The sequence below is a fragment of the Fictibacillus iocasae genome (assembly GCF_042665465.1).
In the GTDB taxonomy this organism is placed as follows: Bacteria; Bacillota; Bacilli; order Bacillales; family Fictibacillaceae; genus Fictibacillus; species Fictibacillus iocasae.
In genome coordinates, this window is sequence record NZ_JBHTCP010000013.1 from 115,344 (window position 1) to 230,384 (window position 115,041).

The following is a 115,041-nucleotide window of genomic DNA, read 5'->3' on the forward strand; positions in this document are numbered from 1 at the left end:
TCAACCGCGCCATTCAGTACGCGATCAAGAAAGGGGTGACCGTTGTCGGCTCTGCCGGAAATAACGGTGTAGACATTTCAAGCCCTGGCAAGCTCTCTGGCGACGATAACGGTGCGACCCACCGCAGCCCGAGCTCTCAGACACTGATCCGTGTTTCTGCTGGCGGCGAAGCGAAAAACCTTGCATTCTATTCAAACTATGGAGTCGGAAAAATTGATGTGATGGCGCCAGGCGGCGATTACGGATTAAAGTACGCTGAGACACGCAATCCTCTTGATGCTGATAGAACGAAGCTTTGCCTCGCTACCGTCCCTGGCGGCGGCTATGGCTACAAAGCAGGAACGTCCATGGCTGCTCCAAAGGTAGCCGCACTTGCGGGCGTAATCATCGCACAGCATGGAAAAGATGTGCTATCTCCTTCGCAGGTGAAGCACATCCTACAAAGCTCTTCTGACGATGTGTTCAAAACAGGCTATGACGGCGAATCTGGCTTCGGACTTGTGAACGCTGTTAACGCTCTTCAATAAAAATAAAGCAAAACAAGGGGTCCGGTACCAAGTGTACCGGACCCCTCTTTGTTGTTTTATTGAAGCGGAGGCTGATTGTTTTGTGCAGTGGCAAACCCGTTCATGATCTGGTCCATATCCTGCTCTGCCAGCTGCGGTACCTGGTAATAATGGTTCTTGTTCTGCCAGATGGACAGTTCGTACGCCATCTCGATCCAGTTCGGCACACTATCAGCAAGTACACGGCGCAAAACAGGGTTGGAAACCTCCGTTGTTGCCATCCCTCTCAGTGATGCGTTTGATTTTACCGTACCAAGCATGAGGGCAGAAAGTGCCTGATCGTTGAGTTCATTGACTGAAGCAGCTGGCTTTTGCGGCTGTCCGCCGCTTTTCATGCCATATGTCCAATTATTCTCTTGTGTCATATTGTATGACTGTGTCCTCATCTCAGGGTCCTGGCCGGTTTGAAATGCTTGCAGGCAAGCATTGTACTCCTGACAGATAAACTGGTACTGCTTCTCCACAATCTGCTTCAGTTCTGCATCCTTAATATGCTGCTTGCACAGTGTAAATAAATTCAATGTCCCAATCGCACCAGAAAGAATCTCAGATACATCGAACATCTCGTGACCGCCATGGTTATGGCGTGGTCCAACCTGTCCTGTATGCATGTTCTCATGCAAAAATGCCGGGTTTTGGGGCTGAATAGGGTTCAAGCCTGTTCCATTCATTGGGTTTTGGTTTTGGTTTTCCATTGTCGATTACCTCCAAGCGATAGTCATTCGGGGATTATTCTCTAACAAAAAAGCCATCCTTATTCATCTTTCATTTCCGAGGAAATAAGCCAGCAAACGACAAAAAAATTGCAGCAAATTGCCGAAAAAGATAGCCACCTGCATGGTTTTGGAGCATATGCCTTAAAGCAATCACTTAAAAGCGAGGAATAACAGGCATGATTTTGGGTACTGCACCATTTTTCTTTCCTCTTAATCAACGCTACAATAAAGTTCAATCTATTTGGAAGGAGCTATAACATGCCAAGGAAGCACCGTATTTGGTATCCTGGCGCAATGTATCATCTGACAACTAGAGGCAATCGGAAAGCGCCCATTTTTATCGGAAAACAAGACTTCGTGACTTACCTCAATCTTCTCCATACGTATGCATTCAAACATGCTGTCAACATCCTCACCTATTGTCTGATGGGCAACCATGTTCATCTTCAGGTGCAATGCGACGAAGAGCCGCCATCCGCTTTTATGAAATCCGTACATCAGCTTTACGCCATGTATTTTAACAAAAAGTATGAAACCTCAGGCCACGTGTTCCAAGGCCGATATAAAGCCCACCTGATTGAGGAACTGGATCAATTTCTTGAAACGAGCCGTTATATCCATCTGAATCCGGTCCGCGCCGATATCGTTGACATGCCAATCGATTATCCTTACAGTAGCTATAAATATTATGTTACCGACGCCGAAAGCTCACTTGTAGACACGTCCCTTATCCTCACCTACTTTCACAGCTCAGGGGAAGCCTACCAAAAATATGCCGAGTTCCCTCTCGAGCTGGCCATACCCGCAACGGTGAACGAAAGAAAGACCAAAACGGCTGCCATATCGGTGGCCAAAAGCGTGAAGAGCACCCATAAGGGGTCCGGTACGAGCCTATGATCATTTGTATAAAAAGCCTCGTCCTTTCTGGATTTCCAACCATTATGAGCCGTTTCTGTACCGGACCCCAATACGGGACCCGATACAAAATGTATGTGAACATGCGCATTAAACATTTTTCTACATTTTGTAGAAAAAACTTACAACCATACTAAATATAGTATATAATAATAGTAGAACTTCCATTGATTGTTATGGAAAAAGAGGGGGAATGGATATGAGTAAGCAAGTGCTCGTTTTAGTCAAAGAGATAGACGCCATTCGCATCACGATGTATGAGTTCAGCAAAAAAGTGGACAACCTTTCTGATCCGCTGCTCGTCCAGCTAAGTCAGCTGCTTGATGAAAAATTAAATACGTATAATGAGGTCTGCAGCGCAGCCTAAATCATATTTCAACATAAAAAAACCGGAAACCCTTACCTAAGAAGATAAGGACATTCCGGTTTTCTTCTTTTAATAACAGGGGTACGGTACCTTGGTCTTGTTTTCTTTCTTCTGTCCTTGCTAAATGGGCATTTTCACGCTTTTATTTTTTGGAAGTACCGGACCCCTTTAGGTTTTTATTGATCAGGTAGGCCCCGCTTGATGGTGCTAAATAAACCGGTCCTTCACTCCTGGTGACGGCAGCATGCATGTCTCTTTTTTGCCGAACCATTTGTACCGGTTTTTCGCTATGTAGCTGTAAATCATATCGCGTATGCCGCGTGGGATGGCTTTTCCCAGCACTGCAATTCGCCATGGATATTTTAAGTGGCTGGCCGCTTGTACCGCCGCATCGGACTTCGTATAAGCCACGCCATCTTTAATTATGACAAAGGAATCCATCTGGTTAGAGGGCAAACCGTGTGAAGCCAGCAGTTTAGCCCCTGTTTCTGACTGCATAGCAGCAAAACGCAGTCGATGGTCTCTTTCGTGCTTCAACATGAATTGAACCGCACCATTGCACATGTTGCATACTCCATCAAAAAGGATAACAACCCGCTCCTTGTGCTCTGTTTCGTGCATCACTCATTCACTCCACTCGTTTATTTCATTACTTTTCCTGTTGTAAGCTTAAGTTGGATCGGACCTTCTAGCTCGTCTGGTGCTGCTTTCATGAGTCTAATATTCCCGCCTTCTAATTTTAAGATAGCATAGGTTTCATTGCACTCGTTTAGAGGTAGCGACAAGAGTCTGTGCCACCGCTCGGCCGTTTGAATTACATCGTCTACTGCAATCTCAATCTCTTCGATTTTAGCAGGTGATGCCCCCTCCCCTTCCGTCCAGCCATTGAGTATCAAATCCTGCAGCCTTGATTCATCGCTTTCCTTCCATTGAATAAAAAACGGCCAGAAAGCATGCTCCTCTTCCACAAATAATAGCTCCCATTGTAAAAGCTTTCCGTCCGCTCTTCTTCGTTTCCCAGGAAGATGAATGGTGTGAATGCCTTCCTGCATAAACGCATCACGCAGGTCGTTCATGCTGGTTGTTCGTATCGCGAAATGCCCAGGTCCTTTGGGTGCGGCACACAGCTTCCGCACTAAAGGGTTATCTGACCTTTCCGCTTTTTGGGAATCCTCAATTCCAAGCCACTCAATATAACTGAGTCCAAAATAAAGAAGAATATTCTCAGTACCCCAATCTTCATGTCTGCCTCCTAATGATGCAGGCACGCCGTTTGTATGAAGCTTCTCCAATCTCTTTTTCAAATCCCCTTTTTCAAAAATCACCATATGATCAAAAAACATACACCATCTCCTAAGTATTTTGGGGGTCCGGTACTTTTTCCTTTTTTCGTTGCATATGAAGGAATATTGAATAAGTGTACCGGACCCCAAACATGTTTCAGCGATATATCCACAAATCACACACATGTTATCCACATATTTATCCACAATACAGCGAATAAAAAAACGATATTTATGCTATTTTCGCGATTTCAGCTAATATTCCTGTTGTTTTCAAGAAAATGCTCTAAGCGATTTACCCAAATACGACATAGCTAGACACTGTTATCGCTTCTTTCTCGTTTTTACATCCTTAAGGGTCATGGTATAAGATGAGTTTACCAGTAAAGGTGTTGCACGTGGGCTACTGGCCTAGCCCCGCACAACCCAAGGTCCCTCTGGCAAAAAAAGGGGTATGTTGGGAACGGATCAGGATTCCTGCAGAAGAGCACGCTGCTCTTTACCAACCTGCAGACATTCCGTCTGTTCAAAAAGATTTGCGGGGCAGGAAAAAGGTACAAGCTGCATGGTTAACTCTTTTATGAATCAAAAATCCCCCATTTATCGGACGCTAACCCGATGAATGGGGGATTTTTCATGTTTTTAGAGGCGGGGTCCGGTACCACCTTGCACCAGCCCGCATGATACACGGGCTTTTAGCAAAAGGTACCGGACCCCGTGAATTCCCGCGATTTTAGGATTTGACGTCTCGTTTTTGGAAGACCGTGAAGGTGATGGCGAGCATGAGTGCTGTATAGACGGCAAGTACAGCCAAGGAAAATGGCATGGTCAAGTCATCAATCACCATGAAATCTTTGTTCAGAAACTGAGTGAGGTCCATGTTCGCGAACAAGGTATACTTGACCCATTCTTTGCTTTGCAGCAATTGTACGATTGTCCCGCCAGTGAACATAACAAGCATCGCGAGCCCGATGGCCACTGAGTTGCTGAAAAACAGTGTGGAGATCATGAAGGAAAGCGTAACGAGCACGGCGAGCTCAATGATTTCCAGGCCGATGTTCGCGAGTACATAAGTCGAGATCGCCTGTTCCTTCCATACTCCCTCTGCGTTTTGAATAAAATGCGGCTGGCTGAAGCCTCCGAAGCCATATGCCACTCCGCCGATCATCCACATGAAGAACAGGGTCACAAACCAGAGCAGGATGGCGAACAGCAGGGTTGCCAGGAACTTGGATAAAAGAATCTTCCAGCGGCTGAATGGCCGGATGAGCAGCATTTTAATCGTTCCTTTTGAGAATTCGCTTGAAACGATATCACTCGCCACGACGATCACGAACAGCCCGAGCAGCGATGAGATCGGCACGAACTCTTTCATAAACGTCCACGTTGTTTTTTCATAAGGTGAAAGGTTGTTGTCGAGCGCATACTGTTTCTGTTTAATATCGCCTTCTATGATCTGGACGTAGTCTTCCCCTCCCGCCCCGTTTTTCTTCGCCTCTTCCAAGTCTTTCTCCGACTGCTTGATCTCTGCGCGAACCTCCTGTTTCCAGTCACGGTTCATGCTCTCGTCTGTAACCTTTGAATAGATGGTCACACCAAGCATGATTACTAGCGGAAGGATGAAGAACACCCACGTTCTCGGACGGTTAAAGATTTTGACGAATTCATTTTGAAGCAGCGACAGCATTCGTTTCTCCTCCTTTTTTCGATGTAGTCTCGAGGAACTTTTCTTCTAGCGTTTTTGATTTTCTGTGGATGCCCGAAACATCGAGACCAGCCATAATAAACTGGCGGTTCAGCCCGGCAATCGGCAGGTCCGCACCGGCCTGCACAGCGAGAATGGTCGTGCCCATCGTTTCTGACACCGCGTCCGGAACGGTTTCTGCTACAATTTTACGAGCGAGCTCCAGATCGCCATCAATCTCAAACTCTACCCGAATTTCATTGTCTGTCACATTTGTAATCTCGTTGATCTCAATCAGCTTTCCTTGCTGAATGATGGCAACACGATCACACATCATCTGCATTTCAGCGAGCATGTGGCTCGACACGAGCACGCTCGTGCCGTTGTTCGCCAGCTCTCGCAAATAGTTTCTCAGTTCATAGATTCCCTGAGGATCGAGGCCGTTTGTCGGCTCATCGAGAATTAATAGGGAAGGCTTATGTAAAAGAGCCTGTGCTACACCAAGACGCTGCCGCATTCCGAGCGAGTATGTTTTCACTTTGTGATGAATGGCCGCTTCCAAGTCTACGAGTTTAATGACCTCTTGAATACGTTCTTTTGTAATGTTTGGCAGAATGCGAGCATACTGCATCAAATTTTTGTAGCCGGTCAGATAATCATAAAGCTGTGGGTTTTCAACAATGGCTCCGATATGCGCCATCGCTTTTTCAAAGTCCTTCTTCACCGAAAGACCGTTGACGAGCACCTCGCCGGAAGTCATGGAAATGAGGCCGACAATCATCCGGATGGTCGTCGTCTTACCCGCTCCGTTCGGTCCAAGCAAACCGAACACCTCACCTTTTCGTACTGAAAACGAAAGATCATCCACAATATTCTTTTTCTTCATCTGCTTTGTCACATTTTTCAATTCTAATGTGAACTCACTCATACGTATTCCCCCTTCATCTCTCTCATCTTTTATCCACTCTTGTAGATACGGTTGAATTTGAAATAAGTTCCAATTTAAGTTTGCGGGGTCCGGTACTTTTTTGAAATTTTCCTTTTGTTGTGCGGAAGAATAGCGGTGAGTACCGGACCCCATTTTTCCCATTTTTCTTTTCAATAAAAAAGTCCGGTACTCTCTGGGTGTGTGACCTCCCATGAGTACCGGACCCCGATTTACCCGACCTGGTGCTACATTCGTTTTCTTCGGCGTTTGAAGAACCGCTTTCGTTTCGGAAAGCGCGGCTTTTTTTCTTTCATGAAAAAACGCACGCTGATGTATAAGATATATGTGGCAAGCGCGATGTAGAAGAAAACGGGCACTTTCTCAAAGCGTGTGCTCGCGACAAGATAGAACATGTAAAACAAAAACAAGGTGGTCAGGACGCTGACACTGAATTTCGGCATTGGAATTTTCTTGAAGCTTGGAATCTTGATCGTGCTGACCATAAGGTAGCAGAGCGCATAAAACAGCATGATAAAAATCGGCAGCGGCAGAGACTTCTCAAACAGCACAAGAAACGTCACAAGTGCTCCGGCAAGGGTGATTGGAATGCCGGTAAAATGCTTGAGTGTTTCTTCCTGGTCGGTCATGTTAAAGCGCGCCAGTCGATAGGCTCCGAATAGAGGGAACAAGCCGGACATGATAATTCCGTACAGTCCGAACGGCTCGAAATAGGTGAAAGCCGCCAGATAGGCCGGCGCGACCCCGAACGAGACGATATCCGCGAGCGAGTCGAGCTCTTTGCCCAGGTTGTTGGAAACGCCAAGAATTCTTGCTGCCCGGCCATCGATGGCATCGAGCATGATGGCGATAAAGATCAGGATGGTGGCGTTTTTCACGTCTCCGTTAATAATATAATTTATCGAAAGAAACCCGCAGAACAGGTTGCCAAATGTCAGCATGTTCGGTATGTGTCGTTTCATCTTAGCACTTCCCCGGTTAAATGGTATGGTCAGTATCTTTCTATCATTACTTCCCTATTTCACTGTAAATATCCTTGTCAGCTAGCTGCTGATAGTTAATTGTAACGTAAACAGCCGCACATTTGGATGTTTTTTTTGTTAAGGAACACTAACCGGGGTAACCGTGGTAACCGGGGTCCGGTACTACTTCATGCGTTTCCTTGCAGTCGCTGGACGTTTGAATAGACGTACCGGACCCCAACATTTCGGACCCCGTCATTTCCGTCATTTTGTTCGTTTTAAAAGACGAATCGGACCCCGTTATTTTGTAAACGTACCGGACCCCTTCCCGTTCCGTTCGGTATGTACCTTCGTTCTTGTACATATAAATGAGACAAGACGATTGGGGGTATGCAAGATGGATATGTTGACTTCGGTGGTTGTCGGTTTGATTGGTTTTCTAGTATTTATGGGATTTGCCGGTCAGATGCAGGCCGGCTATCGCTTTCGCAAATGGCTGCGTGAGGTGCAGGAGCTCGACTCGACGGCACACAACGACTCTACTTCCGTACCGCGCTCACGCTGGCTGCAGAACGCGGTGACCGAATACCGTGACTATCATTTGTCTGGTGTTGCTCAGCTGAACACACAGGCTCTTATAGAAAAGCATCTTTTTCAGGAAAAGTTAGCGATCATGGGCGTTCTTCGCGTGCCGGCAGGAAATGCCGTGCGGCTGATGCAGCAGCTGCCGTCGTTCACCATAATTCTTGGCGTGATGGGAACGTTTATCGGCCTCACGCTCTCTCTTGTTGCGATGCAGGATACGCTGCTGACACTCGGCAATCAGACGGCATCGTCGAGCATGACGATGAATACGATTCTCTCCGCTCTCACTGCACCTTTTAAAGGCATGAGTGTGGCCTTTATCACGAGCATCGCCGGCATCGGCGGCGCGCTCCTATTAACCATCCTGCAGACTGGATTTCTTTCCCGCGGTGCGTCACTTCCTTATCTGCAAAGCAAGCTGATGGCTGATACAGAGGCGTACCTCGACCACCGGTTTAGCACCCACCTTTTATCCGAAAAACCGCATGACTCAACAGAACGATTGCTCGACCGCCTCGCCTCAAAGGTTCATGAGAGCTTTCACAGCACGCTCGGTGATTTTGCGTCGCAGATGGTCGCATTTACCGGCGGCCTTCAGCAGGCGATGGAACAAGTCACCGGCATGATCACCGCACAGCGGGAGCATACGGAACGGTTCGCTGAGTCTGCTTTACAGCTCGAAGGCTTCGGCCAGCGTTTTCACGAGACAACCGAAAAGCTCGGCTCGATTCAGAGAACGGTCGACCAGAGCATCAATGCGCTCGCAGCCAACATTTCATCGTTCGAGCAGCAGCTGAAAAATGCGAATGACAAGCACCAGCTCGGCCAGCAGAAGTTCGAGCAGCTGATCACACGCTCGGATAAACTTTTACAAGAATCACAGCGCCGATCAGAGGAGCAAGCGGTGACGCTCACCCGTGCGCTCGGCGAGCAGCTGCAGCATTATAAGGACCAGCATGATGCGCTAGAGAACCGGCTCGCGCAAAAGCAGGACGAATGGCATTACCGCTATTCGGAAAAGCAAGGCGAATACGGGCGGGCGTCGTCGGACTTCGCATCGAGCGTTCAGCAGCTTGAAAAAGGGTTCCATTCGGCGGTTGATCATATGAAGCGTGATTTTGTCGAACAGCTGCGGAACATGATGGATTCGCAAGTCCGCCAGCTGCAGCAGCTATTATCCAATCCTGGGCGTGAGGATGATATGCGTGAACTGTCGCGTACACTTGAAAATATGTTTCATGGGCTGAACCGCTCGCTTTCTGAATCGAACCGCAGTGTGACGGACTCAAACCGCACACTTGGCGACATGCACGGATTGCTGCAGCGGATTTATCAGGCCGCCTCTCAGCCTCAGGTCGTGTATGAAACGCGGCAGCCGGCTGTGATCGAGCAGCCGTACGTCACCCCTCAGGATAATAGGAGGCGGTAAAGGATGCGCGCGAGGCAGAGCTATTTTCAGCATGAGGAAGAGCCTAAGGAAATCTACTGGCCGAGTTTTACCGATATGATGGCGATGATGGTGCTGATTATGGTGTTCGTCGCGATCATCGCGTACGTGCAGAGCATCTATAACGCGTACGATCAGGCGCAGATCAAGCAGGAGCTGCAGCAGGTGGCAGATGTGAAGAAGCATATTTCCGACTTGATCGAAAAGCAGCTGGAGAAAAATGTGGGAAAGGATAAAGTCGTGCGTGGGCCGAACAATACGATATCTGTCGACGGCAACATCCTCTTTCCTACCGGCAGCGCACAAATATCGGAAAAGGGAAAAACCGTCCTCGCCCCGCTCGCCAACGCCCTTGCTGCCATCATCGAGGAAAAGGATATGAGTCAATATTTATATATCATTTTAATTGAGGGGCACACCGATTCTGTGCCGTATGACAATTGGACGCTGTCAACACAGCGAGCAGTAGCAGTCGTGGATTATTTGGCAGAAGCGAACCCTAAGCTCGCGAAAAGGGATTACGCGCAATATATGGCCGCCACGGGGTACAGCGAGTTTAAGCCGATCGCGGAGGGAAATTCAGCTGCGGCACTGCAAAAAAACCGGCGCATCTCGTTTCAGATCATATTAGACGATGACAAGTGGCAAAAAAAGCTGAAGACAATCGTCAGCCAGTAAAACAAGAGTCTCACAAACTCTTGTTTTTTTTCTGCATGAAAAGTGGCGTTAATTCGCACAGCCATAATGGAGGATAATGAGGCGTTTTAGCTTTGTGGTCGTGGGGGAAGAACACCTGTTTTATTGAAATGTTTTATAAATGTCGAGGAACATAACGATGTGCTCCTATACTAGCTCGTTTGATTTCATTCAATACAAAGGTCTCGCGCCTCAGCCAGCTGTTTTCCTGGAATTGGGCAATAAGGCGTTCGTTCTGCTGAATGGCCTCTTCTAGCGTTATCCATTTAGGGGTAAACTCTAGTTCAACTTCGTAATCCTCTAGCTGCTGAAACGTTTTTTCTTCGTTTACCAGATCACAAAAATAATAGTGCGAAGTCATCTGAAATAACGCGCCTTCATTGTTCTCGTCATGTCCCCTTTCAATGACAATGCCCGCTTTGCTGATTACCATAGCATGTTTGTAGCCTGTTTCTTCCCTTATTTCTCTTATGAGTGCTTCCTCATGGCTCTCCGCTTCTTCCACTCCGCCTCCAGGAAACTTGTAATCTCCTCTATTGGACTGAACGAGCAAGATGCGGCCGTTGATCAGGATAATCCCCCTCACGGCTATTCTCTCGCGGAGTGTGCTGTAGCTTGTGAATAGCTGGTCTTCTTCAAAAATGGTGCTGAAATTCACGTTCTCACCTCGTCAGCGTAGATTTTGTCGCTATTATGATGCTGGCTGCTGAAAAACACAGCAAAAAAAACGCAAGGATACCGTAGGCACCGCCTTCGAATCCTCTCACCACTTCCAATCCATAGTATAGAAGATAGATAGCGCCGCCAACCAATGAAATCCCTGGCAGCAGCCTAACCCCTAACGAGACGCTGCGTTTCTTGAAATACCATGTAAGAAGCAGCGCGATTACACCTGGAATAGCGGCCGTTAAAAAAGGCATTCCGATCATCATGTTTTATGACCTCCGTACTTCTTTTACCGTCAGAGTCAACTTTAACATATATTGTAAAATAATGAAGAGCAAAAGAATACCCGATGGCGCTTAGCCGCTCGGGTTATCTTGATTTGTAGTCTTGGAATATGCGTTCACTTGAAACGTCTGAGCGCTTAGCCACAATCATAAGGCTCATGAAGAACATAGCGGCAATACCGCCTGCAAAGCACCCTAACACAAATGTCATCATTCGATACTCCTCCTATTGATAAAATGGAGGCCGTTTCCGGCAACTGGCTGGCATAGCGTTTGACCGCCTTAGCCCCTATAGCTTTGCGCCGCTGCTTTTCAACAGCTTTGCCCATGTATATTTCCCTCTATTGTAGTATGCAGCCGCATAAATTACACGCGTAATTTAGGATTGCTTTACTGCGCACATCCGAGGCTAACCAAAAAAATACCGCCGCATCAACGGTCCGGCGGCGGCTGCTATATCACTAAATTAGGGGGTACTTATTTGTTACCCGCATTATTTTATTCTTAATCCTATTTTTCATAAAAAAAAGCGCCGCCGCCGGAAACCGGCAGCAGCCAAAGGGAAAACTTTAAAAGGGGATACAAACAGGATGCCCGGTTCTCTGTTTTTTATACACTATTTTCAAAGAAAGATAGAATGATTATCCTGCTCGTTTTTGCAATTTTTCTGCGGCTGCCACTTTAGCCGAGTACATCGCATGAGCGTACATGCCCATCATGATGAGAGCCATCCCGGCAAGTGCGGGCGCGTTCGGTACGGCAAGCGATAAGAAGAGGATCTCGGCGGCAAGAACGAAGACGATTTCTGCCGACTGTGTCGCCTCGACCGCCGCGAGTTTCACTGGATTTCCGCCGCACAGATCGGTCGCTTTAAAGAAAAGGACGGTCGCGATGACACCTGAGGAGACCGCGACAAATACGGTTTGTACGAGCTGTCCACTGCTCGGCGGTCCGGAAGTGACGAAGCCTGCCGCCGCGAGCACAAGCCATATTGGCAGCGAAGCGATCGTCATTCCGAGCGCCCGCTGAAACGCGTCCAGCCTTCCGTTCGTGTGCTGCATCATCTTCCGGTTGCCGAGCGGGTACGCGAACGCGGCAACCAGCACCGCGAGCACGCAGTACAAGCTGTTCAGCCCCAGTCCGCCTTGCGCCTCTTGCCATTGCACGAGCAAGACACCAGCCAAAATAATGCTTGAAAAAAGCAGGCCTTTCAACGGTATGGATTGTCTTTTACCGTTCATGATAAATAACGGAACTAGCAGTGAGCCAGCGATGATCGTGATCTGCCACGTGGAGGCGACGAGCCAGGCGGGGCCGAATCCAGCGGCAAACGTTATCGGCGCATAAAAAAGAACGAAGCCGACCGTGCTCCATAAAAACCAGACACGAAAATGTTGCTTCAATTCTTTTAACACGGGCGCAACGTTGCCGCGAAGCCAGACAATTCCCCATAAAAGGGGCACCATATAAAAGAAACGGAGCGACGAAGTCCAGGGCCAGCTGCCGCCGGACTGCTCCATCGTCCGGTTCAGCACGAACGTCACACCGAAAAAAAGCGCAGCCAGCACGCCAAGCACTATGGCTTTCATGTGCTTCCCCCCTCCTTTTTATCTTATGAACAGGATACAGGAAAAAACCGTTTTCAGCATAGAAACTCTTTTCCTACGATTACCGTCTACCTTACAAAAGGGGTGTTTTTCATGAAAATATGGAAGTTCATCACGATGCTGGTTGTTATTGTATCGTTAGGAGCATGTTATTTAAACCAAACGGAATCTAAAGAACGTTCGGCTGTAACTGAAACGCCGCCTTCACAGAACATTACGCTGTACGATAAGAAGAATTCGCTACAGTATGTGGTTTCATCAGAACAGGACTCGGCTGCTTTTACGGGTGCTGTAAAAGGCGCCAAAAAAATGGGCGGCATCATGAACATGGCTGAGCCTTCCTACGAATTTACCATCAACAAAGACATGTATTCATTATGGTTATCGCCTGAAAAAGGTTCCACCGCTGCCATCATGAACTATCAAGACACGCATACCGTTTATCGCGTGAACGGGCGTTTGGCGGAAGAGCTTAAAGCAGCGGTAAGTCATATTATGGAACAACAAAGAAAACTTGGCTGATGCAAGCATTTAAGTCAGCCTTAGTTGCCCTTATACTATGTACGTTAACTTTTTTGCCACGTCGAGTAATCATCTTGCAAAAAAGTTATACGTTCCTATAGTGTGAAAAAAACGTCTGAAGTTTCATCATCCAGGCGTTTTATCATCAACCATATGGATTCTTATCCGTCTTTCCGAACCGGATGACGTCGAGCGCGGCTTTTCCGTCAGTCGGCAGTCCGTTATGTTCGATCGGAATGATCGAGAAAAAGACAAAGTAAAAGGAAAAGTACATGAACTGGTAGAAAAAGATGTCGGGCTCGAACACATCGAAGAGCATGAGAGTGTTCACGAGCAAGATGCTGATGACGTTCAGCGACGCACCGCCTAAATAGACGACGACCTGGCGCCATTTTTTATCACAGTTCAAATTTTTATATTCGCACCAGCCGTCCCAGAAGTACACCTTCCGGATCTTGCAAGGCCCTAGCTTAACAAGCAGATTACCTGCTCCAATATGAATGTCCACTTTGCTTCCCGTTAATCGACCTGCCAGCATATGACCGAGCTCATGTGTAAATGTCACGAGCGGCGCTACCAGAAGAAACGAGAACAGAAACTTAATCACGTCTGCTAATCCAAACAAATGCCCACCTCCTGCACATAAGGGAGTGTTCCCTCCATATCTCTCGTTAAACTAACCAAATGTCCCCATTTAGTACCCATCCTGTCCATTCCTCTTGAATCTTTATCACCTATATAGGATAATTGGTAAATGATGTAATATTTTGCTTATTCAGAAAAAAGGGGCTCAGCTATGATTAGAAAAACGACCATCTCATGGATTACCGCTGTTCTTGGTATCATTCTATTAGGCGCTGTTCCGTTCGCTTTTGATAACCTGACCTTTAGGATTGACCGGTATACAAGCGGACTGGAGCAGCTCGTCACCAGCCTGTTGTCACCGGAGAGCCTTGTCTATTTAACTGATGCAGGGGAACGGGCGCTCTTTCCTGAAATTCTTGATCCGTTCTTTTACTCGATTACCGTTTTTTTCACGGCTCTCCTGCTGGCGGTTTTGGCAGCGGTTATCCTGAGCCTGCTCATCTCGCTCCTGCCAGACCGGCTTTACCGCGGCGTGAAGTTTATTTCCTTTCTTTTTGAATCGGTGCCCGATATTCTCATCGCAGTTTCGTTTCAGCTGTTTGTTATCTGGTTTTTCAAGCAGACGAACGTGCTGCTCTTCCCGATCGCCTCTTCTTCTCATCAGCAGCCGTATATGATTCCCATTCTTTGTCTGGCCGTGCTGCCGCTCATTCTCTGCCTCCGCATCCTGCTGTTTGGCATCGAGAAGGAATACGATGAGCCGTACATTCAGACAGCGATCGGAAAAGGGATGACCAGATTGCACGTGCTGTCTTTTCACATTCTGCCGAACACGCTGGCTGGGCTCGTCCGGCAGCTGAGAACAGTCGTCTGGTTTATGCTCTCCAACCTTCTCGTCATCGAGCTGCTTTTCAACATTTATGGCATCACTAACTTTGTGTATGAATACGGCAATCCGGCTATCTTCACCGTCGCGATGCTGCTATTCTACCTGCCTGTTTTTCTGTTCTTTTTAGCGCTTGATGTGCTGCTGAAAATTTGGGCTCAAGAGGAAGACGATTCTCCCTCCTTATCCTTCTCTTTTGAAAAGGCAAAGATCGTTTGGAATGGCATTACCGCAGTGCTGATAAAATGTCGCCGTCTGTTTGCTTCTCTTTTTTCGGAGCCGCTGTTCGTTGTTGGCTTCGGCTTTCTTGCTTTGCTGACGGCTGCTAGTCTGTATCATCAATACGCCTTTGACGACCGTGTTCCGCAGACTCTCGTCAAATATGCAAAGGACGGAGTTACACCGCTAGGCAAGGCACCATTTGAACCGAGCAGCGATTATTGGCTCGGAACGGACCAGTTCGGGCATGACCTATTTTATAAAATTGTTTCTGGTGCCAAATATACACTCGGTCTCGCTTTCCTGATCTCCGGTTTGCGGCTATTATTCTCGTTTTTCGGGGGCCTGCTTTTCTATATGATGCGGGACCGGGTAAAAGAATGGCTGAAGGGGCTGGTGGCGAGCATGCAGTACATGCCCGTTGCGCTGCTCTGCTTTTTTGTTCTGTTCCCGATCGTTACGAACGAGGAACTGAGCTTTTGGGATAAAGGAATTTTTCAAATCCTGATTCTGACCGCGGTGGCGCTGCCAACCGTTTCTGTTCTGATCGGATCCGAAATCGAGGCGATCTACCGCAAAGAGTTTATTACAGGCGCGAAGGTGCTCGGGGGAAGCCGCTTCCATTTGTTTCGTAAGCATATCTTCCCCCACCTCACGCCCAAACTGTCATTGCTGTTCATTCAGCAGGTCATTTATGTGCTCATCCTGCTCGCTCATCTTGGGCTCTTGCGCATGTTTTTTGGCGGTACAGCGCTCATGGAATATACGTTTGGTTCAATGGATCTCATTCCGTTTTCACTTTCGAACGAATGGTCCGGCCTGATTGGGTCGTATTACAACCAGATGCTGCTCCGGCCGTACTTAATTCTCTTTCCTGTCCTATTCTTCTCGCTCACGGTGATCGCCGTCAACCTGATGCTAGAGGGAATCAAAAAGGCCGGAGAAAAAGGCGCATGGCAGACAACCGCTGCTTTTAAGCCGAGAAAAAATCGTCTTCAAAAAGCGGTACCGTTGATGATTTTCATCCTGTTTATAGGGGCAGGGTCGTTTGTCGGTGCTAAGTTTTCGACTGATCTTAAGCCAGTGTCAGCTAAAGAAACGGCGGATACTAAGGAGACGAAAAAAGACGCTCCTGCTGCTGCCGAAGAGAACAAGCCTGTCGTGATGCTGAATGAAGGGTCCATTGCCGGATTTAATGAGGGCCGTCTCGGTTTGTTCCAGATCGGTCAAACCTTTGCAGAGGAAAATGGTGTGGAGATGTTCGGCAAGCCAGAGAAAGTGGAAAAGAATGACGGCAAGACGATCTACTTCTTTCGTCAGACCGGCTATGCTTTTGTGATTGGCACGGATAGTGATCAGAAAATTGAATGGCTGCAGACCGAACTGGATGTCACGCGCGATGACATTCTCAGACAATTGAGCAAGGCGGACGAACAATCATCTGACCGCACCATGCTCACTTATTTTAAACAAACCTACCGTGTCAACTTTTTTCTGATCGGCAGCGAGAAATGGACGGTCTCTGTTGAGAAAAATACAGAGTCTTGAGTTCCTCCTTTCTCGCACGAGAATCATCTAGTAAAAAAAGAACCTGCCGCAGCGCAGGTTATTTTTTTTACTAGCTCGTATGTTTTATAACCGCCTGTATCAGATGAATATTTTAATAAATTGCCGTCACTCGGTATTCCTTTTACATAAACACCGATGCTGCCCGTTGTGCAGCGATGTCCGCAGATCGATACATTCGCTTCCTTTTCCAGCAGGTTCGATTCAAGATCACGCATAAAACTGAATACCCTCTGCACGAAGGATTCGAAATTCTCCACACCAGCGTAAATTACTCTGTCAGGAATGCCACCTGCCATAACGGTCTCCGAAATCTTTAATCGATCCGCTTGTCCCAGGTCAAACACCTCAAGTCTATCATCCGTCATCGCTTTTTCACCCGAAATGATTTCCGCCGTTTGTATCGCCCTTTCCTGCGGCGAAGAGAAGACATAATCAAACACGATATGCTGAAGATTTTCTTTTATCTCGTAAGCTTGAGTAATACCTTTTTCATTTAAAGGCAGACCAAAACGTCCTTGCATTCTTCTTTCTTTGTTCAGATCAGTCTCGCCATGTCTGATTACATAGATCATGAGAGCACTTTCCCCATTATCACATATGGCAGCGATGAATCAGCTGTCGGCAAAAAGTGCTCATGTAGTGTCGTCCAGTTCAAGTTATCGTATAAATGCACAGCCGATACGTTGTCAGATTGTGTGGTAAGGACCGCTGTTTTTTGCTCAGCTCGATTTAGCAGACTTTCCGCGAGCTCCTTCCCGATCCCCATCCCTCTATATGAGTTTTCAACAGCGAGCTCTACAAACTCAAAACAGTCCTTTAGCCAGTATTCCGATTGCTCCTGAGTGAGCGCTAATTCAAGCAAAGTTCGGTAATACTGCCCTTTTTCCGAAGTGTAGCCGTATGCGAATCCAGCTAACTGCTTTTCGTTCGTATAAGCAGCGATTCCCAGAAATCCTTCGTACGTCCTGTGTCTTTTTAGCCTTTCTAAAAAAACATCTTCTCCGCCGCCCCAGACTCGTCCATAGCAGCGTGCAATCTCCGTTAAAGCTTCTTCACTTGAATCCATAATTTTCACCGTGAACACATCAACCGCCATTTTTACCACTCACGCCATTCTTCTGTTACGTCTTCGTCTGTCTCAAGCCCAGCCAGCTCTGCCGCTGTCTGAATGAACTCGCACAGATCCTCGCGCTCGCTTGTTTCGATGTAATGGTCGTATCCTTCGTTCAGCTCGTTGAGTTGGGTGACGACCTTTTCCACAGCTTCAAGGATGTCGTCTTCTTCTGCTCCTGATCCTAGTTTTTGCAGCGTGCTGATGTACGCGTCGAGCACTTTATTTGTCGCGCTTATGTTTTCCTCGTTAAAAAAATCGCCGTCCTCGTCGTTCTCCAGCCAATCACTCGTTGGTTTGTTTTTTTTTAACTCTTCAAATGTCATATGAGTACCTCCAAAACTTAAGATAAATAATTCTTTCTACAACTCAACTGCCATGTCCTTTTCTTTTTACACTCTAGATAAAAAGAACTCCTCCCCAGTTCGAATACTGGAAAGGAGTTCATTAACACGTTTATTTTTTGTTCACCGTAAACACGATATCTTTCGTGTTTTTGGCGATGGCACCACCGTCGTTCTTGAAGACGCCGGATTTGTTCTCTTCTGTCGGCTCAATGTGAATCTGCAGCTTGTTCTCGCCTGATGCTAGTTTCACAGTGTGCGAGAACGTCATATCGTCGTTCACTGTAACACTTTCGCCATTGATTGTGAGCACACCTTCTTTAATCGCGTTGCCTTTTAACGTAATCGTATCAGTCGTCACGTCCTGGCCGTCCGCATGAGACGTGATGACAACCGGCTGGTCGATCCAGCGCAGAATCTTGTCTTGGATGACCATCTCGTTGCCTCCCTGATTCGTGACGACAACACTCATGTCTGTTCCAGGCGCGCCGAAACCGTAATAGCTGATGTCATCATCGGTAGGGTTGCTTGGCGTGTGGTCAGCAAGCCCTTCCTGGTCCCACGATGCATTCTTCACATACTTGTACGTCAGCACTTCACCTTCCTGCGCCTCGACCGTATATTCATAGTCGTTCGTGACCGCGCCGCCGCGTGTCATCGTCCATGCGCCCGTGTTCCAGCCATTGCGGCTGCCCGGGATCGAGATGCTCGCGCCCTGCTCAGTGTAGGACGGGGCGTTCAGCTTGAACGTGACCTTCACCATCACAAGGTCCGGTGTGACATTCACTTTGTTCGATTTCACGACGTTACCGGCTTTGTCGTACAAGTGAATTTCGTAGCTATACGCTGTGCCATTCGTAACGTTCGTATCTTTGTAAGACATCTTGCTCAAATCGAGCAGCTTCTCGATGATCACGCCATCGCGCACGATTGCTGCCATGTACGGATCATTCGCACCGTTCACACTCCAGTTCAAGTTTACCTGGCCGGATTCCTGTGACGGCTGTTTCAATGAGACGGCACTAGCTGGAGCCGTATGATCGTCACCTTTTACGAAGTTGACTGTTTGCGATGTGCTCGTTACCCATGTGCGCCCAAGGTCCGTTGAGAACGCATAGCGGTATTCATAGCTTCCGGCTGCAACCGGCAGGAAGCTCGCGCTGAACACGTTTGATGTGCCGTTTTGTGCGGTGTACACAGCGTGAACGTCAACCCACTCTGTTTTGCCTGGCTCTTTCACCTGCAGCCTGCCGAGCAATCCTTCTGCTTCTTCTTTTTCGGTTTCGCCTTTAATAAAAATATCCACTGTCACAGCCTGTGATTGTGACAAATCGAGCGCGCCGTCTGCCAGCTTGGTTACGTTCTGGATGCTGTAGTTGCCAGTCTTTAATTCAACGTGCGGGATGACCGCTTTCGCTGTTTCTTTTTTCACCGATTCGTTGCCGTTCTTGTCGATCGCGGCTATCGCAAAATAATACTTGCGTCCGTTATCGAGGTCGTTCACGGTAAATGTGTTTCCTTTTGTTTCTCCAATTTTCTTATAAAACGCTCCGCTTACCGTCGTCTGGTAGACAGCGTATGATTTCGCGCTGCCTTTCCATTCAAGCGTTGCGCTGTGGCTGCCTTCAACTGCCTTTATACCTTTTACGCTGTCAGGGCGCTTGTTATTTTCGCTTCTTTCTGTCACGAGCATGCGTCCTGTCATCGCTGGTACGGTGATGCTGAGTTTCCCTTCTGATACGCGTGCTTTGTACGTTTTGTCCAGCTGATCCTTCAGTTCAAGATTGTTCACGAGAAGGTCCGCCACGTTCAGTTCGATCGTCTTCGCTTCGTTTCCGCGGTTGGTTACGACGATCGCGGCATCCTTTTTGTGTGTACGGCCATACGCCATCACATCGCCCTTCGCGTACAGGTGATGAAGCTTGCCGTAGCTGAACAGCTCTTGATGCTCGCTACGCACTTTTCCGATGTTCTGATAGTGCTTGATGAGAGTCTTGTCTTCCTTGCCCCACGGGTAGGTGCGGCGGTCGTCTGGATCCTTGGAGCCAGTCACTCCTGCTTCATCACCGTAATAAACCGTCGGTGCGCCCGCATACCCCATCTGCAGCACAGCGGCTAGCTTTAAACGTTTAAGACCGAGTTCATGGTCGTATTTTTTATCGAGTTCAGCACGCTCATACGTGTCCGTTCCGTTGCCGAGCACGAACGCTGCACGCGGCGTGTCGTGTGAGCCCATCAGGTTCATGAGTGCGTAGAACGCTTCTTGCGGATAGTCCTCAAATACCGCGTTCAGCTGGCTTTCGGCACCTTCCGCGTTGCCATTTTTCAAATAATCGATTAGCGCGCCGCGGAAACGGTAATTCATAACTGAATCATACTGGTCGCCAAGGAAATATTTCGAAGCATCGTCCCAGATCTCTCCTAGGATAAGCGGGTCGTTGTCGCCGCCTGTTTTCAGCTCGTCACGGAACTCGCGCCAGAACTCGGTATCCACCTCGTTCGCCACGTCTAGACGCCAGCCCGATGCTCCGCGGTCAAGCCATGACTTGGCGACCGAATCGTCGTCATACATGATATAGTCCGCGAATTTTTCGTTGTTCAGTTCGGAATTGTAATCCACCGCTTTTCCTGGGATCGACTCGATTTCCGGAAGCGAGTCGAAGCCCCACCAAGCTTGGTACTTGTAGACGCCGTTCACTTTTTCGTTGTCGATGTTGAACCAATTATGGAATCCGTATGGGCTGAAGGTCTGCCCTTCTTTCGTTAATTTCGCTTCGACTTGCTTTTTGGCTGCCTCTTCTGAAGTGCCTTTGTTGACAAGGTCATAAACGGCAGACCAATACTCATAAGCACCGACTGTTTTGTACTTGCTGTAACGGTCAAAATAAATCGAATCGTCACCGACGTGGTTGAACACGCCGTCTAAGATCAGGTGCATCTTGCGCTTTTTCAGTTCTTTCGTGAACGCTTTGAACTCTTCCGGTGTTCCGAACATCGGGTCAATCGCTTTAAAATCGCTCGCATCGTACTTATGGTTGGATGCCGCGTGCGCAATCGGGTTGAGGTAAAGCGTGTTGACGCCAAGTGACTGGATATAGTCGAGCTTCTGCTGGATGCCGGCAATATCGCCGCCAAAAAAGTCGTTCGACCAGATCTTGTCGCCTTTGTAGTCAGGGTCTTCAGCCTGGCGCGGGTTGTCCGGCAGGTTGTTCCACTGCTGATGCTCGATCGGTTCAAGGCCGCGAGCGGTGGTTTTCGCTTTGTCGTTCTTTTTGTTGCCGTTGTTGAAGCGGTCAGGGAAAATTTGATACACGACCGATTCCTTCATCCAGTCCGGCGTTTTGTAAGCAGGATCGAACACCGTCATCTGGAAAAGTCCGGCGTTCGTGTCAGCCGCTGAGCCTGTTCCGCCTTCCTTCGTATCCTCGCCGTATTCCTTCGTGCTATCGCCGTCACGGGCGATGAACTTGTAGCCGTACACGCCTTTTTCACTCGGCGTCACGACCGTTTCCCATAGCTCCACTTCTTTTCCGTCAAGCTCTAAAAACCCCGCGTATTCCATGTTGAGAACCTTCGTGCTGCCAGAGTTGTAGTTTCGCACGTACGCTTTGGCACCCGTCAGATCGCCCTTTTTCGCCTGCAATCGAAGCTTTACCTGATCGCCTGCTTTTACCGCACCAAACGGGGTCCGGTACGCGTTGTTCCACGTATCATGATACAGCTTGTCGCTCTGAACAGAGCCGTCCGGCACTCCCGGATCATAATCGGTGTACACCGCTTTTGTATCGTGGTTGTAAAAGAACGAGATGCTTGCGTCTTTTAAGACCGCTAGCTTCACGTTGTCCTGCGGATAAGCTGGCTTGTCCCAGCTGCTGCCAAGCAGGATTTTGAATTCGTGCTTGCCTTTTGGCACGTTCGCGGTGAACGTGTAGACGTTGTCTCCGTCCGCATCCTTTAAAATCGCGGTCGATTCTGCTGGCGACCATTCTCCGCCAGCTTTGAGTTCAGGCTGGATATCACCGACGATGCGTGGCAGATCGGACTCTGGCAATGCCACAGGAATCGTCACCTTGTGTGTTGTGTCATCATAAATGAACGTGACCGCCGTTTCCTTGTCGAGCGTCAGCTTGTAGTTGTCGCCGCCTTTTACGCCGCCCGCGCCATAGTTCTCATCCCATGAACCGTTTATGGCGATCTTGTATTCATAACTGCCCGCAGGCAAAGTGCCTGTCAGCTTGTACTTCCCGTCTGGCTGCTGTGCCATCAGAGTCTTGGAATCAGCCGGGTCCCAATCTCCCGCTGCTCCAAGTTCATTCTGTAAATTTCCGACGAGCGTCACCGTACGCCCTTCTGCTTTAGCCTGAGGTGATGACTGTGGAAACAACGCTGGTGTTGCAAACGCTTGCACAAACAGCGTTAATAAAAGAACCCAGCTCATCACACGGCGAACATTTTTCCTTTTCACTACACTTCTCCCCCATCCTGTAATCGCGAGCGAAAGCGCTTGCATAAATATCTAGCCTTGCATATATCGAAACCGCTTTCACACTTTATTTCATTAAACCATAATGATATCTAGTAAAAAATAGGTCATCTTCCCTATAATGTAAGAATCGCACACTAAAATTATGGGGTCCGGTACTATTTCCCAGCATTTCCTAAGCTGATATAATTGAAGGGCGATATACCGCGAAATTTTAGACATCAAGGCCGTTTGGCACACCCGGCTTTTTCTGCGTGTACCGGACCCCTAACTTATAAAGGAGGATTTCACTTGTCTGCGAAACTGTTTGAACTGGGTGCAGCAGTTGAGTCTGATGTATTTACGGCTGACGGCCGTCTCCTTATTGCTAAAGGCACAATACTAACGGACTATCATATCGAGCACTTACATAAACACAACATCGCACAACAAACCGATTCTGTACCAAAAGATCAGGAGCAAACAGACCCAGCCTTAGAAATTGAAGAGGATTCGTCTGCCATTCAAGAGCTTTACGAGAAAAACATGAAGATGATTGAGGACGTCTTTCATACGGTCAATAACAATGGAGTACTAACAACTGAATTGTTTTCAGAGGCTGTTAGCATTCAAGATGAATTAATTACTCAGCTTCGTGATGACCGCGAGTTTATTCATTGCATGCTGCAAAAGGTGGACGTGGACGCTTATCTATTCAAGCACTGCTTGAATGTCGGAATCATAGCGCGCAAGATTGGAGAGCTTCTGAAGGTCTCCATCAGTGACCAAATCCTGCTTGCACGCATGGGGCTGTTCCATGATATTGGCAAGATTAGAGTGGATAAAAGCATACTGAACAAGCCTGGAAGGCTGTCGGATACGGAGTTTGAGGAGATCAAGAAGCATACGAAATACGGATATGACCTGCTGAAGGGCTCTCCGCTAGATATGATCTTCCTTTTAAGCTCTCTCTTGCATCATGAAAGGAATGACGGAACAGGCTATCCGGGCGGTATAAAAGGGGAAAAGATTCCACAGCTGATTCAGATCCTTTCCGTTGCCGATACGTTTGATGCGATTTGCTCTAACCGCGTGTATAAAGACGGCCGTTCGATTTTCTTTGCCGTGAACGAGCTCATGAAAGATGCGGAAAAAGGAAAGCTGAACGAAAATGTTGTGCTCACCTTTACCGCATACCTTCTGCACCATGAAAAAGGGCGGCTCATCCCACTTAAAGACGGACGATTTATCCGGATTCTCCATGTGTACCCGGAAAAGCCGAACATGCCCGTTATTGCGATCAACGATAAAGAAGTGCTCGACTTGAAGAAGGTCGGCTTGACTCTCCAGCATTATACTCACTAAAAAAACCGGGATCCCGCTTACATACGGGACCCGGTTTTATGCGTGTATAGGATGTACGATTATTGTCCGCTTTCTTCCGTTGATTCATCAGAAGACGTTTCTTCTTCCTGCATGTCCTGATCTTGGCTTTCTTCTGTACCTGTTTCTTCCTCTTTTTTCTCCTCTGCGTTACCACATGCAGTGATCAAAAACATAGCCATTAGAGATGCACCAATTTTCATGATAAAGGATTTGCTCATTACGATTGCTCCCTCCGGATTTTGGAATTTAGGGTACTGCCAGGACTGCAGAAACGCCTTCCATGTCCTTACTATATCACGGTAAAACCCTGAAAAGACGGCATTTACCAACACCTAACAAACCCTTCACAAAAACCAGAATTCCCTTCATATTTCCTTAATAAATGGGACCTTTAACAAAAGACGGGGTACGGTACGCATTGAAGAAAAAGTTCGGTACGCCAAGCGTTTTGAGCTTGGCGTACCGGACCCCGAACTTAATAGACGGTCATCACACGTGCGGCGCTGATCATGGATTTTGCGTCTTTTGATGTTACGTAAATTTTCTTGCCTTTCGCTTGTTTCGGAATGCTGATCTTAAACGTGCCGTCAGATGCTGATTTTGCACTGTACACCTTTGTTCCGATCTTAGCATAGACCGTAATTCTCGGCTCGGTCTTCCCCGTTACGAGTGTGGATGTGTAGCGAACCGGGTTGACTGCTGGCATGTTTGGAGCCACTCGGTGTACCTTCACCGCTTTAGCGAGACTTACTTTTCCGTATTTGTCTGCAGCTGTAACAGAAACCGCTGCACCTGTGTTCTGTACGGGTATGACGACCTTGTACTTGCCGTCATAGCCGGCTTTTGCAGTGTAGAATTTGGATCCGATCTGCACCTTAACTGCCGCATAGCGCTCAGCTGTTCCCGTCACATAGGCTGCCTTGTTGCTGATGGAGTCAACGCTCGGTACGTTCGGGGCGACTCGTGTCGTTTTCACGGTAACTGCTGGGCTCGCGTTACCCGCCGAATCTATGGCCGTCACCCTTATGGACGCTCCTGCATTCTGAACCAAGATTGGCAGGCTATATTTGCCGTCTTTATCCGCTGCACCGCGGTATGTTTTCCCGCCCGCTATTACCGTTACATCTGCACCTGGCTCAGCTGCTCCGCTCACACTGACGCTTTTGTTGCTCACTGTGTTCACTTTTGGAGCTGCCGGAGCCGTCTTGTCTGCGACGGGAATGCTGTACGTTTTTGTGTTCTGTTTTGGTGTGGTGATTACGATTTCCAGCATCGAGCCGCCTGGCTGTTTCGGAAACGTTAGTTCAAATTTCCCAATATTATCTGATACTCCGCTTCCAACTAGGACTCCGTTGTTAAAAAGATTTACCGTTGAATGGTAGGTCGTTCGCCCGGATACGCTCTCCGACTGATCCGTTACCTCTGACACATCATACATCAGGGGCACGTATGGCTTTACTGTAACCACTGCCGGTTTGCTAACATAACCCGACACGGGCTTTACCGCCACCGCTTCGAGCTTGTCGCCTGCTGTAAGCTGTGTGTCCAGCTTTACACTATACATGCCGTCTGAATGAGGTTTCCCCGTTCCGATTAGCTCACCGTTTCTCCAAACCTGCACGATGGAATCAGCAGAGGTCATTCCATATAAAGAGCTGTCCTCGCTTGTTATGGATTGAACGGTTGGCGTCGCGAGATTACCCGCTGGCCAACCATTGGCAAACGGCGTTAATGCTGGATATTCCGCTGCCAGCCGGTTGCCGCTTATATTCGAATAGTCTCTGCCGTCCAAGATCAGCTGATGAATTTGATTCTCATTCTCGGTCCCCCAATAGTTGTGATCGCCCTTGAACGTTAGCCCTTCATTCCCGTTCACCTGTACCTTCATGTGACCGCTTCCGAGAAAATTGTTCTCTGTCATTACAAAGTTCGTGGGTGAACAGTCCAAACTGCTGCAGTGGACAGTAAGATCTGGCGTGTTTGTAGGATTGTCGCCATTGTCGAACGTGTTGCGCTTTATCGTCACAGGCGCGTGTCCGTTCATAACACACAGTGCTGACTTGTCTCTAAAAAGATTCGACTCGATCGCAATTGGATTTTCTCTATTACTAGAAAGAATCACATAACCGCCAGAGAACGAATTGTGCTTGAGCACGACTATAGGGTCATAGCTGTTCGTCTGCAGGATATACCCTTGTGTCCGCGAAACATCACTGTACGTCAGCTCAATCCTTCCGTTCGGATAAGAACCGCCAGAAAGAAACATATTTTCAAAGGTGATGCGTTCATTCTCTGTGCCGTTGGCGATCAGGCTTCCCTCTATGGATAAAGTGGAAAAGCTCGTCGACCTTCCAATGACCTTCACACCCGGTTCAATCGTTAAGGTCTTGTCGCGTGCAATTCTTAAGCCATCTGGCAATATGTAGGGTGATTTGTCTTTCGTCCAGATCGTATCTTCAAGAATACCTTCTGTTACAATCGTTCCACTTTCTTCTGCTACGGCAGCTTCCGGTGTGGCGGTAAACGCCGAAGACGCTCCCAACACAAGCACCACTGCCAGAAACGCAGCACTCCAATTTTTCCTCATCATGCACGCACCTTTTCGTTATCGTAAAATACCTTCCATCCTCATCATAAGTTAAAATCCATATTTTGAGAATGACTTTTTTAGGCTATTCTATTATGCAGCCATAAAACCACTGAAATCACCTGAAAACCTCTTGGGGTACGGTACTCGCCTTGTATAGGAAACTCAGCTGACGCCAAGTCTTTTCGTCAGCCCTAGTTGACCTTAGCCTATGTTCATTCACTTTTTGACTGCCTCGAATTCCTTTATTGTTAAAAATACTTTCCTAAAGACAAAAAAAAACAGTACGCCAAGCAATTTTATGCTTGGCGTACCGGACCCCTTACTTTAAGGCAAACGTAATTTCGCATTCACAGGCAAGCTCGCCGTCGACTGTGGCTACTGCTTTGCCTTTACCGATGGACCCGCGGACGCGCGTCATTTCCACTTCGAGGCGAAGCTGATCGCCAGGGATGACCTGTCGTTTGAAGCGGCAGTTGTCGATGCCAGCGAAAAAGGCTAAACGCCCTCGGTTTTCTTCTTTCTTCAGCATAGCAACTGCGCCGACCTGCGCGAGTGCCTCGACGATCAGCACGCCTGGCATGACCGGGTACTCTGGAAAGTGGCCGTTGAAAAATTCTTCGTTCGCCGAAACGTTTTTGATTCCTACAGCTCGCTTCGCCTCTTCCACCTCAAGAATGCGGTCGACTAGCAGAAACGGATAGCGGTGCGGAATAATTTCTTTAATCTGATCAATGGTTAACATGTGGCAGTCCCCTCTCATGATCGCTTTTTTCTATAGTTTTAACGCTACGTTTTATGACCTGGTACTAATTATACAATAAAAAGAAAACAAAGGCATGGTTAACCTTTGTTTTCATTGATTGCCGTGTTATTTTTCTTTTTTCACCAGGTCCACAATATGTGTCCAAGTTTCTTTCTTAAATACGTCATTCGCTTCTTTTCCGCCAAGAACGCCGTATCCAACCATCGTTCCTGCAGCAAATAGGATGACCATAAGCGAAAGGATGACAATAAGCCGAAGCCAGATCGGAAAAGCGCGGCGCTTATAGCCACCGGAGGATTTTTTCTTTTCGTCTCGCAACGATTTCTCCTTCGTTTTCTCTTTTTCCTTATAACGCTGCGTTTTAGCAGCCGGTTCGTGTTCTTGTGCCATCGTTTCGTTACCTGCCTTATTTTAGCGTATTCCGTTAATGAGACCCATCATCTGGTCTGCCATGGAAATGGTGCGCGCGTTAAATTGATAAGAGCGCTGCGCGTTCACAAGCTCAGACATTTCGGATGCGATGTCTACGTTGGAAGATTCCAGCGCACCTTGCTGGACGGACGCTTCCTGTCCTAGAGCATCGGTCATAACCTGTTCGGCACGGATTGTATCCGGAAGCCTTAAGTGATGGCCGACAGACAGCATCAGATCTGGCTTAGTGATTGTCGAGACAGCAAGCTGCCCAGCATTCACAGTTGTTCCATTAGTTAACGTTACCGAAATGCGGCCGTTTTGTCCAATGGTAATTTCCTTGTAATTGCCCGGTATCGTGATCGGACCGTTCGTACCCAGCACCTTATCACCATCTGATGTGACAAGGACGAGTGCAGCAGGATTGTTTGGTGACGGACTCAAGTAAAACGCCCCGTCTCTCGTGTATTCTGTAACGGATTGCCCGCCGGTGCCCGCCACTTGAATCTGAAAATAGGATTCCGGAGACAAAAGGGCAAAATCAAGAGAGCGCCCTGTTTGCTGAAGTGTGCCTGCAGCGGTGTTCGTCGCGGTTGAGCTGATTCTCGCCCCGCTTCCGAATCGCGTTCCGGCAGGCGTGATCCGGCTGTTTTCATTTTCTGCATACGGCAGGCCTTTGACTTGCTGAAACAGCAGATCAGAGAACTGCACTTGACGGCTCTTAAAGCCAGTCGTGTTGCTGTTCGCCATATTATTCGCAATCGTATCGAGATGGAGCTGAAGCTGCCCCATCGTTACGCTTGAGTTAATGATCATCTTGTTCATCTTCTAAGCCCCCTACCCGATCCGGCCGACTTCATTGACCATTTTTTCCATCGAACGATCATAGGACTGAAGAACGCGCTGGTTCGCTTCAAACGTGCGGTACGCGTTCATCATGTCAGCCATCGTCTGCTCCACATCTACCGTCGAGCGCTCAACAAAGCCCTGGCTGAGGCTGTATGAGATGTTCGCATTGCCTGCTGCAGTTACAACAGCGTCTTCAGAACGAAAAAGTCCGTTCCCTTCTTTCACAAGACGGTTCGGATTGTCCACGAATGCGATGTCAATCTGTCCGGCATCCCGCCCGTTCTCGAGGACTCGGCCTTCACGTGTGACGGTGAAATTTTGGCTCCTCACAGTAATCGGGCTGCCGGCTGTATTCAGGACCGTATGACCGTCAGCGGTCGTCAGCCGTCCATCTGCATCCACCGTAAAATGTCCGTTGCGTGTGAGGCGTTCTTCACCATTCACGTTGACCACAAAAAAGAGGGCACCAGGCTTGCCCGTTGCAGCGTCAACCGGAACATTTCCTTGAAGTAAAGCCAGATCGGTTTTCACTCCCGTTTCCTTTATGTCACCCTGTTTAAAATCGGGAATGGTTTCCTGCAAATAAACGCCAGTGCTGAGCATACCGACAGTCTGGCCTGCTCTGCTTGGTCCGAAGCCTGTTGAATTCATCTGCTGCAGCAGCATGTTCGGAAACGAACGCAGTGAGGCTGCATCTGCCTTAAAGCCTGGCGTGTTCGCATTCGCGATATTATTGGATAGCAATTCTTGCTTGCGCTGCTGTGCGATCATACCCGCAGCCGCATTATAAAAGCCCCTTATCATTTGAACGTTCCTCCCGGGGAGATTCCCTATGTTTATGATTTTATATCGGCAGAATTTTGCATCTCTTCATACTTTTTTGCTAAAATATTTCCTATTCCTTCTTTTTCTAAGAAATCATCCGAAAAATCGCCAAATCCGGGGTAACGCTTTAAACCGCTAAACCCTGTGCAAATGGGTAGGATTTCAACCAGTCTGGCAAACTATATTTTCTAAATGGGGTAAAAACCAGCTTAAGAAGGGCTTGAAGCGTTAGACACCTTTCGTATTTTTTATTACGCTCATAGTATCCTGATCCCATACCAGGATAGTGCGGGCTGTTCAAACCGTATGCAATGTGATTATGTCCTTTTGCATCCCCCAGGCCTGTCCCTTGCGCAGCCCGCATTTCAACGCAAAAAACAGACGACTGCAGCCCCTTTCCTTTACACGAGGAAGGGGCTTTTTATGCTTTAAAAAAGGATACCGTTTTATGTCTCATGATCATCGACGCAGGCACGAAGCACCGGCTTTTTCTTTACCGCATCATTAACAGAGTTCTGCTTGTTCATGTTATTTTGCTTACATTTAAAGGAAAATGATATTTTTTACAGAAGAAGGAAGGTAGAGAAAAAGGGGGACGAAACAATGAGAACAATGGTAACAAGGCAGGCTGTATCTTTTCTCCTGCCCGTTTTGGGTGTTTTTTTAATCGGTGCTATACCGTACTTGCTGTTCAGCAACGTACCGGGCATATCGGCGATTTCCATCCTGCTTCAGACAGGTAAGATCAAAAATGCACTTTTTCTAGACCAAGATATCGGGTTTCATTTTGGTCAGTATTTCGACAACATTCTTCGGCTATTCCAGACCTTGATTACGGGCGGAGAGCTGATGTATTACGAATACAGACAATTTAAACCGATGTTTCCTGCGATGTTTGAACCGTATTATTACTCCGCCAAGCTGCTAGCCGGAGCTCTTATATTTTCCATCACAGCTGCCCTGCTCTGTGCTGTCCTGATTAAACTTCTGCCTGCTTTTTTGCAAAAAACGATTCGGACTTTGTTAACCGTACTAGAATCTCTGCCTGATGTGTTCGTCATTGTTATCGTACAATTCGGAGTCATTCTTCTGTACCGTGAAACACAGTCACTGATTATTCAAATTTATTATAATCCTCATAGTCCGCCTTACGTGTTTCCGATCATTTGCTTGTCTATCCTGCCCATCCTGTTCTTAATAAAAACACTTCTTTTCCTGCTTGATGGTGAAGAAGAAACTCAGTATGTGGAATTTGCCCTAGGAAAAGGGTTAGGTAAATGGAGAATCATCAGCTCTCACATGCTGCGCAACTCGCTGATCAGTCTGTTCTTTCAGAGTAAAACCATCTTCTGGATTTTATTGTCCAACCTTTTTATTGTTGAATACATCTTGTACATGCCAGGCATCACTGCATTCATGCGCCAATACGGCCTTGCCTCACCCGATGTCGTGACCATCGGCCTGCTGATGCTGTTCATCCCATTTTATGTTATCTTCTCAGCCATATCCTTTGTTTTGTATGCAAAACTTGGCATTAAGGAGGCAGATGCGTGATGAACATTTTTAGAAAACCATTGTTCCTTGCTGGGCTGCTCACTCTTTCAGTGATGTTCCTCGGCAGCTTCGTATACAGCTGGATTGTTCCAGAAAGTGAAAAACCGATTGTGACGGCACTCTATGAAAAAGGCGTGATGATCAAATCAGCGCCGCTTCCGCCTCACGACAATGCCGTCTTTGGAACCGACCGCTTTGGCGTGACCATGTGGCACAAAACTGCGGATGGGGCGAAGTACACAATCGGCCTTGCGCTGTTTCTCGCAGGCGGACGCATGATCATTGGCATTGTAATCGGAATGGCGCTCAGCTTCTTGCCAGGAAAGATGCTGTTAATCATGAAAAAAGCCTTTGAAGCATTCTTTTATGCTCCATCCACCTTGATCGTTTACATGGTCGCCTATCCGGCTCTGATCGTTTTTACATGGGCGATCACGAAGAACGAGCAGTTATTTGCCGCGCTGGCTGTTATCATTCTTGTGGCGATTCCACCCGTTGCGATCAATACAGCTAATGAAATCAGCCATGCCCTTCGTTTTGAATTTATCACCTCAGTCAAAACGCTCGGCGGCAGCCGATTGTATATTTTACGCCGGCACATCCTCCCGTTTTTGTGGCCGAAGTTCGCGATCTTTTTCGGGCAGCAGACGGTTGCCGTGCTCCTCTTGCTCGCTCATCTTGGCGTGCTGAAAGTGTTTATCGGAGGCATCGACTACGTCACACTTGAACCGATGGACAACCAAGTTCTCCCGGTCGCCATGATGAACGAATGGGCGAGCATGATCGGATCCAGCTTTCAGAACTTCAGAACCTATCCGTGGCTCATCCTGACACCGCTTACCGGATTCGCTCTTGCCATTGTAGCCGTTAACCTGATGGTCGAGGCAGCCAAGGAACACTATCTTGATAAAGGAAGATCTTCCGGTACGAATAGGAGAAAAAAACAGAAAACGCTGAACGAAGATACGATTAGTCCAGACAGCGTTTCTCCTTTTCACAGGCTCAAAAAAACAGGGACGGAGTAAACAGGCGACCCTGCTGGTACTTGCCTGCACGTAGAGAACAGCGATATAAAACACGGCTGAACGGCCGTGTTTTTTTATGGAGATTTTCATGTTCTGCTGGATATTTCTATGAAAATCGTTCGGCCTTTATAAAAACACATCTTTTCATGGTTTGATTCCCTATCGTTGTAGGACCAAAAAAAGTTTGCAGACTTTTGAACATGCCTGCAAACTTTCTTGTAACGCCGCGGCTTCGCGGCTTTTATTTGTTATAATGCTTTTCTGCGTGCGATCTTATCTAAGTGCTCGAGCATCAGCCCAGTTCCGCGGGCAACGGCACCCATCGGCTCTTCTGCAATAAATACAGGCACTTTAAGCTCTTGAGCGAACAGCTGGTCGATGCCATGGAGCAGCGCACCTCCGCCTGTCAGCATGATTCCGCGGTCGATAATATCAGCCGACAGCTCTGGCGGTGTCTTTTCCAGCACGCTTTTGGCTGCATGAACAATGGTCATAACCGGCTCAATCAAGGCTTCCATGATTTCTTCAGATCTGACGGTCACCGTGCGCGGCAATCCGGAAACCATGTCGCGTCCACGAATTTCCAGCTCCTCGCTTCGGCTGCCCGGGAAGACAGTCGCTACTTGTTTTTTGATGTTTTCAGAGGTTCTCTCACCGATCAGAAGTTTGTATTCTTTCTTTATGTAGTTCAGGATTTCGGAATCGAACTTGTCTCCAGCCATTTTAATCGAAGCGGACGTCACAATATCCCCCATGCTGAGCACGGCTACGTCTGTTGTTCCGCCGCCGATGTCCACTACCATGTTGCCGCTAGGCTGGAATATGTCCATTCCCGCTCCGATCGCTGCCACTTTTGGTTCTTCTTCAAGGAAAATGTGCTTCGCTCCGCACTTTTGCGCTGCCTGGCGAATCGCTTTTTGCTCGACTGACGTAATATTCGTCGGTGTGCAGATCAAAATGCGCGGCTTAGCAAAAACGCCTTTCACTTGAATTTTGTCGATAAAGTGCTTGAGCATCTGCTCGGTCACTTCAAAGTCCGCGATCACACCGTCCTTCATCGGGCGGATGGCCACGATATTTCCAGGTGTTCTCCCGACCATTTGAAAGGCTTCTTCCCCTACTGCCAAAGCTTTCCCTGTATTCGTGTCAATGGCCACGACAGATGGTTCGTTTAAAACGATCCCCTTACCTTTGACATAAATCAGCACGTTAGCCGTGCCAAGATCGATGCCTACATCCCTTGAAAACATAATTACTGCTCCTCCCTGCTTACACCCATTCCAAAAATTTTTATGACATTTATAGTAAATTAACGAAGATGTATCCAATTTACCATTATATCATAAGGATGGCTTTGCAGGGAGAAGAAAATTCCATTAATTTCATTTATTGCACAACTTCTTCCGTCCCTTTTTTGTATTTAACTCTTGTCGCTTCACCGCCTCTTAAGTGCCTGATGGATTTATGATACTCGAGGATCTCTTTCACGTTGTTCGCCAGATCGGGATTGATTTCCGGCAGCCGCTCGGTAAGGTCTTTATGCACCGTGCTCTTGGATACACCAAACTCTTTAGCAATCATTCTTACGGTTTTTTTTGTCTCCACGATATAACGCCCTATCTTGATGGTTCGCTCTTTGATGTAATCGTGCACACCACTCGCCTCCCTGAATTGGATAGTGAGAGATGCGATTGAGACTTCTGAGATCAAGCTACGCGACAACAAGTCTGGTTATTATCCTGTGTGTTTGAAAAAACGTTACCCCATTCCCTTTTTCACCGCAGCCATAGTACGTCTTCTCACCGCTCACCCTCGATTAAAATAATTGTAGGTTTGTTTTCAGTTTATTAAGACATACCAAGTTATATGCCTAATGGGATTTAAGCTTCGCTTTTGATGAGTTTATTTGAATGATATAAAAGTAAGACTTATGTGGGCGTTGATTTCCGTTACAGGTGCACGCTTTCCGCAGGGTGAGCGGTGAGCCCTTCCGTCGCACGCGCCTTTGGAAGGTCTCACCTGTCTCACTCATCCTGCTGGAGTCGGCACCTTTCACTCCAATCAACCTAGCCAAAGATGCTTTCAAAGCCATTTCAAGCATTCACGATGTTGCCGTAAGTTTCTTTAGTCAAAATTTGGTATCCCCATACACTACTTAAAAACCGTTTTGAATTGATTTTTGAAAATTGTTTGTGAGGTTTTCTGACAGGAAGGAGGTGGGGGTTCTGGTGTTTGGGTAAAATGTGGATTATATAAAGGGGATTGGTTTAGAGAGGAGGGGTTTGATGTCTGTTCAGTTTCGGGCGGCTCTTGAGAAGACGAAGGCGTATTATATTGAGCATTTGTTGAAGGCGGGGGTTTTTAAGAAGGATGATCGGCAGCTTTATCATTTGACGGTAAGTGAGCTTAGTTTGCTGCTGCGCAACAGGAAGGGAATTGATCAAACGAGTTAAGCAGCGAATAGGGAGATGAAGCACGCTCATATGTTATAATTTCTCACATACACAAGTGCGTCCAGAGGCGGTGGGGAGAAAGTGGGGATTGAGGAGCCATATAAAGATAAAAAGGTGATAACGATCGGAGTGGTAAGGGAGCTGACTGGGCTCAGCGACCGGCAGATCCGTTATTATGAGGAACGCAAGCTCATTTTTCCTGTACGCTCTAAGGGCGGCAGCCGAAAATATTCCTTTTCAGACATTGAACAGCTGATGCTGATCGCTGACAAGATTGAGGACGGTGTGCAGACGCACGAGATCCGTCAAGAGTTGGCGCGAGAAATCAAGCACCATAAAGCGGATGTGCGCTCGATGATTCAAGGCCAGCTTAATGCTCAATTCGGGACTCGGCGTCCATAATGTGAAAAAAAAGGCTGAAGCGGAAATCGTATCCGCTTCAGCCTTTTCACCATTATTCTGTTTCAGACGTTTCTGTTGAAGATTCTTTTTCAGCGTTTGCGTCTTTATCTTTGCTGTCTTTCCCTTGATCCTTCGAGCCGTCTTCTTTCTTGTCGTCGGCTTTTTTGTCATCTGCTTTTTGGTCGTCAGCTTTCTTTTGCTCTTCAGCCGCTTTGTCTGCCGCCTTTTGCTCTTGTTCTACTTGCTTCTTCTGCTTTTCAACCGCTTGTTCATAAGATGCTGCCACTTCGTTCACGCTCTGCTTCCAAACCGAGATCGGATCAATCGGCTGACCATCTTTGCGGACTTCAAAGTGCGCATGAATTTTGGCATCCTTATCGTACACGTTTTGCCCGGCTTTACCTAGCACATCGCCCTGCTTAACCGCGTCGCCTTCTTTCACATCAATTGAAGCGAGTGATGAATAGTGTGTAATCACACCTTTTGCATGCTCGATCTCGACGATGAAGCCGAGCTCAGGATCTTTTCCAGCTTTCACGACATTTCCGCTAAGCGCGGCTGTAACATCAAACGCCTCGTTCTTTTCTGTCGCTAAATCGATTCCGCGGTTCATGTAGTAAATGTTGTTGTACACGACAAGTGCTGCTTCTTTTTCTGCTGCTGTCGCATCGTCATTGTAGAAATCCTTCACAACAGAAACATTTTCTGGGTCCGCCACTGGCATTTGGAACTGCTCTTTTGATAGAGAGACCGGTACGGCATTGTTGTCAGATTCAAAAGCACTCTCCGGCGTTTTCTCCTTCGTGTTCTTCGCATCGTTCTGATACCATAACACCGACGTTAAAATGACTGCTGCAAAACTAAGATATACTGCAGGATACACCCAGCGCTTTTTCGCCATTTGACTTCCCTTGCCTTTCATCGGTAGAGTTTTTTTGGATTGCTTTTCTTCTTCTTTCATTTTTTCATCACCTCAGCAACAAGTTTGAACAGAATTCTGAAAATATATACTTTGTGATAAAAAAAGTGAGAGATTAGTTTTCGACAAACGGTTTAACATCATCCATTGGTGAGGCTTAGCGATAGGCAGTGCTCCTTAAAACCCTCTTGCTTTTTTTGTTAGTCAATTCCGTTTAAGAGGTTAACGGAATTGCGCGCCGCTATTCATAGCTTGCACGCCAGTCCCCTGCCCCTGCTCATCCATAAACACAATAAAGAAAACTCTGCTGACGCCATGCCTTATAGTCATCCTTAGTTGCCCTTACACTATGTACCTTAACTTTTTTTGCCACGTCGAGTAATCATCTTGCAAAAAAGTTATACTTTCCTATCGTGCGAAAAAGGCATCCCATGGATCGGGATGCCTTCTGCACTCTATTTCGCTGCGGTTGTAGGGTTGTAGTCGGTTATGGCGATATTGCGGTAGTAGTGCTTGACGATTTCTTCGTATGTTTTCCCTTCTGCGGCCATTCCGTTTGCGCCGTATTGGCTCATCCCGACTCCGTGGCCGTAGCCTTTTGTGGCGATCAGGACGATTTTTCCTTTTTTCTTTAATGAGAAATCAGAGGAACGGAGCTTCAGCTTCTCTCGCATTTCTCTGCCAGTGAATGTTTTTTTTCCGATTTGGTAGATGGCGATTTTGTTGCCGGCCGTTCTTTTCTTTATCTTGCCGATCTCTCCGTCGCGCCCCAGTTTCACACCAAGCATGCGCTCGACTTCAAACACACTCAGCTTTGAGCTCTCTTTATATTTAGGAGATTCCTTATCCCATGGGCTTTTTACGCTTTTTAGATAAGGGTAGGCGTTATCCCAGTATTCTTCACTGTTCTCGGTGTAGCCGTTGCTTGTGGAGAAAAAACTGGCGTTGATCGGCTTGCCTTCATACGTCAATATCTTCCCGCTCGTCTCGTTCACCGCCTCAATTATTTTAGACATGTTCTTCTCGTAATCGCTGCCCCAGTGCTCCTTCAGCTCTTCCTCACTCTTAAACACTTGATGTTTGACCGTGTCGGTGACGATTGCGCCTGCGGGTACTGCACCATCACCGGTTCCCTTTTTACTCAGCCGGTTCACAATATACGTTCTAGCAGTGAGCGCTTGTGCTTTTAACGCCTCGAGTTCAAAGTTCACAGGCATTTCAGAAGCGACAACACCTGCCACATACTCCTCAAGCGGGATGCTGGTGATTTCTTCTTTATCTGTGCGGAAAACAGGAACAATAACGTCTGAGTGCTTCACTTGCGGCTTCTTCACCTCTTGAACAGGATGATCACTTTTTACAGAGTCTACCTCTACCAGCGGAGGACCTGATGAAAAGGGGAGCACGAACAACGCGGGGATAATCAGCACAACGCCAATGAAAACGGCAGCAATCCATAGAACAGGCTTCAATCGTGACTTCATGAACAACGTTCCTCCGGTGTGTGTAGTTGATAGTCTATTGTATACAGCAGGACAAATTAATAGAACCTGCCACACCACACAAAAAAAACCCTGCCCGTGCTAGAACGGACAGGGAGCTTCCTCCTATTAATTGACTCCTACAGCATCGTAGGATTTGTTCACCGCATTCACTTCCGCAGAGCCTGCACCGTACAAGTCGGCTGCTGATTGAACGAGAGCCGCTCTCGCCTGGCTGAAGGTGGAGGATGCTGTTAAATAGACTGTGTTCGCACGATAGTAGATGGCCCCTACTTTCGCGTTGCCGATAGCCGGTACCGTTACACCATAATGCGTGCCGCCGACAGCCAGCAAATAGGCTGCTTTGTTAATGATTCCGCTGTTAATGTGAACGCCGCCGTTATCGCCTGTGCCTGTGTAGCGGACCGAATAATGGTCAGGATCGCCGTATTTCGTAGGATCACTCATAGAACGAAGGGCATCGTTCGCTTTAGCTGGCGTATAGATGTCTTCCCCAATCTCGTAATCCGGCTTGTTGTTAAAATGGTATTCTACCAATGTCCCGAAAATATCAGACATTGCTTCATTCAGCGCGCCCGATTCGTTTTGATAGATGAGATCAGAAGAGAAGTCGGTCACGGCGTGTGTCAGTTCATGCGCGACAACGTCCAACGATCCTGATAACGGGATGAATGTTGTGCCGTCTCCATCGCCATACACCATTTGAGATCCGTTCCAGAACGCATTGTTATAGCTGCGGCCGTAATGAACCGTCGATTTTAGCGCCGCCCCTTTATTGTCATAGGAGTTGCGGTTGAATACTGACTTATAATAGTCATATGTCTGGCCCGCGTACACATGAGCGTCTACTGCCGCCCCGTCATATGCTGCGTTCAATACGTTATCCGCATCGACCCACAGAGTTCCCGGAAGCTGCTGGCGGTTTTTCCCGTCGTACGTGAACACGCCTCCGCCTCTCGTGTTATCCTGCAGGTAGTAGGAAGAGCCGGAAAGCGTCGTGTTCAGCGATTTTGCATCGCCAAGCACACCTTTTCCTGTTCCGACCGCATTCGATCCGACAACAGGCTGTCCGCCACCACCAGGTGCTGCTTTAGCCGTTGTGCCATGGGCTTCATCCAAGTCGTTGTATTTGTTGATGATGCTGCCTGTCGAGGCATCCACGAAATAGTTGTAGTTGCCCGGCTCAGGCGCGAGGAAGTTCAAGTTCACTTTATAGGCATACACACCCTTGTCCGCAAGAACAACGAGCTCAGAAGTTGGTGCCTGCTCATACTCCGGTGTATACCCGAGGTCTTTTTCAGCCGCTGCAATCGCTTTCGATCCTGAGATTTTCTTTGTGAAGCCGAGTCCTGCTTTTTTATCCAGGTCAGGTGCTGCGGTTCCGGATAGCACGAGCAGTTCTCCATTCTCGCTCACGTGCGCCACCTGCTGAGATCCCCAAACAGGCACCCCTTTATATAGCTGCTGAAGACGCAGTACACTGCGCCCAAGCTCATCTTTTTTCTCAGATACAACAGAGAATGATTCTGCAACAGACGCTTCCCCTAGCTTGTACGCCTGTTTGTTGGCGTTTAAATATCCTAACACAACGTCTTTCGCGGATTTCGAGCTCACTGCTGTCAGCTTCCCAGAAACAAAGGAAGGCGTGCTCGTCAGCTCGCTGAACTTTTTCGTAGAAAGTACGTTTTTTCCTTCTGCCGCGTAGCCTTGTCCTCCTAGTAAAGGTGTTGCCGCCAAACCGAATGATAACCCTAGTGCCAATACCTTTTTATTCACCTTTTCATCCCCTTAATCGTTGGTAAACTGCTTGTGTGAAAGTAATCATAGCATGCTCGCTTTTATTTTCAAACTATTTTAAAAATTTTGATTATAAGGGACTAAAGTTTTGTCATATTTCTAGTTAATGGGTATTTAGACCTCGTATGATGTTTGTATTTTTCTGAATCCAACCTCCTAGTTTTTATGAAATATTTGTATTTCTTTATCATGTCAGCCTCCTTATTGACATACCAAACGACCAGAATCATTTCTGGTCGTTTGGTTGTGCAGGTATAGGTTTGCTTCCTAAGAGAAAAACGCATGCTGTTCCTAAAGCCATAAACACGAGCGAACCAAGTAAAACTCGTCCTGGAGATATAGAACTTACAAATGTATCGTCACTCCATTGCTTTATGACCGTCCACCACTCACTTTCCGAGGAAAAATAAATCGCACAAAACAGCCACGTTAAAAAGGTCATCAGAAAAAATAATGAAATCAAGATAGATCGGTTCAACATCCTTCCCCCTTTGTCCGTTTTATTCCTTGTTATTTTTTTGTATTCCTTGCAGAGGTTCACTCCTCCTTTTTTAGGGGCAGAACACACAAAAAGACCGCAGTTGATCCTGCTGCAGCCTTAGGGGAAACTTTGATTGAAACTACACCTTTTATCTCTTTCTTCTTACGAGGTTTACTATAAAAATGATGGCTGCAATGACAAGCAGAATATGAATCAATCCGCCGGCAATATCCATCACAAAGCCGAGAAGCCACAGTGCAACGATTACGACCAAAATCGTCCAGAGCATGTTTCATCGTCCTTTCGCTCTCTAAAATAGTTTCTAGTGTTACACAGAAAAATCCGGTTTCTTTATTATTTGCCAATCCCCCTGTCATCACTCGTGCAAAACAAATTTTTCTCATCGAGCATACAAGAATACTTGGGCTGACGCACAAACACTTAAGTTACCCTTAGTTGCCCTCATATTTTATCGATTTTCTTATATGAAAGTGCACAAAAAACCCCTCCAGCATAACAGCTCGAGGGGTTTCATTCTCATGATTAATTAGGCAAGATTGCTTTTCAAAGATTCTTCTTGGCTTTCTGATGCTTCGTCTGCCATTCCTTCGTTCACACGCTCGATATCAGCGCCAAGGGCAAGAAGCTTACCAGTAAAGTCTACATAACCGCGGTCAATGTGCTTAAGCTCTGTGACGCGCGTGTAGCCGTCAGCGACAAGCCCAGCCAGTACCAAAGCAGCGCCTGCGCGAAGATCCGTTGCCTGAACCTCAGCACCTTGCAGCTGAACAGGTCCGTTGATCACGGATGAACGGCCTTCAATCTTGATATCTCCGTTCATGCGGCGGAATTCTTCCACGTGCATGAAACGGTTTTCAAAGACAGTCTCCGTGATGACACTCGTGCCTTTTGCACGAAGAAGCAGAGCCATCATCTGTGACTGAAGATCTGTCGGGAATCCAGGGTGCGGCATCGTCTTAATGTCAACCGGCTTCAATTCCTTAGGTCCGCGAACACGAAGTCCGCTGCCTTCTTCACGAATCGATACACCCATTTCTTCCATCTTCGCAATCAATGGACGAAGATGCTCAGCAATCGCGTTCTCTACAAGGATATCTCCTTCTGTGATCGCAGCTGCTACCATATACGTTCCTGCTTCAATACGGTCTGGAATCACCGCATGCTCCGCGCCGTAAAGCTCATCGACACCTTCAATGCGGATCGTGCCTGTTCCTGCGCCAACAACTGTTGCGCCCATAGCGTTCAAGTAGTTCGCCAAGCAAACAATTTCCGGTTCTTTCGCCGCGTTCTCAATGATTGTCGTTCCTTCAGCAAGAACAGCCGCTGTCATAATGTTTTCCGTCGCGCCCACGCTCGGGAAGTCTAAATAAATCTTTGCTCCTTGAAGGCGTCCGTCAATGCGGGCTTCAATAAAGCCGTTCCCGATTTTAACCGTCGCACCCATCGCTTCAAACCCTTTAAGATGCTGGTCAATCGGACGAGATCCGATCGCACATCCACCAGGAAGAGCGATACGAGCTAGCCCTACACGAGCAAGCAATGGTCCCATTACAAGGAATGATGCACGCATTTTGCGCACATACTCAAAAGGCGCTTCTGTCTTAAGCTCTCCTGTTGCATCCACTTTGATCTGGCCATTTTCGAATTTTACATCAATATTTAAATAACGCAGTACCTCGTTAATCGTGTATACATCAGCAAGGGTTGGCACGTCCTTGATCGTGCTCGTGCCGCTACTGGCTAAAATTGATGCTGCGATGACAGGAAGTACGGCATTCTTAGCTCCTTCCACTCGAACAGAGCCTTCTAACCGCCTACCACCACGGACAATGATTTTTTCCAACGATATTCCCCTCCGCGTCCAATTTTCTTATATTAATATTCAGACGTAATTATTGGTGTTCCAATTGTAACGGTCGTTCGGCCGCCCAATCCATCGGTTCGCACTGCTATCTGCAGATTCATTTTATCTTGAGCTGTAGTAATGGCATCATCCCATAATGCAGTATATGCCGATAGTGATACAAACGTCTCTTCCTGCAGTTCTTCAATTGGAACAGCGGAGAATGACGATACTAGCTCATGTGCTTCGTTATACAAACCAAACTTCATTTTATCACCGGTTATACCCGACATACAAGAGAAATAATTCAATTTCTCACTGGAAAACTTTGCCGCTTTTTCATAAAAGCGCTTCTCCGTTTTCTTAAATCCGGATTCTGGCAAATGCGTTCCTTCAACCGCATAAATAAAATACGATGCAAGTTCCTTTTTGTGGGGGTAGGCAATTACTGTCAGCCTCTCAACACTCCCGTCACCATGCGATTTCATGCCCGACATTTTCCATTCACCGCCAGACTTCAACGGCTTGGTGCTCCAATCGAGCTCAGGCATTTTGCTTTTCAGCTTCTCCACTGTATCTAAATACCCATTAAAATCCTCAATCAAACCCAAATTGCCACGCGTGTACAAAGACCACTCCGTCAGCTCGATCTCGCGCTTTTCCAACTGCTCCGCCATCAGCTCAAGCTTTTCATGACTCTGTCTAGAATCTGCGTAAGAAACGGAAAACTGTATAGCAAATAAAATAAGTGCAAATAAAGCAATATAACGTTTCATTCCCGGCCACATCCTCTCTACTTGACATTCTTGCCAAGAGAGCCAGATCTATCCGTGGAAGTTGAAGTCATATTCCGACACCATTTCACTTCATTTTTATGAAAACAAAAACTGAAGATTTGTTGAGTAGTTTAAATATTGTAGGAAGAAGTCGCTCGCAAGACTCGCAAGTGCAACAGTAAGCAAGATAAACAGAACCCTCGCCTGCATCACTTTCCCCTTACGGATAAACTTATCAATATGAAACGACTGCATCGCCCACCAGGCGATAATCAGAAACAGAATATTTACGATAATATGTAATAACGCGCTCTGACCAGCATTCTCAATCAACGCAATAAATCCCCCTTTACATATTTCGACAGTTTTAGCATAATCCTTCCCAAACATCAACGAATCGTTCAAAATACCTATCTTTTTTAAAACTTTTTGAACGACTCCCCCTTCACACAAACAACACTTCATTAGACGAATTCAAAGAAACGAAAGTTTCTTCAATCCGGAATTTACTTCGCAGAAAAATAATTAATCCATTCAAACAAACAAAACCAAAGACATCGAAGCCTTTATGTATGTTTGCCAAACAAGGCCAAGCAGACAAAACCATCTTTAACATCCGCGCGACCCGCAGTGGGGTCCGGTACCGATAACGATCTTCATGATACCGAAGGTCATCATCTCGGTACCGGACCTCAGGTTAACTTCGAAGAACATGTTCACCAAACCCAGCCCAAAAACCAAAACATAATTACTTCGGCAGCATATTAGGATGTTCGCACAAACATCGCCAAAAAACCAAACCATCTTTTAGCTTCCCCGCCACCCGCAGTGGGGTCCGGTACCGATAACGATCTTCATGATACCGAAGGTCATCATCTCGGTACCGGACCTCAGGTTAGCTTCGAAGAACATGTTCGCACTATCTAAGCCCAAGAACCAAACAAACCTAAGTACCGGACCTCAGGTCAGCTCCGAAGAACATGTTCGCACTTTCTAAGCCCAAGAACCAAACAAACCTAAGTACCGGACCTCAGGTTAGCTCCGAAGAACATGTTCGCACTATCCAAGCCCAAGAACCAAACAAACCTAAGTACCGGACCTCAGGTCAGCTCCGAAGAACATGTTCGCACTATCCAAGCTCAAGAACCAAACAAACCTAAGTACCGGACCTCAGGTTAGCTCCGAAGAACATGTTCGCACTATCTAAGCCCAAAAACCAATCCACCAAAATCAAAAATGAGATAAAGTTTTTAAACAACCTCAAAAGTACATAGAAAAAAAGACCGCAACAGCGGTCTTTTTTCATCAATGGTTATGCCCTGTGTTCATAAAGAACTCGTTTACGTCAAAGCTTTCAAAGAAGAAGTCTAATGCGATGTTTGGCAGGATGCCAAGGCCGATCGTGGCGATGGCGCAGAATACGAGCACGGCTCCGAGACTCGGCGGAAGCGGAAGCCGGCGTTTGCTGCTGCCGTCTCGGAAGAACATCAGTCCGATGATATTAAAATAATACACGTAGGACACGAGCGTCATGAGCATCATCGTGCCGGCTAGCACATAGTGGCCTGGCTCTGGTCCGAGCGCCCCCATAAAGATGCCGAATTTGCCCGCGAATCCTGCGGTCGCGGGAATGCCGGCGAGTGAGAGAAGAAAGATGGTCATAGCCGATGCCAGCCAAGGCGATCGGCTGAACAGCCCCCGGAAAATGCTGATATCATTGGATCTCGCGTCGCGTGTGAGCGTCTGGAGGCAGGCGAACGCGCCGATGTTCATCACCACATAAGCTAAAAGATAAAACCAGATCAGCTCGAACACTTGAGTCGAGTTGGAAACGAACGGAACGAGTACATATCCTGCCTGTGCCACAGATGAGTAGGCAAAGAGCCGCTTCACATTCCGCTGCCTCAGTGCACCTAGGTTTCCGATGATCATGGTGGCTGCAGCCAGAACCATCAAGTATGGTTGCACCTGAACAAGAAGGGGATCACGGTCAATGCCAGCTGCAGCGATAAAGGTCAGCACGATAAAGCGAAGCAAAATCACAAAGCCCGCAGTTTTTGACACAACGCTCAGGAACGCGGTAACTGGGATCGGTGCACCCTCATACACGTCCGGCGCCCACATGTGAAACGGTGCTGCCGCAATTTTAAATGAGAGTCCTATAAACGTCATGAAAAAGGCAAAGACAAGCAAAAAGGAATGCTCGAGAAGCGCTGGCTCCTGAAGGGTTTCGACCACGTCAAAAAGGTTCGTCTTACCGGTAAGGCCAAAGATGTAGCTCAGCCCAAACAGCGTGATGGCTGTCGCGATGCCTCCTGACACGAGGTACTTAAAGGCTGACTCGTTGGACTTGCGGCTTTTTTTCCGAATGCCAGCAAGAATGTAGGAAGACAGCGATAAAAGCTCCAGCCCCACAAACAGCGTGATCATATCCGCGCTTGATGCCATGATCATCGCACCAAGCAGCGCCGTCAGGAACAAATAATAAAACTCGCCTCGGCTCTCGCTCAGCTCCTCTTTTCTATAATCCGCCGCGAGCAGCAGGACGAGAAATCCGCCAAGGAGAAGCACTATTTTAAAGGCTTTTGAGAAGAAATCCAGCCGGTACGTATCGTGAAGAATCGACGTAACATCCTGATCGAGCTGCATGAAGACAAAGGCCATCGCGACTGCGACACCGGCGAGCGCGAGCCACAGAAGCGGGCGTCTGCTCGTGTGTTTACTCATAAACAGATCAATGATGGATAAAAGAGTGGCAACGCCTAGAATGGTGAATTCGGGGGCCATGACACTCCAGTTGTATGATAGCAATGCGTCCGTGTCCATCCGTTACCCTCCCCATCCAAGCTTGATGCTTTCTAGCGTGGCGCCTAGCAGCCCGCTGAGCAATGACGGAAACACGCCAATCGCAATGATAGCAGCGAGCAGCATATATGCCGGAAACCGTTCTAATGCCGTCATGTCCGGTCCATACACAGTGTTCTCATGTCTCTCCTTACCGAACGTAACGGCCAATACCGCGCGCAGCACATATACCGCCGTCAAGATCAGCCCGATTGTCCCAACAGCGGCAACCACCGGCATCACGTTAAACAATCCTAAAAACGCCATAAATTCTGAGATGAACCCCGACATGCCAGGCAAGCCGAGTGACGCAAGACCGCCGGCGAGCAGCAGTGCTGATGCGACCGGCATGTGTGCGGCAAGACCGCCAAAGTCATGAAGCTGAGACGATCCTCTGCGACTGTAAAGCACACCGACGAGAAAGAACAGCAGCGCCGAGATCAATCCGTGTGAAACCGTCTGGAACACGGCCCCTTGAATGCCTGCCTCGTTCAGCGCGGCGAGACCGATCAGCACAATGCCCATATGCGAAACAGATGAATAGGCCAGTACTTTTTTCAGATCAGACTGTGTGATCGCCAGAAAGGCTCCATATAAAAGGTTCACGACACCCAATATGGCCACGGCACCGGCAAGGCTCTTGAACTCTTCCGGAAAAATGCCCAATCCAAAGCGAATCATCCCGTAAGCTCCAATTTTAAGCAGAATGCCCGAGTGAATCATGACGATAGCCGGGTGCGCCTCTGCGTGAACACGCAGCATCCAAGTGTGAAGCGGAACGACCGGGAGCTTGACGGCGAACGCCACTAAAATTGCGATTAAAATGCCCGTTCGGAATCTTTCTGTTAAGAACATCTCGTATAAGTCAGCGTCAGGCAAGGCGAAGACGGCTTTCAGCTGGTCAAACGCCATCGAGCCGGATTTCATGAACAATGCGACAAAGGCGATGAGCAGAATGGCCGAGCCAATCCCATTGTAGATAAGGAAGCTCCACGCCGCTTTCTCTTTATTGTCATAGCCGTAACGGCCGATCAAGAAAAACATCGGGATCAAGGTCAGTTCAAAAAAGACAAAGAACAAAAAGAGATTCTGCGCAGAGAACACGCCAAGCATCCCTAACTCTAAAATAAAGAACAAAATATAATAGCTCTTCAGTTTGCTTTTAACAGAAAACGATGCAATGGACGCAAGAAAGGCGATAAAGGCGGTCAAAAGGATCATGGTCATGGATAATCCATCCGCACCGATATGATATTGAATGGAATAATTCAGCTCACCGTTCGCCTGAAATACTTCGTACGTGATCCATTGATACACTTCTTCCAGCTGGACGCCCGCTTCTGTCCTGTCAAAGGCCGAGAACGCGATAAGTGCGGCGGCAAGCGGCAGCAGGGCACCAAGAACACCGGTCATCCTCAATGTCTTCTCATCATCAGACGGCACGAACAGAAGAATGAGCACACTAAGGAGCGGAGAGAATAACAGCAGCGTTAGCAGCATAGTGTTCATGAAAAGTACCCCCCTGTCAGTGCGATGACAATAAATAGGACGGCCAGGCCAAGTATGACGGCACTGCCGTAGGTTTGCACGTTTCCGTCCTGCAGCTTGTTGCCAGTTTTTGCGAGCCACTGGACTGCAGATGTTGCCCCTTCTGCTGCCCCTTCGACTACATATCGGTCGAACAGCGTTCCTGCCCGGCTTGCTGCTTTTGTTCCTTTAATAAACGTAGCATCATACGCTTCATCCACAAACCATTTGTTGTAGATGATATGGCTTGCAGACGGGAACGAGCGAGTAAGCCAGTCGCGGCGAATCGACCTTTTCGCATACATCATATAGGCAAGTACAATGCCGAGCAGGGAGACAGCCGTTGCCGCAAGAGGAATCCATATCGGTCCGTGATGATCAGAATGCAGTTCCACCGGTCCTTGCGCGAGGTAATCGGCTAAAAAGGTGCCGAACCATGGCGTGTTCACATAGCCGGCAGTGACGGCAAGAACACCGAGTATAATCATTGGCGCGGTCATGGTCCAGCCAGATTCATGGACGCTTTCCTGTTTTGTGCGCGTCTCGCCGCTAAACACCATAAAGAACAATCGGAACATATAAAACGATGTCATGAACGCTGCCGCAAGCGCCAGCGCGAACAGTCCGTAGCGTCCATCTGCGTAGACAGAGGCCAAAATTTCATCCTTACTGAAGAAACCGGAAAGCAGCGGAAAACCGGAGATCGCCAGGGCACCGATTAAAAACAGCGGGCCGGTGAGGTTCAGCTTCTTCCATAGACCGCCCATTTCCTCGATATTTTGAGTATGTACCGCATGTATAACGCTTCCTGCTGCTAAGAACAGCAGCGCCTTGAAAAATGCGTGTGTAGCAAGGTGGAAAATGCCTGCCGAATAGCCTGCTGATCCGAGTGCGAGCATCATGTATCCGAGCTGGCTGACGGTCGAATAGGCTAGAACGCGCTTGATGTCTTTTTGCATGAGTCCAATTGTGGCGGCAAAAATAGCGGTCGCTCCTCCAACAGCGGCCACGGTCGTCATAGCGGCTGGCGATGCGTCAAACAGCGGGAATAAGGATGCGACAAGGTACACACCCGCGGCGACCATCGTTGCGGCATGGATGAGTGCCGATACCGGCGTCGGGCCTTCCATGGCGTCAGGAAGCCACGTGTGAAGCGGCAGCTGACCGGATTTTCCGATGGCTCCGATAAAGACGAGTAACGCGGTGAGTGTGATCATCGCTTGCGAGATTTCTTGATTTTCCACCGCTTTAAAAATCTCGTCGTACTCGAAGCTGCCTGTTTGCCAGAATAAGAGGATGATGCCGATAAACAGCCCCACATCTCCAATGCGCGTCATGATGAACGCTTTTTTCGCAGCCGCTTTCGCTTCTGGCTTGTAAAAGTAATAGCCGATGAGGAGGAACGAACCTAGTCCGACAAGCTCCCAAAATATGTACACCTGCAACAGGTTGGGGGAAAGGACAAGCCCGAGCATCGCAAACGTGAACAAACCTAGATACGCGTAAAAAACAGCGATACGGCTGTCGCCTTCCATGTATCCTTTTGAATAAAGATGAACGAGCAGGCTGACGAGCGTTACGATCACTAGCATGAGGGCGTTCAGCGGGTTCACTTCAAACCCCATCGTGATGCTTTGGTCCCCAATCATCAGCCACTGCAGCTCTGCTTTGTATGAATTGCCTTGCCACTGTTCCGCAAACACGACAACCGCACCGAGGAATGAAGCCAGAGCAGCGGAAAGGCCGATGAGCGGTGAAAGACGGCCCGCATGGCGGAATGCTGTCAATACGATAAAAGACAGAAGCGGGAACAGCGGTATAAGCCAGGCGTTTTGCAACATGTTATTCTCCCCTTTTCTCTTCGTCAGTGCTTCATCGTATCCATTTCATCAACACGAACCGTCGGGCGGTTTCGATAAAGCGAGATCAATATGGCGAGGCCGACCGCTGCCTCAGCGGCTGCGACAGCAATCGTGAACAGCGTGAAAATCTGCCCCGACAGCCCGGGATGAAGGCTGTATTTGCTGAAGGCCACGAGGTTAATATTGACGGCATTGAGCATAAGCTCGATCGAGATCAGCACAATGACCGCGTTTTTCTTTGTTAAAGCACCATAAAGGCCGATGCAAAACAGTATCAGGGCGAGCATCAAATAAAGGGATAACGGTACGTTGCTCATTTCTTCCCGCCTCCTTCTTCCTTTTCGTCCTTCTTCGCTAAAATGACCGCTCCGATCAACGCCACCAGCAGCAGCACCGACATGAGTTCAAACGGAATCACATAATTGGAGTAGAGCTCGATCCCGATTTTCTTTGTGTTATCGACATGCAGCTCCGCATCGCCTTGCGGAAAGTTCAAATCCTTTATTTTGCCGTACAGGATGAAGAAGAATACGAGAATCGCTCCTCCTGTCAGCACTTTACGGAGTACAGGCGTCCTTTCCTCTTCTTCCCTTTCATGGCGTGTCAGCATGATGCCGAACAGCATGATGATCGTGATGGCGCCAGAATAGATGAGCACTTGGACGCCTGCGACGAATTCAGCCGACAGCGTTACATAGATGCCGGCGACTGCCAAAAAGGTGAAGATGAGCGACACGACCATATGAACGACGTTCGTGGTGCTGATCATCATCACGCCGCCCGTGATCGCACAAAGCGCGAGAAGGAAAAAAGCAATCATGTCCCCGTTCATGCTTTGTTCTCCTTCCGTACGTTGTTATCATTTTCATCGAGCCATTCGAGGTTTTTGAACAGTTCGTCGCGGCTGTACTCGGCGAGTTCGAAGTTGTTCGTCATGACGATGGCTTCTGTCGGGCATACCTCTGTACACAGGTCGCAGAGGATGCAAATCTCGAAGTTGATATCATACGTGTCGATGATCTTTCCTTTTTTGGCTGGATCCGGATGTGGCTTGCCTGTGAGCAGGATGCAGTCGGTCGGACAGATGGCGGCACATTGGTTGCAGACGATGCATTTTTCCGGATAAAATTTTTGGATGCCGCGGAACCGGTCCGGCATCATCATCGGCACATCCGGGTAGCTTGTCGTCACGTTCTCTTTTGCCAGGTTCTTGACGGTGTAGCTTAATCCTTTTATGAGACCCTTCATGGTATCACTCTCCTCTATAGCTTGAGGGAACATATTAGGTTTTACCAAAAATTGATGAATTCAGAGAAGCGGTTGATCTCCGTTACAGGTGCACACTTTCCGCGGGGTGTGGCGAAAAGCAGGAATGGCTCGTTCAGCCCCGACAAGCAAATGAGAAAGGGACCGAGAAGATCGCTCTTTGACTTATTGGGCACTGGCTCATTTGACCTCGAGGGGCTAGCCATTTCTGCTGGACAGGTGAGCCCCTTCGCTAGCCAAGCGCCTTTGAAGGGTCTCACCTGTCTCACTCATCCCGCTGGATAAGGAAGGCAGCGCAGCAAGACATCGCACGAAGAAAATGTGATGTTCATTTTCGAGGAGTCGGCGCCTTTCACTACGATCAACTTTATCAGAGATGAATTCAAGGTGATTAAAAGCCTTTGACGAATGTTAGCGCCAGAACTATTGACCATAAACTTCTTTAGCAGCAATACCACAAAAGACGAGAGGGTAAGCAAAGATCCCTCCAGCGAGCAATAGTATTAAATCAACTACTATAAAAACAGCTCCTTCACTGCTGCTGATGTGAAGATGTTGAGCAGTGCGAGGGGGAGGAGTATTTTCCAGGCGAATTCCATGAGCTGGTCGGCTCTTAGGCGCGGGAGTGTGCCGCGAATCCAGATCATGAAGAAGACGACGATGCTGAATTTGACGGCGAACCAGATGGCGCCTGGTATGAATTCTAGGAACGGCAGCGGGTTCCAGCCTCCGAGAAAAAGGACGGTTGTGAGTGATGCCATCGCGAAAAGGTACACGTACTCTGACAGCATGAAAAACGCGAAACGGAAGCCAGAGTATTCCACATGATAGCCTGCGACGAGCTCCGATTCGGCTTCAGGCAGATCGAACGGTGTCCGGTTCAGCTCAGCGATAGAGGCGATCAGGAAAACGAAAAAGCCGATCGGCGACAGAAAGATGTATGCAACGTTTTTCTGTCCTTCTACGATATCGTTCAAGTTCAAGCTTCCGGCAAAAAGAATGACGCCGACGACCGAGATGACGAGTGGGATTTCATATGAGATCATCTGAGCGGCTGCCCGCATGCCGCCTAGCAGGGAATATTTATTATTCGATGCCCAGCCGCCAAGCAGGATGCCGATCGTTGAGATGCCTGATATGCCCACATAATAGAGAAGCCCCACGCCAAGATCGGCGAACTGCACATGCTCGGTAAACGGCATAACCGCAAGCACCATAAAGGCAGGCGAAAACGTCAGAACCGGCGCCAGAATAAAGAGCGGACGGTCGGCGAGCTTCGGAATGGTGTCTTCTTTTATTAAAAGCTTGAAAACGTCCGCTACCGTCTGGAGCAGTCCGAGCTTCCCGCCGACACGGTTCGGTCCGGGACGCAGCTGGATAAAGCCCAGCACTTTACGCTCCGCTAGAATCGCATACGTGACGAAGCCGAGAACGACGAGCAGCAAGACAGCTGCCATCGTAAAAAATACCGCTGCATTATACCAGCCTGGCTGGGAATGAAGCAGGTCGTTCATCATCAGCCATCCACCTCCCCAAGTACGATGTCGATGCCGCCGAGTATGGTGATGAGATTCGAAATGTTCTCACCGACCAAAAGCTTCGGCAGAATCTGAAGGTTGTAGAACGAAGGCCTCCGGAATTTAAGGCGGTACGGCTCTTTCTTTCCTTCCGATGCGATATAGCATCCGATTTCGCCGCGTGGTGATTCAATGCGCACGAACGCCTCGCCGGCTGGCGGCTTAATGATTTTCGGCACTTTCGCCATGACGGCACCTTCGCCTGGCATTTGTTCTGCCGCCTGTTCCAGTATCTTGAGGCTCTCCTCGATCTCGGCCATACGACACTGATAGCGCGCCCATGCATCGCCTGTGCTCTGCACTGGCACATCAAAGGTGAAACGGTTATAGATCGAGTACGGCTCATCCTTTCGCAGGTCCCAGTTCACACCTGTACAGCGAAGATTGGCACCACTCAGCGAGTAGTTCAGCGCCTCCTGTGCAGAGTATGTTCCGATTCCTTTTACTCGGTTAAGGAAAATTTCATTGCCGCTCACTAGGTCGTGATACCCGGCAAGCTGCTCACGCATGTACGGCACGAAATCTCTTACCTTTTCAATCCAGCCCTCTGGAGCATCCCATTTCACACCGCCGACGCGCATATAGTTAAACGTAAGGCGTGCACCGCTTATCTCGTTCAGCATGTTAATGATGCTTTCCCGCTCACGGAACGCATACAAAAACGGGCTCATCGCGCCGATATCGAGCAAATAGGTGCCGAACCAGACGAGATGGCTCGCCACACGCCCGAGCTCCATCACGATCACGCGCAAAAAGTCAGCTCGTTCAGGAATGTCAATGTTCATCATCGTTTCCACAGCATGACAGATGACATAATTGTTCGTCATCGCAGCCAAATAATCCATCCGGTCGGTGTAAGGGATGATCTGGGTGTATTGCAGATTTTCCGCGAGCTTCTCTGTGCCGCGGTGCAAATAGCCGATAACAGGTGTCGCTTCAATGATTGTCTCGCCATCGATCTTGAGCACAATTCGGAACACGCCGTGTGTGCTCGGATGCTGAGGGCCGACGTTCAGGAGCATCTCTTCTGTTCTGATCATCTGTTACACCTCCACATCGTAGGGCTCATAATCTTTTCGCAGCGGGTGGCCGACCCAGTCATCCGGCATCATGATGCGCGTCAAGTTCGGGTGCCCGGTAAAGGTGATGCCAAGCAGATCATACGTCTCGCGCTCCGGCCAGTTCGCCCCTTCCCAAAGCGTGGCAAGTGATGGGATCTCGGCTTTATCTCGGTCCACCTTCGCCTTCAGCACGACGGATTGCTTGTTTTTATACGAATAAAAATAGTTGTACACCTCAAAATGCGTCTTGTAATCTGTACCGTGTGACTCGGATAAATAGTCGAAATAAAGATCGCTGTGCGTCTTGAGCAGCTCGGCGACAGCGAAATACGTATCAGCCTTCGCAACAAGCGTGGGCACATCTTTAGACAACGTGTTGATGTAAGCGTCTTCAAGAGCTTCTGTACTGATAGATTCACTAATGATTTTTTTGTATTTAAGAAGAAACGGTTCGTTTGGTGATGGCTTCTTATCTTCAGGCTCCTCATTATCCTTCTCAGCTATCGCGGCTCTCGCTTTGGCAGCAGCCGCCGCTTTCGCTTTAGCGGCAGCGATGGCTTTTGCCTTTTCGTCGTCTGAAGCAGGACTGTCACCAGCAGCGCGGGAGGCACGAGCTTTTGCAGCGGCCGCTGCTTTTGCTTTCGCTTCAGCAATCGCCTGTGCTTTTTCGTCTCCTGTAGCTCCTGATATGCCGGCATCGCGCATCGACTTGGCTTTGGCGGCTGCGGCGGCTTTTGCCTTGGCTGCAGCCGCGGCTTTCGCTTTGGCAGCAGCAAGTGCTTTTTCATCAGCTTGATCAGTCTTAGGCTGAGCAGGAGCTTCTTCATTATCTCTAGCCAGCTTGGCCATTGCCGCTGCCTTCGCCTTGGCCGCAGCGGCTGCTTTCGCTTTGGCGAGCGCCAGCGCTTTTTCTTTCTCGTCGTCCTGGTGGTTCTCTATTCCATCTGCAGCTTGATCCTGGTCTGCCGGCTCTTTTTCCGCTTGTCTCTGCTTCACGAGTTCCAGTGCCTTGGCCTTTGCTTCTGCTGCAGCACGCTTTTTGATCTCTTCAGGTGAGAGCGACTTCTCCGCTGACTGCGACTCTTTATCCGCTTGTCTCTGCTTCGCGAGTTCCAGTGCCTTGGCCTTTGCTTCTGCTGCGGCACGCTTTTTGATCTCTTCAGGTGAGAGCGACTTCTCCGCTGGCTGCGACTCTTTATCTGCTTGTCTCTGCTTCGCGAGTTCCAGTGCCTTGGCCTTTGCTTCTGCTGCTGCTTTTTTCTTCTGTTCTTCTATAGAAAGGGACTCGTCTTGTCCGTCATGTTCCTTAGTCATCAGCTCATCACCTTCTTGCCGGTTTTCGCTTCATAGCGGATTTTTTCTTGAAGCTTGTTGATGCCGTAGATAAGTGCGGCAGGATTCGGCGGACAGCCTGGAATATAGACGTCCACTGGCACGATCTGGTCTACCCCTTTTACGACAGCGTACGATTTAATGTACGGACCTCCCGCTGTCGCACAAGAACCCATGGCGATCACCCATTTTGGCTCTGGCATCTGGTCATACAGCCTTTTTAGAACAGGTGCCATTTTTTTCGTGACAGTACCCGAAACGATCATCACATCAGACTGCCGTGGCGACGTCCTGAAAATGGTGCCGAATCGGTCCAGGTCATAATGCGAGGAACCGGTCCCCATCATTTCTATGGCACAGCAAGCCAGCCCAAACGTGAGAGGCCAGAGGGAGTTAGAGCGCGCCCATGCCTTTACCTGCTCGAGCGTGACCATGAACACGTTGCGGTTAAGCTCGGCTTGTTCTTCTGGTGTAAGATCAAGTTTCAGTTCCATTTCAGCACCTTCTTTTTCCATGCATAAATTAAACCGAGAGTAAGCATCAGGACGAAAATACCCATTTCAATCAACGCGAATACGCCGAGCTCTTCATATGCAACCGCCCATGGATAAAGGAAGACGGTTTCCACATCAAAAATGACGAACAGCAGTGCAAACAAATAATAACGGACGTTAAACTGTACCCAGCTTTGCTGAAACGGTTCGATTCCGCTCTCATATGTGGTGTATTTCTCCTTCACCGGCTTGTACGGGCGCAGAATCTTTCCAATCGTCAGTGCGGCTGCCGGCAGCAAAATTCCGAGCAATAAAAAAACAGCTACAATGAGGTAATTATTTTGGTACAAATGGTATAATTCCATCAAGCTGCCCCTCTCGATATCTGAATTTTTAAAATTATGTATCATTTCAATTATAACAAATGGGAAAAATTGTGTCACACTAAACTTACAGGGTCCATTTGTTCATCTATTTGTAAATAATATGCAGATGCACTCTTGATAAAAACCGTTATCTTTAAGGTAGGGGGGAATGAGCATGAATTTCTGGTGGCTTGCCTACGGGCTGATTGTTCTATTTTCGATTATCGGTCTTGTCGGCACAATCTATCTTGCTGGCACACGTGATGAAAAATACGGAAACTCTACGAAACAAAACTTAACGCGTCTTACACTTATTTATGCCGTAGTGATCTTGTTATCGAGCATTGCATTAGCAGTTTATGACTTTATATAGAAAAAGAAGCCCGTTGCTGGGCTTCTTCTCATCCATCAGTCTACTACGATGTTGACGATGGAACGTGGGTTAATGCGGTTAAGGTCGCCATCTTCTTCAAGGACCAAGATAAATCCTCTGTCGATGCCTTGGAACGTGCCTTCGATTGTGAATCCGCCTAACAAAAACACTTCTACTTCTGTCCCGATTCCGATTTTGTCGATAAAGAGCATGTCTGCGCCAACATTATTGCCGCAAGATGAACTTTCCACTTTGCATTTCCAGTTATAGTTTCTTCCCATTTTACTTTCCTACTTTCCTTGCTTTTCTTTTGAAATGATGACTTATTTGTCTTCATTCATTTCTCTATATTCTATTCAGTTTGAGTGGACATGCTCGGGCGAATGAAGGAGGACAAACACCTTTTTTTTCAATGAATCGGGTGAATGACTAGCTCACATAGGGAGGGATTCTGTGAAAAAATCAGCACAGCAGTTATGGACGGTTCAAAAATATAACGTGATGGCAAAAGGCTACCATTATTATAAAAACGTGCAATCGATGGTGAGAGAAGCTGAGACAGAGGAAGATTTTCAAAACGTGATCTCGTACATTCAGGAGCTCGAGTCGCTTTCCTTTGAAAAAAAAGCCGTGATCAATACGTTTGAACATATATGGGGTTATTTCAAAAAGAGTGCGAGCAAGGAGGAAAAAGAGGCTTTCTTCAAAGCTTTGAAACAGTATCGGGAGAATGGCGAGGCTATGAGTGAGAAGCCTCCTGCAGAGCTGATTGATGCGGTTGGCCGCCTGCTTGAAACGTACCCTTCTGCCTATCTTGAGAATTCGGCTTTTTTAAAAAAATAATACAAGGCGGGGTCCGGTACCTAATAGGTGCCGGACCCCGCCTTGTTGTCATTAAATCGCTTCAGTAGAGAGGCGAATCTGCTCTTCGAAGTCAACAATCATGCTGCGCTTATGCTCTTCGCTCCAGCCAAGGATGTCAGCCATCGCGTTGTATACCTCTTCTTTCCATGCATACACCGTATCAATGTCAAAATATAAGGCGGAGATGCGTCGGATTAAGAAGTCAGATGGAGTCGCTGCCATCTCGTTTTCGATGCTGTAGATCAGCTGTGCATACAAGCTTTTCGGCATCGTGTATTTCTTCGCTTCTTCTCCTCGCTCTTTTAGAATCGCATAAACGTCATCGATGTTTGTTCCAAAGCGGTACACCATGTCCTTCGCTTTTTCCGCATCAAGTCCAAGTGCCACGCCTTCTTCTATCTTATCTGCAACAAACGGCTTTAGGTTAATGCTGCCGCCCATTTTCCCGCCTGAGAGCTTCATATGCTCCGTTTGGCAGCCAGGGAACTGTCGTCCATCTTCTTCCTTCAGCTGGCTGGCAACGATATCAACCACTTTTTCCGCCATTTTACGGTAGCCTGTCAGCTTACCGCCTGCAATGGTCAGCAAGCCTGATGGAGAGTGGAACACTTCGTCTTTACGAGAGATTTCAGAAGGGCCTTTCTTCGGCTCATGAATGAGAGGGCGAAGTCCAGACCATGAAGATTCTACATCGTCCTTTGTGATGTTGACAGAAGGGAACATGAAGTTGATCGTGCTCATCACATAGTTCAAATCTTCCTCTGTCATGCCAGGGTTGGCAAGGTCACCTTTGTAGTCGGTATCCGTTGTCCCGACATATGTCTTGCCGCCGCGTGGGATGGCGAACACCATACGGCCGTCCTCTGTGTCATAATAAACAGCTTGCTTCAACGGGAACTTGCTGCCATCAATAACAAGGTGAATCCCTTTTGTATGGTGGATTTCTTTGCCTTCTTTTGAACGGTCCGCCTCGCGCAGAAGATCTACCCATGGACCTGTCGCGTTCACGATTCTCTTTGCATAGATCTCATGTGTTTCGCCAGTCAGCATATCCTCTACGTAAGCGCCGACTGCTTTTTTACCTTTATAAATAAAGCCGGTTACTTTAGAGTAGTTAACCGCCGATGCTCCTCGCTCGACCGCTTCCTTCATGATCTCAAGCGTCAAACGAGCATCATCCGTTTTGTATTCAACATAATATCCGCCGCCTAGCAGCTGATCCTTTTTCAACAACGGCTCTTTCGCCAATGTTTCAGGAACAGAGAGCATCTTGCGTCGTTCTTTGCGCTTTACGCCTGCAAGGAAATCGTACACCTTCAAGCCGATGGACGTAGAGAACTTCCCGAACGTTCCACCTTTATAAAACGGAAGCAGCATCCATTCTGGTGTGGTCACATGCGGGGCGTTTTCGTAAACGATCGCACGCTCTTTGCCGACTTCGGCAACAAGTTTCACTTCAAACTGCTTCAAGTAACGAAGTCCACCATGTACGAGCTTAGTGGATCGGCTGGATGTCCCTGCCGCAAAGTCCTGCATCTCAACAAGCCCAACGTTCAGGCCTCGTGTATGTGCATCTAGCAAAATTCCTGCGCCTGTCACTCCTCCACCAATAACGAGAAGATCCAGCTCGCCTTGTTTCATATGATCTAATACATTTTCTCTCGCTTTGCTCGAAAATGCTGCTGCCATGAACAAATCACTCCCAACAATTTATCTGCTTATAAGTTATGCATTTCTTGCTGTATTTAAACGGCCGGATGAAAAGCGGTTACTGGTGTTATACCCTTTAACGCGATAAAAAACGCAAAAAAGAGGCCACAAAGCGCCTGCTTAAGCCTTTAAGCAGGGTTTGTGGCCTCTCCATGTCTCCAACCGGTCGTTATGAACTTGACTATAGTATACCCTTTATTTACAAAAAATCAAGTACTAGCGCTTGCGTTTGAACGCACGAGTCGCTGTAACAGCATTTTTCCAGCCGTCATACAGGTCTTCACGCTGTTCTTCGTCCATCTTCACGTCAAAGTCGCGTTCTACTTTCCACTTTTCCGCAATCTCACTGCGGTCTTTCCAGAATCCAACCGCAAGACCTGCAAGATAAGCCGCTCCAAGAGCCGTCGTCTCATTAATCTCCGGACGCTCTACTGGAGTGTTGAGGATGTCGGCTTGGAACTGCATGAGGAAGTTGTTCTTCACTGCACCGCCGTCAACACGAAGCTTTTTCAATTTGATGCCAGAATCTGCTTCCATTGCAGAAAGCACATCGCGCGTCTGATAAGCAAGTGACTCGAGCGTTGCACGGATAAAGTGCTCTTTCTCCGTTCCGCGTGTTATGCCGAATACCGCACCGCGTGCATCAGAATCCCAATATGGTGTTCCAAGCCCAACGAATGCCGGAACGACATACACACCGTCTGTTGAATCGACTTTTTCTGCATACTGTTCGCTGTCAGCAGAATTTTTCAGCATGCGCAATCCGTCGCGCAGCCACTGAACCGCAGAACCAGCAACGAAAATACTTCCTTCAAGCGCATACTCCACTTTTCCGTCGATGCCCCACGCAATCGTAGTGAGAAGGCCGTGTTCAGAAGGCACCGCTTTTTCTCCTGTGTTCATGAGCATGAAGCAGCCTGTGCCGTACGTGTTCTTCGCCATTCCTTTCTCGTAGCATGCTTGACCGAAGAGTGCAGCCTGCTGGTCGCCAGCAATCCCTGCGATCGGAATGTTCTCGCCGAAGAAATGATGGTTGACCGTGTGTGCGTATACTTCAGAAGACGATTTCACTTCAGGCAGCATGGAAGCTGGCACACCTAAAATGTCAAGAAGCTCTTCGTCCCATTTCAGGTCGTAAATGTTGTACATGAGCGTACGTGATGCGTTAGAGTAATCTGTCACGTGCGCTTCGCCGCCGGAAAGCTTCCATACGAGCCATGTGTCGATTGTACCGAACAGCAGGTCGCCTTTTTCCGCTTTTTCACGCGCTCCTTCTACGTTATCCAAAATCCATTTTACTTTTGTTCCAGAGAAGTATGCGTCGATCAAGAGCCCTGTCTTTTCACGGAACTTGTCGTTCAGCCCTTGCTCTTTTAGCTCATCGCAGATTTCTGCTGTCTGGCGTGACTGCCAGACGATCGCGTTGTAGATGGGACGGCCTGTGTTCTTGTCCCACACTACTGTTGTTTCGCGCTGGTTCGTGATTCCGATCCCAGCGACTTCGTTTGCATCCGTTTGTGTTTTTAATAAAACGTCCGCGATTACAGCAAGCATCGAGCTCCAGATTTCATCAGCGTTATGCTCTACCCAGCCTGGCTTAGGGAAATGCTGCTTGAATTCTTTTTGAGCGATTTCCACGATTTCTCCGGCTTTGTTGAAAAGGATGGCTCTTGAGCTAGTTGTTCCTTGGTCGAGCGCGATAATGTACTTTTTTTCCATGTAATGGTTCCTCCTCTAGATATGTTTTCTAGTTTCTTTTTATAACTTTGTTGATGTAAGAACTCGGCGAGGACGTTGCCCTCCGTTACAGGTGCACGCTTTCCGCGGGGTGAGCGGTGAGCCCTTCCGTCGCACGCGCCTTTGGAAGGTCTCACCTGTCTCACTCATCCCGCTGGAGCCGGCACCTTTCACTGCGGTCAACTTATTCAATGGAGCAATCATAGTTGCTAATTTACTGTGCAGCACAATTTCTAAGAAGAACAAAATCTTTTTCAATGTTGTTATTATTTTTTGAAACCGTAAAACCAACACTATTTAAAAAATTAGTTCTTGATCTTGTCTCCGTGTTTGATGGCGTGTGTGCCTTTTTTGCCGAGCATCATGGATGCGATGAGGAGTACGGCTGATGCGGCTGTCCATGCCCAGAATAGGGTTGTGATTTCGCCTTTGAATACGGCTTGGTAGAAAAGGGCTCCGAATACACCGCCGAAGATTGGCCCGATAACAGGGATCCAGGCATAGCCCCAGTTCGATCCGCCTTTGCCAGCGATCGGAAGGATGAAATGCGCGATGCGAGGTCCTAGGTCACGTGCCGGGTTGATCGCGTATCCTGTTGTACCGCCTAGTGATAAACCAATTGCGACGATAAAGAAGCCGACTATTAAAGGATTTAACCCTTCTGTAAATTTATTCGCTCCGATTGATAAAAGTCCGACCAGCAAAACGGCTGTTCCGATAAACTCTGATAATACGTTTGAGAACGTGTGCGGGATAGCAGGGTCTGTTGAGAAGACGCCTAGCTTGGTCGCTTTGTCCTCTGTTGCTGCCCAGTGCGGCAGGAAATGCAAGTAAACGACTGTTGCTCCTAAAATAGCTCCAAGCATCTGTGCAATGATATAGCTTGGTACATCTGCCCAAGGAAATTCTCCGATTGAAGCAAGTCCGAGCGTTACAGCCGGGTTAAGATGGGCACCGCTGACACTGCCGACAGCATAAACACCGATTGATACAGCTAGACCCCAAGCAAGAGCAACAACAATCCAACCCCCGCCTTGTGCCTTCGATTTATTTAGGCTTACGTTTGCGACAACCCCGCCCCCGAATATGATGAGTAGCATGGTGCCGATTAATTCTCCGATAAATGGTGTCATGAAGACATCCTCCTTTTAAGCGTTTTCATTTTTTATAAAAATAACGGACAAAAAAAGACCCACGAAAAAACAAACCGTACTGATGTAAGGCCGCTTTTGTGGATCTCCATTTTCTCCGTCACATTTATGAACTTGTCCCCTATTATAGCAGGAATGTAAACGTTGTCAAATGGTTATCGTGAAATAAATCAGATCCACAATTCGGGATTGGAAGTCGTGACCGCTTCTGCACCTGCATCAAGCGCCATTCGGACGTTTTCCTTTGTTCGTATCAATCCGCCGGCAATGACCGGTGTACCTGAGGCATTCTTTACCTCTCTTATAATTTCCGGCATGATGCCTGGAAGGACTTCTAAAAAGTCAGGCTGTGCACGTTCCACAATTTTATAGCTCGTTTCAAGGGCGATCGAGTCCAGGAGGAACAGACGCTGGATGGCGATCATGTTCTTTTTTTTCGCTTTAATGATGCAATTCGATCTGGTGGAAATGATCCCGGCAGGCTTGAAATCCTGTGCGAGAAATTCGACGGCATACTCGTCGGCTTTTAAGCCGTTGATTAAATCGAGATGCACAAGTACTTTCTTTTTGCTGGCATGTCCCATCTGCAGCATGAATTTCAGCTGGCTGATATGGGCGTCGAGGCAGATGATGTATTCATAATCTGATTTCAGCAGCTTCTCAAAATCCTTCATCTTTCTAGCTGCCGGCAATACGGATTGTCCGAAAAAACTCATATCACTCCCCCCAGATCATTTTTGCACACACGATTAACATTCTTTACCAAATCAAACATTCCTCTTTTCAATATGCATTTCTCCAAGTTTTCCCTCTATTTTGCTTGCTAAACAAGTAACTGTCATCCAAAATAAAAAGTATAGGATAATGACCTAAAAATGTCCATATCACTTACAGGAGGGATACGGTGTCCACTGTTGCTCTAACCAAAAAGAAGAAAAAGAGGCTAAAGCATTTAAAGAAAGAACAGCCACCAGCCCCGCTATTTATAAGAATACTTACATACATAGCCGGTGCTCTCGGCGCTACGCTTATTGTTTCCATTGTGCTGCTCAATTTATATGAGAACCATTACGTGCTGCGCATCTTATACTGGACCCTAATCATGGGCTCGATATTCGGCTTAATGAGCGTCTTTTTTACGTGGTTGTTCGATTTAATGGGTATCATCGGCAAGTTGTTTTTTGGATTGCTGGCGATTGCCTTATTCGTATTGTTTCTCTTTTCAATAAGAGAGGCGTATTACCTCGTTCAGGATAAAAAAGCGTTTGACAGCAAGCAATGTCCAACAGTTAACGGAATACCCCGCCATGCTGATTTTGATGATGATTACATCTATTTAGAGGGCTTCGATATAAATGGGGAATCTTATAGCACGCTTGAGCTTTTTATTGACAAAAGCTTTTATGTTAACGAGTTGGAAGGCGAATCTGTTACCGTTACCTATTTGCCTCGAACTAAATATGTGGTTAGTGTACATGCGGATGATTGGGAATAAAAGAGGTCTCGTGAAAAAAAGGCATGATTGAAATTGCGCGCCATTTTGATTTAATTTTCTGCTGATTCGCGCGCTTGCGCGCGAATTCCCCATCAAAATTATTATTTTCGCGCCCCTTACATAAGTTTGTGCGCCAAATCTTAACACATATAAAAAGGCAAACCGGCCGTTGAGCTGGTTTGCCTTTTTTCATTACTTTTGTGCTGCTACATCGATTCGGTTGATTGCTTTTTTCAAAGCAAGCTCCGCGCGGGCGAAGTCGACGTCGTCCTGCTTGCTGCCGGCGAGGCGCTTTTCAGCACGCTCTTTCGCAGCTTTTGCACGGTCTACTTCGATCTCGCCTGCAGCTTCTGCTGACTCAGCCAAAATCGTCACTTTTTCAGGTCGCACTTCAATAAATCCGCCACTAACGGCCACGTAGTGTGTTTTCCCATCTTCTTCATGCACGCGAACGGCACTGATGGTTAAAGGGGCAACGAGGGGAATGTGCCCTGGCAGGATGCCGAGCTCCCCGCTCTTTGCTTTCGCGCTGACCATTCTCGCATTTCCTTCAAACACAGGACCATCAGGGGTGACTACACTTACTTGAATGGTTTTCATTCAGATGAACCCCTTTCAGGCTTTAGGCCAAAGTTTTCGCTTTTTCAAGAACGTCCTCAATAGAACCTACGAGGTGGAATGCTGATTCCGGAAGATCATCGTATTTTCCTTCAAGGATTTCTTTGAATCCGCGAACGGTTTCTTTAACTGGAACGTAAGAACCTTTTTGTCCAGTGAACTGTTCCGCAACGTGGAAGTTTTGGGACAAGAAGAACTGGATACGGCGCGCACGTGATACAACAAGCTTATCATCTTCAGAAAGCTCGTCCATACCAAGGATCGCGATGATATCTTGAAGCTCTTTATAGCGCTGCAATGTTGCCTGTACTTGACGAGCAACGTTGTAGTGCTCTTCTCCAACGATTTCAGGTGAAAGCGCACGAGAAGTAGAAGCCAATGGGTCTACCGCAGGGTAAATACCCATTGCTGTTAGTTTACGCTCAAGGTTCGTTGTTGCATCCAAGTGAGCGAACGCTGTCGCTGGAGCTGGATCCGTGTAGTCATCCGCCGGTACGTAGATCGCCTGGATGGATGTTACAGAACCTGTTTTCGTCGATGTGATACGCTCTTGAAGCTGACCCATCTCTGTTGCAAGTGTCGGCTGGTAACCTACCGCTGAAGGCATACGTCCAAGAAGGGCGGATACTTCAGAACCGGCTTGCGTGAAGCGGAAGATGTTGTCGACGAAGAATAGAACGTCTTGTCCTTCTTCATCACGGAAGTATTCTGCCATAGTCAAACCAGAAAGAGCGATACGTGCACGTGCTCCTGGCGGCTCGTTCATCTGGCCGAATACCATCGCTGTTTTCGAAATAACGCCGGAATCGCTCATCTCGTGGTAAAGATCATTTCCTTCACGAGTACGCTCACCAACACCTGCGAATACGGAGATACCGCCGTGTTCTTGAGCGATGTTGTTGATCAATTCCTGGATAAGAACCGTTTTACCTACACCCGCACCACCGAAAAGGCCGATTTTTCCACCTTTTACGTAAGGAGCGATCAGGTCAACTACCTTGATTCCTGTTTCAAGAATCTCAGTCTTTGTTGTTAGTTCATCAAATGAAGGTGCTGCACGGTGGATCGGGTCACGGCGAACATCTGCCGCTACGTCTTCTTTCAAGTCGATCGGGTCACCAGTTACGTTGAATACGCGTCCAAGTGTCGCGCTTCCTACTGGAACGGAGATTGGCTTGCCAGAGTCAACGATTTCCATTCCACGTACAAGACCGTCAGTGGAATCCATCGCGATCGTACGCACCATGTTGTCGCCTAGGTGAAGTGCTACTTCAAGAGTAAGATCTACACCTTCAGCGTTAACTTTTAAAGCGTTAAGCAGTTCTGGAAGCTGGCCTTCGAACTTTACGTCTACGACCGGTCCAAGAATCTGAGTAATATAGCCTTTATTCATCGGGTTCCCTCCTATCTTGACATCTCGGGCTTTTATGCCGAACGTCTATTCAAGTGCTGCTACACCGCCGACGATTTCCGTGATTTCCTGCGTGATCGCTGCTTGACGCTCTCGGTTGAAGGAAAGTGTCAGCTGGCCGATCAGCTCGTTCGCGTTGTCGGTTGCATTCTTCATCGCAGTCATACGTGAAGCGTGCTCGGCTGCTTTTGCATCCAATAATGCACCGTAAATCAGGCTTTCTGCATACTGAGGCAGAAGCACTTCGAGAATTTCGTCCTCTGAAGGCTCATACTCATACGAAGCTTTTGATTTTCCAGAATCAAGGTCTGTCAGTGGAAGAAGCTTCTTCTCTGTCAGATCGTTCTGGATGGCACTTACGAAATGGTTGTAGTACATGTAAAGCTCGTCGAACGTACCGTCTGCATAAAGGCTGACTGCTTTGCTCGCGATCGCTTTAATATCCGCGAATGAAGGCTGATCCGCAACACCAGTGATGCTGTCGAGGATGTTCATCTTACGGCTTTTGAAAAAGTTCACGCCTACTTTACCGACCACGATCAAGGCGTACTCGTCAGCTGACTTGTGGCGCTCTTGAATGGTACGGAAAACGTGGCGAAGAATGTTTGAGTTGTAAGCTCCGGCAAGTCCGCGGTCCGCCGTTACGACGAAATAACCCGTTTTCTTTACCGGCCTTGAGATCAGCATGGAATGGCGCGCAGAGCTGGAGCCAGACGCGATGCTCCCGACTACCTCCTGGATTTTGTCCACATAAGGGCCGAAAGACTTGGCGTTCTGCTCGGCACGGTTCAGCTTAGCCGCTGAAACCATCTCCATCGCCTTCGTGATCTGCATAGTCTTTTTCGTTGAATCGATACGTGCTTTGATATCTCTCAATGCCATCTTCGTAATTCACCACCTTTATAGGTAGTTTAAAACTCCGGTTCGCATGCCCTTCGTATTTCTTCGTTGCGTCGGTGCTCCGGTTCTCATTTGGCAAACCAAACTCCGATCCTCGCACCTTCCGCGCCTCGAACTACTCGCGCCTGCAAATCCTCGTTTTAAACATCCTACATTTTATAAAAGCTGGTTGCATGCCCTTCGCCGCCTGGCAAAGACATACGTAAGAAATGGTGCAGAGCCCATCTCCGGGACGAAGCTCTGCTGTATTATGGTCTGCTTTAGAAGACCGTTGCTTAAAATGTCTTTAAAAAAACATCTTCGAGTAAGTTGATTGCAGTGTAAGGTGCCGACTCCTGCAGGATAAATGGGACAGGTGAGACCTTCCAATGGCGCTTGGCTAGCGGAAGGGCTCACCGCCCACCCTGCGGAAAGCGTGCACCTGTAACGGAAATCAACGTTTCCCTCACGGCAAACAGTCTTACATAATCAGTTTTTTATAACTTAAGCGAAAGTCTTCTTGAACGCTTTAATTGCATTATCAAGGCTATCATCTTCAGGAAGCTTACCAACTGTTTTAAGGTGTGTTAACACATCTTTGCTGTTTGCTTCCATGTGAGCGTAAAGTGCTTCTTCAAAACGGCTTACATCTTCAACAGCTACATCATCAATGTATCCGCGAGTCAATGCATAAAGAATCGCTACCTGATATTCAACCTTAAGCGGCTTGTGAAGTCCTTGCTTTAGTACTTCAACCGTACGTGCGCCACGGTTTAGCTTCGCTTGTGTTGCTTTATCAAGGTCAGAACCGAACTGAGCGAACGCTTCTAGCTCACGGTATGAAGCAAGATCCAGACGAAGTGTACCAGATACCTTGCTCATCGCTTTGATCTGTGCTGCTCCCCCTACGCGGGATACAGAGATACCTGCGTTGATCGCTGGACGAACTCCGGAGAAGAACAAGTCAGACTGCAAGAAGATCTGTCCGTCTGTGATGGAGATAACGTTTGTCGGAATGTATGCCGATACGTCAGATGCTTGCGTTTCAATGAACGGAAGCGCTGTGATCGATCCTCCGCCAAGCTCGTCGCTAAGCTTCGCTGCACGCTCGAGTAAGCGTGAGTGAAGGTAGAAAACGTCCCCTGGATAAGCTTCGCGGCCTGGAGGACGGCGAAGAAGTAGAGAAAGCTCACGGTAAGCAGCTGCCTGCTTAGAAAGATCATCATAAATGATAAGGACGTGCTTTCCATCCCACATGAACTCTTCTGCCATAGAAACCCCAGCATAAGGAGCTAGGAATAGCATTGGAGCTGGCTGTGAAGCAGATGCTGTTACAACGATTGTGTAATCAAGCGCACCATGCTGGCGAAGTGTTTCTACTACGCCTGCAACCGTTGATTCTTTTTGTCCGATAGCTACATAGATACAGATCATGTCTTGATCTTTTTGGTTAAGGATCGTGTCGATCGCGACAGCTGTTTTACCAGTCTGACGGTCACCGATGATCAATTCACGCTGTCCGCGTCCAATTGGAACAAGAGCGTCAATCGCCTTGATACCTGTTTGAAGCGGCTCATGAACGGATTTACGAGCCATTACGCCTGGAGCTTTTTGCTCGATCGGGCGAGTTTTCTTCGTGTCGATTGGGCCTTTTCCGTCTAGCGGAAGTCCAAGCGGGTTCACGACACGTCCAAGAAGTTCTGGTCCTACAGGAACTTCCATGATGCGTCCAGTACGCTTTACTTCGTCTCCTTCACGGATTTCAGCGTATGGTCCAAGGATGATGATACCTACGTTGTTTTCTTCTAGGTTCTGGGCCATACCCATAACACCGTTAGAGAATTCAACAAGCTCACCGGCCATAACGTTGTCTAATCCATGGGCGCGAGCGATACCGTCACCAACCTGGATGACTGTACCTACATCGTTTACTTCGATTTCAGATTGATAATTTTCAATCTGCTTTTTAATTAACGCACTGATTTCTTCAGCTTTGATGCTCATGAATTTTCACCCCTATCTTTCTAGCTTCGGACTGAAGCTAATTGACGTTCGATTCGATCAAGTTTACCGCTGACAGAGCCGTCAAAAATACGGTTCCCGATGCGGATTTTCATGCCGCCGATCAGCGACGGTTCGATAATATTTTCAATGCGCAGCTTTTTGCCGAGGCGCGCTGTAAATGTCTTTTCCAGCTCAGCTGTTTCATCAGCTGAAAGCGGTCGGACAGAGTACACCTTTGCGTCTGCAACGCCTTGCGCGTCGTTGGCCAAGTTAATGAACTGGTCAGCCATCTCTCCGATTAAAGAGATTCGGTTGCGGTCAACCAGCAAGAACAGCGTGTTCATAACTGGAGTCGAAAGCTCAGCTCCGATGCTGTCTTTTACAAGCTCTTTTTTCTGAGATGTTGTTACCTTTGGATGAGCAAGAACCTTCATGAGATCCTTATTCGAGCTGATGACGCTCTTAACGAGGCGCAATTCATCAGCCGTTTTCTCCAAGTTCTCTGTCCCAGCGATATCAAAAAGAGCGAGCGCGTAACGTTTTGCCACTACAGCCAGATCTTTGCTCATCGAGACTCGCCTACCTCTTGAAGGTATTCGTTAATCAGCTTCTCTTGAGCTTGTCCGTCTAGTTCTTTTGCAATAACTTTAGAAGCGATCATAACGGATAATGACGCCACTTCTTCACGAAGAGCAGCCACAGCTTTTTCTTTTTCAGACGCGATGTCAGAGATTGCCGATTCTTTCACACGTTCCGCTTCAGCACGAGCAGCAGCGATGATTGTTTCGCCTTGCGCTTCACCTTGCTTTTTCGCGTTTTCGATAATAGCTTTCGCTTCTTCTTTCGCGTTCTTCAGCTCTTGAATTTGGTTGTCCAAATAGTTTTGAGCTTCTTTGCGGCTTGTTTCAGCAGCCGTGATTTCATTGTTGATATGATGCTGGCGCTCTTTCATGATTCCCATTAACGGTCCCCATGCGTATTTGCGCAGCAATAGCATTAATACTAAAAAAGCAGCTAACTGGACGAGAATGTCGCCAGTGTTTAATCCACCTGTAGCAGCACCTAAAATTAAGGATTGCACAGCTTTTCCTCCCTTCAGTGGTCATACATAAGGAAAGGCGAAGGTTCCATCTATGAAACAAGCTTCGCCCCTGTATATAGATCCTTTAGATAAACAATGTTTTTAGTTGAATTACTTAGAGCCTAGCGCGATGAACGCGATAACTACTCCGATGATCGGAAGGGCTTCAACTAGTGCTACCCCGATAAACATTGTTGTTTGAAGAGTACCGCGAAGTTCTGGCTGGCGAGCAATCCCCTCTACTGTACGTCCAACGATCAAACCGTTACCAATACCTGCACCTAGTGCTGACAAACCGATAGCAATTGCAGCTGCAATAAGATGTTCCATTGTGAAATTTCTCCCTTCAATTTCCCTAAAGTTTTTTATTAAAATTAGTTCCTGTTAAACAGAAACTGATAATTCACGTGTTTCTTAGTGATCGTGGCTCACCTTGTGGGCAAGATAAACCATGGTCAGCATCGTAAAGATGAATGCCTGGATCGCACCGACAAAGACTGAGAAGCCCTGCCATACGATCATCGGGAAGAACCCGAGAATGCCGGAGAAGATGCCTTGGTGTGACATGCCGACAAGCAGCCCTAGCAGGATTTCACCCGCATAGATGTTTCCGTAAAGACGAAGTCCAAGCGTCAATGTGTTCGCAAATTCTTCAATGATCTTTAACGGGAACAAGAATTTCATCGGTCTGAAGAATTCAGCGCCGTATTCTTTTACACCTTTCATCTTAACGCCATAGTAGTGCGTAAGTGCCACCACCATAACCGCAAGTGTAAGCGTAATGGTCGGGTCAGCTGTTGGCGATTTCCACCACAGTTCCCCATCCCACATGATGGCGAATGGAAGTCCAAGCATGTTGGAGACGAAAATGTACATTAACAGCGTGAGCCCTAATGTAAGAAAGCGTCCGCCTGTATGCCAGTCCATCGTGCTGTTGATGATTCCTTTAACGAAATCAACGACCCACTCTAGAAAGTTCTGCATTCCGCCCGGCCTCATGGCTAAGGAGCGAGTTGCTAAAACGGCGATAATAAAGACGATGGCAGATGATACTAAAATCATTAATACATTGGACAAGTTAAAAGATAATCCCATCCATTCTACAATTGGAGCATGATGTTCCACTTTTAGTTCACCTCTTTTCCTTTGAAGTTCGAGTAGCTCGAGTTAGTGAATCTATTAACATGATAATGTAGACTGACATCAGTCCCATTACCACACTTAACAAATGAAAATGTTCCGGATACCGCTGTGCGATAAGAACAGCGAGGCCTGCCGTAACGAGCCTGGCAAGAGAACCGAGTGTTTTAACCTTCTCTCCTGAGGCAACCGCTTGTCCAAAACGGCCGATCTTAGAATACATGTTCCACAGATTATACAAGCTGAACACCGTCCCGAGTGCCAATCCTAAAAAGACGCTCTTGTACTCTGTAAACGCATATCCGAGGACAAAAAAAGAGAGCGAAAACAGCGTGTATTTAAAATATCTTGCGTACGTCGCGCTGTATTCTGTCATTTCTGCCCGTCCTCTGAGAAGTTGTTGATGAGGCGGATCGTTCCATAAACACCTGTAGCAAGGCCTAGAAACAACCCTAAAATGAGGAAAATCGGAAAACCAGTTTCTATGTACGAGTCGATCCATCGCCCTCCGAAAAGGCCGATCAATATGCATCCGACAAGCTGAGAAAGAATGCCAGTCATCAAAGCCATTGCTTTATAAGGCCGTTTCTTGCTCATATTCCGGACTCCTCTCCTCAGGAATTTGGAAGTTCACAGAATGTGTCAAATCCTTGACAACACTGTAATGAAAACCTTACCATATTCCCTTTGTAAGAATACAATAGTGACAAATTGATGTCAACGCAATATAGGGTATTTGTTTAAATAAATTGTGGAAATTTTGTGGCTTATTTGCTTTGTGAAAAGTACATGAGGTGAAGTAGTTTTGGGTGTTTTGAATGATTGTTTTGTAAGCTTCGCTTCTTACTCAGAATTCACAAAAGAGGTTGATTTCCGTTTCAGTCGCACGCTTTCCGCGGGGTGTGGCGAAAAGCAGGAAAGGCTCGTTCAGCCCCGACAAGCAAATGAGGAAGGGACCAGTAAGTCGCTCTTTGACTTATTGGGCACTTCCTCATTTGACATAGAGGGGCTAGCCATTTCTGCTGGACATGGTGAGCCCTTTTGTCGCTACGCGCCTTTAAAAGGTCTCACCTGCCCACTCATGCCGCTGGAGTCGGCGCCTTTCACTGCAATCAACCAAATCAGGGTGAATTACGAACATAATCTCTAACAAATCCCTCTCATCTTCGGAGTATATTTTGTAGAGCTTCTAAATTAGGAAGGGGGTTTTCATAACATTTCCTTTTTCTGTGAATACTTCTTTTATATACATATGAAAGGGGTTATTGGTTATGTTTAAAAAAACTGCGGCTGTGTTGTGTGTGTTGGTGTTGCTTGCGGCGTGTGGGGGGAAGGAGCCTAAGACGGAGGAGAGCTCTCAGAAATTGAGCAAGATGAATACGGGAAATTATCAGGAACAGCTTCGCACGGATGTTTCCTCTCCTCCTTCTGGGAAGAACGATTACTTTCATTGGGGCAGCATTGCGGTTCGGGAAACAAAGAAAAAGTATCCAGATGCACAGGTTAAGGATTATGGATATGAAGGGCGCGATGTGAATAAGGACGGATCGGTCATCGACTCGTTCAACTTCAACATCATGGAAAACAATACAAAGCGTGTTGTGCGGACGAGCGTGCTTCATGAGCCGGGCAGCAGCAAAGCGCTCGATGTTTTGTTTGAAGAGCAGGGTTGAGTTGGTTGAGAGGCTGTTCTATATGCTGTGATTGCGGCGTCTAGGATCGCTTTTTATTTGGGTGATGGAGATTGCCTAAATAGGTGAAATGATTTAACTTTTCGTTGAATTGCTGTGACTTTGCGTTGGATTGCTTTAACTTTTATCAAACTTGTAGTGAAAAATCCGTGAATTGTTGTAACATCTTAAAAAAGTGTTGTGATAGATCATTTTAGACCTGAATATTCATTGAAAATTAGACTTCAGAATCAATATCCTTACCGGAACAAGTCAAAAAACCGGCTTTCCCTGCCCAACCTGGCGGCGGAGGCCGGTTTTCGTCTTTCATTTAGAGCATTTTGTTTATCGCTGACGTCGTCCAGACCTTCTTTCTTGTATCCCATCCATGGATTGTTGTGACTTTTCGTTGAATTGCTGTGACTTTTTCCAAACTTGTAGTGAAAAATCCGTGAATTGTTGTAACTTCTTTAAATTGTGTTGTGTGGGTGCCAATTCGTATTAATAAATGGCTCTTAACAAGTTAAAAAACCGGTTTTCCCTGCCGAATTTGGAGGCGGTGGCCGGTTTTCCGCTTTTATTTTAGTAAGTAAATCCAAAATATGTCGTGTTGGGTTCTAATCGCATTAGAAAAAGCTCTTTATAAGTTAAAAAACCGGCTTTCGCTGCTCAAATTGAGCGGCGATGGCCGGTTTTCCTCTTTAAAATATGACAATTACTTCGTTCCGTACAGTCTGTCACCAGCGTCGCCGAGTCCTGGCACGATGTAGCCGTGGTCGTTCAGCTTTTCATCGAGTGCAGCTAAGTAGATATCTACGTCCGGGTGCTCGTCCTGGATGACTTTTACGCCTTCTGGTGCGGCAACTAGGCACATGAGCTTAATGTTTTTAGCGCCTCGGTTTTTGATCGAATCGATTGCCGCAGCAGCTGATCCGCCAGTCGCGAGCATCGGGTCGATCACGATGAAGTCGCGTTCTTCCACGTCAGATGGAAGCTTCACGTAGTATTCCACCGGTGTCAGTGTTTCAGGGTCACGGTAAAGACCGACGTGGCCCACTTTTGCTGCAGGCACCATCTTTAAAATTCCGTCGACCATACCCAGGCCAGCGCGAAGAATCGGAACAAGCCCAAGCTTTTTCCCTGCGATAACGTTCATTTTCGCTTCGGCAACAGGTGTTTTGACAAGCACTTCTTCCAATGGAAGATCGCGTGTAATTTCAAACGCCATCAGGCCGGCTACCTCGTCCACAAGCTCGCGGAACTCCTTCGTACCCGTTCTCTCATCACGGATGTGTGTCAGCTTATGCTGGATAAGCGGGTGATCCAGTACATGTACTTTCCCCATTCTTAGCACTCCTTTTTATGTAAATGTTTTGTCGTTCTATTTAAGCATCTCTAGCATTTTACAGAAAAACGTTACGAGCCGCAACTATATTAGAGAATTACCAGATTTAAGTAAAGAACATTAAATAAATGTAAGAAAATTATTAATACAATCGAATTCGGCAAATTCCATGTTAGTATAAAAGCCGCATGCTATAAATGTGCTTTCATTATGAAAGGAAGTGCTGCAATGAACCAAACTAAAAAGGTCTATTTCAACGAAATCCATTTCTTACGCGCATTCGCATGTCTTGGCGTTTTACTTGTCCATGTTACAGCGGTTTATTATACCCAGCATGGAGATGTGCATAATTGGCTAACGTTCATGCTGAATCAGCTCGGCCGTTTTGGCACACCGACTTTTGCCGTCATCAGCGGTTTTCTGCTGTTTTTTCAGGTTCGCAACAAAGGATTTGATGCAAAGCGGTTTATTCAGTCACGAACGGTGAAAATCATATCTCCTTTTATCATTTGGAGTATTTTTTATTTACTCGTTACGAAATATATACTAAAAGGCACATGGCCAGCAGATCCTAAAGTGTTTCTTTATCAGTTCACATTAGGCGAGTCATTTTATCATTTGTACTTTATGGCCATCGTTATTCAGTTTTACTTTTTATTTCCGTTTCTTCAGTTGATTCGAAGCAAAAAAGCTTGGTGTGTGGCACTTGTTGTCGCGGCAATCATTAACAGCTATTTTACTGACATCTCTCATAGCGTTCTGTTTGACGGCGTCATTGCCAGAGTGATTGTCGATAAAGTATTCTTCCTTCACTGGATTTTCTTCTTTGTGTTTGGCGGATTCATGGCTTATCACTGGGAAGAAGTGGTTCGCGTCTCACAAAAGCACAAATGGCTTTTCGCCGTATTGGCGGCAGCTGTATATGCCGGTGCTGTCTGGGAGTACAAGCTAATGGGAAGCGTACCGTCTAAACGCTTGACGAATTTCGTGAATTTACCGATTCTCTCGTTCGCAACGATCGGGCTTTATCCTTATTTCCAAAAAGCACGCTGGCTGAAAGAGCGTCTTTACACAGTCGGAACACTTTCCATGGGCATTTACCTGGTGCATCCGTTTATTCTGGTGATTCTGCAGCGCATCGTGCCTGAACACATGTGGGCAACGCGCGGACTGCCGCTCATGTTCATCATCGTTCTTGTCCTGTGTGTGTCCATGGTGAGACTGATCCAGGTCCTGCCTAACCATCAATATATTATTCCTGTGCCATCACCGAAAAAGAAAAGCCCATCCGATTCACAGGAAAAACGCTACAACCAACAGCAAAAACCAGTCTCCGTTTAAGAGACTGGTTTTTTTTTGCTTCCGTGGCCAAAAAATTTAACGAACATAGTGTAAGGGCAACTAAGGCTGACTTAAGTCAGCCAAGTTTTCTTTACACTATAGGAATGCATAACTTTTTTGCAAGATGATTACTCGACGTGGCAAAAAAGTTAACCAACATAGTGTAAGGGCAACTAAGGCTGACTTAAGTCAGCCAAGTTTTCTTTATTTGCGTGCTAGGATCATGAATAGGGTAATCATCGTGAACGCCGTGAAGGCTAAAAACGGGATGGTGATGAAGCCTGCATAGTTGATGTACTGACCGGAGCATGGGACGCCGGATGTGCAGAGCTCGAAGCCTCTCATCGCCGGCACCTTTTGCAGCAAATAATGGTACCCTGACAGCAGCATTCCCATCACGGCGATTGGGAGTACATATAAGGTGATGCTGCGGTCATTGCGGTACGCCGCGATCCCAAGCCAGAGAGCAAGCGGATACATCAGAATACGCTGATACCAGCAAAGGCTGCATGGTATAAAGCCTTTTACTTCGCTGAAATAAAGACTGCCGAGCATGGCCGCAATAGCCGTCAGCCACGCGGCAAACAACGGCCGGTTCATTACTTCTTCTCCTTGGCTGCGTCATCGACCATTTTTTTCAGGTCATCCAGCGATTTTCCGGTAAACTCCTGGCCGTCAACGAAAAGAGTCGGTGTGCTTTTAACACCAAGCTCGCTCACGATGTCTTTATCGGTTTCAAACGCTTTTTTTGCTGCGCTTTCTTTGTAAGCTGCTCTCACTTTTTCAGCGTCCTCTTTGGAAGACACCCCTTCAAGAATGCTCGTCAGCTTGTCTTCTGTGAAAATGTCTTCCTTTTCAGCCGCATGGTCGTCTGGCTGCTCATCGTATAGCTGGTGATGGAATTTCCAGAACGTTTCATTGCCAAGCTCCTTGTACACCGCTTCGGCAAACTGGGCAGAGCGCTCAGAGTCTATGTTGATGAACGCGTAGTTCATGAAATAAAATTTCACCTTGCCTGTTTGGATCATTTCCTTTTCAATAACAGGGAAAAGCTGCTCGTCAAAGTTTTTGCATGCCGGGCACTTGTAGTCGCCAAACTCGATCATCTCAACCGGCGCCTTTTCATCGCCCAAAAACGGCTGACCTGCATAGTTGATATCGTTCTTTTGTGAGGTGCTATCCTTTTTGAACGCCCCCGAAAAAATGAGGATCGCCGCCAGTGCAGCTGTGATGCCCACCGCGAGAATGATCCAGCCGGATGATCCTGATTTCTTTACAGTCTTCTTGTTATGATTTTTCTTATTCCCCATAATCCACCTCGAAACGTGATGTCTTTCTTTACTCACTATTTTAAAGTATATCAACTAAAAAGTAAAAAACGCCCTCTTGGCTTGGAGGGCGTTTCTCGGAAATTATTCGTAAAGCTTGTACTTGCCTGCGAGCTTTTCGACGCGGGCGGCGGCTTCCTTCAGCTTTTCTTCGTCTTCGATGTTCTTGAGCACGAGTCCAATAATCGATGCGATCTCGTCCATGTCTTCCAGACCGAAGCCGCGTGATGTGACCGCTGCCGTTCCGATGCGGATGCCGCTCGTGACAAACGGGCTTTCTGTATCAAACGGTATCGTGTTCTTGTTCGTCGTGATGCCGATGTCATCCAGTGCTTTTTCCGCCACTTTACCAGTCAGGGCGAGCTGGCTCACATCCACTAAAAGCAAGTGGTTGTCCGTTCCGCCTGAAACGATCGTCAACCCTTCTTTTTGCAAAGAATCTGATAAGCGTGCTGCGTTATCGACGATATTCTGCGCGTACGTGCGGAACTCGTCTGTCAGTGCCTCACCGAACGCGACGGCTTTTGCTGCGATTACGTGCATGAGCGGGCCGCCCTGGATGCCAGGGAAAATGGATTTGTCGATTTTCTTTGCATACTCCTCTTTGCAAAGGATCATGCCGCCGCGAGGTCCTCGCAGCGTTTTGTGCGTGGTTGTTGTCACAAAGTCGGCATAAGGCACAGGGTTTTCGTGCAGTCCTGCTGCCACGAGGCCGGCGATGTGCGCCATATCGACCATAAGGTACGCTTCTACCTCGTCTGCTATCTGACGGAACTTTTTGAAGTCGATCGCACGCGGATACGCGCTGGCTCCTGCCACGATTAGCTTCGGCTTATGCTCGATCGCTTTCTGGCGCACGTCTTCGTAATCGATTTTCTGTGTTTCTTTATCTACACCGTATTCTACAAAATTGTACTGAATGCCCGAGAAGTTCACATGGCTGCCGTGTGTCAGATGGCCGCCGTGAGACAGGTTCATTCCGAGGACCGTGTCGCCTTGCTCAAGGATTGTGAAATAAACGGCCATGTTTGCCTGAGCCCCTGAGTGCGGCTGAACGTTCGCGTGGTCGGCGCCGAAAATTTTCTTCGCTCGGTCACGTGCTAGGTCCTCTACTACATCAACATGTTCACAGCCGCCGTAATAGCGGCGACCCGGATAGCCTTCTGCATATTTGTTCGTCAGCACAGACCCCTGTGCCTGCATGACCGCCTCACTGACAAAGTTTTCGGATGCGATAAGCTCTATCTTCGTGCGCTGGCGTTTCAGTTCATCCTGAATGGCGTTGAAGACTTCCTGATCTTGGCTTCTAAGCTGTTCCATCTTAGCTCCCCCTTATGTACAATGTGTTTTTTTTGTGTTTTCATCTGTATTGTAACATTACTTTCGCTTCTGCAACTCCCTCACTATTTTATTATTACTCGTTAATTTTGAAAATTCTTTTAGTTGTAGCGGGTTGCTGAGGCGGTGCGAAAGGGTCAGGGAGGGTTTATTTGCGGATTTAGAGCATTTATTTGCAAGTTAGGAGAATTTATTTGCAAATTTCATCGACTTATTTGCAGGTTCAAAAATTTATTTGCACCGAGAAATTTTATTTATTTTTCGACACACTTATTTGCAGCAACCCGGCTTTATTTGCACACGCATCTCATGCACACCACACGCCTTCGCACAAAAAAAGAAACCTTCAAAGCACCAAGGCTTCAAAGGCTTCCTCTCTATCAAAAATAGCTTAAATAGCTTAAAAACAGCGGATGTCTTCTTTGGAAGGATAGACGGCCCGTTCGCCGCCGATCAGCTTCGGCCGGGTTTTGGCCAGTGTCACATGCGCCTCTCCCACCTGCTTCACTTCACTTCGTACAGGAACCGCGACATGCTTTAAGTGCATGCCGATAAACGTATCTCCGATGTCGATGCCTGCATCGGCCTTGATGTATTCCACGACAACCGGCTCGTCAAAGTGATGAAAGGCATGCGTGGCGAGGGCGCCCCCTGCGCTTCGTGCTGGCACGACACGCACTTCTTCATACCCTTTTTTCTCTGCGTCGGCCCGTTCCATGACGAGGGCACGGTTTAAATGCTCGCAGCACTGAAACGCCAGCATGACGCCTGTTTCGTGCTGAAACTCCTTTATGCCGCTGTAAAGAGTACTCGCGGTCTCCATCGTGCCCGATGTCCCGATTTTCTCACCCATTACCTCACTCGTGCTCGCGCCTATCACTAACAGCTGTCCGCTTCGTAAGCTTGCCTGTTTTTGCAGATCACGCAATGCCTGTAGGACCTGACCTTGAATTTCCTGAAGCTGTTCGCTCATTGTTCCTTATTCGTCCTTTCGTTTATCTTCCTTCGTATTCCGTGATTTTGCCGACACGGCGTGCATGGCGTCCGCCTTCATACTCAGTCTCCACCCATACCTTGGCAATTTCCTGTGCCAATCCTGGTCCGATCACACGCTCACCCATCGCCAGTACGTTCGTGTCGTTATGCTGACGCGTGGCCTTTGCGCTGAAAAGGTCGTGCACGAGCGCACAGCGGATGCCTTTTACCTTGTTCGCTGCAATGCTCATTCCAATGCCTGTACCGCAAATCAGAATGCCTCGATCCGCCTCACCGTTTGCCACTTGTGTTGCAACCGGAATCGCATAGTCCGGGTAATCGACTGATGTATCGCATTCACAGCCCATGTCCGTTACGGTATGTCCCATTTCTTCGAGCATCGCTGCGATATCCTTGCGCAGCTGAACACCTGCATGATCCGATCCAATTACAATTTTCATCTATATCTGCTCCTTTAACTGTTGTTGCGATTATTGTACATCCCCTATTACTTTAGTTATCGTACTTTTTTAAGAATTTTTCAAGCAAGACAGCAAGTTCGTCACGAGTTTGCTGATACATGCCGAGCGTACCGCCGTACGGATCCATGATATCAAGATTCGGCGCCTTGTTTTCAAGTTCCTGCAGCTTTCTGACAAGCGGCTCTACCGCCTTGGAAAACTGTTCCGCCCGCTCAGTGTCCTTTATTTCTCCGCTGCCAAGAAACGATGATTTCAACGTCTCTATCTCGGCGAGCAGCTTATATTGCTGATCAAACACGCTCTGCTCTTCTGGATCGAGAACATGCTCTTTTAATGTGAATGTTTTCTCAACCGCTTCAGGCCATTGCTGAATGATGGCAAATTTATGATTTTCCGTCATCGTCAGAATCAGATCTGCCCAGCCGGCAAGCTCTTTATTCATGAATTGTGACGAGTGGGAGTGGGTGACGTTCTGTTCGTTCAGCGCACTGGCAGCATGCTGGCTGATCGGTGAACCTTGTGCGGCGAATACACCTGCAGATTTCACATGAAAACGGCCCTTACCCTTTTCTTTTAAAAGTGCTTCAGCCATCGGACTGCGGCACGTGTTTCCTGTACACACAAACAAAATGTTCATGATTGTGCTCACCTCTTACTCTAGTTTTCCCAAAAACGGCTAAAGATAACTTGGCTGACGCCATGTATTAAAGTCAGCCTTAGTTGACCTTATACTTTAATCCTAAACTTTTTGAGTGCGTCAATTATCTTCCCTGTTAAAACGTTATGCTTTCTTGAAGTGCAAGAATAAAAGCCGTGCTCCCTTATCACTCTAGCATAAATCAGTGTGCTTGGGAGCATGGCTGTTTGATCGTCACAAATGGAGTTTGATGGCAGGTCGGCACACCCGGATGGTTATGAAACGTACCGGACCCCCAAATTACCCAAATTAAAAGAGAAGCTTTACGCCGAATGCCATGAGGATGCAGCCGCCGAGGGCTTCGCTGTAGGAGCCGAGCCATTTTTGCACCTTAGAGCCCATGAACAGGCCGCTCCATGTGAGGATCATGCTCATGAACCCGAACATCATAATGACGGCGGCTGTTTTGGCGCCGTAAATGCCAAGCGATAAGCCGACTGAGAAGCTATCGAGACTGACGCTCAGCGCGAACAGCAATAGACCGAATCCAACGGGTGTCAGAAAAGGCTGATCCTCTTTGGAAAAAGAGGCGCGGATCATCTGCAGTCCCATGAGCAGCAATAGGATGCCGCCGATCATAGTGGCGATGCCGCCAAAGTGAACGGAAATCTGTTTGCCAAGTGTCATGCCGAGAAGGGGCATGATCATATGAAATAATCCTATCGTCACACCAATTTTCAAGATTTGTTTTTTCCGAAGCTTGAGCATCCCCATGCCTAGTCCGATAGAGAAGGCATCCATGCCGAGAGCGAAAGACATCAACCAAAGTGTCATCCATTCACCGATTCCAGCCAAGCGTTTCACTCCCTCTTCTGTGCTACTTATACCTATGCACGTCCCAAAGGGGTTAGAAGAGAAAATTGTACAAGTCAGGCCGACAATTTAACTAGCTGCGAAAAAGGGATTCCTCTACTTTTAGCGTATATATTTTATTAACTAAATCTCTTGCAAGGGGGGCAAAAGTACGTCATGGGAGAATCCAACTCACCGACACAGCACGCCAGCAGCATAGAAACTCAACTTCCCTATTTATCTGCAGGCATTTCTAAGCAAAAAAGCATGACGTTTACTTTCAAAAAGGAAAACGGAGAAATCATCATGACCGAAAGCGAAGGAGCCTTATTTGATGCTTTCGGATTAACAAGAGACCATGTGATCGGAAAATCAATAAAAGATATCTTTCCACCTAAAGTGGCTGAGCTGAAGCTAAAGTATTACGAACGAGCCTGGAACGGGGAAAGTGTCACCTATGAAGCGGTTTTAAATGGCATTCCATTTTTAGCCGCGATCGGACCTGTGTACCGAGATGGCAAGATTGTCGAGGTATACGGCTTTTGTGTGGACTTGACCGAGCGTGTCACGATGGAACGGCAGCTAGCCGAGAGCGAACAGCGTTTCCAATCGTTAATCGAGCACAATATGGATGCCTTATTCTCTGTGGATCTGAACGGCCGCTTCACGACGGTAAATCCCGCGTGCGAGATACTGACCGGTTACACGCAATCAGAGCTGCTTGGCATGTCCTTTCATCCTTTGCTGCCGAAGGAGCGCCATTTCCAAGCAGAGCAGCAATTTAAAGAAGCGCTTAACGGCAATCCCCAAACGTATGAGATTATGATTTGCATTAAAAGCGGCGAGCAGCGGTTTGTAAACTTGACGGTAACACCGATCATCGTGGTGGACCAGGTACTTGGAGTTTACGGAATCGCAAAGGACATAACCGAGAAAAAGAATTATGAGCGTGAACTGCGTGATACGAAAGAGCTGCTTGAAGCGGTGATCTACAACTCGACAGACGCCATCTCGATTATGAATTTCAGTGATCACACCACACAAGTGAATCCCGCTTTTGAAGAAACGTTCGGATTTAGCGAGGCCGACCTGAATCAATCAGCCTCTGAAATTCTTCCTGTCGTGCCAGAAGAAATGGTGCCTGAATCCGAGCAGCTGTTAAAAATCGTGAAAAAAGGCGGCTACGTAAAAAGCCATGAAACCATTCGGCTTCATAAAAGCGGACGTCGATTAAACGTCAGCCTCTCGCTCAGTCCGGTGTTCGGCGATAACGGAGAGGTCATCGCTATGTCCGCCATCTCGCGCGATATTACGGAGCGTAAAATAAAAGAAAAGGCGCTTCGAGCTAGTGAGGAAAAGTACCGGATCATCGCAGAAAACACGATGGATTTAATTGCTGTTGCCGAACCGTCAGGCAGAATTACCTATGTGTCACCTTCCAATAAGCAGCTGTTAGGCTTTGATCCGTCCTATTACATAGGGAAAAACGGCCTCATGTTCTTCCACCAGGATGACCGGATGAAAGCAAAAACAGCTTTCCGGACGATGGCATCGACCAGGCTGCCTGTTAAGTTTGAAGCGCGCTGCCTGCACGCCAATGGCAGCTATGTGCTGCTCGAATCACAGGCGACTCCGGTCGTGAATGATGAGAACCATGAGCTTGAAAGTGTCGTGGTCGTGTCGAGGGATTTGACAGAACGGAAGAAAACGGAGGAAATGCTGCGAAAATCGGATAAGCTGTCTGTTCTCGGCCAGCTTGCTGCTGGAGTGGCGCATGAAATTCGCAACCCGTTAACCTCTATTAAAGGATTTTTGCAGCTGCTTCAATCTCGCGCGACAGAGAATGCAGAGTATTACAGCATCATGCTGTCTGAAATCGACCGGATTAATGGAATCGTTGGAGAGTTCATGCTTCTTGCCAAGCCGCAAGCGATGAATTTTACATTAACGAACATCAAGATGCTCATGGACCATGTCATCTCTCTTCTCGATTCGCAGGCTAATTTAATGAACGCTCAAATTTATTTCGACTGCGATAAGGACCTGCCATCTGTTTGGTGCGTAGAAAATCAGATCAAACAGGTGTTCATCAATATCTTAAAAAATGCGATCGAGTCCATGCCAGCTGGCGGCACGGTGCGCATCCGGCTGCGATTGAAAGATGGATACATCGTGACCTCCATCACCGACGAAGGCTGCGGGATTGAAGAGAGCCGGCTGAAAACGCTTGGTGAACCGTTCTATACCACTAAGGAAAAGGGCACTGGGCTTGGCCTTATGATCTGCTACAAAATCGTTGAAAATCACGGCGGCAAAATCACCATACACAGCAAGGTCGGTGAAGGCAGCACCTTCACGATCGCCCTTCCGCTATTAGACGAAAAACCTGAAGCCGAATAAATGGCTCAGGTTTTTTTGAGTGCGTTGTGTTATATAGCTGTATCACACTAAAATGAAGCCTTCTGAAAAAAGGCTTCATTTCGCTTATTTATCCTCTTCCACCATCATGTTTCCGCCAGCCGCCTTTTCCAGACGGTTCATGATCGCATCGCCGACTCCGTGTTTTGGAAACACCTCACCGTATATGATGTCGACCTTCGCCTCATTGAACGCACGAAGCGCATCATAAAGCGCAGCCGCTACCGTTTCCGGCCGGCTCCTGACACCTGCAGGAATCACAGCGTCTGCTGAATAAAAGCCTTCGTTTTCAACAGTCGTCAGCACACCTGCCCGGCGCCCTTCCGACTTAGCTTGTTTGACAAGCTGTTGGATAAATTCTCTCGAGCCATTCACGAGCACAAACGGCGCATCTGGTGCGTAATGGGTATATTTCATTCCTGGAGAACGAGGCGCCGTATCTTTTTTAGTAAAAGAAGGATCGACATACACAGCACATCCAAGCACGTGTTCAAGCTGCTCTTTCGTCACGCCACCTGGCCGCAAAATGGTAACCTGTCCATCCACAGAACAATCCACAACCGTGGATTCCACCCCGATGCCTGTCTGGCCGCCATCCACAATTCCCGGTATACGCCCCGACAGATCTTCATAAACATGCACAGCAGAAGTCGGACTCGGCTTTCCGGAAAGGTTTGCACTTGGCGCAGCAAGAGGCACACCGCATGATTTGATAAACTCAAGCGCAACAGGATGGTCCGGCATGCGGACAGCGACCGTGTCCAAACCGCCGGTTACACGCGCGCTCACCTTGCTTCCTTTTGGAAAGATGATCGTGAGCGGGCCAGGCCAGAACGCTCCCATCAGTTTGTTCGCTTTGTCAGGAATCTCTCCCACCAAATCTTGAAGCTGCGATCTTTCCGCAATATGAACGATCAGCGGATTGTCGCTCGGACGGCCCTTCGCTTCATAAATCCTTCCAATGGCCGTGTCACTGTAGGCATTTCCGCCAAGACCATACACCGTCTCCGTCGGAAAAGCGACCACCTCGTCTTTTTTTATCCACAGGGAAGCTTGGATAAGCTGTGAATTTTTTTCAATCACTTGCTCAGAGTTATCCACAGTCCAGACCATGGTATTGTATGTCATCATAATTGGCATTCCTTTCAGGTGCAGCAGCCGTCCGCATTGAAAACCGTTACATCGCAAAACTTTTATATCCACAGAGTTATGCACATAACTGTTAAAAATGTGGACAAGTTGTGGGCAAACATCAATGCAATGGATAAGACAGCAGCACAACCTTTTCTTCAGCATTGTTTTGATAGTGAGCACTGTTCTTGATCTGTTCAGGTATCTCTTCACTTTTCACAGGAATAAACGATAACTGTTCAAAAAAAGAAACCGATTTAGTAAGCAGATAAATCGTTTTAACGCCCTTTTTCTTAGAGTATACCAAAATCTTGTCCATCAGCTTAAGCAAAAGAGATTCTGTGGAATAATCCTGCTTCAGAACAAATGAACGAAGAAGGCCATCCTCCCCCATCTTCTCAAGTCCCACCGTTCCAATCGTCTCGCCTTCACTGTTCTCCACAACCAGATAATTGTGGATAGAATCCTGAATGCCCGCCGCTGTCAAACCCGCTTTCCCTACTAGCTTCAAAATGTCGTTCGATTCAAACGACATCGCCTGACGTAAAATAATCCCCATATTTCTATCCTCTCCTAAAGGTGATTTTCATCCTATACAGAAACAAAAGGCCCATCACCAATCGATGAAAGCCTTCTTTTACACTACTCTATGAAAATGAAGCATGAAATATGAGTGATTTAGGAGAATAATGTACCGACCGCATCAAAGAGGGAACCGAACAGTTCAACTAAGAAGAACTTCGTTTGCACCGTCTCTTCTTCATCATCAGAAACGTTCTCCGCCTGAAGCGGTGCGTCACCTTGCTTAGACGCCTTACCGTCTTTTTCATCCGACTTCACTGCGTCCCCGTTCTCAAAATCCAAGAAGCAAAGCGGAGGGAACAGCACACACCACCAATTAGCTCCCGTACCTTCCCCAAGCGTAATCAAAACCGCTTCATAGTTACCAGCCGGATAAACAAACTCGCCGTACATCTTTGTTGGAAAAGCCACTTTATCAAATTGCACTGTGAAATCACGCTTAGCTCCAAGCTGCTTCAGCTCGCTCTTCACAATCTGCTCGATTGCAGGAAGCTGCTGCTTAATGATTTCACGCGCCTCTTTAATGTCCTTGATCCCACCAACCCACGTCGTAATCTGCTTGTTCACTTCATCTCTGATCTGACGCTTAAGCAGCTGATCGGCTGCATTGTCGCTGTTAGCGAGAATGCGAAGACGTATCGACTCGTCCGGAATCTGAACCGAGCCATTCAACGTGGCGTTCGCCACCTTCGTTTGCGTTTCAAAAAATAAGAACATCACCGCTAAAGAAATTAATAGAATAAAAATAAAATGATGGCGCTTTTGTCTTTTCTTCATCCCCAACCGTCCCCTTTCAACCTCATGAGAACAGTGTGAACAGAATAAAAGAAAAAAATACTAGTTTGCTAGTATTTTTTAAAAGTTTTTTATTGAGCGTTAAAACATGTTTGGATTTGGTTCTTGGACCGGGTATGGCGAACATGTTCTTCGATGTCTTCAAACATCTGGGGTCCGGTACCGTGATGTGGTTGTTTTGGCTCTTGGACCGGGTATGGCGAACATGTTCTTCGATGTCTTCAAGCATCTGGGGTCCGGTACCGAGATGATGACCTTCGGTATCATCAAGACCGTTATCGGTACCGGACCCCACTGTGGGAGGCGGAGAAGCAAAAGCTGGTTTTGGTTGTTTAAATGGGCTAACCTCAGCTCTTAATTCTAACACTCTCCGCAAACACCATACGGTCCTTACCCGAGATGTCATGTTTGACGTATACTAGAGCGCCTGGGAATGTCAGGCGGAGCATTTCTGCGACGGGTTCGCCTTGGCCTCCGCCGACTTCAAAGCCGATGAAGCCGCCGTCGTTGAGGACGAGCGGCAGCTCCTCCATGAAGCGGCGGTAAAAATCGAGGCCGTCTGTTCCGCCGCTGAGCGCACGATATGGCTCGCGGTCTTTGACGATCGTCTCCAGCTCGAGGATATCTGCGTCTGGAATATACGGCGGGTTTGATACGACCGCGTCCACCTTCATACCGCCCGAGATCAGCGGCTGCAGCAGGTCGCCATGCATAAACGTCACAGTGGCGCCGAGTGCGGCGGCATTTTTTTCTGCTACTTCAATCGACTCGTGAGCAATATCGACTGTACTTACATTGAGTTCATCGTTCTCAAGCGCAAGCGTCACCGAGATGGCGCCGCTTCCTGTCCCGACATCAACCATTTTTTTCACGTGTGAATACTTTTTCACAAGATACAGCACATGCTCCACCAGTTCTTCTGTCTCTGGCCGCGGTATGAGCACTTCACGGTTCACGGTAAACGTTCGGCCGTAAAACTCTTCGTATCCTGTAATATACTGCACCGGCTCGCCCTCTGCGTGCAGGCTGACAGCACGCTCAAACGCCTCGAAATCATCCCTTTTCATCTCGTCGCGCATCTTCATCATCAGTTCAGTTCTGGACAAACCGCCAAGGACGTGGCGCAAAAGGATTTCTGCCGCAAAACCTTCCCGCCCCTTGCTTTCTAAAAAAGAAGAAGCCCAGGACAGGGCTTCGTGTATGTGTTTCATTTTAGCTATCCGCCTGTGCTTTCATCTTGCTCGTCTGGTCTTCTGTAATAAGCGCCTCGACGAACTCGTCCAATTTTCCAAGAAGGATCTGGTCAAGCTTCTGGATGGTCAGACCGATACGGTGGTCCGTCACTCGGTTTTGCGGGAAATTGTACGTACGGATACGCTCAGAGCGGTCACCTGTACCAACGGCAGATTTACGCGACTCATCGTATTTCTTCTGCTCTTCCTGGCGGATTTTGTCCGCCACACGCGCGCGAAGAACCTTCATCGCCTTTTCTTTGTTCTTGATCTGAGACTTCTCATCCTGACATGATACGACCGTACCTGTCGGCAAGTGCGTCAAACGGACCGCAGACTGCGTCGTGTTAACCGACTGTCCGCCAGGTCCTGATGAAGTGAACGTGTCGACACGAACGTCTTTTTCGTGGATCTCTACTTCAACTTCTTCCGCTTCTGGAAGAACGGCTACCGTCGCTGTGGACGTATGAATGCGTCCGCCAGATTCCGTCGCAGGAACACGCTGTACGCGGTGAGCGCCATTCTCATATTTCAGCTTCGAATACGCGCCGTTACCACTAATCATGAAGATAATTTCCTTGTAGCCGCCAAGCTCGGTATACGAAGCCTCGATGACTTCTGTCTTCCAGCCTTGCACTTCCGCATAACGGCTGTACATGCGGTAAAGGTCGCCGGCGAACAATGCCGCTTCGTCTCCGCCTGCTGCGCCGCGCACTTCGACGATAACGTTCTTGTCGTCATTTGGGTCTTTAGGGAGAAGAAGGACCTTCAGCTTCGCGATAAATTCTTCGATCTGCTCTTCTAGCTCGTTGATTTCTTCTTTTACCATGGCTGTCATTTCAGCGTCCATTTTCTCTTCAAGCATAAGCTTTGCGCCGTCGAGCTGCTCTTTTGCTTCTTTATACTCGCGGTAGACCGCTACTTGCTCCTGCAGCTGAGACTGTTCTTTCGAATAGTCGCGCAGTTTATTGTTATCGCTGATCACTTCTGGATCGCTCAATAGTTCGTTCAATTTATCATATCGGGCTTCAATCGTTTCTAACCGTTCAAACACGCTTTTCACCTCATTTATCGTTGCATAACATTCTAATTATATGCTTTTGCGGTACAAGTCTCAACTGTATTTCAAAAAGTGCACAAAAAGAGCTTCTCTTGAAAATAGGTCTCCAAGAAAAGCTTGTCCGTTATCCTTCGATTGTAAAACCAATTCTTTTCTTCGGTTCGTCCGGCTTCAGTCGCTTCACTTCCATGAGCAGGAAGCTGAGCTGTGAGACATGCTGGATGAGCTTGACCGGGTTCTCTTCCGGCGTAAACCCAGCGAACGTGATCAAGCTCGGGTTCACATAGCCAATCTGGGATACGTGGAACTGGATGGTTTTCCCGAACGAGACGAGCTTCATGCCGACCTCATGATCGTGATCAAGCTGTGAATCAAACTCATTGATCATGTTCATCAGCGCTTTATGAAAGTCACTTGCCAGGTTTGGATTGCTCGTATCTTTCGGTAATGCTTCCACTGGATGCTTCACTTCTGCTGGCATCTTGTAATCTTCCAGGTTAATTTTTGTTTCCATTTCGGCCACCCCTTTTTTAAAAACAGCTTCTTTACAGTCCTTTTCCCTTAATAACGTAAAATAGAACATCAATTCGCTGATTAAGAGGCAGGAAAAAGATTCCTCATTTTCTTTTCCATGAATTGACGCAGTCCTTCCGCTAATGCCTCGCACTCCAATATCTGATTCAGGTCTGCTTGTGATGGTTTCTTATATATCGCCAGGTTCATGAATCGGACCGTCAAGTTCGGGTAAGGGCGTTCCTTTAGCACCGGGTTATCTCCCTTTTTCACATAACCTTCCTGAAGCACCCTGAAATAATAGCCGGTGAAACCTGTGTCGGCCACTTTTTTTACAAGGTCTGGCCGATTATGTCTCGCCCCGAGCTTCGCGCACGGCTGGCGCGGCTCTGACACTTGCACGATGGCTTCGCCTATGCGCCATATGTCGCCGATGCACACACGATCCTCTGTCATGCCAGCGAGCGTCAGGTTCTCACCAAATGAAGCAGCAGGCATCACGGTCCCGAGCTCACTCTCCCAATAGGCATAATGCTCAAACGGATAGGCGCACGCGGCTTTATCCACACCGCCATGCACTTCTAAGTTTCCCTGTCCGTCTCCTTCAAAATGAAGAGAATGCAGGAATACAGGGTTTTCTGCAGGCTGTTTCTTGAACGCAGACCGCACTTCTTTTCCGTTAACGACCAGTACGCCAGGAAGCCCAACATTCAGCGATGCTACTAGACACTTCATCTATCCACCCGCTCTCACGATTTGTGATTAAATTATCACCCAGCGAGGGCATTATTGACAATATCTAGAATATATTTTTCCGCAATCGCTCGTAGTCGAGGCGATTCTGGTTCATACGGATCGCTTTTGTCAGCTCTTCAATGACAACCTTTTCATCCGTAATGATATTAAAGCAGTGCGAGACCGTCGCAAAGTGCCCGAAGAACTGTGTGCTGCCGGCATAATGCGGATCTTCTGTCACATTCTTTTTATTCTTCACGATAAAATTGCCCATGGCTTCATACACCGGATCCAGCGGCTTCTTATCGAGCAGCTTCAGCAAATGCGTGACCGGCTCTGTCGGAGAATTCCAGCCAGGCCCATTTGATTTAATTTCAAGCACACACGTCACCCTCTTTCTTTACGATAAAGTTTCGATTTTCGATGCCGCTTAATGTTGGTCATAAAGGAAAATAGCGGGACTTATCGAAAAATAGAGGTTAAGATATGCTGAAAACCGGGAATACTAAGCTGTTAAGAAAGGGGCTGAGTTTCATGAAATTTGCCATAATCGGCGGTGACGCAGCTGGCATGAGTGCCGCGATGCAGATCGTACGCCATCTGCCAGACGCAGATATTACAGTATTTGAAAAAGGCGGCATCTATTCCTATGGCCAGTGCGGGCTGCCATATGTTGCCGGCGGCCTTATACCATCCACCGATAAATTAATCGCGCGCTCTGTTGAGACGTTTCGAGAAAAATATAAGATCGATGCGCGGACTTATCATGAAGTCCAAGCTGTCGATGCACAGAACAAGACCGTGACAGGATTACATACGAAAACGAACGAACCTTTCACCTTTTCCTATGACAAGCTCCTGGTCGCCTCAGGTGTCCGGCCGCTCATGCCTGACTGGTCCGGCACCCACCTGGACGGCGTGCATGTTGTCAAAACCATTCCTGACATGGAGCGTCTGCTGGCTGATTTACAGAACAGCATGCGTGAAGTGACGATCATCGGCGGCGGCTACATCGGGCTCGAAATGGCTGAAAACATGAAAGCAATCGGCAAAAACGTCCGCATTATCCAGCGCGGATCACAGGTAGCTGGCATTTTTGATGACGAAATGGCCTCACATATTTTACAAGAAGCGGAGAAACACGGGATTGAAATTTGTCTGCAGGAGGAAGTGCTCGGGTTCAAGGGCGATGACCGCGTCCAGTTTGTGAAGACGGCGAAAAAGGACTATATGACCGACCTTGTCATTGTGAGTGTCGGAGTGAAGCCGAACACGGATTTTCTGAAGGGAACGGGCGTGGCGCTTAACGATCGCGGAGTTGTGATCGTCGATGAATACATGCAGACGAACGTTGAAGGAATTTATGCGGCGGGAGACTGCGCGACACAGTACCATATCGTGAAAAAAATAAACGATCACATCCCGCTCGGAACGACGGCCAACAAGCAAGGCCGGATCGCCGGGCTGAACATGGTCGGCTTGAAAAAACCGTTTAAAGGCGTCGCAGGCACATCGATCATCCAGTTCATGGACCTTTCGTTAGGCAAAACAGGGGTTTCAGCGAAAGAGGCTGAGAAGATCGGGTTGACGTTTAAAAGTGTAGACATTTCAGCGAACAGCCATGCCGGATATTATCCAGGTGCGGAGAAGCTGCAGATAAGAATATTGTTCGCGGAAGACAGCAAACAATTGCTCGGAGCACAGATTATCGGGAAAAAAGGCGTTGATAAACGGATCGATGTGATCGCAACCGCCCTTTATTGTGGAATGACCATTGATGATCTGATTGATCTGGATTTAAGCTACGCCCCGCCCTACAACGGCGCGTGGGATCCTTTGCAGCAAGCGGCAAGACGTGTGAAGTAAAACGCCGTGTTTCACCATCACCAAACTGGGGGAACTTGAACTCTAAAGGAGGCGATGATCATGACAGAGCCGAAAAAAGACTTCGACCGTGAAGCAGAAAAGCAGCGCGAACAGGCGAGGCAGGAATCGTTAAAAGACACAGCAAGACAGGCAGCCGACGAGCAAAACAGGCTGAAGGAGCAGGAAAATTTACGGAAGTAGCAGAAAAAGAGCCGGTTTTCGGCTCTTTTTCTTGTGTTCAGTCGATCTTTAACGAGTAGTTGTAGCGTGGCACAGCGGTTTGCACGGCATTGATCACGTTTCGGCGAATCTTGCTGCGTTCTTTTTTCGACGTGTTACTTGGAACATTCACATGAATATGGGCAAAGTTTCCATTGATCGAAACCATCTGCGGCTCAATCCCGGTCCTATTTTTCACGACTCGGCGAATATAGTCCTGATCGTCCGAGATATCAAACCGGGTCGTGTTCATCGTCCGGTAATCATGCGGATTCATGTTCGTATCGGTCGAATAGTTGATGCGCGGCTCATTCTTCGTTACATGGTAATTGACGATGCCGTGTCCGAATAACGTGTCACGAATATCCTTTTTGTCTTCATATGCAGCAGGCTCAATCTTCCCGCTCGCTTCCGGCGGCTTCACCGGCGAAGAACACGCTCCAAGCAGTATAACTGCTGCTGATAAGCTGAAAATGACCTTCCTCACAGCCTACACCTCCCGTACCATTAAAATCCCCCATTCGCCATGATGGCATGAAGGGAAATAATGTATGGCGGAGGGAGATTTGAGGGCGCGTGCAAATAAAATTTTAGAGGTGCTAATAATGTGTCCGGATTTGCAAATAAATGTTCAAGATTTGCAAATAAACTCTCAAGATTCGCAAATAAATGCGAAAACAAGCCAGACTCCCTTGAGGATCCGGCTTGTTAAAAGAGCATTATTGATTAAACGCGTCGTTTTTCAGCTCGTTCCGCTTTTTCCCTGGCACTTGGTGGCAGTGGCGACAGCGTGGCTCGTACGATTCTGACGCGCCGACTAAGATAATCGGGTCATCATAGGATGCAGGCTCGTCATTGATGAGGCGCTGTGTACGGCTTGCAGGGGAACCGCACACCTGGCAGATCGCCTGAAGCTTCGTGACGTGTTCAGCGAGAGCCATAAGCTCGGGAACCGGCCCGAACGGCTCGCCTCTGAAGTCCTGGTCCAAGCCTGCCACGATCACGCGCATGCCTTGATCGGCAAGCTCCTGCGCGACTGGAATGATGTCCATGTCGAAAAACTGCACTTCGTCAATCGCCACAACCTCTGTTTCTGGACGGACATTTTTTAAGATATCGACCGAACGACCGACTGGCTCGGCGATTACTGCTGTTCCGTTATGCGATACGACCGATTCCTCGCTGTACCGGTTATCGATCAGCGGCTTGAAAACCTGCACTTGCTGTTTGGCGTAGTTCGCGCGGCGAACACGGCCGATCAGCTCCTCCGATTTTCCAGAAAACATGCTTCCGCAAATCAGCTCAAGCCAGCCGTGGTGTTTCATGATATACATGTTCCGGTTCCCCCTTCCGATGGTCATTCTTCTATTTAGTATGTACAAACGTACGAACATATAAAGAAAACTTGGCAGACGACAAGCTTTTGGCGTCAGCCTTAGCTGCACTTACACTATGGACATTAACTTTTTAGCCACGTCGAGTCGAAACAGCGTAAAGAAAACTTAGTAGACGACAAGCTCGGGCTTTGCTTGACAAAATGTCATAACATGTAAAAAATCCGCCTAAAACTCACGGATTTTTAGAATAAATGAAGAAAAAAAAAGGGCAAGATAACTTGCCCTTTTGATTACTTCATGTTGTATTTCTTTTTGAAGCGGTCAACACGTCCACCAACGTCAGTAAACTTCTGACGGCCTGTGTAGAACGGATGAGTGTCAGAGCTGATATCCACTTTGATCACTGGGTATTCGTTTCCATCTTCCCACTTCATTGTTTCGCTAGAAGACAATGTAGAACCGGAAAGGAAAGTGAATCCGCTTTGTGCATCTACAAAAAGAACCTTTTTATAGTTTGGATGAATAGCTTCTTTCATTCGTTATCACTCCTTCTGCCCTGGATTCCGAGGAAGAGCCAGAGTTAAATAAACACATAAAAACAGTATAACAGGGACGTTACGACTTTGCAACAGAACTTGGAGGAGAAAAATATTCTAATTTTGCAATGTTTTCGGGCGTTTCGTGTTCCCGTTTTTCTCGGCTTCAAACATCTCAAAGAACGCTTCATTGTTCGGTGTGCGCTTCAATCGCTTCATGAAATTATCCACAAAATCAATGGAATCGACCATCGTTTTACGAATCGACCACAGGTGTTCAAGATGCTCTTTTTCGATAAGCAGCTCTTCTTTTCGAGTTCCAGAACGGCGGATGTCGATCGCCGGGAAAATGCGGCGCTCAGCCAGCTTACGGTCGAGGTGAAGCTCCATGTTTCCGGTTCCTTTAAATTCTTCATAAATGACATCATCCATGCGCGAGCCTGTTTCCACAAGGGCCGTCGCCAAAATCGTCAATGAGCCGCCTTCTTCAATGTTTCGGGCAGCACCGAAGAAACGCTTCGGACGGTGGAACGCTGCCGGGTCGATACCGCCTGAGAGCGTACGTCCGCTCGGCGGGATAACAAGGTTATACGCACGCGCAAGGCGTGTGATGCTGTCGAGCAGGATCACGACATTTTTCTTGTGCTCCACTAGGCGCATCGCACGCTCAAGCACGAGCTCAGCGACCTTGATGTGGTTTTCTGGCACTTCATCAAACGTGGAGCTGACAACATCGCCTTTTACCGAACGTTCGATGTCAGTCACTTCCTCCGGGCGCTCATCGATCAGAAGAACGATCAGCTCCACCTCAGGGTTGTTCGTAGTGATGCTGTGCGCGATTTCCTTGATCAAGCTTGTTTTCCCCGCTTTTGGAGGAGCGACGATCAAGCCGCGCTGACCGAAGCCGACTGGTGCGATCATATCGATGATTCGAGTTGAAATGTTCTTGCTCTCTGTTTCCATCACCATTTTGCTGTCTGGATATAAAGCCGTCAGCGCAGGGAAATGAACGCGGTCCTTTGCCGTTTCAGGATCTTCGCCGTTCACCATGTTCACCTGCAGCAGGCCGTAATAACGCTCGTTTTCTTTCGGCGGACGCACTTTTCCAGAGACTTTGTCCCCGTTTCTAAGCTCAAAACGGCGGATCTGCGACGCGGAAATATAAATATCCTGCGAGCTCGGTGAGTAGTTGATCGGACGCAAAAATCCGAAGCCCTCTGTCGGAATGATCTCTAATATTCCCTCCATGAACGAGAAGCCATCGTTTTCAGCCTGCGCTTTTAAAATGGAAATCATGAGCTCACGCTTCGTCAGCTTGCCGTAGTATGGTACTTTATATTCTTTTGCCAGTTCGTACAATTCTTTTAACTTCTTGTTTTCTAAATCGGATAGTAAAATACCCATTCTGACACCACACTTATCTATATCGTTTTTTATACTTAGCTGTTGGGATAAATTGTTTTTTTAGGAAGGAAGGAAAAGGAGATGTTTTTCTCATAAAAACATTTACTTCTTATTTTAACCATAACGCGCTACATTAATCAAATACGCTCATAGAGAAAAGGGAAAAAGCGCAGAAAGCATCTGCGTTTTCCCCTTGACCTGTCTATGGTTTAATCACAAGATCCGGTTTCTTCTTCAAGCTGTGGCGGCCGTCAATGAAACGGACCGTTCCCGATTTGGCACGCATAACAACGGACTGCGTTGTGCCCGTAGATCCTTTGAATTGAACGCCCTTTAACAGTTCTCCATCCGTGACGCCTGTAGCGGCAAAGATCGCATCGTCTCCTTTAACGAGATCTTCCATGCGAAGAACACGGTTCACATCAGTGATGCCCATTTTAATGCAGCGCTGCAGTTCCGCATCGTCCTGCGGCAGCAGCTTTCCTTGAATCTCCCCGCCTAGGCATTTCAGCGCAACCGCCGCAATAACACCCTCAGGCGCACCGCCTGATCCGAACAAGATGTCGACACCTGTTCCTTCAAACGCAGTGTTGATCGCAGCGGCCACATCGCCGTCAGAAATCAGCTTGATGCGTGCTCCAGCTTCTCTGATTTCTTGGATGATCTTTTCGTGGCGCGGACGGTCAAGGATCGTTGCGACAACGTCTTCGATATCCTTGTTTTTCGCTTTTGCGACAGCACGCAGGTTGTCTGTCACCGAAGCATTGATGTCAATCATGCCCACCGCTTCCGGGCCGACCGCAATTTTATCCATATACATATCAGGAGCGTGCAAAAGGTTTCCATGATCCGCGATCGCAAGCACGGCGAGCGCATTCCACGTTCCGCTTGCCACGATGTTCGTTCCTTCTAGAGGATCGACGGCTACGTCCACGCGCGGACCGTAGCCCGTCCCAAGCTTCTCGCCGATATAAAGCATCGGCGCCTCATCCATCTCGCCTTCTCCGATCACGACCGTTCCTTTCATCGGAATCGTGTCAAATACATTGCGCATCGCGGTTGTTGCCGCATCATCTGCCTCGTCCTTCTTGCCCCGCCCCATCCAGCGTGCGGACGCAAGTGCTGCTGCTTCTGTTACTCGAACCAATTCCATTGATAAGCTTCTTTCCACGGTTTCCACTCTCCTTATTCTGGTAACGCTTACAAATCTATTCAATGAAAATCGCCTGGTTGTAGGCGATCAAGTTTGTTTATTTAAGGATTCAAGGATGTGTTGATTTCCGTTTCAGGCGCACGCTTTCCGCAGGGTGGGCGGTGAGCCCCTTCGTCGCAAGCGCCATTGAAGGGTCTCACCTGTCCCACTTATCCTGCAGGAGTCGGCGCCTTACACTCCAATCAACTTCTTCATTGATGAATTCAAAGACGTCCTTGAGCCCCTCAATTCAGACAGTGTCTAAAAAAAAATCAGGAATTCTTCATTTCTTGCATTTCTTCTGCGTCCATGTTTTCTCGCCAGATTTTGGCGCCGAGTCCTGTGAGTTTGTCGACGAGTGACTCGTAGCCGCGGTCGATGTGTTCGAGGCCGGAGATTTCTGTGACGCCTTCTGCCATGAGGCCGGCGACGACTAGTGCCGCGCCTGCGCGCAGGTCGCTCGCTTTTACTTTTGCGCCCTCTAGGCGTGCAGGGCCGTTGATGATTGAAGAGCGTCCTTCAACCTTTACGTTCGCTCCCATGCGACGAAGCTCGTCGATGTGCTTGAAGCGCGCGCTGTAGATCGTGTCGGTCACGATGCTTGTCCCTTCTGCTCTCGTTAAAAGAGAGGTGAATGGCTGCTGCAGATCAGTCGGGAAGCCTGGGTACACCAATGTTTTAATATCCACGCTCTTAAGCGGACGGTGGCTCGAATGTACGAGTACTTGATCGTCCATCGTCTCAATCGCTACGCCCATCTCGCGGAGTTTGGCAATCAATGATTCGAGGTGCAGCGGGATGACGTTATCGATCGTCACCTGCTGGCCCATTGCAGCCGCCAGAATCATGTATGTGCCTGCCTCGATGCGGTCAGGAATGATAGAGTGCCTGCAGCCATACATTTTGTCGACGCCTTCAATACGGATGACATCTGTCCCTGCTCCTTTAATCTTCGCTCCCATACTGGTTAAAAGTGTCGCAACATCGATAATTTCTGGTTCTTTTGCCGCGTTTTCAATGATTGTCTGACCTTTAGCGCGGACAGCAGCGAGCATGATGTTGATAGTTGCCCCGACGCTGACAACGTCCAGATAAATGCGGGCACCGATCAGCTCGTCTGCACGAAGATAGATGGCACCTTGCTCGTTCGTTACTTTCGCACCAAGTGCTTCAAAGCCCTTAATATGCTGGTCAATCGGACGCGGACCGAGGTTGCAGCCGCCAGGAAGGCCGATAACGGCTTTCTTAAAACGGCCGAGCATCGCACCCATCAAATAATAGGAAGCACGGAGCTTCTTTACTTTTCCGTTCGGAAGAGGCATTGAAATCATGTTCGCTGGGTTAACGGTAAGCGAGTTGTTCTCATCCAGTTCTGCTTCTCCGCCAATCTCCTCTAAAAGATCGCGAAGCAGCCTCACATCTGAAATGTTTGGAAGATGGTCGATGGTAACAGTCGATTCGGCTAGAATGGTAGCCGGGATCAGCGCAACGGCACTGTTTTTCGCCCCGCTTATGTGAACGGTCCCCTCAAGCGGAAAACCGCCTTCGATCATTAGCTTTTCCATGGTTAACTCCCTTCTTCTCTGACTCTATGAATAAGATAAGGTTAGTATTTGCAGTATAAGGAAAATAAATCCAAAAACAAAAGCAGGCGGAGAGGCAGTTCTCTCCGCTTACTTGTTCTATTTCTGACGATGAATGCTATTGTTGCTGAGAAGCGCGGTAATCGGCTAAAAATTTCTCGATGCCTTGGTCCGTCAGCGGGTGCTTCATCAAGCCGTGGATAACAGATGGAGGAACGGTCGCGATGTGGGCACCGCGCATCGCCGCTTCTGTCACGTGTATCGGGTGGCGGATGGATGCCGCAATGATTTCAGTCGGGATGTCATGAACCGCAAAGATGGCAGCGATCTGCGAAATCAGTTCTAATCCGTCCTGGCCGATATCATCCAAACGTCCGAGGAACGGTGAAACGTACGTCGCACCTGCTCGTGCAGCAAGAAGCGCCTGATTGGCAGAGAAAATAAGCGTTACGTTTGTTTTGATATTGTTGTCGCTGAACGTCTTGACCGCTTTTAGGCCGTCAGCCGTCATCGGAACTTTTACCGTGATGTTCGGGGCGATCGCTGCAAGCTCTTTCCCTTCGTTCACCATTTCTTCGTATGTCGTGCCATTTACTTCCGCACTAACAGAACCAGAGACAAGCTCTGTGATCTCGCGCAGGCGGTCATGAAAATGAACGCCCTTTTCTTTCGCTACCAGGGACGGATTTGTCGTCACGCCTGCCAGAATGCCGAGGTCATGGGCTTCACGAATTTCATCAATGTTAGCGGTATCAATAAAGAATTTCAAAAGGATACATCTCCTTCAACTTATTGTATGGTCTTAAACGATACTATTGTTTCCAGAGAGCCGGATTTCTACGCTGATTATAGCGCCAGCCCGTTACTTTGTACTTCCCCATTGTAAATGAAACCGCCTATAAAGTATAGGCGGTTTCATGTTTGGTTTGATTTTACGCTTTGTTGGAAGAACCGAACTCGCGCATCTTCCCTTGAACTGTTGTCTGAATCGCATCACGCGCTGCAGTCAAGTACGAACGAGGGTCGTATTTGCCTGGGTTAGCGGAAACGTATTCTTTAACCGCGTTGTGAGAAGCAATTTGGTTTTCAGTGTTTACGTTAATTTTAGCTGTTCCAAGAGAGATCGCTTTTTGGATGTCTTTTGTAGGGATTCCTGTTCCGCCATGAAGGACAAGCGGTACACCAGTCAATTCCATAACTTCCTTCATGCGGTCGAAGCCAAGGTTCGGCTCGCCTTTGTAGGGTCCGTGAACCGACCCAAGAGCTGGAGCGAAGCAGTCAACGCCTGTTTCGCGTACTAGCTGATCGCACTCAGACGGGATCGCGTATGCTGCATCCGCATCTTCTACAACAAGATCGTCTTCTTGTCCGCCGATGCGGCCAAGCTCAGCTTCAACAGAAACGCCGTGGATGTGAGCAAGCTCAACCACTTTTTTCGTTAACTCGATGTTTTCCTCAAGCGGGTGGTGAGAACCATCGATCATTACAGACGTGAAGCCTGCGTGAATCGCTTCTGCACACTTTTGGAAGCTTGAACCGTGGTCAAGGTGAATTGCCACAGGAACCGTTACTTTGTATTCCTCCATAAGAGCTTTAACCATGCTCACAACGAGCTTGAATCCGCCCATATAACGAGCAGCACCTTCAGAAACTCCAAGAATAACTGGAGACTTCTCTTCTTGAGCTGCCTTTAAGATAGCCTGCGTAAATTCCAGGTTATTAAGATTGAATTGTCCTACCGCGTAACCCTCTGCTTTTGCTTTTTCAAGCATTTCTTTCATTGATACTAAAGGCATATGAAAGATCCTCCTTGGTATATTGGTACGATCCGGCTGATCGCCGATTGCAGTTTGTCCAAGTGTTTAGCGCCAGACAAGATCGGGCAAAAAATAACGCATTACTTTTTGTTCCCTCAAGGCATAGCAAATAAACACCGTGGTTTGTCTATTTTCACAACTATTATAGCATACCAAGACAGCCTGAAAACCGCAATAAATCAAGGTTTTTCGGTGCAAACGCTATCATTTGCGCAATGGCGCGGGATTTTTAATTTTAAGAGGATTTTTCAGGAAGAGGAAGTTCTTTCCTGACAGCCGCCCGGATTTCATCGATATCAAACGGCTTGGCAAAATGAGTGATCGCGCCAAGCTTCATTGCTTCATGAATCATATCCAGCTCTCCGTATGNGGATTTTCATATCTAAAATAACGAGATGAGGCGCTTCTTTCTCGACAATCGACAATGCCTGCACACCGTTAGCCGCTTGATACGTCTTATAGCCTTCTTTTTGAAAAATTTCATTCAGCAATATACGAATGCCGTACTGGTCATCTACGATTAAGATTTTACCTTCCATGCTGACTCCACCTCTATTTGAATTTTGATGATCGTTTTCGTTTTGTGTTCATCTTTAACGTATTCGTTACATGTTAGTTTTTTCCTTCTCACAAATGTGAAAATAGCACGCAATTTCAGTATACTAAAAAGATGCATTATGTACTGAACATGTTCGGAGGAAAAAAACATGCTTAAAATTTTCAATACCCAGCTCACTGGCTTGTTCCAAACTATCGAGAAAACATCAGAAGAAACCATCGAGGACGCAGCACGCCTGCTTGCTCAGTCTCTTTTTTCAGAAGGCACTGTCTACTTTTTCGGCAAGGCCGAGATGATGGCAGTCGCCTATGAAGGGGTGACCGGACCGAACGCCATTGCGTCTAGCTCCTTTTACGATAAAACGGTTGAGCTGACTGAAATGGACACGGTTGTCGTGAGCGCACGATATGCAGCAGATGGTGATGCGTTAACGGCCGCCGAAAAAGCGCGCGCTGAGGGTGCCCGCACGATCTTTATCGGAGCTGTTGAAAAAGGGATCGATGTTGAGGGGTTACCATATGATGCGGTGCTCGACACCAAAGCGGTCCGCGGCCTCATCCCCCAGGACGACGGCACACGCACAGGCTTCCCGTCAGCCATCTGCGGACTGTATGTCTACCAGGCGCTGCACATCACGGTGAGCGAGTATATGGAGGAGTTTTAAATAAAGCCTAAAGTTAAAAACAAAAAAACAAACCGGGGTCCGGTACTGAACGGCTGGAACGCGGCAATCATGCCGCTGTTCCAGCCGAGGTACCGGACCCCGAACTTTTCGAACTTTTTGTGTAATTATTTTTTCAAATGAACGACTGCGCCGATGAAGTCGCGGAATAGCGGCTGCGGGCGTGTCGGTCGCGATGTAAACTCTGGGTGGAACTGTGAAGCGACGAACCATGGGTGATCCTTGATCTCGATCACTTCCACTAGACGGCCGTCAGGAGACGTTCCTGAGAACACAAAGCCTTTCGCTTCCATCTGCTCACGGTATTCGTTGTTGAACTCATAACGGTGACGATGACGCTCATAGATCACTTCATCTTTATACGCATCGAACGCTTTTGTGTTTTCCTTTAGCTTACAAGGCTGCAATCCGAGGCGAAGTGTACCGCCAAGATCTTCTACATCCTTCTGCTCTGGAAGAAGATCAATCACTGGATAGTTTGTTTCAGGGTTAAGCTCGGCAGAATGCGCCCCTTCAAGGCCAAGCACGTTACGAGCAAATTCTACGGAAGCCAGCTGCATGCCTAAGCAAATACCCAGGAACGGCACATTGTTTTCACGCGCGTATTGTGTGGCAAGGATTTTCCCTTCCACACCCCGGTCTCCGAAGCCGCCAGGCACAAGGATTCCGTCAGCATCTTTTAGAAGCTCGTTTACGTTTTCTGCTGTCACATCTTCCGAGTTGATCCAGTCGATATCGATATCGGCGTCGAACTGATAGCCCGCATGGCGAAGGGATTCGACAACGGAGATATACGCATCTTGAAGAGCCACATACTTACCAACAAGCGCAATTTTCACTTTGCCTGACAAGTTCATGACGCGGTCGATCAATACCTTCCACTCTGTCATGTCTGCTTCTGGGCAGTCCAGCTTCAAGTGTTTGCACACGAGGTCATCCATGTCCTGATCTTGAAGGTCGATCGGAACCTGGTAAAGCGTCTCGGCATCACGCGCTTCGATAACCGCTTTTGGATCGATGTCGCAGAAAAGGCCGATCTTATCTTTCATTTCCTGCGGTACCGGCATTTCCGTACGGACTACGATAATGTTCGGCTGGATTCCAAGGCTGCGAAGCTCTTTGACACTATGCTGTGTCGGCTTTGTCTTCATTTCTCCGGCTGCACGGATGTAAGGAAGAAGCGTACAGTGAATGTACATCACGTTTTCAGAGCCGAGGTCACTCTTCAGCTGGCGGATCGCTTCAAGGAATGGAAGGCTCTCAATATCCCCTACCGTTCCTCCGATTTCTGTGATAACTACGTCTGCGTTTGTTTCGCGTCCAGCACGCTGGATGCGTTCTTTGATCTCGTTCGTTACGTGCGGGATTACCTGAACGGTTCCGCCAAGATATTCGCCGCGGCGCTCTTTACGAAGAACAGTAGAATAAATTTTCCCTGTTGTCACAGAGCTGTATTTGTTTAAGTTGATGTCGATGAAACGCTCATAGTGGCCAAGGTCAAGGTCTGTTTCCGCCCCGTCGTCCGTTACGAAAACTTCACCGTGCTGATACGGACTCATCGTTCCTGGATCCACGTTGATGTAAGGGTCAAACTTTTGAGTCGTCACCTTCACTCCGCGGTTTTTCAGCAAGCGTCCTAGTGAAGCTGCTGTAATTCCTTTTCCTAACGAGGAGACAACGCCGCCCGTTACAAAAATATACTTTGCCATGTCCACTTTCCTCCTAGTACCTAATATTGCTTGGTCCAATTACAAATCTACGTTTATAATGACCAAACTTGCGACTATTACTATAAAAAATAAAAAAACAAAAGTGACACTTCCCCTAATAACAGGGGGCACTTTTGTTTTATAAGTAACGATTTATGCTTTTCACATACAGGTTTAGCCCAAAAATGATATTACCGAAATCGAGTTCCTATGTCAAGGCGAAAAAAGAAGAAATAGAAAGGCTGGGGTCCGGTACAGGATCCTTGTATGGTGTCCTGTACGTGATCCGTGTATGGGGTCCGGTACCGCATATGGACATTCGGGGTAAATTTGTCCATTCCAGATGGACAGTGAAATAAAAAGACCGCCCTATTAACAGGGTCGGTCATTTTATCGTTTATTCTTCGTCCTCTAAGTCTTCTTCATCAGCGAGTTCTTCGTCGTCTTCGAGTTCTTCTTCATCTTCTTCATCGAAGTCTTCGTCTTCGTCTAGGTCCACTGCGTCATCATCGTCGTCTTCAGCCGTGAACTCATCGTCGACATCAAGCTCATCGAAGTCTTCCTCAAAGTCCTCATCGTAATCGTCGAAGTCTTCGTCATCGACCATCTTTTTGCGCTTAACCGGCTTGTTCGTCGCACCGAGCTCTTCTTCTGAGCTCTCGAACGGATACCAAGCTTTCAAGCCCCATTTGTTGTCGCCCAGTGAAACATAGCGGCCGTCAATGTTGAGATCTGTATAGAAAAATGCCAAGCGCTTGTGAAGTTCTTTTTCTGGAACTTCCTTTAGATCTGCGATTCGTTTCACGAGATCGTTAAACTGCACAGGCTGTTTTTCTTCTTTTAAAATTTCGTACGTGATTTCAACCATGGACATTTCCATGATCTCTTCCTTGGAATAAGCTGTCATCATACCCCTGCCCGCACTTCCTTTCCTTCTCTACCATCATATATCTTATGCATGTATGCGCATTCTAGAGGATTCATACTCCCCATTATAAACAAATTTTAAGAGCTTATGCAAAATAAAATTACAGACAATGATTGAAAAATAATTCGCTCTTGTAGTTTTTGTTAGATTTCTACGAAATCATAGAAGAAGTTGATCTGCGTTACAGGTGCACGCTTTCCGCGGGGCGGGCAGAAAAGCAGTAACGGCTCGTTCAGCCCCGACAAGCAAAAGAGCAAGAGGGCGGTAAGTCGTTCTTTGACTTATTGGACTCTTGAACTTTTGACCTCGAGGGGCTAGCCGTTTCTGCTGGACAAGGTGAGCCCTTTTGTCGCTACGCGCCTTTAAAAGGTCTCACCTTCCCACTCGTCCCGCAGGATAAGGAGGGCGACGCAGCAAGACATCAAACGCAAGAAAATGTGCCTTTCATTTTCGAGGAGTCGGCACCTTTCACTCCGTTCAACTTAGTCAATGAAGGATTCAAAGATGTTAAGTCAATCAAAGTAATGCTTGAAGTAACTGAATCTAATACTTTTAAAATAATTACTAAACCAGTAAAGAGTACCGCAAGTATAAATGGGGGTACGGTACCTCATGCTGAAAACCTTATGGTGACTGGGATTTTCAACTGCTGTACCGTACCCCCAAAAAGGTACACTCTAAAAAATGTTACATGTTTCTTCTATATTTTCCGCCGACTTCGTAGAGGGCGGATGTGATTTGGCCTAGTGAGGCGTATTGGACGGTGTTCATGAGTTCTTCGAAGATGTTGCCGCCTGATAGTGCAGTGTTTCTTAAGCGCTGTAAGGCTTCTGCTGATTTGTCAGCGTGCTGCTGTTTGAACGCTTCCAGGTTGGCGATTTGCTGTTCTTTTTCTTCTTTTGTTGCACGTGCGAGCTGCATGTTGAACTCTTCGTCAGATGGCGGGTTCGGGTTCAGGTAGGTGTTCACGCCGATGATCGGGAAGGAGCCGTCGTGCTTTTTCATTTCGTAGTACATCGACTCTTCCTGTATCTTTCCGCGCTGATATTGTGTTTCCATCGCGCCGAGCACGCCGCCTCTTGCGTTGATGCGTTCAAACTCCTGCAGCACCATTTCTTCAACCAGATCCGTTAGCTCCTCGATAATGAACGATCCCTGCAGCGAGTTTTCGTTGCGGGCAAGACCGAGTTCTTTTGTGATGATCAGCTGGATCGCCATCGCGCGTCGTACGGATTCTTCCGTTGGCGTCGTGATCGCCTCATCATACGAGTTCGTGTGCAGTGAGTTGCAGTTGTCATACAGCGCCATTAACGCCTGCAGGGTCGTGCGGATATCGTTAAAATCGATTTCCTGTGCGTGCAGTGAACGTCCAGATGTTTGGATATGATACTTCAGCTTCTGGCTGCGCTCGTTCGCGCTGTATTTATCGCGCATGACGGACGCCCAGATGCGGCGTGCCACACGGCCGATGACCGTATACTCCGGATCAAGTCCGTTTGAGAAGAAGAACGACAGATTTGGTGCAAAGTCATCGATCTTCATGCCGCGGCTCAAATAGTACTCCACATACGTGAAGCCGTTCGCGAGCGTGAACGCAAGCTGTGAAATAGGGTTCGCTCCCGCCTCCGCGATATGATAGCCCGAGATTGAAACGGAATAATAGTTGCGCACTTGATGGTCGATAAAATATTGCTGAATGTCGCCCATCATGCGAAGCGCGAACTCGGTCGAGAAGATGCACGTGTTCTGTCCTTGATCTTCTTTTAAAATATCCGCCTGTACCGTACCCCTTACAGAGGATAGCGTGTGTGCCTTAATTTCAGCTGTTTCTTTTTCATCAGGCGCGCGGCCGTTTTTCTCTTCAAACGCTTTTAGCTGCTGGATGATGGCTGTGTTCATGAACATAGCAAGGATGATCGGCGCCGGTCCGTTGATCGTCATCGAGACTGATGTGCTCGGTGCGATCAGATCGAATCCGTCATACAGCTTTTGCATGTCTTCGAGCGTACAGATGCTCACACCGCTCTCGCCGATTTTCCCGTAAATGTCCGGGCGGTAATCCGGATCTTCGCCGTAAAGCGTGACGGAATCGAACGCTGTGGACAAGCGTTTCGCATCATCGTCCTTGGACAGATAATGGAATCGGCGGTTCGTGCGTTCAGGCGTTCCTTCTCCCGCAAACTGGCGCTTCGGGTCCTCGCCTTTACGCTTGAACGGGAACACACCTGCTGTATATGGGAAGTAGCCTGGAACGTTTTCTTTCATTACCCATTTCACGATCTCGCCCCAGTCCTCGAACTTTGGCAGCGCCACTTTCGGGATATCGAGCCCTGACAAGCTTTTCGTCGTCAATTCTGTGCGGATTTCTTTGTCGCGGATTTTCGTGACAAGCTCTTTTCCGCTGTACATTTCTTTGAGCTTCGGCCAGTTTTCGATCGTCTTTTTCGTTGATGGCAACAGGTTTTCTTCTACCTTTTCGCGCGTCGATTGAAGCGCTGCAACGACCTCGTTGCCTGCCGCGTCATATTCTTTTATCGTTTCAAGCGTGCCTGCGAGCTGGAAGCTTTTGCGGGCGAGCTTTGACTGTTCTTCAACCGACGCATGATAGCGGCGAACGGTTTGTGAGATATCATTCAAATATTGCGCACGTTCGCCAGGGATGATGACGTTTTTCTTCGCCGTCATCGCGTCTGCCGCTGACTGCACACCCCAATCAACTCCGCATTTTTCCTGAATCGTACGGATGAGCGCGGAAAACAGGACGTTCGTTCCTGCGTCGTTAAACTGTGACGCGATTGTGCCGTATACAGGCATCTCGTCCAGGTCACGCTCGAACCATTGGCGTGAGCGCTGATATTGCTTTTTCACATCGCGAAGCGCGTCCTCGGATCCTTTTCGCTCAAACTTGTTGATCGCGATCAAGTCCGCATAGTCAATCATGTCGATCTTTTCAAGCTGTGACGGCGCACCGAACTCGCTCGTCATCACGTACATCGACACATCGGAGATCTCGGTGATACCCGCATCACCTTGCCCGATGCCGCTCGTTTCGACGATGATCAAATCGAAGCCAGCCGCTTTTGTGATGGTGATGGCATCCGCCACTGCCGCAGACAGCTCAGAACGTGAACCGCGCGTTGCCAGACTGCGCATATACACACACGGATGATAGATCGCGTTCATGCGGATACGGTCTCCTAAAAGCGCGCCGCCTGTTTTCTGTTTCGTCGGGTCGATCGAGATAATCGCAACCGTCTGATCCTCCAGCTCATATAAAAAGCGTCGCACAAGCTCGTCAGTGAGCGAGCTTTTCCCTGCTCCGCCTGTACCTGTGATACCGAGCACCGGAACTGTCTTTTGCAGAGATTTTACTTGATCGAGAACATTTTCAGCTGTTGCCGCGATTTCTTCTGGTGCCGTTTTCATGTTCTCCGCAAGCGTGATCAAGCGCGCGACAGCACGGGAATCACGCTCAGCGAGCTTCTCTACCTCATCCGTCAAGCTCGTTACCGTCGCAAAGTCACACTGCTCCATCATAAAATCGATCATGCCCTGCAGACCGCGGATGCGTCCGTCCTCTGGCGAGAAGATGCGCGTCACGCCGTACGCGTGCAGTTCTTTTATTTCCGGCGGAATGATGACGCCGCCCCCGCCGCCGAACACTTTTATATGACCGGCGCCTCTTTCTTTTAACAGATCGATCATGTATTTAAAATATTCGACATGTCCGCCTTGATATGAGGAAATCGCGATTCCTTGTACATCCTCCTGAATCGCTGCGCTTACCACTTCTTCTACCGACCGGTTATGGCCGAGGTGGATGACCTCTGCACCGCTGCCCTGCAAAATGCGGCGCATGATGTTAATGGAGGCATCATGGCCGTCAAACAAGCTGGATGCTGTCACAAAACGAACGTGATGCTTTGGTTTGTACATCGCTGATTGGCTCATCGCTATCCTTCCTTTCGTATCCCATCGAATAATAATCTCACTTGGATGTTCGTATATTCTTCGAGTGAATAAAGCTTTTGCAGTATCCACCGCCTGAACGTCCACATTTGCCCTTGAATGAGGATGTTATTAGCAGCCGCTTTGATTTCTTGTTTTGTGAGTGACAGCTCTCCGCTCTCGCTCGCCTGCAGCAGCAGATCCTCGAACATCGCCGTCATCTCGATCTCTTTTTTCAGCACGTACGGCAGAGCTTCGTGAGAGAGTGATTTCACTTCCTGATACATGACAAGCACCTCGTCCTGCATCTCGTCCATCACTTTAAAATAGGCGGTGACCGCAGCACGCACGTCTGCAGCCGAGCTGCCGGATGACGAAATTTCCTCGTTCAGCCGGTCTTTTACGCCGTCATAAATGCTGTCGCAGACGAGGTATAAAATATCTTCCTTCGAACGGATATATTCATACAGCGTTCCGATGCTGAACCCCGAGGCTTTCGCGATCTCACGTGTTGTGGTGCGGTGAAAGCCGTTTTCTTTAAAAAGAGAGACCGCTGCCTTCACCATCTCTTCCCGCCGCTTTTTGATCAGTTTTTCGTCCTTTACCAGCGACGGCACTTCTTTTCTGCCCAAGTGCTATCCCTCATTTCCGGCTTTCCATTGTGACTTGCCTTTCATGATGCTCTCAGCTGCTGAGTAAGGGTTCATCTGTCCTTGTAAAAGCGGCTGCAGCCAGGAAAATCCTGCTTCTTCCTCCTGCTGCCATATCCGCTGATACAGTTCATGCTGCACGACCTCGATCACTTCACGATGCAGATTCTCTTTTCGGCGCCTCTCCCCTTCACCGCTTTGATGGAGATAGTGGCGGTGAGCGGTCATTGCGTCCCAAAGCTCCTCGATGCCTTTGTTCTCGGTCGAGATCGTCTGGATGACCGGCGGGCGGTAATCAGCGTCGTGCTTTACGAGGTCAAGCATCGCCTCGATCTCGGCGAGCAGCTTCGGGACTCCCGGCATATCCGCTTTATTCACGGCAAACAAGTCCGCGATCTCCATGATTCCCGCCTTGAACACTTGAATCACATCGCCGCTTCCCGGGTTCAAAACGACCGCTGTCGTATGGGCGAGCTTCATAATATCCAGCTCCGACTGCCCGACACCGACCGTTTCGATCAAAATCACGTCAAAACCGTACGCGTCCATGAGCCTGACCGTTTCCTTCGCCGTTCGCGCGAGGCCGCCAAGGCTGCCGCGCGTCCCCATGCTGCGGATAAAGACGCCGCTGTCGGTGAAATGCTGCTCCATCCGCACTCTGTCACCAAGAATGGCCCCGCCGCTGAAAGGACTCGTCGGATCGACCGCAACCACTCCGACCGTCATCCCTTTTTTCCGCAAAAGAGAGATGAGCCGGTTCACGAGCGAGCTCTTGCCAGCGCCAGGCGAACCGGTGATGCCGATCCAGTGCGCCCCTTTTTGCAGCGGATAAATGCTTTTGAGAAGGTCCAGCTTATCCGGCGCGCTGTTTTCAACGAGCGTGATGGCCCGGGCTAAAGCGCGCTCTTCTTTTTGCTGAATTCGAGCTGCTAAGTGGTGCATCGCGGCCACCTATTAATCTTTCAGCAGCATTTTGGAAATAACGAGTCTTTGAATCTCCTGCGTTCCTTCATAGATCTGGGTGATCTTCGCGTCTCGCATATAACGCTCGACCGGGTAATCCTTCGTATAGCCGTAGCCGCCGAACACCTGCACTGCGTCTACCGTCACTTCCATCGCGATATCGCCCGCGAACAGCTTCGACATCGCCGATTCTTTTCCGTACGGCATGCCTTCTGATTCTCTCCACGCCGCCTGATAGGTTAACAGTCTGGCCGCTTCAATTTTTGTCGCCATGTCAGCGAGCTTAAATCCGATTCCTTGGTTCGCGCCAATCGGCTTGCCGAACTGCTTGCGCTCTTTCGCGTAGCCAGTTGCCGCATCAAGCGCGCCCTGCGCGATCCCAACGGCCTGCGCCGCAATTCCGTTTCGTCCGCCGTCAAGCGTCATCATCGCGATTTTGAAGCCTTCTCCTTCTTTTCCAAGAAGGTTCTCAGCCGGCACACGGCAATCTTCGAAAATGATTTCTAACGTCGGGGATGAACGGATGCCCAGCTTCTTTTCTTTCTTTCCGAACGAAAATCCTGGCGTCCCTTTTTCGACGATAAAAGCCGAAACGCCTTTATATCCAGCTTCGATATCGGTTCTGGCAAACACAACATAAATCTCCGCATCGCCTGCGTTCGTGATGAAAATTTTCGCACCGTTAATGATATAGTGATCGCCGTCACGTTTAGCCACTGTTTTCATGTTGGATGCATCAGAACCCGATCCCGCTTCCGTCAGGCCGTATGCGCCGATTTTCTTGCCTTCCGCCATCGGACGAAGAAATTTCTGCTTCTGCTCTTCGTTACCGAACTTGTAGATCGGCCAGCCGCAAAGCGACGTATGCGCCGAAAGCGTCACACCGACCGACGCGCATACACGCGACAGCTCTTCAACCGCGATCACGTATCCGAGGTAGTCTCCGCCAATCCCGCCGTACTCTTCCGGCCACGGAATGCCGCAAAGGCCCAGCTCGCCCATCTGATCAAAAATCGCACGGTCAAAACGCTCTTCCTCATCACGCTCAGCCGCTGTCGGCTCCACTTCATTCTTCGCGAAATCGCGAACCATCTTACGAATCATCTCATGCTCTTCAGAAAGCTTAAAAAACATACTAGTCACCAGCCTGTTCTATTTGATTTAGTGTTCTAATGGTTTGTTGGGGTCCGCCGCGCGTGGCGCGGGACCTTGGGATGACGCTTCAAGAGACTTCATTTTGATTTATTTGCGAATCTTGGAGGTTTATTTGCAAATTTGAGCTGTTTATTTGCGAATCTGACAAGTTTATTTGCAGCTCAGAAAATTTATTTACACGAGCAAAATTTGTTTATTTTTCGACACGTTTTCTTGCGCCGACACTTATTTATTTGCAGCTTGGTTGACCGAGGCACCCCCGGGGTCCGGTACCGAAGTACCGGATCCCGGCTATTCCCGACTACCCCGACTGTTTTTTCAATCACCTCAGCAAATCCTTCGAGATCACGATGCGCTGAATCTCGCTCGTGCCTTCGTAGATCTCGCATACCTTTGCATCGCGGAACAGCCGCTCGACCGTATAGTCTTTTGTGTAGCCGTAGCCGCCGTGCACCTGCACCGCTTCGATTGCTGATTTCATCGCAGTCGTGGAAGCGAAGAGCTTTGCCATCGATGCTTCGGTTCCGCACGGCTCGCCGAGTGACTTCAGGTTTGCTGCGCGGTACGTGAGAAGCTTTGCCGCTTCCACTTCCGTCGCCATATCGGCGAGCTTGAATCCGATGCCTTGCTGGGCACCGATCGATTTTCCGAACTGCTTACGTTCCTTCGCGTACGCGACCGCCTGCTCTAACGCCGCTTCGGCGATGCCGAGCGACTGTGCTGCGATGCCGATGCGGCCTGCGTCGAGGTTGCTCATTGCGATCTTGAATCCGATTCCTTCCTCGCCAAGCAGATTCCCCACCGGCACTTTTGCGTTATCGAACACAATCTCGCACGTGTTCGAGCCGTTCATCCCCATCTTCTTCTCTTTTTTGCCGACAGAGAATCCTGGTGTATCTTTTTCCACTATAAAAGCCGATATGCCGCGGCTGCCTTTATCCGGGTCAGTCGATGCGAACACGATGTAGATGTCCGCCTCGCCCGCATTCGTGATAAAAATCTTTGAGCCGTTCAAGACATAATGATCGCCCTGGCGCACCGCTCTCGTCTTCAAGCTTCCTGCATCAGAACCGGCTCCCGGCTCTGTTAATCCGAACGCTCCTAAGTACTCTCCACTCGCTAATTTCGGGATGTATTTTCTCTTTTGCTCTTCATTCCCGAAGTAAAGGATCGGGTTCGTCCCGACACTCGTATGAACGGACAGAATAACACCTACCGTCGCGCTTACTCTGGACAGTTCATTGATCGCGATAATATACGATGTAAAATCCATACCTGCGCCGCCGTATTCCTCAGGAATCGGAATGCCCATCAATCCGAGCTCTGCCATCTTATCGATGATGTCGCGCGGAAACTCGTCACTCTCATCCATTTTCTCTTGTATAGGGGCAATCTCTTTCTGCGCAAAATCGCGGACCATCTTCTGCATCATTTTCTGTTCTTCCGTAAAGTTAAGATTCATAGCCTCTCCACCTCTTCTTCCCTCAACCGCCATTAATTAAGATTGGTAGTCGTAAAACCCTTTACCGGATTTCTTGCCGAGCCAGCCGGCCTTCACATATTTCCGGAGCAGCGGGCACGGACGGTATTTATCGTCGCCAAATCCTTCATGCAGCGTTTCCATAATGTACAAACACGTGTCCAGTCCGATAAAATCAGCAAGCGTCAGCGGTCCCATCGGATGGTTCATTCCGAGTTTCATAATTTCATCGACCGCTTCAGGTGTTGCCACCCCTTCGTACACTGCGAAAATCGCTTCGTTGATCATCGGCATCAAGATGCGGTTAGAGATGAAGCCAGGGAAATCGTTCACTTCTACCGGCACTTTGGAAAGCTTGCGCGAAACATTTTCGATCGTTTCGTACACGTCGTCTGCCGTCTGAAGGCCGCGGATGATCTCAACGAGCTTCATGACCGGAACCGGGTTCATGAAGTGCATGCCGATCACTTTTTCAGGACGCTTTGTGGAAGCCGCGATCTCTGTGATCGGAAGCGAGGAGGTGTTGGACGCGAGAATCGCATGTTCCGGTGCGAACTCATCGAGAATCTTGAACAAGTTCGTTTTCACTTCCATGTTCTCCACGACCGCCTCGATGATCAGGTCGCATTTTTCTGCGTTTTTCAGCTCGGTTGAAGAAGTGAGGCGCTCGAGCACGGCGGTTTTCTCGTCCTCCGCCATACGCCCTTTTTCCACTTGGCGGGAAAGGTTTTTCTGAATAATGCCCATTCCTTTTTCAACGAACTCTTCCTTCAGGTCGTGCAAATACACGCTGTAGCCAGCCATCGCGCACACTTGGGCAATGCCAGATCCCATCTGTCCTGCGCCGATTACCATGATTGTTTGAATGTTCATCTATACGCCTCCCTTTATTTCACTTCTACTAAAATCGCGTCGCCCTGGCCTCCGCCGCTGCAGATCGATGCGATGCCAAGACCGCCGCCGCGTCGCTTTAATTCATGAACCAATGAAACAACGATTCTCGTTCCACTCGCTCCGATCGGGTGTCCGAGAGCAACCGCGCCGCCATTCACGTTCACCTTTTCCAAATCGAGACCTGCCAGCACAGAGCTTGATAGCGCGACTGCCGCGAACGCTTCGTTAATTTCAAAAAGGTCGATCTCTTCTAGCTTTCTGCCTGTTTTCTTTAAAAGCTCGTTAATGACGAGTCCCGGTGTTTTCGGGAAATCCTTCGCTTCGACCGCAATCGCTGTATGTCCGAGGATCGTTGCGAGCACTTCTTTTCCTTCGCTCTGCGCGCGCTCCTCGCTCATGACGACAACAGCAGCCGCACCGTCATTGACGCCAGGTGCGTTTCCGGCTGTGATCGTGCCGTCTTGTGAGAAAACCGGCTTAAGCTTTGACAAGGCTTCGATCGACGAACCTTTTCTCGGTGATTCGTCCACTGCAACCGTGATTGGGTCGCCTTTTCGCTGCGGCACGTGAACCGGAACGATCTCATCGGAAAATTTTTCAGCCGCTGCTAACGCCAGCTCGTGACTGCGCAGTGCCCATTCGTCTTGCTTTTCGCGGGAAATCTCCAGCTCTTTCGCTACATCGTTGCCGTAGATGCCCATGTGAACCCCGGTGAACGAACACGTCAGGCCATCGTGCGTCATCATGTCTTTCACTTGGCCGTCGCCCATTCGCAAGCCCCAGCGAGCTTTCGGAAGGATGTAAGGCGCGTTGCTCATCGATTCCATTCCGCCTGCTACGATGATGTCCTCATCGCCCGTGCGGATGATCTGGTCGGCCATCGTGATGGCGCGCAGTCCTGATGCACACACTTTATTGATCGTTTCGGTCTTCACTTCCCAAGGAATGCCGGCTTTCTGCGCCGCCTGACGTGACGGAATCTGGCCTTGCCCCCCTTGAAGCACGTTGCCGATGATGACTTCATCAACCGCTTCAGGTGCAACACCCGCGCGGTTAAGAGCTTCTTTAATGACAATGCCGCCAAGATCTGATGCGGTTAATGAACTTAAACCTCCGCCAAACTTCCCGATCGGTGTACGCACACCGCTGACAATGACAGAACGAACCATGATAGATGACCTCCTTAAGATATTTTAAAAAGATGAAAGCAGTTGGTTTCCGTTACAGGCGCACGCTTTCCGCGGGGTGAGCGGTGAGCCCTTCCGTCGCAAGCGCCATTGGATGGTCTCACCTGTCTCACTCATCCCGCAGGATAAGGAAGGCGACGCAGCAAGACATCAAACGCAAGAAAATGTGCCTTTCATTTTCGAGGAGTCGGCGCCTTTCACTCCAACCAACTTTTCACAGATATTTTAAAAATTTCTTGAAAGCTTCCTCAGTGGGATATATTGATAACGCTTACAAAACAATCGTTGACCATTGAAATAATGTAAACGAATGAGAGCTATTTACCGAGCGAACGCTCAGTCGATGGTTAACGTGCAGGAAACCCATGGCTACAACGGTCCATGGGGTTCCTGCTCGTTTTATTAGTGAAGCACTTTTTCTTTTGCGTCGCCGAACAGCGATTTTTCGAGAATTTCTACTACATCCAATGTTTGGACGCGGTCTTCTACTTCCTTCGCTTTCGTTCCGTCGCTCAGCATCGTTAAGCAGAACGGGCATCCGCTTCCGATCATGGTCGGGTTCACGGCCAAAGCCTGCTCGGTACGGGCGACGTTCACACGTGATCCCGCTTTTTCCTCGGTCCACATGAGTCCTCCGCCGGCGCCGCAGCACATTCCGTTTTGGCGGTTGCGGTCCATCTCGACGAGTGTGACGCCAGGAATTGCTTTTAAAATATCGCGTGGCGGTTCGTACACTTCGTTATAGCGGCCAAGGTAGCACGAATCGTGGTACGTGATCGTCTCTTTTACCTCATGCTGCGGCTTGATGCGGCCTTCTTTGATCCACTGTGCAAGGAGCTCGGTATGGTGGTACACCTCTGCTTCAAGACCGAATTCAGGATACTCGTTTTTAAACGTATTGTACGCGTGAGGGTCGATCGTGATGATCTTTTTCACGTTATGCTTTTCGAAAAGCGCCACGTTCGCTGTAACCATCTCTTGGTAAAGGAACTCGTTGCCAAGACGGCGCGGCGTGTCGCCGGAGTTCTTTTCCTTGTTTCCAAGAATCGCGAACTTGATGTTGCCTTCGTTCATGATCTTCGCAAGTGAGAGCGCAATCTTTTGGCTGCGGTTGTCGTAAGAGCCCATCGAGCTGACCCAGAACAGGTACTCGAACTCTTCTCCCGCTTTTTCCATCTCTTTGACAGTCGGGATGTGGATGTCATCACGAAGGTCGCGCCAGTTCTCGCGCTCTTTCTTCGAGATGCCCCATGGGTTCCCCTGCTTTTCGATGTTCTGGATCGCGCGCTTCGCATCGCTCTCCATCTTTCCTTCAGTTAAAACAAGGTAACGGCGCATGTCGATGATCTTATCGACGTGCTCGTTCATCACCGGACACTGGTCTTCACAGTTACGGCATGTTGTACACGCCCAGATTTCTTCTTCTGTGATGACGTCGCCGATCATGGACACATCGTAGCCGGCAGCAGCCGTTTCCTGTGCACCCTCCCCGCGTGATGCGTAAGCGAGCTGGTTGCCTGTTGTGTCAGCGAACGCATAGGCCGGCATCCAAGGTGTGCGGGATGTGACGACGGCTCCTTTTTCAGTTAAGTGATCTCGAAGCTTCACGATCAGATCCATCGGAGACAGCATTTTTCCTGTGCCGGTCGCCGGACAAACATTCGTACAGCGCCCGCACTCTACGCATGCGTAAAGGTCTACGAGCTGCTTTTGATTGAAGTCTTCTATTTTATTCACACCGAAAACTTCCTGAGACTCGTCTTCGAAATTAATACTCGACAGCTTACCTACTTTATCTCGGCGGCCAAGCCAAACGTTAAGCGGCCCGGCAATCAAGTGTGCATGCTTGGACTGCGGCACGTACACGAGGAACGTAAGCAAGAATAACAAGTGAATCCACCAGCAGATAAAGAAGATGACAGCGGCTCCTGTTTTCCCAACAAAGCCGATCAGGTAAGCGAGCCCTGACGCGATCGGTGCTGTCCATTCGAACGGCAGGTCGTGCCAGATGATTTCTGCCGCGTTGCCGAGCAATACCGACAGCATGAGACCGCCGATAAAGAGAAGGACGAGGCCCGATTTAAAGCCGCGCTTCAATCGGACGAGCTTCTCCACATAACGGCGGTAGAACGCCCAGACGACCGCGACGAGAATCATGAGCGTCACGATTTCCTGGAAGAACGTGAATCCTGGGTACAGCGGGCCTAGCGGCAAATGCGAGCCAGGCGCGAGCCCTTTCCAAATGAAGTCGATGGCTCCGAACTGCACGAGGATGAAGCCGTAAAAGAACATCACATGAATGATTCCGCTCTTTTTATCTTTTAACAGTTTCTTTTGTCCGAAGACGTTGATGAGTACAGCCTTGATTCGTTCCTGTACCGTATGATCGAACTCCACTTTTTTGCCCAGCTGAATAAATTCGTAGCGCGTTTTGAGAAGATGTGCGAACAAATAAAAAGCGTAAGCGGTTACAAAGATGAAGGCAATCCAATTGATTAGCTGCAACGTGCTCATTGCGTGGTCTCTCCCTTCCTATTCCTATCCTTTTTCCCTGTAAAAATACGGTTCTAACACATAATTCTAAAAGCATTAAATTTTCTGACTTCAGTATATCATAAAGTAAACTGAATGAGCATTCAGTCATTTATTTTTTTATAAAGTTTTTTTAGTCATGCTGCGGCTGCAATATGGAAACAATATGCATAAGCGAACTGTTCGGAATAAGGCATCAGACCAGCTGAATACGTATTTTTTTGTTACACTTTTTGAAGAAAGGGGATGAAGGAATGCTCGTATCATTCGGTTTTGTTTCGACAGCACTGGAGCTGCACGACGCATCGCCCGCCAAAACGATGACGTACGCGACCTACTCGAAGCGCGATCCTGAACTGCGGATGCAGCAGCTGATCGCCATCACGAAAAAGAATCTGGAAAGCACATTGCGGGTGCTGCACTATTGCGTCGCCCACCAGCTGCCGCTGCATCGGATGTCGTCATCTATCGTGCCGCTCGCGACACATCCTGATGTGAACTGGGATTATTTAAAACACACGCACAAAGAGTTTGCAGAGATCGGCAAGCTCATTAAGAAGTACGGACTGCGCACGAGCATGCACCCGAACCAGTTCACGCTGTTCACGAGTCCGAGAGAAGAAGTCACGCAAAACGCGGTAAAGGATCTGCAGTACCATTACGATATGCTTTCCGCGATGGGAGTCGCAGATACCAGCTATCTGAACATTCATGTTGGCGGTGCTTACGGCGACAAGGACGCTTCTCTTCAGCGCTTTTATGAAAATATTAAAACATTGCCGGTTACGATCTTAAAAAGGCTGACGCTTGAGAACGATGATAAAACGTTTCATGCGGCCGAGACGCTCGACGTGTGCGAAAAGCTCGGTGTGCCGATGATGTATGATTATCATCATGATCAAGCGAACCCGTCGATTCCACTATCGGAAATTTTGCCGCGTTTCGTGAAAACGTGGGAAGGCACCGGCCGGCCGCCGAAAGTGCACCTTTCATCGCCGAAGACCGAAAAGCAATACCGCAGCCATCATGATTTTGTCAGCCTTGACTATGTGCTTCCGTTCTTTAAGGAAGCCGCGAATCATACCGATTACTTGGACGTGATGATCGAGGCAAAGGAAAAAGACCGTGCCGCACTGAAGCTGATCGCCGAGCTCGA

General features: G+C 48.2%; 113 protein-coding genes, 1 pseudogene and 1 riboswitch (2 of these 115 running past the window's edge). Of the genes and pseudogenes, 23 read left to right on the plus strand and 91 right to left on the minus strand.

Annotated features, from left to right (window positions below; genetic code table 11):
• A protein-coding gene (locus ACFQPF_RS07230; RefSeq protein ID WP_379748477.1) for a S8 family serine peptidase crosses the window boundary here: on the plus strand, positions 1-527 show its 3' portion. It extends 832 nt beyond the left edge of the window; 527 of the gene's 1,359 nt are visible here — the last part of the coding sequence; the start codon falls outside the window, past its left edge; it ends in the stop codon at positions 525-527.
• A 56-nt stretch (positions 528-583) separates the two neighbouring features.
• On the opposite strand, the gene ACFQPF_RS07235 is transcribed toward ACFQPF_RS07230, so the two are convergent.
• A complete protein-coding gene (locus ACFQPF_RS07235) occupies positions 584-1,261 on the minus strand; it encodes a spore coat protein (protein WP_379748054.1) in 678 nt (225 codons plus the stop codon).
• Between the two features lie 279 nt (positions 1,262-1,540).
• On the opposite strand from ACFQPF_RS07235, the gene ACFQPF_RS07240 reads away from it, so the two are divergent.
• Together ACFQPF_RS07240 and ACFQPF_RS07245 are read left to right on the plus strand one after the other, a co-directional pair.
• Complete coding sequence (locus ACFQPF_RS07240; RefSeq protein ID WP_379748056.1) at positions 1,541-2,179, plus strand: transposase; 639 nt, start codon at positions 1,541-1,543, stop codon at positions 2,177-2,179.
• 217 nt (positions 2,180-2,396) lie between these two features.
• Positions 2,397-2,564 (plus strand): Spo0E family sporulation regulatory protein-aspartic acid phosphatase, encoded by a 168-nt coding sequence (locus ACFQPF_RS07245; RefSeq protein WP_379748058.1) that lies wholly within the window; start codon positions 2,397-2,399, stop codon positions 2,562-2,564.
• Positions 2,565-2,771: 207 nt separating this feature from the next.
• On the opposite strand, the gene ACFQPF_RS07250 is transcribed toward ACFQPF_RS07245, so the two are convergent.
• The 5 genes from ACFQPF_RS07250 to pssA form a co-directional block, all read right to left on the minus strand.
• Positions 2,772-3,185, minus strand: a complete 414-nt coding sequence (locus ACFQPF_RS07250) for a thiol-disulfide oxidoreductase DCC family protein (RefSeq protein ID WP_379748060.1) — start codon at positions 3,183-3,185, stop codon at positions 2,772-2,774.
• A 20-nt stretch (positions 3,186-3,205) separates the two neighbouring features.
• Positions 3,206-3,907 carry a VOC family protein gene (locus tag ACFQPF_RS07255; RefSeq protein ID WP_379748062.1) on the minus strand — a complete coding sequence of 234 codons (702 nt, stop codon included), beginning with the start codon at positions 3,905-3,907 and terminating at the stop codon, positions 3,206-3,208.
• A 673-nt stretch (positions 3,908-4,580) separates the two neighbouring features.
• Positions 4,581-5,534 (minus strand): ABC transporter permease, encoded by a 954-nt coding sequence (locus ACFQPF_RS07260; RefSeq protein WP_379748064.1) that lies wholly within the window; start codon positions 5,532-5,534, stop codon positions 4,581-4,583.
• Positions 5,512-6,459 (minus strand): ABC transporter ATP-binding protein, encoded by a 948-nt coding sequence (locus ACFQPF_RS07265; RefSeq protein ID WP_379748066.1) that lies wholly within the window; start codon positions 6,457-6,459, stop codon positions 5,512-5,514. The genes ACFQPF_RS07260 and ACFQPF_RS07265 overlap by 23 nt, the downstream gene beginning before the upstream one ends.
• 245 nt (positions 6,460-6,704) lie before the next feature.
• Entirely contained in the window at positions 6,705-7,439 is a 735-nt protein-coding gene (pssA, locus tag ACFQPF_RS07270) for a CDP-diacylglycerol--serine O-phosphatidyltransferase (RefSeq protein WP_379748068.1), read from the minus strand.
• A 397-nt stretch (positions 7,440-7,836) separates the two neighbouring features.
• On the opposite strand from pssA, the gene ACFQPF_RS07275 reads away from it, so the two are divergent.
• Together ACFQPF_RS07275 and ACFQPF_RS07280 are read left to right on the plus strand one after the other, a co-directional pair.
• Positions 7,837-9,453 (plus strand): hypothetical protein, encoded by a 1,617-nt coding sequence (locus ACFQPF_RS07275; protein WP_379748070.1) that lies wholly within the window; start codon positions 7,837-7,839, stop codon positions 9,451-9,453.
• Between the two features lie 3 nt (positions 9,454-9,456).
• Positions 9,457-10,149, plus strand: coding sequence for an OmpA/MotB family protein (locus tag ACFQPF_RS07280; protein ID WP_379748072.1), 693 nt, complete (start codon positions 9,457-9,459; stop codon positions 10,147-10,149).
• 133 nt (positions 10,150-10,282) lie between these two features.
• Here ACFQPF_RS07280 and ACFQPF_RS07285 read toward each other — a convergent pair whose 3' ends face one another.
• The 4 genes from ACFQPF_RS07285 to ACFQPF_RS07300 form a co-directional block, all read right to left on the minus strand.
• Complete coding sequence (locus tag ACFQPF_RS07285) at positions 10,283-10,825, minus strand: NUDIX hydrolase (protein ID WP_379748074.1); 543 nt, start codon at positions 10,823-10,825, stop codon at positions 10,283-10,285.
• A 4-nt stretch (positions 10,826-10,829) separates the two neighbouring features.
• Positions 10,830-11,099 (minus strand): YesK family protein, encoded by a 270-nt coding sequence (locus ACFQPF_RS07290; protein ID WP_379748076.1) that lies wholly within the window; start codon positions 11,097-11,099, stop codon positions 10,830-10,832.
• Positions 11,100-11,202: 103 nt separating this feature from the next.
• Entirely contained in the window at positions 11,203-11,331 is a 129-nt protein-coding gene (locus ACFQPF_RS07295) for a hypothetical protein (protein WP_379748078.1), read from the minus strand.
• A gap of 35 nt (positions 11,332-11,366) precedes the next feature.
• Positions 11,367-11,453, minus strand: a riboswitch (cyclic di-GMP riboswitch).
• A gap of 305 nt (positions 11,454-11,758) precedes the next feature.
• Positions 11,759-12,706 (minus strand): DMT family transporter, encoded by a 948-nt coding sequence (locus ACFQPF_RS07300; protein ID WP_379748080.1) that lies wholly within the window; start codon positions 12,704-12,706, stop codon positions 11,759-11,761.
• A 111-nt stretch (positions 12,707-12,817) separates the two neighbouring features.
• Here ACFQPF_RS07300 and ACFQPF_RS07305 point away from each other — a divergent pair, with 111 nt between their 5' ends.
• Entirely contained in the window at positions 12,818-13,246 is a 429-nt protein-coding gene (locus ACFQPF_RS07305) for a YhfM domain-containing protein (protein ID WP_379748082.1), read from the plus strand.
• A 145-nt stretch (positions 13,247-13,391) separates the two neighbouring features.
• Here the strand turns inward: ACFQPF_RS07305 and ACFQPF_RS07310 are convergent, their stop codons facing one another.
• Complete coding sequence (locus tag ACFQPF_RS07310; protein WP_379748084.1) at positions 13,392-13,871, minus strand: hypothetical protein; 480 nt, start codon at positions 13,869-13,871, stop codon at positions 13,392-13,394.
• Between the two features lie 171 nt (positions 13,872-14,042).
• Between ACFQPF_RS07310 and ACFQPF_RS07315 the strand changes: the two genes are divergently transcribed.
• Entirely contained in the window at positions 14,043-16,484 is a 2,442-nt protein-coding gene (locus tag ACFQPF_RS07315) for an ABC transporter permease subunit (RefSeq protein ID WP_379748086.1), read from the plus strand.
• A 23-nt stretch (positions 16,485-16,507) separates the two neighbouring features.
• Here ACFQPF_RS07315 and ACFQPF_RS07320 read toward each other — a convergent pair whose 3' ends face one another.
• The 4 genes from ACFQPF_RS07320 to ACFQPF_RS07335 form a co-directional block, all read right to left on the minus strand.
• Positions 16,508-17,077 carry a histidine phosphatase family protein gene (locus tag ACFQPF_RS07320; RefSeq protein WP_379748088.1) on the minus strand — a complete coding sequence of 190 codons (570 nt, stop codon included), beginning with the start codon at positions 17,075-17,077 and terminating at the stop codon, positions 16,508-16,510.
• Positions 17,074-17,601: a GNAT family N-acetyltransferase gene (locus tag ACFQPF_RS07325; RefSeq protein WP_379748090.1), complete on the minus strand. Its 528-nt coding sequence runs from the start codon at positions 17,599-17,601 to the stop codon at positions 17,074-17,076. Before ACFQPF_RS07325 ends, ACFQPF_RS07320 begins: the two co-directional genes overlap by 4 nt.
• Before the next feature lie 2 nt (positions 17,602-17,603).
• Positions 17,604-17,942: a hypothetical protein gene (locus ACFQPF_RS07330; protein WP_379748092.1), complete on the minus strand. Its 339-nt coding sequence runs from the start codon at positions 17,940-17,942 to the stop codon at positions 17,604-17,606.
• A 130-nt stretch (positions 17,943-18,072) separates the two neighbouring features.
• Positions 18,073-22,425, minus strand: coding sequence for a pullulanase X25 domain-containing protein (locus ACFQPF_RS07335; RefSeq protein WP_379748094.1), 4,353 nt, complete (start codon positions 22,423-22,425; stop codon positions 18,073-18,075).
• Between the two features lie 309 nt (positions 22,426-22,734).
• On the opposite strand from ACFQPF_RS07335, the gene ACFQPF_RS07340 reads away from it, so the two are divergent.
• Complete coding sequence (locus tag ACFQPF_RS07340; RefSeq protein WP_379748096.1) at positions 22,735-23,787, plus strand: HD-GYP domain-containing protein; 1,053 nt, start codon at positions 22,735-22,737, stop codon at positions 23,785-23,787.
• 59 nt (positions 23,788-23,846) lie between these two features.
• Here the strand turns inward: ACFQPF_RS07340 and ACFQPF_RS07345 are convergent, their stop codons facing one another.
• The 6 genes from ACFQPF_RS07345 to ACFQPF_RS07370 form a co-directional block, all read right to left on the minus strand.
• A complete protein-coding gene (locus tag ACFQPF_RS07345) occupies positions 23,847-24,026 on the minus strand; it encodes a hypothetical protein (protein WP_379748098.1) in 180 nt (59 codons plus the stop codon).
• Between the two features lie 257 nt (positions 24,027-24,283).
• A complete protein-coding gene (locus tag ACFQPF_RS07350) occupies positions 24,284-26,398 on the minus strand; it encodes an Ig-like domain-containing protein (RefSeq protein ID WP_379748100.1) in 2,115 nt (704 codons plus the stop codon).
• 319 nt (positions 26,399-26,717) lie between these two features.
• Positions 26,718-27,140 carry a 3-hydroxyacyl-ACP dehydratase FabZ gene (gene fabZ, locus ACFQPF_RS07355; protein WP_379748102.1) on the minus strand — a complete coding sequence of 141 codons (423 nt, stop codon included), beginning with the start codon at positions 27,138-27,140 and terminating at the stop codon, positions 26,718-26,720.
• A gap of 126 nt (positions 27,141-27,266) precedes the next feature.
• Complete coding sequence (locus tag ACFQPF_RS07360) at positions 27,267-27,551, minus strand: DNA-directed RNA polymerase subunit beta (protein WP_379748104.1); 285 nt, start codon at positions 27,549-27,551, stop codon at positions 27,267-27,269.
• A 21-nt stretch (positions 27,552-27,572) separates the two neighbouring features.
• Positions 27,573-28,397 (minus strand): flagellar hook-basal body protein, encoded by an 825-nt coding sequence (locus tag ACFQPF_RS07365; RefSeq protein WP_379748106.1) that lies wholly within the window; start codon positions 28,395-28,397, stop codon positions 27,573-27,575.
• A 12-nt stretch (positions 28,398-28,409) separates the two neighbouring features.
• Positions 28,410-29,225, minus strand: coding sequence for a flagellar hook-basal body protein (locus tag ACFQPF_RS07370; protein ID WP_379748108.1), 816 nt, complete (start codon positions 29,223-29,225; stop codon positions 28,410-28,412).
• A 624-nt stretch (positions 29,226-29,849) separates the two neighbouring features.
• Here ACFQPF_RS07370 and ACFQPF_RS07375 point away from each other — a divergent pair.
• Together ACFQPF_RS07375 and ACFQPF_RS07380 are read left to right on the plus strand one after the other, a co-directional pair.
• Positions 29,850-30,800: an ABC transporter permease subunit gene (locus ACFQPF_RS07375; protein ID WP_379748110.1), complete on the plus strand. Its 951-nt coding sequence runs from the start codon at positions 29,850-29,852 to the stop codon at positions 30,798-30,800.
• The gene (locus tag ACFQPF_RS07380; RefSeq protein WP_379748112.1) at positions 30,800-31,825 is read left to right on the plus strand and encodes a hypothetical protein; all 1,026 of its coding nucleotides are present in this window, start codon (positions 30,800-30,802) and stop codon (positions 31,823-31,825) included. Before ACFQPF_RS07375 ends, ACFQPF_RS07380 begins: the two co-directional genes overlap by 1 nt.
• 248 nt (positions 31,826-32,073) lie before the next feature.
• Here ACFQPF_RS07380 and mreB read toward each other — a convergent pair whose 3' ends face one another.
• Positions 32,074-33,075: a rod shape-determining protein gene (mreB, locus tag ACFQPF_RS07385; protein WP_379748114.1), complete on the minus strand. Its 1,002-nt coding sequence runs from the start codon at positions 33,073-33,075 to the stop codon at positions 32,074-32,076.
• A gap of 136 nt (positions 33,076-33,211) precedes the next feature.
• The gene (spoIIID, locus tag ACFQPF_RS07390; RefSeq protein WP_133063583.1) at positions 33,212-33,478 is read right to left on the minus strand and encodes a sporulation transcriptional regulator SpoIIID; all 267 of its coding nucleotides are present in this window, start codon (positions 33,476-33,478) and stop codon (positions 33,212-33,214) included.
• 632 nt (positions 33,479-34,110) lie between these two features.
• On the opposite strand from spoIIID, the gene ACFQPF_RS07395 reads away from it, so the two are divergent.
• On the plus strand, positions 34,111-34,278 hold the full coding sequence (locus ACFQPF_RS07395) for a Fur-regulated basic protein FbpA (RefSeq protein ID WP_379748116.1): 168 nt from the start codon (positions 34,111-34,113) through the stop codon (positions 34,276-34,278).
• An 81-nt stretch (positions 34,279-34,359) separates the two neighbouring features.
• The gene (locus ACFQPF_RS07400) at positions 34,360-34,680 is read left to right on the plus strand and encodes a MerR family transcriptional regulator (RefSeq protein ID WP_379748118.1); all 321 of its coding nucleotides are present in this window, start codon (positions 34,360-34,362) and stop codon (positions 34,678-34,680) included.
• Positions 34,681-34,732: 52 nt separating this feature from the next.
• Here the strand turns inward: ACFQPF_RS07400 and spoIIQ are convergent, their stop codons facing one another.
• From spoIIQ to ACFQPF_RS07490, 18 genes are all read right to left on the minus strand, one after another.
• Positions 34,733-35,641, minus strand: a complete 909-nt coding sequence (spoIIQ, locus tag ACFQPF_RS07405; protein ID WP_379748120.1) for a stage II sporulation protein SpoIIQ — start codon at positions 35,639-35,641, stop codon at positions 34,733-34,735.
• Positions 35,642-36,054: 413 nt separating this feature from the next.
• Positions 36,055-37,083 (minus strand): stage II sporulation protein D, encoded by a 1,029-nt coding sequence (spoIID, locus tag ACFQPF_RS07410; RefSeq protein ID WP_379748122.1) that lies wholly within the window; start codon positions 37,081-37,083, stop codon positions 36,055-36,057.
• 126 nt (positions 37,084-37,209) lie between these two features.
• Entirely contained in the window at positions 37,210-38,877 is a 1,668-nt protein-coding gene (locus ACFQPF_RS07415; RefSeq protein ID WP_379748124.1) for a M4 family metallopeptidase, read from the minus strand.
• A gap of 650 nt (positions 38,878-39,527) precedes the next feature.
• Positions 39,528-39,668 (minus strand): lmo0937 family membrane protein, encoded by a 141-nt coding sequence (locus ACFQPF_RS07420; protein WP_379748126.1) that lies wholly within the window; start codon positions 39,666-39,668, stop codon positions 39,528-39,530.
• 258 nt (positions 39,669-39,926) lie between these two features.
• Positions 39,927-41,243, minus strand: coding sequence for a UDP-N-acetylglucosamine 1-carboxyvinyltransferase (murA, locus tag ACFQPF_RS07425; RefSeq protein ID WP_379748128.1), 1,317 nt, complete (start codon positions 41,241-41,243; stop codon positions 39,927-39,929).
• A 32-nt stretch (positions 41,244-41,275) separates the two neighbouring features.
• Positions 41,276-42,019: a YwmB family TATA-box binding protein gene (locus ACFQPF_RS07430; RefSeq protein ID WP_379748130.1), complete on the minus strand. Its 744-nt coding sequence runs from the start codon at positions 42,017-42,019 to the stop codon at positions 41,276-41,278.
• 96 nt (positions 42,020-42,115) lie between these two features.
• On the minus strand, positions 42,116-42,349 hold the full coding sequence (locus ACFQPF_RS07435; protein WP_379748479.1) for a DUF1146 family protein: 234 nt from the start codon (positions 42,347-42,349) through the stop codon (positions 42,116-42,118).
• Between the two features lie 975 nt (positions 42,350-43,324).
• Positions 43,325-44,845 (minus strand): NADH-quinone oxidoreductase subunit NuoN, encoded by a 1,521-nt coding sequence (nuoN, locus tag ACFQPF_RS07440; protein WP_379748132.1) that lies wholly within the window; start codon positions 44,843-44,845, stop codon positions 43,325-43,327.
• A gap of 3 nt (positions 44,846-44,848) precedes the next feature.
• A complete protein-coding gene (locus ACFQPF_RS07445; protein WP_379748134.1) occupies positions 44,849-46,372 on the minus strand; it encodes a complex I subunit 4 family protein in 1,524 nt (507 codons plus the stop codon).
• Positions 46,369-48,231, minus strand: a complete 1,863-nt coding sequence (gene nuoL, locus ACFQPF_RS07450) for an NADH-quinone oxidoreductase subunit L (RefSeq protein ID WP_379748136.1) — start codon at positions 48,229-48,231, stop codon at positions 46,369-46,371. The genes ACFQPF_RS07445 and nuoL overlap by 4 nt, the downstream gene beginning before the upstream one ends.
• A gap of 23 nt (positions 48,232-48,254) precedes the next feature.
• Positions 48,255-48,569 carry an NADH-quinone oxidoreductase subunit NuoK gene (nuoK, locus tag ACFQPF_RS07455; RefSeq protein ID WP_379748138.1) on the minus strand — a complete coding sequence of 105 codons (315 nt, stop codon included), beginning with the start codon at positions 48,567-48,569 and terminating at the stop codon, positions 48,255-48,257.
• Positions 48,566-49,084, minus strand: coding sequence for an NADH-quinone oxidoreductase subunit J (locus tag ACFQPF_RS07460; protein WP_379748140.1), 519 nt, complete (start codon positions 49,082-49,084; stop codon positions 48,566-48,568). The genes nuoK and ACFQPF_RS07460 overlap by 4 nt, the downstream gene beginning before the upstream one ends.
• Positions 49,081-49,500 carry an NADH-quinone oxidoreductase subunit NuoI gene (nuoI, locus tag ACFQPF_RS07465; protein WP_379748142.1) on the minus strand — a complete coding sequence of 140 codons (420 nt, stop codon included), beginning with the start codon at positions 49,498-49,500 and terminating at the stop codon, positions 49,081-49,083. Before nuoI ends, ACFQPF_RS07460 begins: the two co-directional genes overlap by 4 nt.
• A 533-nt stretch (positions 49,501-50,033) precedes the next feature.
• The gene (gene nuoH / locus ACFQPF_RS07470) at positions 50,034-51,035 is read right to left on the minus strand and encodes an NADH-quinone oxidoreductase subunit NuoH (protein WP_379748144.1); all 1,002 of its coding nucleotides are present in this window, start codon (positions 51,033-51,035) and stop codon (positions 50,034-50,036) included.
• Positions 51,035-52,135, minus strand: a complete 1,101-nt coding sequence (locus ACFQPF_RS07475; protein WP_379748146.1) for an NADH-quinone oxidoreductase subunit D — start codon at positions 52,133-52,135, stop codon at positions 51,035-51,037. The genes nuoH and ACFQPF_RS07475 overlap by 1 nt, the downstream gene beginning before the upstream one ends.
• A 3-nt stretch (positions 52,136-52,138) precedes the next feature.
• Positions 52,139-53,470, minus strand: a complete 1,332-nt coding sequence (locus ACFQPF_RS07480; RefSeq protein WP_379748148.1) for an NADH-quinone oxidoreductase subunit C — start codon at positions 53,468-53,470, stop codon at positions 52,139-52,141.
• Positions 53,470-53,982 carry a NuoB/complex I 20 kDa subunit family protein gene (locus ACFQPF_RS07485; protein WP_379748150.1) on the minus strand — a complete coding sequence of 171 codons (513 nt, stop codon included), beginning with the start codon at positions 53,980-53,982 and terminating at the stop codon, positions 53,470-53,472. The genes ACFQPF_RS07480 and ACFQPF_RS07485 overlap by 1 nt, the downstream gene beginning before the upstream one ends.
• Entirely contained in the window at positions 53,973-54,347 is a 375-nt protein-coding gene (locus tag ACFQPF_RS07490) for an NADH-quinone oxidoreductase subunit A (protein ID WP_379748152.1), read from the minus strand. The genes ACFQPF_RS07485 and ACFQPF_RS07490 overlap by 10 nt, the downstream gene beginning before the upstream one ends.
• Before the next feature lie 175 nt (positions 54,348-54,522).
• Here ACFQPF_RS07490 and ACFQPF_RS07495 point away from each other — a divergent pair, with 175 nt between their 5' ends.
• Positions 54,523-54,720: a hypothetical protein gene (locus ACFQPF_RS07495; protein WP_379748154.1), complete on the plus strand. Its 198-nt coding sequence runs from the start codon at positions 54,523-54,525 to the stop codon at positions 54,718-54,720.
• 35 nt (positions 54,721-54,755) lie between these two features.
• Here ACFQPF_RS07495 and ACFQPF_RS07500 read toward each other — a convergent pair whose 3' ends face one another.
• Positions 54,756-55,001, minus strand: coding sequence for a hypothetical protein (locus ACFQPF_RS07500; RefSeq protein WP_379748156.1), 246 nt, complete (start codon positions 54,999-55,001; stop codon positions 54,756-54,758).
• A gap of 172 nt (positions 55,002-55,173) precedes the next feature.
• Here ACFQPF_RS07500 and ACFQPF_RS07505 point away from each other — a divergent pair, with 172 nt between their 5' ends.
• Positions 55,174-55,563, plus strand: a complete 390-nt coding sequence (locus tag ACFQPF_RS07505; protein WP_379748158.1) for a DUF1722 domain-containing protein — start codon at positions 55,174-55,176, stop codon at positions 55,561-55,563.
• A 51-nt stretch (positions 55,564-55,614) separates the two neighbouring features.
• Here ACFQPF_RS07505 and ACFQPF_RS07510 read toward each other — a convergent pair whose 3' ends face one another.
• The 4 genes from ACFQPF_RS07510 to ACFQPF_RS07525 all read right to left on the minus strand — a co-directional run bounded on the left by ACFQPF_RS07510 (position 55,615) and on the right by ACFQPF_RS07525 (position 60,898).
• Positions 55,615-57,273: a glycerol-3-phosphate dehydrogenase/oxidase gene (locus ACFQPF_RS07510; RefSeq protein WP_379748160.1), complete on the minus strand. Its 1,659-nt coding sequence runs from the start codon at positions 57,271-57,273 to the stop codon at positions 55,615-55,617.
• Positions 57,274-57,510: 237 nt separating this feature from the next.
• Positions 57,511-59,013, minus strand: coding sequence for a glycerol kinase GlpK (gene glpK / locus ACFQPF_RS07515; RefSeq protein WP_379748162.1), 1,503 nt, complete (start codon positions 59,011-59,013; stop codon positions 57,511-57,513).
• Between the two features lie 323 nt (positions 59,014-59,336).
• Positions 59,337-60,164, minus strand: coding sequence for an MIP/aquaporin family protein (locus tag ACFQPF_RS07520; protein ID WP_379748164.1), 828 nt, complete (start codon positions 60,162-60,164; stop codon positions 59,337-59,339).
• Between the two features lie 188 nt (positions 60,165-60,352).
• The gene (locus ACFQPF_RS07525; RefSeq protein ID WP_379748166.1) at positions 60,353-60,898 is read right to left on the minus strand and encodes a glycerol-3-phosphate responsive antiterminator; all 546 of its coding nucleotides are present in this window, start codon (positions 60,896-60,898) and stop codon (positions 60,353-60,355) included.
• A gap of 188 nt (positions 60,899-61,086) precedes the next feature.
• Here ACFQPF_RS07525 and ACFQPF_RS07530 point away from each other — a divergent pair, with 188 nt between their 5' ends.
• Positions 61,087-61,677 (plus strand): hypothetical protein, encoded by a 591-nt coding sequence (locus tag ACFQPF_RS07530; protein ID WP_379748168.1) that lies wholly within the window; start codon positions 61,087-61,089, stop codon positions 61,675-61,677.
• Positions 61,678-61,869: 192 nt separating this feature from the next.
• On the opposite strand, the gene ACFQPF_RS07535 is transcribed toward ACFQPF_RS07530, so the two are convergent.
• The 10 genes from ACFQPF_RS07535 to ACFQPF_RS07580 form a co-directional block, all read right to left on the minus strand.
• The gene (locus ACFQPF_RS07535) at positions 61,870-62,277 is read right to left on the minus strand and encodes a F0F1 ATP synthase subunit epsilon (protein WP_379748170.1); all 408 of its coding nucleotides are present in this window, start codon (positions 62,275-62,277) and stop codon (positions 61,870-61,872) included.
• 22 nt (positions 62,278-62,299) lie between these two features.
• Entirely contained in the window at positions 62,300-63,688 is a 1,389-nt protein-coding gene (atpD, locus tag ACFQPF_RS07540; protein ID WP_379748172.1) for a F0F1 ATP synthase subunit beta, read from the minus strand.
• A 45-nt stretch (positions 63,689-63,733) separates the two neighbouring features.
• Positions 63,734-64,588 carry an ATP synthase F1 subunit gamma gene (gene atpG, locus ACFQPF_RS07545; protein ID WP_379748174.1) on the minus strand — a complete coding sequence of 285 codons (855 nt, stop codon included), beginning with the start codon at positions 64,586-64,588 and terminating at the stop codon, positions 63,734-63,736.
• 501 nt (positions 64,589-65,089) lie between these two features.
• Positions 65,090-66,589 (minus strand): F0F1 ATP synthase subunit alpha, encoded by a 1,500-nt coding sequence (gene atpA, locus ACFQPF_RS07550; protein ID WP_379748176.1) that lies wholly within the window; start codon positions 66,587-66,589, stop codon positions 65,090-65,092.
• A 20-nt stretch (positions 66,590-66,609) separates the two neighbouring features.
• Positions 66,610-67,158 carry a F0F1 ATP synthase subunit delta gene (locus tag ACFQPF_RS07555; protein WP_379748177.1) on the minus strand — a complete coding sequence of 183 codons (549 nt, stop codon included), beginning with the start codon at positions 67,156-67,158 and terminating at the stop codon, positions 66,610-66,612.
• A complete protein-coding gene (gene atpF, locus ACFQPF_RS07560) occupies positions 67,155-67,670 on the minus strand; it encodes a F0F1 ATP synthase subunit B (protein WP_379748178.1) in 516 nt (171 codons plus the stop codon). The genes ACFQPF_RS07555 and atpF overlap by 4 nt, the downstream gene beginning before the upstream one ends.
• A gap of 111 nt (positions 67,671-67,781) precedes the next feature.
• Complete coding sequence (gene atpE / locus ACFQPF_RS07565; protein WP_094252785.1) at positions 67,782-68,000, minus strand: F0F1 ATP synthase subunit C; 219 nt, start codon at positions 67,998-68,000, stop codon at positions 67,782-67,784.
• Positions 68,001-68,084: 84 nt separating this feature from the next.
• Complete coding sequence (atpB, locus tag ACFQPF_RS07570; RefSeq protein WP_379748180.1) at positions 68,085-68,795, minus strand: F0F1 ATP synthase subunit A; 711 nt, start codon at positions 68,793-68,795, stop codon at positions 68,085-68,087.
• Positions 68,796-68,802: 7 nt separating this feature from the next.
• Complete coding sequence (locus ACFQPF_RS07575) at positions 68,803-69,186, minus strand: ATP synthase subunit I (protein WP_379748182.1); 384 nt, start codon at positions 69,184-69,186, stop codon at positions 68,803-68,805.
• Positions 69,183-69,407 (minus strand): AtpZ/AtpI family protein, encoded by a 225-nt coding sequence (locus tag ACFQPF_RS07580; protein WP_379748184.1) that lies wholly within the window; start codon positions 69,405-69,407, stop codon positions 69,183-69,185. The genes ACFQPF_RS07575 and ACFQPF_RS07580 overlap by 4 nt, the downstream gene beginning before the upstream one ends.
• A gap of 208 nt (positions 69,408-69,615) precedes the next feature.
• Between ACFQPF_RS07580 and ACFQPF_RS07585 the strand changes: the two genes are divergently transcribed.
• Positions 69,616-69,960, plus strand: a complete 345-nt coding sequence (locus ACFQPF_RS07585) for a hypothetical protein (protein ID WP_379748186.1) — start codon at positions 69,616-69,618, stop codon at positions 69,958-69,960.
• A 121-nt stretch (positions 69,961-70,081) separates the two neighbouring features.
• Positions 70,082-70,483, plus strand: a complete 402-nt coding sequence (locus ACFQPF_RS07590; protein WP_379748188.1) for a DUF3889 domain-containing protein — start codon at positions 70,082-70,084, stop codon at positions 70,481-70,483.
• A 712-nt stretch (positions 70,484-71,195) separates the two neighbouring features.
• Here ACFQPF_RS07590 and upp read toward each other — a convergent pair.
• The gene (gene upp, locus ACFQPF_RS07595; protein ID WP_379748190.1) at positions 71,196-71,825 is read right to left on the minus strand and encodes a uracil phosphoribosyltransferase; all 630 of its coding nucleotides are present in this window, start codon (positions 71,823-71,825) and stop codon (positions 71,196-71,198) included.
• 228 nt (positions 71,826-72,053) lie between these two features.
• Between upp and ACFQPF_RS07600 the strand changes: the two genes are divergently transcribed.
• Positions 72,054-73,166, plus strand: coding sequence for an acyltransferase (locus tag ACFQPF_RS07600; RefSeq protein ID WP_379748192.1), 1,113 nt, complete (start codon positions 72,054-72,056; stop codon positions 73,164-73,166).
• 204 nt (positions 73,167-73,370) lie between these two features.
• Here the strand turns inward: ACFQPF_RS07600 and ACFQPF_RS07605 are convergent, their stop codons facing one another.
• The 7 genes from ACFQPF_RS07605 to ACFQPF_RS07635 form a co-directional block, all read right to left on the minus strand.
• Positions 73,371-73,766, minus strand: coding sequence for a disulfide oxidoreductase (locus ACFQPF_RS07605; protein ID WP_379748194.1), 396 nt, complete (start codon positions 73,764-73,766; stop codon positions 73,371-73,373).
• Positions 73,766-74,476 carry a DsbA family protein gene (locus ACFQPF_RS07610; RefSeq protein ID WP_379748196.1) on the minus strand — a complete coding sequence of 237 codons (711 nt, stop codon included), beginning with the start codon at positions 74,474-74,476 and terminating at the stop codon, positions 73,766-73,768. The genes ACFQPF_RS07605 and ACFQPF_RS07610 overlap by 1 nt, the downstream gene beginning before the upstream one ends.
• Positions 74,477-74,578: 102 nt before the next feature.
• Positions 74,579-75,814: a serine hydroxymethyltransferase gene (locus ACFQPF_RS07615; RefSeq protein WP_379748198.1), complete on the minus strand. Its 1,236-nt coding sequence runs from the start codon at positions 75,812-75,814 to the stop codon at positions 74,579-74,581.
• A 418-nt stretch (positions 75,815-76,232) separates the two neighbouring features.
• Positions 76,233-76,805, minus strand: coding sequence for a TIGR01440 family protein (locus ACFQPF_RS07620; protein ID WP_379748200.1), 573 nt, complete (start codon positions 76,803-76,805; stop codon positions 76,233-76,235).
• Positions 76,806-76,827: 22 nt separating this feature from the next.
• Positions 76,828-77,268: a ribose 5-phosphate isomerase B gene (gene rpiB / locus ACFQPF_RS07625; protein WP_379748202.1), complete on the minus strand. Its 441-nt coding sequence runs from the start codon at positions 77,266-77,268 to the stop codon at positions 76,828-76,830.
• A 52-nt stretch (positions 77,269-77,320) separates the two neighbouring features.
• Complete coding sequence (locus tag ACFQPF_RS07630) at positions 77,321-77,926, minus strand: low molecular weight protein arginine phosphatase (protein ID WP_379748204.1); 606 nt, start codon at positions 77,924-77,926, stop codon at positions 77,321-77,323.
• Positions 77,927-78,235: 309 nt separating this feature from the next.
• Positions 78,236-78,760, minus strand: a complete 525-nt coding sequence (locus ACFQPF_RS07635; protein ID WP_379748481.1) for a manganese efflux pump MntP — start codon at positions 78,758-78,760, stop codon at positions 78,236-78,238.
• A gap of 195 nt (positions 78,761-78,955) precedes the next feature.
• Here ACFQPF_RS07635 and ACFQPF_RS07640 point away from each other — a divergent pair, with 195 nt between their 5' ends.
• Positions 78,956-81,178: a PAS domain S-box protein gene (locus ACFQPF_RS07640; RefSeq protein WP_379748206.1), complete on the plus strand. Its 2,223-nt coding sequence runs from the start codon at positions 78,956-78,958 to the stop codon at positions 81,176-81,178.
• Positions 81,179-81,262: 84 nt separating this feature from the next.
• On the opposite strand, the gene ACFQPF_RS07645 is transcribed toward ACFQPF_RS07640, so the two are convergent.
• The 8 genes from ACFQPF_RS07645 to ACFQPF_RS07680 form a co-directional block, all read right to left on the minus strand.
• A complete protein-coding gene (locus tag ACFQPF_RS07645; RefSeq protein WP_379748208.1) occupies positions 81,263-82,327 on the minus strand; it encodes an L-threonylcarbamoyladenylate synthase in 1,065 nt (354 codons plus the stop codon).
• Positions 82,328-82,448: 121 nt separating this feature from the next.
• The gene (locus ACFQPF_RS07650) at positions 82,449-82,886 is read right to left on the minus strand and encodes a GNAT family N-acetyltransferase (protein WP_379748210.1); all 438 of its coding nucleotides are present in this window, start codon (positions 82,884-82,886) and stop codon (positions 82,449-82,451) included.
• A 119-nt stretch (positions 82,887-83,005) separates the two neighbouring features.
• Positions 83,006-83,686 (minus strand): stage II sporulation protein R, encoded by a 681-nt coding sequence (gene spoIIR, locus ACFQPF_RS07655; protein ID WP_379748212.1) that lies wholly within the window; start codon positions 83,684-83,686, stop codon positions 83,006-83,008.
• 365 nt (positions 83,687-84,051) lie between these two features.
• Complete coding sequence (gene prmC, locus ACFQPF_RS07660) at positions 84,052-84,915, minus strand: peptide chain release factor N(5)-glutamine methyltransferase (RefSeq protein WP_379748214.1); 864 nt, start codon at positions 84,913-84,915, stop codon at positions 84,052-84,054.
• Position 84,916: 1 nt separating this feature from the next.
• Positions 84,917-85,990, minus strand: coding sequence for a peptide chain release factor 1 (gene prfA, locus ACFQPF_RS07665; RefSeq protein ID WP_379748216.1), 1,074 nt, complete (start codon positions 85,988-85,990; stop codon positions 84,917-84,919).
• 130 nt (positions 85,991-86,120) lie between these two features.
• Positions 86,121-86,510 (minus strand): DUF6173 family protein, encoded by a 390-nt coding sequence (locus tag ACFQPF_RS07670; protein ID WP_379748219.1) that lies wholly within the window; start codon positions 86,508-86,510, stop codon positions 86,121-86,123.
• Positions 86,511-86,590: 80 nt separating this feature from the next.
• Entirely contained in the window at positions 86,591-87,244 is a 654-nt protein-coding gene (locus ACFQPF_RS07675; RefSeq protein ID WP_379748221.1) for an MOSC domain-containing protein, read from the minus strand.
• Between the two features lie 64 nt (positions 87,245-87,308).
• On the minus strand, positions 87,309-87,626 hold the full coding sequence (locus ACFQPF_RS07680) for a hypothetical protein (RefSeq protein WP_379748223.1): 318 nt from the start codon (positions 87,624-87,626) through the stop codon (positions 87,309-87,311).
• A gap of 152 nt (positions 87,627-87,778) precedes the next feature.
• Here ACFQPF_RS07680 and ACFQPF_RS07685 point away from each other — a divergent pair, with 152 nt between their 5' ends.
• Entirely contained in the window at positions 87,779-89,110 is a 1,332-nt protein-coding gene (locus tag ACFQPF_RS07685; protein WP_379748226.1) for an FAD-dependent oxidoreductase, read from the plus strand.
• 60 nt (positions 89,111-89,170) lie between these two features.
• A complete protein-coding gene (locus tag ACFQPF_RS07690; RefSeq protein WP_379748228.1) occupies positions 89,171-89,311 on the plus strand; it encodes a hypothetical protein in 141 nt (46 codons plus the stop codon).
• 37 nt (positions 89,312-89,348) lie between these two features.
• Here ACFQPF_RS07690 and ACFQPF_RS07695 read toward each other — a convergent pair whose 3' ends face one another.
• The 9 genes and pseudogenes from ACFQPF_RS07695 to ACFQPF_RS07735 all read right to left on the minus strand — a co-directional run bounded on the left by ACFQPF_RS07695 (position 89,349) and on the right by ACFQPF_RS07735 (position 97,737).
• Positions 89,349-89,816 carry a hypothetical protein gene (locus ACFQPF_RS07695; protein WP_379748230.1) on the minus strand — a complete coding sequence of 156 codons (468 nt, stop codon included), beginning with the start codon at positions 89,814-89,816 and terminating at the stop codon, positions 89,349-89,351.
• A gap of 232 nt (positions 89,817-90,048) precedes the next feature.
• A complete protein-coding gene (locus tag ACFQPF_RS07700) occupies positions 90,049-90,663 on the minus strand; it encodes a thymidine kinase (RefSeq protein ID WP_379748232.1) in 615 nt (204 codons plus the stop codon).
• Between the two features lie 293 nt (positions 90,664-90,956).
• Positions 90,957-91,202, minus strand: coding sequence for a type B 50S ribosomal protein L31 (locus ACFQPF_RS07705; RefSeq protein WP_379748234.1), 246 nt, complete (start codon positions 91,200-91,202; stop codon positions 90,957-90,959).
• A 117-nt stretch (positions 91,203-91,319) separates the two neighbouring features.
• Entirely contained in the window at positions 91,320-92,606 is a 1,287-nt protein-coding gene (rho, locus tag ACFQPF_RS07710) for a transcription termination factor Rho (RefSeq protein ID WP_379748236.1), read from the minus strand.
• A 202-nt stretch (positions 92,607-92,808) separates the two neighbouring features.
• Positions 92,809-93,777, minus strand: a complete 969-nt coding sequence (gene glpX, locus ACFQPF_RS07715) for a class II fructose-bisphosphatase (protein WP_379748238.1) — start codon at positions 93,775-93,777, stop codon at positions 92,809-92,811.
• Between the two features lie 293 nt (positions 93,778-94,070).
• Positions 94,071-95,363, minus strand: coding sequence for a UDP-N-acetylglucosamine 1-carboxyvinyltransferase (gene murA / locus ACFQPF_RS07720; protein ID WP_379748240.1), 1,293 nt, complete (start codon positions 95,361-95,363; stop codon positions 94,071-94,073).
• Positions 95,364-95,499: 136 nt separating this feature from the next.
• Positions 95,500-96,150 carry a fructose-6-phosphate aldolase gene (gene fsa, locus ACFQPF_RS07725; RefSeq protein ID WP_379748242.1) on the minus strand — a complete coding sequence of 217 codons (651 nt, stop codon included), beginning with the start codon at positions 96,148-96,150 and terminating at the stop codon, positions 95,500-95,502.
• A 163-nt stretch (positions 96,151-96,313) separates the two neighbouring features.
• The gene (fba, locus tag ACFQPF_RS07730; protein WP_379748244.1) at positions 96,314-97,177 is read right to left on the minus strand and encodes a class II fructose-1,6-bisphosphate aldolase; all 864 of its coding nucleotides are present in this window, start codon (positions 97,175-97,177) and stop codon (positions 96,314-96,316) included.
• A gap of 256 nt (positions 97,178-97,433) precedes the next feature.
• A pseudogene (locus ACFQPF_RS07735) lies at positions 97,434-97,737 on the minus strand (response regulator).
• Positions 97,738-97,905: 168 nt separating this feature from the next.
• Between ACFQPF_RS07735 and ACFQPF_RS07740 the strand changes: the two are divergent.
• A complete protein-coding gene (locus ACFQPF_RS07740; protein ID WP_379748246.1) occupies positions 97,906-98,421 on the plus strand; it encodes a DUF2529 family protein in 516 nt (171 codons plus the stop codon).
• Positions 98,422-98,546: 125 nt separating this feature from the next.
• Here the strand turns inward: ACFQPF_RS07740 and pyrG are convergent, their stop codons facing one another.
• From pyrG to ACFQPF_RS07790, 10 genes are all read right to left on the minus strand, one after another.
• A complete protein-coding gene (gene pyrG / locus ACFQPF_RS07745; protein ID WP_379748248.1) occupies positions 98,547-100,148 on the minus strand; it encodes a CTP synthase in 1,602 nt (533 codons plus the stop codon).
• A gap of 397 nt (positions 100,149-100,545) precedes the next feature.
• The gene (gene rpoE / locus ACFQPF_RS07750) at positions 100,546-101,058 is read right to left on the minus strand and encodes a DNA-directed RNA polymerase subunit delta (protein WP_379748250.1); all 513 of its coding nucleotides are present in this window, start codon (positions 101,056-101,058) and stop codon (positions 100,546-100,548) included.
• 705 nt (positions 101,059-101,763) lie between these two features.
• A complete protein-coding gene (icmF, locus tag ACFQPF_RS07755; RefSeq protein ID WP_379748252.1) occupies positions 101,764-105,027 on the minus strand; it encodes a fused isobutyryl-CoA mutase/GTPase IcmF in 3,264 nt (1,087 codons plus the stop codon).
• A 2-nt stretch (positions 105,028-105,029) separates the two neighbouring features.
• Positions 105,030-105,656 carry a TetR/AcrR family transcriptional regulator gene (locus ACFQPF_RS07760; protein ID WP_379748254.1) on the minus strand — a complete coding sequence of 209 codons (627 nt, stop codon included), beginning with the start codon at positions 105,654-105,656 and terminating at the stop codon, positions 105,030-105,032.
• Positions 105,657-105,659: 3 nt separating this feature from the next.
• Positions 105,660-106,616 carry a methylmalonyl Co-A mutase-associated GTPase MeaB gene (meaB, locus tag ACFQPF_RS07765; protein ID WP_379748256.1) on the minus strand — a complete coding sequence of 319 codons (957 nt, stop codon included), beginning with the start codon at positions 106,614-106,616 and terminating at the stop codon, positions 105,660-105,662.
• 12 nt (positions 106,617-106,628) lie between these two features.
• On the minus strand, positions 106,629-107,771 hold the full coding sequence (locus ACFQPF_RS07770) for an acyl-CoA dehydrogenase (RefSeq protein WP_379748259.1): 1,143 nt from the start codon (positions 107,769-107,771) through the stop codon (positions 106,629-106,631).
• 343 nt (positions 107,772-108,114) lie between these two features.
• Positions 108,115-109,254, minus strand: coding sequence for an acyl-CoA dehydrogenase (locus tag ACFQPF_RS07775; protein WP_379748261.1), 1,140 nt, complete (start codon positions 109,252-109,254; stop codon positions 108,115-108,117).
• 36 nt (positions 109,255-109,290) lie between these two features.
• Positions 109,291-110,145 (minus strand): 3-hydroxybutyryl-CoA dehydrogenase, encoded by an 855-nt coding sequence (locus tag ACFQPF_RS07780; protein WP_379748263.1) that lies wholly within the window; start codon positions 110,143-110,145, stop codon positions 109,291-109,293.
• Between the two features lie 14 nt (positions 110,146-110,159).
• Entirely contained in the window at positions 110,160-111,335 is a 1,176-nt protein-coding gene (locus tag ACFQPF_RS07785) for an acetyl-CoA C-acetyltransferase (RefSeq protein WP_379748265.1), read from the minus strand.
• 420 nt (positions 111,336-111,755) lie between these two features.
• A complete protein-coding gene (locus ACFQPF_RS07790; RefSeq protein WP_379748267.1) occupies positions 111,756-113,867 on the minus strand; it encodes a (Fe-S)-binding protein in 2,112 nt (703 codons plus the stop codon).
• A 272-nt stretch (positions 113,868-114,139) separates the two neighbouring features.
• Here ACFQPF_RS07790 and uvsE point away from each other — a divergent pair, with 272 nt between their 5' ends.
• Positions 114,140-115,041, plus strand: partial view of a UV DNA damage repair endonuclease UvsE gene (gene uvsE, locus ACFQPF_RS07795; RefSeq protein ID WP_379748269.1) — the 5' portion only. 49 nt of this gene lie beyond the right edge of the window; the window shows 902 of its 951 coding nt (coding positions 1-902); the start codon lies at positions 114,140-114,142; its stop codon lies off the right edge, out of view.

Excerpts from the sequence above, each read along its gene's own strand:
- ACFQPF_RS07235 (WP_379748054.1), bottom strand. The coding sequence starts at position 1,261 with ATGGAAAACCAAAACCAAAACCCAATGAATGGAACAGGCTTGAACCCT.
- ACFQPF_RS07240 (WP_379748056.1), top strand. The coding sequence starts at position 1,541 with ATGCCAAGGAAGCACCGTATTTGGTATCCTGGCGCAATGTATCATCTG.
- ACFQPF_RS07245 (WP_379748058.1), top strand. The coding sequence starts at position 2,397 with ATGAGTAAGCAAGTGCTCGTTTTAGTCAAAGAGATAGACGCCATTCGC.
- ACFQPF_RS07250 (WP_379748060.1), bottom strand. The coding sequence starts at position 3,185 with ATGCACGAAACAGAGCACAAGGAGCGGGTTGTTATCCTTTTTGATGGA.
- ACFQPF_RS07255 (WP_379748062.1), bottom strand. The coding sequence starts at position 3,907 with ATGTTTTTTGATCATATGGTGATTTTTGAAAAAGGGGATTTGAAAAAG.
- ACFQPF_RS07260 (WP_379748064.1), bottom strand. The coding sequence starts at position 5,534 with ATGCTGTCGCTGCTTCAAAATGAATTCGTCAAAATCTTTAACCGTCCG.
- ACFQPF_RS07265 (WP_379748066.1), bottom strand. The coding sequence starts at position 6,459 with ATGAGTGAGTTCACATTAGAATTGAAAAATGTGACAAAGCAGATGAAG.
- pssA (WP_379748068.1), bottom strand. The coding sequence starts at position 7,439 with ATGAAACGACACATACCGAACATGCTGACATTTGGCAACCTGTTCTGC.
- ACFQPF_RS07275 (WP_379748070.1), top strand. The coding sequence starts at position 7,837 with ATGGATATGTTGACTTCGGTGGTTGTCGGTTTGATTGGTTTTCTAGTA.
- ACFQPF_RS07280 (WP_379748072.1), top strand. The coding sequence starts at position 9,457 with ATGCGCGCGAGGCAGAGCTATTTTCAGCATGAGGAAGAGCCTAAGGAA.
- ACFQPF_RS07290 (WP_379748076.1), bottom strand. The coding sequence starts at position 11,099 with ATGATGATCGGAATGCCTTTTTTAACGGCCGCTATTCCAGGTGTAATC.
- ACFQPF_RS07295 (WP_379748078.1), bottom strand. The coding sequence starts at position 11,331 with ATGATGACATTTGTGTTAGGGTGCTTTGCAGGCGGTATTGCCGCTATG.
- ACFQPF_RS07300 (WP_379748080.1), bottom strand. The coding sequence starts at position 12,706 with ATGAAAGCCATAGTGCTTGGCGTGCTGGCTGCGCTTTTTTTCGGTGTG.
- ACFQPF_RS07305 (WP_379748082.1), top strand. The coding sequence starts at position 12,818 with ATGAAAATATGGAAGTTCATCACGATGCTGGTTGTTATTGTATCGTTA.
- ACFQPF_RS07315 (WP_379748086.1), top strand. The coding sequence starts at position 14,043 with ATGATTAGAAAAACGACCATCTCATGGATTACCGCTGTTCTTGGTATC.
- ACFQPF_RS07320 (WP_379748088.1), bottom strand. The coding sequence starts at position 17,077 with ATGATCTATGTAATCAGACATGGCGAGACTGATCTGAACAAAGAAAGA.
- ACFQPF_RS07325 (WP_379748090.1), bottom strand. The coding sequence starts at position 17,601 with ATGGCGGTTGATGTGTTCACGGTGAAAATTATGGATTCAAGTGAAGAA.
- ACFQPF_RS07330 (WP_379748092.1), bottom strand. The coding sequence starts at position 17,942 with ATGACATTTGAAGAGTTAAAAAAAAACAAACCAACGAGTGATTGGCTG.
- ACFQPF_RS07345 (WP_379748098.1), bottom strand. The coding sequence starts at position 24,026 with ATGAGCAAATCCTTTATCATGAAAATTGGTGCATCTCTAATGGCTATG.
- ACFQPF_RS07350 (WP_379748100.1), bottom strand. The coding sequence starts at position 26,398 with ATGATGAGGAAAAATTGGAGTGCTGCGTTTCTGGCAGTGGTGCTTGTG.
- fabZ (WP_379748102.1), bottom strand. The coding sequence starts at position 27,140 with ATGTTAACCATTGATCAGATTAAAGAAATTATTCCGCACCGCTATCCG.
- ACFQPF_RS07360 (WP_379748104.1), bottom strand. The coding sequence starts at position 27,551 with ATGGCACAAGAACACGAACCGGCTGCTAAAACGCAGCGTTATAAGGAA.
- ACFQPF_RS07365 (WP_379748106.1), bottom strand. The coding sequence starts at position 28,397 with ATGAACAAGATGATCATTAACTCAAGCGTAACGATGGGGCAGCTTCAG.
- ACFQPF_RS07370 (WP_379748108.1), bottom strand. The coding sequence starts at position 29,225 with ATGATAAGGGGCTTTTATAATGCGGCTGCGGGTATGATCGCACAGCAG.
- ACFQPF_RS07375 (WP_379748110.1), top strand. The coding sequence starts at position 29,850 with ATGAGAACAATGGTAACAAGGCAGGCTGTATCTTTTCTCCTGCCCGTT.
- ACFQPF_RS07380 (WP_379748112.1), top strand. The coding sequence starts at position 30,800 with ATGAACATTTTTAGAAAACCATTGTTCCTTGCTGGGCTGCTCACTCTT.
- mreB (WP_379748114.1), bottom strand. The coding sequence starts at position 33,075 with ATGTTTTCAAGGGATGTAGGCATCGATCTTGGCACGGCTAACGTGCTG.
- ACFQPF_RS07395 (WP_379748116.1), top strand. The coding sequence starts at position 34,111 with ATGTCTGTTCAGTTTCGGGCGGCTCTTGAGAAGACGAAGGCGTATTAT.
- spoIIQ (WP_379748120.1), bottom strand. The coding sequence starts at position 35,641 with ATGAAAGAAGAAGAAAAGCAATCCAAAAAAACTCTACCGATGAAAGGC.
- spoIID (WP_379748122.1), bottom strand. The coding sequence starts at position 37,083 with ATGAAGTCACGATTGAAGCCTGTTCTATGGATTGCTGCCGTTTTCATT.
- ACFQPF_RS07420 (WP_379748126.1), bottom strand. The coding sequence starts at position 39,668 with ATGCTCTGGACGATTTTGGTCGTAATCGTTGCACTGTGGCTTCTCGGC.
- ACFQPF_RS07430 (WP_379748130.1), bottom strand. The coding sequence starts at position 42,019 with ATGAAACGTTATATTGCTTTATTTGCACTTATTTTATTTGCTATACAG.
- nuoN (WP_379748132.1), bottom strand. The coding sequence starts at position 44,845 with ATGGACACGGACGCATTGCTATCATACAACTGGAGTGTCATGGCCCCC.
- ACFQPF_RS07445 (WP_379748134.1), bottom strand. The coding sequence starts at position 46,372 with ATGAACACTATGCTGCTAACGCTGCTGTTATTCTCTCCGCTCCTTAGT.
- nuoL (WP_379748136.1), bottom strand. The coding sequence starts at position 48,231 with ATGTTGCAAAACGCCTGGCTTATACCGCTGTTCCCGCTTCTGTCTTTT.
- nuoK (WP_379748138.1), bottom strand. The coding sequence starts at position 48,569 with ATGAGCAACGTACCGTTATCCCTTTATTTGATGCTCGCCCTGATACTG.
- ACFQPF_RS07460 (WP_379748140.1), bottom strand. The coding sequence starts at position 49,084 with ATGAACGGGGACATGATTGCTTTTTTCCTTCTCGCGCTTTGTGCGATC.
- nuoI (WP_379748142.1), bottom strand. The coding sequence starts at position 49,500 with ATGAAGGGTCTCATAAAAGGATTAAGCTACACCGTCAAGAACCTGGCA.
- nuoH (WP_379748144.1), bottom strand. The coding sequence starts at position 51,035 with ATGATGAACGACCTGCTTCATTCCCAGCCAGGCTGGTATAATGCAGCG.
- ACFQPF_RS07475 (WP_379748146.1), bottom strand. The coding sequence starts at position 52,135 with ATGATCAGAACAGAAGAGATGCTCCTGAACGTCGGCCCTCAGCATCCG.
- ACFQPF_RS07480 (WP_379748148.1), bottom strand. The coding sequence starts at position 53,470 with ATGACTAAGGAACATGACGGACAAGACGAGTCCCTTTCTATAGAAGAA.
- ACFQPF_RS07485 (WP_379748150.1), bottom strand. The coding sequence starts at position 53,982 with ATGGAACTGAAACTTGATCTTACACCAGAAGAACAAGCCGAGCTTAAC.
- ACFQPF_RS07490 (WP_379748152.1), bottom strand. The coding sequence starts at position 54,347 with ATGGAATTATACCATTTGTACCAAAATAATTACCTCATTGTAGCTGTT.
- ACFQPF_RS07495 (WP_379748154.1), top strand. The coding sequence starts at position 54,523 with ATGAATTTCTGGTGGCTTGCCTACGGGCTGATTGTTCTATTTTCGATT.
- ACFQPF_RS07500 (WP_379748156.1), bottom strand. The coding sequence starts at position 55,001 with ATGGGAAGAAACTATAACTGGAAATGCAAAGTGGAAAGTTCATCTTGC.
- ACFQPF_RS07510 (WP_379748160.1), bottom strand. The coding sequence starts at position 57,273 with ATGGCAGCAGCATTTTCGAGCAAAGCGAGAGAAAATGTATTAGATCAT.
- glpK (WP_379748162.1), bottom strand. The coding sequence starts at position 59,013 with ATGGAAAAAAAGTACATTATCGCGCTCGACCAAGGAACAACTAGCTCA.
- ACFQPF_RS07520 (WP_379748164.1), bottom strand. The coding sequence starts at position 60,164 with ATGACACCATTTATCGGAGAATTAATCGGCACCATGCTACTCATCATA.
- ACFQPF_RS07525 (WP_379748166.1), bottom strand. The coding sequence starts at position 60,898 with ATGAGTTTTTTCGGACAATCCGTATTGCCGGCAGCTAGAAAGATGAAG.
- ACFQPF_RS07535 (WP_379748170.1), bottom strand. The coding sequence starts at position 62,277 with ATGAAAACCATTCAAGTAAGTGTAGTCACCCCTGATGGTCCTGTGTTT.
- atpD (WP_379748172.1), bottom strand. The coding sequence starts at position 63,688 with ATGAATAAAGGCTATATTACTCAGATTCTTGGACCGGTCGTAGACGTA.
- atpG (WP_379748174.1), bottom strand. The coding sequence starts at position 64,588 with ATGGCATTGAGAGATATCAAAGCACGTATCGATTCAACGAAAAAGACT.
- atpA (WP_379748176.1), bottom strand. The coding sequence starts at position 66,589 with ATGAGCATCAAAGCTGAAGAAATCAGTGCGTTAATTAAAAAGCAGATT.
- ACFQPF_RS07555 (WP_379748177.1), bottom strand. The coding sequence starts at position 67,158 with ATGAGCAAAGATCTGGCTGTAGTGGCAAAACGTTACGCGCTCGCTCTT.
- atpE (WP_094252785.1), bottom strand. The coding sequence starts at position 68,000 with ATGGAACATCTTATTGCAGCTGCAATTGCTATCGGTTTGTCAGCACTA.
- ACFQPF_RS07575 (WP_379748182.1), bottom strand. The coding sequence starts at position 69,186 with ATGACAGAATACAGCGCGACGTACGCAAGATATTTTAAATACACGCTG.
- ACFQPF_RS07580 (WP_379748184.1), bottom strand. The coding sequence starts at position 69,407 with ATGAGCAAGAAACGGCCTTATAAAGCAATGGCTTTGATGACTGGCATT.
- ACFQPF_RS07590 (WP_379748188.1), top strand. The coding sequence starts at position 70,082 with ATGTTTAAAAAAACTGCGGCTGTGTTGTGTGTGTTGGTGTTGCTTGCG.
- upp (WP_379748190.1), bottom strand. The coding sequence starts at position 71,825 with ATGGGGAAAGTACATGTACTGGATCACCCGCTTATCCAGCATAAGCTG.
- ACFQPF_RS07600 (WP_379748192.1), top strand. The coding sequence starts at position 72,054 with ATGAACCAAACTAAAAAGGTCTATTTCAACGAAATCCATTTCTTACGC.
- ACFQPF_RS07605 (WP_379748194.1), bottom strand. The coding sequence starts at position 73,766 with ATGAACCGGCCGTTGTTTGCCGCGTGGCTGACGGCTATTGCGGCCATG.
- ACFQPF_RS07610 (WP_379748196.1), bottom strand. The coding sequence starts at position 74,476 with ATGGGGAATAAGAAAAATCATAACAAGAAGACTGTAAAGAAATCAGGA.
- ACFQPF_RS07615 (WP_379748198.1), bottom strand. The coding sequence starts at position 75,814 with ATGGAACAGCTTAGAAGCCAAGATCAGGAAGTCTTCAACGCCATTCAG.
- ACFQPF_RS07620 (WP_379748200.1), bottom strand. The coding sequence starts at position 76,805 with ATGAGCGAACAGCTTCAGGAAATTCAAGGTCAGGTCCTACAGGCATTG.
- rpiB (WP_379748202.1), bottom strand. The coding sequence starts at position 77,268 with ATGAAAATTGTAATTGGATCGGATCATGCAGGTGTTCAGCTGCGCAAG.
- ACFQPF_RS07630 (WP_379748204.1), bottom strand. The coding sequence starts at position 77,926 with ATGAACATTTTGTTTGTGTGTACAGGAAACACGTGCCGCAGTCCGATG.
- ACFQPF_RS07635 (WP_379748481.1), bottom strand. The coding sequence starts at position 78,760 with ATGACACTTTGGTTGATGTCTTTCGCTCTCGGCATGGATGCCTTCTCT.
- ACFQPF_RS07640 (WP_379748206.1), top strand. The coding sequence starts at position 78,956 with ATGGGAGAATCCAACTCACCGACACAGCACGCCAGCAGCATAGAAACT.
- ACFQPF_RS07645 (WP_379748208.1), bottom strand. The coding sequence starts at position 82,327 with ATGATGACATACAATACCATGGTCTGGACTGTGGATAACTCTGAGCAA.
- ACFQPF_RS07650 (WP_379748210.1), bottom strand. The coding sequence starts at position 82,886 with ATGGGGATTATTTTACGTCAGGCGATGTCGTTTGAATCGAACGACATT.
- spoIIR (WP_379748212.1), bottom strand. The coding sequence starts at position 83,686 with ATGAAGAAAAGACAAAAGCGCCATCATTTTATTTTTATTCTATTAATT.
- prmC (WP_379748214.1), bottom strand. The coding sequence starts at position 84,915 with ATGAAACACATACACGAAGCCCTGTCCTGGGCTTCTTCTTTTTTAGAA.
- ACFQPF_RS07670 (WP_379748219.1), bottom strand. The coding sequence starts at position 86,510 with ATGGAAACAAAAATTAACCTGGAAGATTACAAGATGCCAGCAGAAGTG.
- ACFQPF_RS07675 (WP_379748221.1), bottom strand. The coding sequence starts at position 87,244 with ATGAAGTGTCTAGTAGCATCGCTGAATGTTGGGCTTCCTGGCGTACTG.
- ACFQPF_RS07685 (WP_379748226.1), top strand. The coding sequence starts at position 87,779 with ATGAAATTTGCCATAATCGGCGGTGACGCAGCTGGCATGAGTGCCGCG.
- ACFQPF_RS07690 (WP_379748228.1), top strand. The coding sequence starts at position 89,171 with ATGACAGAGCCGAAAAAAGACTTCGACCGTGAAGCAGAAAAGCAGCGC.
- ACFQPF_RS07700 (WP_379748232.1), bottom strand. The coding sequence starts at position 90,663 with ATGTATATCATGAAACACCACGGCTGGCTTGAGCTGATTTGCGGAAGC.
- ACFQPF_RS07705 (WP_379748234.1), bottom strand. The coding sequence starts at position 91,202 with ATGAAAGAAGCTATTCATCCAAACTATAAAAAGGTTCTTTTTGTAGAT.
- rho (WP_379748236.1), bottom strand. The coding sequence starts at position 92,606 with ATGGGTATTTTACTATCCGATTTAGAAAACAAGAAGTTAAAAGAATTG.
- murA (WP_379748240.1), bottom strand. The coding sequence starts at position 95,363 with ATGGAAAAGCTAATGATCGAAGGCGGTTTTCCGCTTGAGGGGACCGTT.
- fba (WP_379748244.1), bottom strand. The coding sequence starts at position 97,177 with ATGCCTTTAGTATCAATGAAAGAAATGCTTGAAAAAGCAAAAGCAGAG.
- ACFQPF_RS07740 (WP_379748246.1), top strand. The coding sequence starts at position 97,906 with ATGCTTAAAATTTTCAATACCCAGCTCACTGGCTTGTTCCAAACTATC.
- pyrG (WP_379748248.1), bottom strand. The coding sequence starts at position 100,148 with ATGGCAAAGTATATTTTTGTAACGGGCGGCGTTGTCTCCTCGTTAGGA.
- rpoE (WP_379748250.1), bottom strand. The coding sequence starts at position 101,058 with ATGATGACAGCTTATTCCAAGGAAGAGATCATGGAAATGTCCATGGTT.
- icmF (WP_379748252.1), bottom strand. The coding sequence starts at position 105,027 with ATGAGCCAATCAGCGATGTACAAACCAAAGCATCACGTTCGTTTTGTG.
- meaB (WP_379748256.1), bottom strand. The coding sequence starts at position 106,616 with ATGCACCACTTAGCAGCTCGAATTCAGCAAAAAGAAGAGCGCGCTTTA.
- ACFQPF_RS07770 (WP_379748259.1), bottom strand. The coding sequence starts at position 107,771 with ATGTTTTTTAAGCTTTCTGAAGAGCATGAGATGATTCGTAAGATGGTT.
- ACFQPF_RS07775 (WP_379748261.1), bottom strand. The coding sequence starts at position 109,254 with ATGAATCTTAACTTTACGGAAGAACAGAAAATGATGCAGAAGATGGTC.
- ACFQPF_RS07780 (WP_379748263.1), bottom strand. The coding sequence starts at position 110,145 with ATGAACATTCAAACAATCATGGTAATCGGCGCAGGACAGATGGGATCT.
- ACFQPF_RS07785 (WP_379748265.1), bottom strand. The coding sequence starts at position 111,335 with ATGGTTCGTTCTGTCATTGTCAGCGGTGTGCGTACACCGATCGGGAAG.
- ACFQPF_RS07790 (WP_379748267.1), bottom strand. The coding sequence starts at position 113,867 with ATGAGCACGTTGCAGCTAATCAATTGGATTGCCTTCATCTTTGTAACC.